The sequence below is a fragment of the Chlamydia crocodili genome (genome assembly GCF_018343815.1).
Classification (GTDB): Bacteria; Chlamydiota; Chlamydiia; order Chlamydiales; family Chlamydiaceae; genus Chlamydia; species Chlamydia crocodili.
This window is the reverse complement of record NZ_CP060791.1, coordinates 461,372-576,714: the sequence shown is the minus strand read 5'-3', so window position 1 is coordinate 576,714 and position 115,343 is coordinate 461,372. Positions and strand designations below refer to the sequence as shown.

Sequence of the window (115,343 nt, the reverse complement as noted above, 5' to 3'; positions counted from 1 at the left end):
ATCCCATCAAACTTCTAGCCAAACTCAAATACATTTGGTTTAACACTTGTAAAGAAGTCGCAACAACCGTCCATTCCTGTTGCATAGATGTTAAATGCATTTGTAATTCTAACTGGTAGTTTTGACCCATATCAGCAAAAGATTGCTGATCAGATTGTATAGTTGCCTGCAGTGGGAACATACCCCCATTGATAGCATTACCCGATAATCCCGATACTAAGGCATCCTCTAAGATCTCTAATCGAGCTTGCCACTGTTCTTCTCCTCCATTAACAGTAAAAGTCCCATCCACAGTCCCGTTAGCAATGCTTAAAGGAGCCAAATAGTTTTGTAATAATACTAAAGATCCCGATATAGCATTTAAATTATCTCGATAATTATTCAATGAATCGATGATACGTGTACGCTGTTCATTAGTAATTTTTGAATCTTCAGTAACTTTTTTTACTTGTTCTTCAAGCACTATTTCTGCGTTCTGTGTACTTTTAAGATATGCAGCAGCTTTTTGGCGTTCTGTTTCTAATTTATTCCGAGCACTATCAGCTGTCCCAGGGAATACATCTTTAGCCTTCTCTCCTACAGCAGGCTGCTGACCAACATAACTTGCAAAATTAAAATAGGTAGCTGCGTTAACATATTCTGAAATAGCATCTATCATAGCATTTCCAACTGATGAGCCTAAATTGCTATAATAAAGCTGAGCATAAATACCATTTAAGAAATCCACTTCTTTAGGCATATAACGGTCAATTAATACAGAAGCCACAGCCGAAGGTAAAGCCATAGTTTGCAGCTCATTAGCTTGAGCAAATAATTGATCTTTATAAAGTTCAGTTTTTAGATCTTGAAAATCCTTATGTTGCTTCTGAGTATCTTCAACTTTAGATTGTAGTTGTGCTGTTTCTATCTCAGCAAGACCTTTGAATTGGAAATACGATCTAGCAGTAGATTCAGCATGATTATTCGCAGCAGAAGTGATATTGGGAAGAAATCCCACATTTCCGCGATTTAAAAGACTAGCATTAATAGTTACCTTGGATCCGCTCTGAGAATAAATTGTATAAGTTTCGCTGCTATTATTAGTAAGTACGAATTTCCCACTTGAAGAAACGATTTTATCCATCGTAGATTTAATAGTTGAGGTTAAACTTAATGATGAATTCTCCATCTCTTTAGCTGCCGCAGTTACTGCAGAATTAACTTCTTGCATAGTTGCTGTTGGTTTATCAGCAAGAACAGTGGAAGCAACAAAATAAGCCCAAATAGCTCCTACATATTCTTCTCCCTTAAAAGTTCCTATAGCTCCCACGGCATCATTAATAAGTTTTTGTTGTTGAGAAGTTAAATCATTAAACCTCGAATTAATTGCTCTAACAGCTTGTAATGCTCCAGCAATCGCAGCACTACTAATCTCAGAAGTCACTTTCCCTAGGTCAATAGGAGCAAACACTCCCATTAAAGAAGCAACTAAACTGGATACCTGAGCAAAAGTAGCTTCTTGGTGACGATTTACAAAGATCGTAGCTTCAATAACTGTGTTAAAAGATTCTACAGCAGATACCTGATCTTTATACAAATAAGAAATCTGAGAACATAAATCGATTTTATCATTTCTTGATAAGGCAGAGATACTAATAGTATCTGCGAGTTGATCTCCTACTGCATCTATGCGATCAAATTTCTCCTGATCATAAGTCTTCACTGAAGATTGTAATTGGTCTAGCTCTTCTTGAATGCCTAGAAAAATAGTAAATTCTTTTTCTGTTAATTTACTCTTAACCACATCAAGAATATCTTTTAATCCCTCAACACGACCATCAGCAAAGACTTGAGCTAACTGAGTAGCATTACCATATTTTTCTCCCAGCTGATTCACAAAGTCAGTCTTTTGACCACCTGTAAAAATAGTAGATCGTTGAATAGTAGTAAAAATTAGTGTAGGAAGAGCATATAAAGACTCAAAATCCTTATTCGTTAAGTTCACACCAGCATTAACTAAACGATCTACCTCAGTTTTAATCTTTTGGAGAGCCTGTGCATCTGCTGACGATGACTGTCCATTCGCAGCCTGAACAATCTTATTAATAACCTCTTGAATTCCCTTTAATAAGTTATGCGCCCATTGCTGTTTAGTAGCATTATAAAATGGATCTTCTGTTCTTGGACTACTACTTACTCCCACAGAAGATGTTGTAGCGACCACTGCAATCGGCGAATGTAAGTCAGACAAGGGTTTATGATGAACAGCAACAGTATGACTCTTCTTGCTCACCACTCGATCTTCTATTTCAGATTTGCGTAATTTCTCTATTAACTGTCGGTATTTTTCATCAGATTTTTGATCTAAAATATACAACAAACGTTGCACAATATGACGCTCAGCTTCAGTCCTTTCATAATGGAAAATACTCTCCAATAACTGATGTCTTTTTTGGATCGACTCTGAACAAGGTGTTATCGGCAATTTTTTATAATTTGCTGAAACAGAATAACTATTGATGATATCCATACGGAGAACAGCCTTGTTAACTTTTATTTTTAATAAAATTAACATGAAAACTATTTTTATAATTAATCAAAAATAAATAGTTTTTCTTAAAAACAAAACTAGCAACATTATAAGAAAAATAAAAAATTTTAATTAAAAAGCAGAATAGAAAAAAAGTTCACAAAATAAGAAAATAAAATAAAAATTATAAAAATAATTTCTATGTCTTCTTTTTATATACAGAACAGGCCTAAAACAATTTCCGGTGATGGTTTATTTAATATTAAATTAAACCATAAGTTTTCTAATTTTGATGCTAAAGCACAGCCAGCTATAGACATAGAAGCATTGAATTCTGGATTATATGTTTTAAAACGTTTAGCATCCGTTATAGAAGCTGGCAATGTCCAAGCTTCTATGTTGTTAAATCCCAACAACACTATATTCCCCTCTCCACCTGTAGCACCTAAACGGCACACAAGTAGTAGTCCCAATCCTGCTCCAGGAAGCGTAAGAACGATTACTGATATTCAAGGACAAACAGCAGTCGCTTTGGTGCCTCTTATCCTTGATGGTTTAGAAACTTTCATGGCTTCAACCCCTGATGTTAATTTGACTCAAATAGCTTCAGTTACTCTAGTTATCGCATTAGTTAAACCTCTTCTTGGTAGCTCTTCGCTTACCTCTGATCAACAAGCCACTGTATTTAATAACTGCTACCAACCAAGTAAGAAAGATATCCTTGATCAAATTAAGAAAGAACAGGCTACTGAAATCAAGAAAGGTCAAGATAAACTATCGGCTAAGCTTGAATCTTCAGGGGCCTCAAAAGAGGAAATTAAGAAAGCTCTCGAAGAATATGCTGATCAATTTGCATCAGATTTCTTTGACGCTCATGTTAAAGAACAATTCATGGTTTATCGATCATCTATTGGAGGGGAAACCCTCAAAATGATGGAAAGTATGAAAGCTATTGAAGCAAAAGTGCCTAATCCTACTAAAGATAATGTGCAAAGTGTCAACGGAATGTTAACGCTCCACGCCATCTTTAATGGCCTTACGGATGCTGTGAAAAAAGTTCCTGCATTAGGTGGAGAGGAAGATATTGTTAAAACACAGCTTGCTTTGAGCGATCTTCTGACTAAAGATTCACTAGACGATGCGGCTCTAAAAAAGATTTATGACGCCACGGATTTACCTAGTAAAGCTTCTCTAGATTTGTATCTAAAACCTAGAGACGCTGCTATATATAGAGAGGGAATTACAGGAGTTTATCAAGCTGCTGTACAAAATCTAACTACAGTACGTTCTTCAATAGAAAACGAAAAACAGACTCTAGAAAATCAATTGGCGGCATTTCAACAAGGTGTCAGTTCCTATACTTCCTGGGTAAATGAGTCTAAAAACATTGTGGCAGGAAAAGATTATACCTCTGTTTTAGTAACCGCTGCTATGGAAGCTAATGCGGGTTTGACTAGCTTATCTCAAATGTATGGTAATCTCAAAGATGCAGAAAGAACCATTTTTGATACACATGTTCCCAAATATCTAGAACTTACTATAGGAAATGGGACTACGGTCACTAAATTCATTGCTAGGATGAACGCATTTCAAGAAATTTCAGAATACACTTTAAATAAAGCTGTAACAAATGAACAAGAAGTAAAAACCTTCTTAGCAAGCAAAGGTAGTTCCATTAGTAGCTATCACTTTTTTTCTGGGGTTGGACAAGAAATCGTAAAAATAGCTCAATCATTAACCAATTATGTTAAGGATGAGAAAGGTTATCAAATTCCTGATTTCGATAACTTTGTACAGAAAGAATTAAAAGTTAATTCTCCAAGTAGTAATTTCACTACACAAGCTAGTTCAATATTAGGAGAATTCAAAACAGCTGCAAATACGCATATCACAAAACTCCAACAACAAATCGCGGATTTAGATAAAAAATATAGCGACTACAATCCTGCAAATGCTAGTTTCACTGCGGATCGCAAAAAAGCTGTAGAAAGTTGGTTAAATTCAGAAAGCCTGGGTTCTGCATTTATTTATCTGATTTTGAACTCACAGTTACCTAAGCAGTCTGCTTTTTTAAATCCACTAATAGAAGAGATCAACTTCAATAACCTTGCTGCAAATGCTATTAATGATCTTTTAAAAATCACTAATAATTTCTCAACGACTTCGGTGTACTATAACCTCTCCTCCTACCTTATCCAAAGTAAAGAGGGGAACGACTTATTTAGTGGTGATTACTTTGAAACTTGCCTAGCTCTATCCAAGGAAAAAGAATACATAGCGCGTGATACAGACCGCTGTCGACGTGCTCAAGGTTTAGTGGAAGCTTTACTAAGTAAAATTAATAACTTACCTGGCATTTCCTCATCACAAAAATCTGAAATGCTTAACGCAACTTCCAACTATAAATACTCTCTAACGATTACATTTAACCAGCTCAATCTTCTCAATGCACTGCTATCTAACCTTAAAATCGAAGAACAAACAAAAGATAATAAGTATAATAGTAACGTATTTAAAATTACTGGTCCAAAAGACTGGATTCCTACTTTAGCTTCTTTAGAAGGCTTCATTTCCAATGGATTCCCTAATATTACACCTACGGGTGGTTTAGGACCTCTATTTACTCAGATCCAAGCCGATCAGCAAGACTATACTACTCAAGGACAAACCCAGCAGTTAAACTTGCAAAACCAGATGACTAACGTACAACAAGAATGGACGTTAGTATCAACATCCATGCAAGTGCTGAATCAAATCCTTTCCAAGCTAGTAGGCGAAATTTACCCCAATTAGATAACTTAACCGCAATGGAGAACCCGGAAGGTTCTCCATTTTTTCTATTCCATCTAACTTTCACTTAAATCTCATGATATTGAGATATCAAAGTAAGCTCTAATTGCACCTAAATTGAAGCATAAAAAAAAGCCCGTCTTGCAAAATACAAAGCGGGCTTTTTTGGGAACAAATCTTCCTAGAAAATTCTTAATTTTACTGTAGGTATCCTGAGAATAGTGAAGCTATGTTCACTAATACCTGCTGGATAAACAGAGGCTGTTTCTCAAATGCAGCTTCTTTTGCTTCAGCGAGTCTTTTCGATCCTCGAGCAAATTCATCTTCAAGTTTAGTGATAAACTTCTGCGTAGCATCGTTAGAAATCTGTACATGAGGATAACCTGACTGCGGAGCTTTTGTAATTGCAGATGTCAGTTTCTGTTTGATTTCTTCTTCATTCGCTTGTGGATTATTTTGTAATACGCCTAGCAATGTTTGCAATACACCGACTGATGCATAAACGTCCCCAAGAGTATTGCTATTTCCCGCTATAGTTCTTGCAAAACGTTGAGCAGCGTTATCGTTATCACGAGGTCGAGTTTCTGTTCTAGAAACTGTCTGTGTTAATGCTGGAGTAGATGTCCGATCTAAAACCTCACGATTAGACGCGCTACTACGTGAATAAACATCATTTAGAGATTGATATGCGCCATAACCCGCAGATAAAGAATCTGCGTAAGATTTAGAACTTGAAGCAGTAGATCCTGTTTTGTAAAGCTGCTTTACAGCTGACCCACCTTGATTTGCAGAAGCAACTGGAGCTCCTGTAGAAATCGAAGCTGCTGTTGTTATTGCTCCTAAGGCATTGATCATACCATCTTGACCTGCCGTTCCTTGAAGAGCGTCTTGTAGAGCTTGCTGTATTTCTTGTAGTTGTGCTGTAGCCTCTGCATCGGCAGGATTGATCTGGGTTGATAAGTCGGTTACTTGATTCATAACCTCTTCCAATGGCGCTGTAAAATCAGAGTTTTGAGCATGGAAGTTATCGATCATATTTCTGAAACCTTGCATGATTATTGCTGCGGTTTCGTTATCAACATCGGCAAGTAACATTGATACACGTACTTCTCCTAGGGTAGCTCCACGATTTTGAGAAGTCCCCACACTACTAGGAGCTCCAGGTCCCCCGATAGGCACATCACTACCCCCACTGGGCTTAACATTGAGAATATCTTTTGCTGCTTGTTGCTGTTCCTTTTGAGCTGCTTTAGCTATAGGAGAGTTTGGCGCTAAAGCGAGAGCAGCATCTATGGCTTTTTTTGCTTCTTCGATAGTCTGCTTAGAAGCTTCTATATTCGCAGGACTGTTGTTTGCCTGTGCCTGTCCAACAGCTGCGGTACTGTTTTTCCCGGCAGCATAGGCCTCCATTAAGGCAGAGGCTAATTTAGTAACTTCTGTTCCAGAAGTTGTGATACTGGTCTCAAGATTATCTATCACAGGATAGTTAACGCCCGCCTTTTTTAACTCTTCAATAAGTGCTGTGGCAGCTGTCTTATTGACTTCTATCTGTCCAGCGGCACCCGTAACCTGATCAATAGACGAGGTAGTCTTTATCGCTTCTAAAAGCTTTTTATTCTCATCGAGGATGCTGCCCAATTGATTAATTTTATCGATAGTATCTTGTTTAGCCGCGAGCTCTGTTTTCCAAGTATTAGCCACTCCTTTCTGCTCATCAGTAGTAGCTAATTGTTCCATATATTTAATAGCATCTTGGAGCTCTTTTAAAGCAGTCTTAAATTGATCATAGGTCTGTGCGCTTTCTAGATTGCCTTTGGCTGTACTTGCTTGCGTCTTAGCCTCATCAAAACTTGAAGGAATCGTTTTTCCTGAAAAGAAAGCCGCTATTTTGTCGAAAAAGTTAGACAGAGCACTTCTTGCCGAACTTAAAAACCTGAGTCGTCCTACGGTTTCTACGGAAGGCTGAGACGGTCCGGGCTTGCCCTCGGCTCCGGATATCGCTTCAGCTTCTGAGCTGCGATTTGCTGCGCTAGCCTCCATACCTAAGGTAGATAGGTCTGCAGGAGCAATGTTTTTTGATTCATCTATAGGGCCAACAGGATTAACCATAATAATAAAAAACTAATAAAATCTTTTCTTCATTATAAAACATAAAAAAAAAGCTCACATCTTTTAATTAGACGTGAGCTATTTTTAAAGATTTTATTAAAATCAAATTAAAATGCGGAAATTAACCCGAGATCGAACTTTCTGTAGGTAAAGTCACTACCTAAACGGCTATCTGCAGGCTTGGAATAAGCTCCATAAGCTCTGAAAGATAAGGAATCTGTGATTCCGTACATAAGAAGATAGGAAGCACCTTTATAGTTCGTAAATCCGTTAGCTTCTTTAGGATCATATTTCCCAGCAATCGCTTGAGCGAACCAGTACTTCAACTGATTTCCTCTTCCGATACCAGAAACATCGATTTCAGGAATTGCCAAAGCTTCTACGTATTCATAACGTACTGTTGCTGACCAATCTCCAGCTTTTCGTAATCTACCTAAAGTTCCTCCAACGAACCAAGCCCTATTTTGCTTTTCATTTAAGGTTGTTGTAGTTGCTTTAGCTAAGGTGTTTGTCAAATAAGCACCATAGACATATAAAGGTTTTTTCTTTCCATGGAACCAAGGCAATTGAGAGTGTTTGCCAACTAACCATTGCCATACACAATATTTATACTTCAAATTAGCAGCGACAGGACCTGTTGCTGTTTTCGCAGGATCTGGAGCTTCTGAAGGAGAGAAGGAATTCCAATCAATAACACTACATTTAACAGAGAAATTTCCTGGTAGTTTATTAACAATACCTTCAACAACCCATGCATAATGTTTTTTTGCCATATTTACTACGAACGGTCCACCATGGATGATTACATTATAAGGAAAACGTTCGCTGAGACGACGAGTTGCATAAAGATGGAGACCGTCGAAGTTACTATTAAATTGAACTTCTGATTCAAAAATACTACCTAAAGAAGATCGGCCAATTTCTGCAAAGAGTTCTGTACGAGATTCTGAATTTTCATAGAAACGGTATCCCAAGAACGCTCTATCAATATCCATACCAGCAGCCGAAGACTCGCCTCCAGCAATTGCTGCCCAACTCATTTCTGAAGTTAGCCAAGTTCTATCAGCGTTGTAATCTACATAGAGATTAAATTCACTGCGGTAGCGATTCACTGGCAATGGTTTATATTTATCTGGCTGAGTAGGAGGTGTCTTTATATCTTCTCTAGCATGAATCCATTTAACACGTACATCACCAGCTAATTTTAAAACTCCACCTCGTTTTCTGGTTTCTACAAAACCACGAGTATCTAAATACGCCTTCACATCATCTAAGTTCATAAATGTTTGAGAATCGTTCGTTCTCTGCATTCCAGAAGGTGTACTTGCAAACCCTTGAGACACTACTGTCGATAGGGTCATGCACACTAACCATTGATAAATATATTTTTTCATAGTTTCCTTAGCGTCGATTTAATTATTCAATATGAGAAGATCGAAAAGGATGGTTATTTGGACAACCCTAACCAAACAGTTGCAAATGAGAAAGGAGGAAACAACTCGCTAATTCTGACTATCTTGCATAACTGGTGAATTATGCAAAGAGCTTCGGCGTCCTTTCCAATATTGAAAAGATGTTAAGTTTACAAGATCTTCTACCCGAAGCAGTTTTGCAAAACCGAACAAAAAAGCCAAGAAAATGACGCTTTCGGAGAAAAAAGCAGCGCTTTGCGCTACAAAAGATGATAAAGACCAAGGTAATGGTGTAATAGGGCTAAGGAAAATTACATATGTAGTATGCGTAAGAATATTAACCCCTAGAGTAACTGTGAAGGCTAAACACGCCACCCCAACAACCTTTATAGAACGTTTAAATGTAATCCACATTAATCCAGAATATGTGGGATGTTTTTTTGATGCATATTGCCAGAGAAAATATAGTTGTGCCCAGGAAACAAGAGAAGTTGCGTAAGCTAATCCTGAAACATGTTTTATCAACCAACAACCAAAAACTACATTGAGTATCATATTAGCTATAGCAGCTATAATTCCGATAACTAAAGGTATAGTGTAGTGACGCCGTGCATAAAAAAGCACAGAAATCAAAGGAATAAGCGCCATGGGAATGATGCTTCCACTATATCCGCGTAGGACCTGGACGATAGCATGTACAGCACTAGTTGGGAATAAACCATGCTCATAGAGTACACGAACTCCAGGAAGCGCAAGGAGGAGCAATCCCATGGTCATAATTACCATTACAGAAACTGTAAGATTCAAAGCGAACTTCATAAGTTCGTAACCTTCTTCATTATTATCTTCTTGAACGCATCGAGAAATAGAGGGCAAAAGAACGGTAAAGACTCCGAGACCAAACAGGTGTACAGGCAGTTGTTGTATCCGTATGGAATACATTAAATATAGCGGGCCAACCTCATGTATGTAGCGGGCCAAACACATATCAGTTAGAAGATTTATTTGGAAAACTCCCATAGAGAGCAATCCTAACGATAGCGGAGCTATCAAAGCTTTTATACTATCCCGTTCTTTAGGCAGGGTTGTTGCTGTTTTTAAAAACTTCCTCACGCCAGGCACGGTAACAAACCACTCTAAAATAAACCCTATGACAAGGATTACTGATAATCCGACAATACGTTTTCGTGGATCGCTATGTCTTGCGAGAAATACCGTAAGAATCCAAAGCACATTAACAACAGCGGGGGCTAAACCGACACTGAGAAATCTTTTCTCACAATGTAGCAAAGCTGAGTTCACCGTATACATCATAAGAAATATGCCTGATGGCAAGAGGATCATGGTTAGCTGTAAGGCATCAGCGGTATTTCCGTGAGCATAATACAACCATGTTCCTAACCCCATTTCGATAACTAGTGTGAATACGCAGGCATTAAGACAAAAAAATCTTGAAAAGCTTTTAAAGAAAAAAGCAGCACGACTTGTATCTTGTGCTCTTAAAAATTCAAAATGAGGAATGAACGCCAGCCCTAAGATAGGTCCTCCAAGAATTTTCCTTAAAAAGAAAATTGTTCTGAATGCCAACCAAAAAGCTGCTACTAAAGGATCGGCCCCGAAATAAGCCGCCATAACAATTTCACGTAACATTCCTGTTACGCGACTAAAAAAGGTTCCCGACAATAAATTAAAAAGTGAGCTGGCTACTGATCCTTGGCCGTCTTTTTTATTCATTAAAATGTCTTACTCCCTTAATACTTGATTTATCCATACCAGATAGAGATTTTTGGAGCATTAAAATGCAGGTATTTCCGCCTCCCCAAGTTCCTTTGTTGGGTGCCCATACATCCACCGCAGGAGGCCTTCAAAATGCCATTTACGAAGGGCAAGAAATTGGGGCTTCTACTATTCAAATGTTTACTGCTAATCAGAGACAGTGGCGTAGACGTCCTCTCACCGATTCTCTAATACATTCTTTTAAAAAAGCTCTTGAAGAGACTTCTCTATCTTATATTATGAGCCATGCTGGCTATTTAATTAACCCGGGGTCTCCTAATCCAGAAATCCTAGAAAAAAGCCGTATCTGTATACAGCAAGAAATCGAGGATTGCATATCTTTAGGAATCAACTTCGTTAATTTCCATCCCGGCGCAGCTGTCAATGACACTAAAGAAGCTTGCCTAGATAGAATTGTTTCAAGTTTTTCCTTGATGGAGCCTTTATTCGAAGACTCCCCTCCCCTTGTCGTCCTTTTAGAAACTACGGCAGGCCAAGGCACCCTTGTCGGTAGTAATTTTGAAGAACTTGGCTATCTAATAAACAAACTTAAGCACAAAATTCCCGTAGGAGTTTGCATAGATACTTGTCATATCTTTGCTGCTGGGTACGATATTACCTCTCCAGAGTCTTGGAAGCAAGTACTCAAAAATTTTGATGATAATGTAGGTCTATCATATTTAAGAGCTTTCCATCTTAATGATTCCATGTTTCCTTTAGGACAACATAAGGATCGTCATGCACCGTTAGGAGAAGGAGATATCGGTATTGAAAGTTTCAAATTTCTTATGACTAATGAACATACTCGAATGATCCCTAAATATCTAGAGACTCCCGGAGGTCCAGATCTATGGACTAAGGAAATTCGTCAGTTACAAAGTTTTCAAAAATAAGAAAAAAGAAATTAAAAGCGTCAACTAAGACTAGTCGACGCCTCTCTTCTTGGAAGAAAGAAATTTTCTTTATGTTCTGTGAGATAGGAACTCACAAACAACAGAAATGTCAACAGGCAGAGGAAGTTGTGCCTCCATTTGATCTTGTTCTGGAGACATTAAAAGTTCTCCTTTAAAACCATTCTTATCTATAGAAATGTAGGATGGCAAAGAACTTTCATCTTTATTTTCTAAAGATTCCTGAACCGACTGTAACTTTCTAGACTTCTCTTTTAGAGAAACCTGCATTCCAGGACGCAGGAAAAAGGATCTTCTATCTACTTTTTTCCCATTTACTAATACATGACCGTGAGCAACTAACTGCTGTGCTGCAAAAATAGTCTTAGCAAATCCCATGCGATAAACCATGTTATCCAGGCGACATTCAAATCTTTCTAAGAACATCTTTGTGACGCTGCCTTGCTTATTAATAACTTCTTTGAAAGCCTTGACAAGCTGCTTTTCCAAAATCATGCCGTAGCAAGCTTTTAATTTTTGCTTTTCCTCAAGTTGAAGACCGTAGTCAGACTTTTTCTTTCTCTGCATACCGTGCTGACCTGGAGGATGGGGCTTTTTGAGCAGAGGGTTTCGGCTTCTTCCAAAAATATTCGCTCCAAAACGCCTTGCTATTCTATTTTTAGGGCCACAATATCGAGCCATGTATTTTAGTCCTTTATTTAGTCCTTAGAAATTATTCACGCCTCCCCGGCCTTCTTCATTTTAGACAAAGGTAGCGGCACTATTTTCGGTATAACCTGGAAGATTTTCTTCGCTAATAAAGAAAAACGACTACTCATCTACTTGACAAAATACCAAAGAGCATTTTAGTTCCAATCCTAATTTTCTACAATGGAATTATTTCCGAGAATATGCTAGGGTATTTCTTATGAAAAAGAATTATTACGCTTTAGCTTATTATTATTTGACTCGTGTAGATAATCCTCAAGAGGAAATTACATTGCACAAGGAACTATTTAAAAATTTAGATGTTTCTTGTCGTATCTACATATCTGAACAGGGAATTAATGGCCAATTTAGTGGTTATCAACCCGATGCAGAGTACTACATGAACTGGCTAAGACAGCGTCCTGGATTTTCAAATGTAAAATTTAAAATTCATCATATTGAAGAAAATATTTTCCCTCGTGTGACTGTGAAGTATCGCAAAGAGCTTGTAGCTCTTGGTTGTGATGTGGATCTATCTACCCAAGGCAAACATATTTCTCCAAAAGAATGGCATGAAAAGCTGGAAGAAAATCGCTGTCTAGTTCTAGACGTAAGGAATAATTACGAATGGAAAATCGGACATTTTGAAAATGCTGTTCTTCCAGACATTCAAACTTTCCGTGAATTTCCTGAGTATGCCGAACGGTTATCTAAAGAACATGACCCGGAAACCACTCCTGTGATGATGTATTGCACTGGCGGTATACGCTGCGAGTTATATTCTTCCCTGCTCTTAGAAAAAGGTTTTAAAGAAGTTTATCAACTCGATGGCGGTGTTATAGCCTACGGTCAAGCTGTGGGAACAGGTAAATGGCGAGGAAAATTATTCGTATTTGACGATCGTATGGCAGTACCTATCGATGAAGCAGACACCAACGTAGCTCCTATTGCCAAATGCTCTCATTGTGAAGCTGACTGCGATATTTACTACAATTGTGCCAATACTGATTGCAACAACTTATTCATCTGTTGTGAAAATTGTATTGATTCAACAAAGGGATGTTGCTCTCAAGAATGTTCTCAAGCGCCGAGAATTCGCTCCTTCTCATCATCTAGAGGCAATAAACCTTTCCGTCGTATGCATCTATGTGAAAGCGCGGAAGAGAAGAAAGAAACTCCTAGCTGCTGCTGTTCTTGTTCACATTAAAAATCGATAATTTTTCCTTGAACTAGGCTTCTTCAGCCTGGTTCAAGGATAGATCATAAACTTTTCTTCGGTAAGAAACTTTATTGCATGACAAGTGAATATTCTTAATATTAATTCCTTGTTCCAGCAACACCTTAGAAAATATTTCAATGTTCTCTTCCTTCCCCAAGCAAATCACACATAGATCTGGTTGTTTTTTTAATAGTATCTGCAAACGCTTAGCCTGTAAAACAGCCCAAGCTTCTTTCATACTATGATCACTTGTGTCATTAAGATCAGAAATTACTGTGGGTACACAGTAAGAAATTATTCTAGTCGTCCAACCTGGCTGTAACTTCTGATCTAATATCACGACCGTACTACGTATGGTTTTAGGTAGCATAGCTAACACACGACGCACTTCTTGATAAGAATGGGTGCATACCATGTAACAAACAGGAATTATTGATTTAGGGAGTCTAAGATAGCTTCCCAGCTGCCTTACTAATACAGCGCTGAGTACCAGACGATAGACCAATTCTTTCCAAATCCATAAAATCCATAAACCTATACAGAAAATAATTATCCCCATATACAAGAAGCTCATCTCTGGGGGCAAACTCAAACCTGATCCTAAAATCCTTACGATTCCTGCAGCAATTAACACTCCGACAAAATCTAGAAAGTTATTTGCAGCCAGAATTTGTCCCCGCTTATGTTCAGGACTAGCATATTGTACATAAGCATGTAGTGGTACTTGATATACCCCACCTAAAAATCCTAAAAGGAGAAGGAAAAACATCACACCAACTAGAGAGCATGAGACAGCATAAAGACCCATGAAAGCAACGCCTAAGCCTAAAGTCATGATGGGCACATAACCTAATTTAATATCTTTCCCAGAAAGCCATCCTGTAACATAAGACCCAACTCCAACACCTAAAGCGACGAGAGGGAATAAATAACCTCCGTAGTGCTTAGGATAGCCTAAAGTAAATTCTACAAACGGAATGATTTCTACCTGTGTATAGGCCCCAACTAAAAGAAAAAGAGCAACAAGGAAAATAGATAAAGTTAGATAGTGTACATGACGTGTATCTTTTAAGATCTCCCAAAGATCCTTAAAACTTACGTAAGTAATTTTTTGACTACGATTTTTAATATTGCTAGGGCGTATCCTTAGAGAAACAAATGTACTTACAATAGAAGAAATAACACAAAATGATGTTGAAAGTACGTAACAATTAACTGCGAGATTCTTTGTAAGATCGACAAGCAAAGGAGCAAAACACGACCCTAAAATACTCCCTGTATAAGTTACGGCTGTCATTGTGCCGTTGGCTTTAGATAAATAATCTAAAGGCAACATCTCCGGAAGAATCCCCATTTTCGCAGGACCGAAAATAGCAGTATGACTTGCCATAAGGATCAAAACTATATAACCACCAACTGCAGATTGTATGTAGAAGAAGTATAACCCTAGCGATGTACAAACAATCTCTACCAGACGCGTAGCTAAGATAATGTTCCGTTTCTGATACCTATCTGATAAACTTCCAGCTAAAGGTGCTAGCAATAGAAATGGCAAAGCAAAGAACAAACTTACGTAGGATAATATCTTCGCATTCTCTGTTAAACTTTTTCCCTCAAGCAGAAAAAACACTAAAAGAAACTTGTAGAGATTATCATTTAATATCGTAAGAAAATGCGTTATTACTAAAGCACGAAAAGACTTTTTCTGTATTGATATATCCATGAACGCGACCAAACATAGTCAGGCAATTTTTAGCAACTCTCCCATTCACCTATTAGCTAAACTTGCAGAAGATCTATTTTCTACTTATCAACAGCCATTTACTAAAAGATGGATTCTTGTCGCCAATACAGAAATAGGGCATTGGCTACGTAGAGAACTTACTAATGCTACAAGTAACCACATTTTCATGGGGTCGACCATTTTCTCTTCTTCAGACTCCCTTGTCAAACATTTATTCGCTGAAGTTTGTCATGAAAAACCGTTAATTCCTGACTATATAACACTTCCTCTATTTATACACGAGCTGCTAAATATTACTCATCCATCCATTGATGTTAGGCAGAGTAAACTTCTTTCAGAACCCTCTTATAGCTCAACAAAAAGTCTAGCAGCTATTTTTAAAAAATTTTATACATTCTCGCAAGCACCTTCTGAAAAAAATCGCTATCATAAAGACTTGTTCTCTCAACTAGATAAACACTTTATTCCTATCAACAAAGTCTTTTCTTCCGTATTAGATGCTTTGGGTTCTGAAAAACAAAATCGTTCTTTGCATATCTTTGGCTATTCTCATTTACCTAAGCATTTTGCAACTTTTTTTACGGAATTAAGTAGTTTTTTCCCCGTGTACTTTTACTGCTTTTCACCAAGTCGAGAATATTTCGGGGACTTACTTTCTGATAAATCTATTGATTTTTTATGGCGTCAGTTCACAGATCAATCCAATAGAGATGCTTGGGAACATTATATTTTAGCGGATAGGCAGGCATTGCTTGCTAATCTCTCCCATAAATCCCAAGCATCTCAAAATTTCTTTTTAGACAAGGAAGTGCACTACAGCGAAGCTTTTGTGATTCCTCAAGAAACAACATCTTTAAGTGTTTTGCAAAGCAATCTATTTCACTTACGTCCCAATTCACCCGGGGATACTCTAGGCAAAGAACAAACTGTAACGATCAGAAAAGCTTTAAATCCTTCTAGAGAGGTTCATGAAGTGTTTTTGAAGATTTCTTCTCTATTGCATAAAGGTGTGCTTCCTGAAGAAATTTTTATTTTATCTTCTCAATTGGAAACTTACAAAGTCTATTTAAAAGCAGTATTCCAGCCTCATCTACCTCTATACTTCACAAATAACACATCTCCATATGCTGAGGATTTAAAAGAAAAGTTTTTACTCTTATCATCTATTCTGCAAACACAGGGCAATCTCTACCGCCTGCTTCAACTACTCATTCATCCACAACTACAAAATCCTATAGATATCAATAAAACTCCCTATCTTTTGAAAAAACTTTCTAGTGAATGGGAGAAGCTTTTCAAAGGAGATGGGGTTCATATACAAAACTTAGGGAATAATATTCTGAATGAATATCCTTTTGTCGAAGAACATGGCAAGGTAAGCCAAATAGAAATTTGGGAACGCATTCTTCCTCTACTCTATGATTTACAGAAACTTATGGATATTTATTCCTCGAATGCGGTTCAAACTTATGATGAACACTTTACTCAAATTATATCTTCCTTAGAATCGATCTTTGTTTTGTCTTCTGAGGAGCTGTCTTTGATTGCTTCCCTTAAAAATTCTATTTTCCCAACGTTTTCTTCTTCAAAATGTTCTTTAATGTTTTTTACTGATTTTTGTTTGGATTTCTTTGACCGTTTTTGTGGAAATAGTCCTATTTATGACAAGCCTGGTCCTTACGTAGGCTCTTTGGGAGACTTAAGCTTTATCCCTAAAGGTTATACGTTTATTCTCGGAGCAAACAAAAATACGCAAGCTATTGATCTGCTAGACCTTACCGATTCAACAACTCAAGAAGAACTCGTATTTTCTTCTTCGGAAAATGAAGAAAATTTCCATTTTCTTCAGACCCTGGTAACTACTAAATATGAACTTCATGTTAGCTACCAATCTTCTACTCATAACCCCGTTTTACCTAGTGCATATGTGAATTATCTTCAGGAAGCTTTAAATTTATCTATTACTCATCTTCCTTCTAAAGCCTACGCTCCTTCATTATTCTCCAAAAAAAACTTGGTGCATGCTTCTCAAGAATATCATTATAAACTCGCAAAGGCATTCTGCTCTATCAAAGAACCTCTACCTTCTTTGTTTGAAATCCCTAAGAATACTACGAATCTTCCGCTTCATTTATCTGTATCGCAAATAATCAAGTCTGTCTCTTCTCCCTTGGATTTTTTCTTAAAATCTAATTACCATGTTTCTCTTCGAGCTCCTGCAACATTAGAAATTAGAGAAAAACTCTTCCCAACCAAAAAACAAGTCATGTTATTTTGGGAAAATCACCTTTCAAATATACCTGAGTATATTCCGAATAATTACCAGTCTGCTTTTTCTAAAGATTTGTTTGCCTCTTACAATGAACTCATAGAAAAATGGTTAGAAAAAGTAAGATTAAATCCCCTGACAGATCCTCATTCGGTAATTTTCTCTTCTTCATTATTCCATGATCATCTTCGTGATCAAGATCGGGTTCTCCCGCCGGTTTGTGTAAATTTGAATGGTAGAGAGATTTTTCTACATGGAACATTCTTCGGTGTATTCTCTAATGGTATATATTCATGTTCCATTGATCCCAAAGCCAAAATAAGAAAAGTAATCAAGAAAACCAAAGCTATTCCTGACAGCTCTTTTGAAATACAAAATTACTTGAAGGCTTACATAGCTATAGCGATGTTACAACAATCCAATGCCATTACTAAACACGCAATTATAAGAAATATTATCTCTAAAGATCACTTCGAAGATCTGTCCCTTCCTTTTTCTAATCCCGAAAAATATTTAAATCGAGTGCTACAGGTATACCAAATGATGAAAGAGCATCCGATTCCTTTAATTTCTTCTGAATGTTGGAAATGTCTAGACAATCCTGAAAAGTTTCATGAATCTATACATACTGCTATCGAAACAGATGCTAATGATCCTGCCTTATCGCTCTTCTGGAAATTTCATAATCGTGATTATCAAGATCAATTCATAGTTACCGAAAAGCAACGTTTACTGATTCTTTCTTTGTTTAAGGACGCAGATGAAACCGTTTGATATTTTTAATGCTCAAACATCCATTCATGGAAAATATTTCTTAGAAGCCTCTGCTGGTACAGGAAAGACTTTTACTATTGAACAAATTGTCTTGCGAGCTATTTTAGAAGGTTCTGTTTCCCATGTTGAAAATATTCTTGCAGTAACATTCACAAACGCAGCAACTAACGAATTAAAACTCAGGATTCAAGATAATCTTAAGCATGCGTTATCTCAGTTAAAATCCGCTCTCAAAGATCCTTCAGCACCTCTTCCTCCTTATCTAAAAGATGTTAGTGATGTAAAACGGCTTTACATGCAAGTACGTAATGCTTTGGCAACTATAGATCGCATGGCGATCTTTACCATTCATGGATTTTGCAATCACGTGCTACAGCAACATTTTCCTGAACTGCAAATGACACAGACTAATACTGTTCTTACCCATACACAATCAGTTTTTCATCACATCCAAAAATATCTATCCCAAGACGTTTGGCGTTCTGTTTTGTTTCCCGAGCAATTTTATCTGCTTGCAGCCAGATATAATTCTAAATACACATCTTTTTTAACTGATAAGCTACTCTCTAGTTATACACTGCAAACTTTTGAGCATTTATCTTCAAAAACTTCTACTTGGGAATCTCTAGAATCATGGTACGGCTCCGTTCGAGCTAAAATACAAGATATTCCAGAGACAGAATTTCTAGAGCAATTACTACAACACAAAGAAAGTTTTAGAAAACAACCCTTTTCTATAGATGAAGATCTTCAGCTTTTTGTAAAATACTTGTATGACGAAAAAATATCCGTACGCTTATTTTCTTTTTCTAAAATTGCAGAGACTTTCCATCCTAAAAATCGCTTAGCACGTTATCAGACCTCTAGAGCTTTTAGCTATATAGAGGAGACCTCCTGGTTTCACTATACTGAACAATTTTGCAATTTAGACCTTATTTTTAACACTCTACTTCGAGACTTACAACTCTATTTAAAGAATCATTATACGCGGTGGTTATCTCCGGATGAGAGCATCTCAGCTTTAGAAGATATTCTCCTCTCTTCAAGATCCGAAGAAATCATAACAGCTCTAAGGAAGCGTTTTCAGTTAGTATTGATCGATGAATTCCAGGATACCGATAGGAAACAATGGAATATATTTTCAAAGCTGTTTGCAAATGATGCTTTCTCAGGATCCCTATTTTTAATAGGTGATCCAAAACAATCTATTTATGAGTGGAGAAATGCAGATCTCGCTACATATCTAAAAGCTAAATCAACATTTCCTAAATCTTCACAATTGCATCTCATAAATAACTATCGCTCTACTGTAAAACTAATGGAAGCTATTAACTTTCTTTTTTGCAAATGCTCTCCCTTTCTAGAAATTCCAGGTTATGAACCTATAGAGTATCATCCCCTACATCCTCAGAGCTCTGAACATTTTGAGAATTCTCAGCACGCCCCAATACACTTCTTCTCCTATGATGATACTTCGGATCATGCCGCTTGGATTTCCCGTACCGCTTCTTACCTACAAGAGACCCATGATATTCCCCTAGGGCGTATGGCAATTTTAGTATCAGATTCTGCTCAAGCTTTTGATCTCATTACTCATTGTAGTGTTCCTGTAGCATTTTCTAAGAACAAATCAATTTTCCATCTTACAGAAACTTATTTGTTAACGTTAGCGTGGCTAGAAGCTATTCTTCATCCAGAAAATTATGAAAAAATACAGAGAGTATTATTAAGTAGTCTTTTCAGACATAACCTTAGTGAAGTTATAGAAAAAAAAGAGCTCTATTCTACATATTTCTTTTCACTTCGTAGTTATATTTTTGATCATGGACTTTTAGCAACGTTCTATCATTTCATGACTATGCAAGGAGAAGCATTGTTAAAAACGCCACAGGGCGATCTTATTTTCCAAGAAATGGAGAGGCTTTGCGCTTATTTAAACACTGTTTCTTCTCATCCTCAACATCAATTACTCTATTTACAATATTTCTCTGAAACTGGACGTTGGGAAGAAAATCTTTCCTTCTCTTCATATTCTGAAGATACAGAAATATTAAAAATTACCACCATTCACGCATCTAAAGGATTAGAATATGATGTAGTTTTTTGCGCAGGACTAGATAAGTCTAAGAAAAATAAAAGCGCATCAGAATGGATTCGAGAAATGTACGTTGCTTGTACACGAGCAAGAAAACAATTATTTATCCCTATACAAAATTCCTCAAATTCACGACGTAATTCAGCTTTAACCAACTATGTGAAACTTGAAGGTTCTCACGAATCCATTATAGATTTAGCACAACAGTTGTCAAAAGAACAACCCACTATGTTTTCTCTATCAGCTATAGAAAGCAACCTTGAAGTTAAAGAACCTGTTTATAAAATGGTTCCTCCATCACTTTTTACCTTGCCCATAGCTCCCACTAAACAAATCTTTTCTTTTTCTTCTGTAAAACAGATATTAGATAATGAAACTTCTTTAGATAGTGATATCACAGAAGCTGTAGCTTCTTCTGTTCTTCCCAAAGGAAGAAAAACTGGTATTATTATTCATAAAATTTTAGAAAACATTTCTCCTAACTTTAAGATTCCTCTTTCTAAAATCTTGTCAATAGTCACGAATTTCGTTAAAAATACCCATCTAGAGGGTTATGAAGAAATTATTTCTCAAAAGCTCATAATAACATTTTCTTCCCCATTATCTTTTGCTACAGAATGTTTTTCTCTGAAAGATATTATTCCCCATAAAATCTTCACTGAAGAGTCCTTTTTGTTTTCTAACAAAGAACAGCTATGGCAAGGAGTTATTGATCTATTTTTCGAACATAATGATAAGTATTATATTATCGATTGGAAGACATCATTCTTAGGAGAAATGAGTTCTGAATATTCTCAGGAAAATCTCTTTAACTATATAAGAGAGCAAAATCTCGACTATCAAGGTGCTATTTATATTCATGCAGCAAAACGGTTTCTTCAACAATTTGATATTGCTAGAGATGTAGAAATGGGATTTGTTTTTATCCGAGGTATAGATCCCGAGGGAAATGGATTTCTACGCTTACCGAATCAAAAAATGCCTAATCCCATAATAAACCAAAAATATCCGGTCTATCATTAGGATTAAATTCCATCGCAGGAAGAACCAAAACAGAAGAAAGATCCGTTAAATCTTCAGCTAACGACTTAGCTTCTATTTTATAAGAACACGCACCTTCTCTAGGTTGACAAACTTTGGTAATCTCAGCAACAAACAATCCTGGAGGGAACACACCATCCAATCCTGTTGTAATTAAAATATCCCCAACACGCAGGCCTTTTCCATCAGAAAAACAAAATCCCTCACCATGTAGAATTAGTGTTTCATCTTTCCATAAAGGACCACCACTACCTGATAATGTGCCTCTTAAAAGCAAAGTGTTTTCATCACTATAATGTATAAATGAGTTGAGCTCTTCTAATTGATCTATTTTTTCATATTTATCTTTCTCAAGAATATAGGAATCAGAAAGGCGTTCGAGATGTTTTTTAAGACCTTGTATCTGATCTCTTACTAACCAGGCTTGTATTCCCCCACGAACAGCAATGACTGAAGGTTGCATACCCACATCAGTGATTAAGCGTATTCGTGATTGTTGCTCCCCCACATAATCTACAAGACCAATAAGGACCTTTCCTGATAATACTGGGGAGTTTTTCTGTATCTTTTGCTCTTTACCTACGTTTATCCAACAAGAGCTTCCCCAGTGAGAAGGATCACGATAAATAACACGACTAGCAATTAACTTGCGGAAATATGGAGATAAGATCTCAGAAAACAATGGGGGTATATAATTAGCAACCTCATAAGCCTGTAAACGCTCCTCTAAAATAGTAATACGATCTTTTAAGATGATATTTTCAATATCTTGTATCGAATAATCTATAGGAACAACTTCACTGTGTTTAAAGAAAACACGTGTATGCAAAGATATGAATCTCTTCTGAAGATCTTCATAAAAAGGTCTTGGTAAAGACCAACACAAAATAATACTCAAAGAAATCACTAAATAGACATAGAGCCTATTTTTTCTATAACGACGATAAGCAATAGAACCGGCTGTTTTAATCGCAGAACGATGTCTTTCAGGTTTTTTAATTGCACACATATTTCTTAATATTTTGATTGCAACATAGAATTAATACATTTTTTCAATGCATCTAAAATATGTTTTAGTTTTTGTTAATGATCGGTGTTTATCTCATTGTTTTATGATACTAACGCGTAAAATAAAACATAATTAAAACTTCTATATAGAATAAAATAGAAATACGCGCAGAAACCTATCTGCGCCAATATTCATAGTGAATATTTTTCACTTAGAATAGAAAGATTATCGAAAAAAGAAAAACTCTTATCTAATCATAAAGACTATGATAACTGATATGTCTCAGAAAAACTCTGTGCAACATAATCGATATTCTTATCAGTGATTCCGTTTAAATTAAATCTTGCTCCACTTGTGGTATAAATACCTTTCTCTAATCTAAGAAAAAGCACTTGTTCTAAAGAAAACCCAGGATATCCAAAAAATCCCTTCTGAGACAAAATAAAGTCAAAAGAATGACCTATATGGTTACGCATAGCTTGAACAAATCGAGCTCGTGTTTTTCCTAAAGAATTACGAATAGTATCTAATTCTGATATCCATTCTTTTTCCAAAACACCATCTGATAAGATCGTCGAAACAATTCGAGCTCCATGTCTAGGAGGAGAAGAATATTCACCACGGATTTTCTCTTCGAGACAACTAGAAATTTTATCTAAATCGTCAACAACTTTACTATAGGCAGCAAAATAGCCGACTCTCTCTCCATAAAGAGAAAAATTCTTACTTGCACAAGCAGCTACAAATATCGCATTTCCAGCTTCTATGAAAATCTCTATAGGACGCCTATCTTCCTTGATACCCAAACCAAAACCTAAATAAGCAGTATCGAAAAAAGGTAAAAGTTGATTCTCTTTCATCACTTCAGCAAGACGTGTCCACATATTTTCATCAAGATCCATACCTGTAGGATTATGACAACAACATTGCAAAAGCACTAAAGAATATTTGGGAGCGGATTTTAATACAGAAAGCATCTCATCAAAAAGCAAGGTCTTGCTTTCTGAACTATAATAAGGATATTTAAGAACCTCTAAACCTTGTTGAGCGAATATTCTTACATGATTCCCCCAAGTTTGTTCGGGAATATACACCTTACCCGAAGGATAGGCCATAGAAAAAATCTTGGCGCCTAAATGTAAAGCTCCCGTTCCTCCTAATGCCTGAGCACCAACAACAAAACTAGAATTTACATTACCAAAAACAAGTTTCTCCATCTCTTGATTAAAAGAAGGTAACCCACTGATAGGTAAATACCCCTTATTCATCTCGTCTTCTAAAAATAGAAATTGTGCCTTACGAACGCTAGAAAAACCACCATATGCCTTGTTAGGATCTTCATAAGAACCTATAACAAGATTTACCTTTTCCTCTCGTTCATCTTCTAAAAATAGTTTTTGCAGACCTAAAATAGAATCAGGAGCAAATGTGGGTAACTGATTAAAAAAACTCATATTAAAGAAAATCCTTCGCGTTAGAACAAAGATTGATTCTAAACCTTATCTCGTGATAGTTTTATCTATTCGGGGTATTAGCTCAATTGGTAGAGCGCAACAATGGCATTGTTGAGGTCAGCGGTTCGATTCCGCTATGCTCCATTCCCTTATTACGCATCCCAAATAGATTGTATTTGACTTATCTTATATTTCTTTCCTTGAAACTGTAAGGTCGCTCCAACACTTTTATCGAGCATTTCTTGAGCAAGTTTAGACTTTAAAGAAAGAATATAATTATCTGGATCAGCGTCCCAAGGACCAAGAATTGAATAAGTGATAAGATTTCCTTTTTCGTCTTCCAAAGAAACTCTACAACCTACACCAACCTTATCAGTAAAGACTATATCCTTAGTCAGTATTCTAGCTCGATTTACCTCTTCTGAAAGCACTCGAATTTCTTCTTGTAAACGCGCACGTTTTTCTAAAGCAAATTTATACTCAGAATTCTCCCTAAGGTCTCCTAAAGCCCTTGCATCCTCGATTTCTTTAGCATTGTCTACCATTTCCTTACCAACAAGAGATTGAAGCTTGTTTTTCATTCTAGTGAAGCTTTCAGAAGTTGTCCAAAGAATATCTTCTTCTACAACAACTTTATTTTTCTTCAAATCAGGATGCACAACCTCAGCAAGGCTTTGTAAAACACTAAGATCACTAGAAGAAAACTGGCTACACTTTGTAGACAGTAATAAAATCTCTTTTAAATACGATAACGGAGCCCCCTCTATCATATTACGAACAGCTAAATAACGCTGACCCACAAGAAAGTTATAAATCTTTTTCCCTAATTCTTTCTGCGGTGTTGAAGCAACATGATACATAAATACCATAGCTGCCTCTAAAAATAATCTTTCTATCTCTTTATTATTTGGATCAAAAATACCATCATCATGAGACCCTAGTTTTAAGAAAAACCAAGCAAAAACTTCAGGATACATCATTGGATGTTCAGCACATTCAAGAAGTTTTTTCTCAATTTTTTTACAGTAAGAATCCTCACCTTTGAACACTTTAAAAGTAAGCTCTCTAAGAGATGGAGATGTTGTTGAAAGAAAAATCTTCATGAAAACATTCTCCCAAACCGGAGAATGCTTCTTTATCAACATTAAAAACACCTTTTGCAAAGCTACTATGGAAATATTATTAACTATAGAAATAATCCCCTCTTCATCAAGAGAAGATAAGAATTTGCTATCTAAAACGCTCGATTTCTCTCCCAAAAAATCTGAAAGCAATAAATCTCTTTGAATTTCTAAAGATTGGTTATCCTCAATAACAAGTGTTTGCAATGTTTTTATTATAATTTCGCGATTTTCAGGCTTCTTTAATTCACTATGTAAATCACGAATAAATTGATAAATCTCAGTAAGTTTTCCAGAAGTATCCTCGATTTGAGAAAGTCGGTTTTCTAACTGAGAAATTAAAGAATCTCCTCCGGGATTATATTTATAAGGATCCTTTATTGTCTTAGGAGCTACTATACGAGTGTTTTTCTTAATCTTACTCTTAGTTGCTTGCCACCAACGATTCCACTCAGCTTCAGGAATAACTAAATCCACAAGCTCATCTTTTATTTCTTTAGCAGTTTTTGGACCTAAATCTTTGAGAAGAATTTCTATAACTTCTGAAGGATGTTCCTTAGCATAAGCTTCAAAACCATCTGGATCGCCAAATCTTCGTGATAAAAAATGATCTTTATCTAAAGGAATTAAACTCTTAAAAGCTGTTTCAAAGGAGATGTCTTTAGCCATCATAACTCCCTCAAATTCTATGAGAACTTTCTGTTGAAGAAAGGATACACTCATAACCTCTCCAACTCCCCATCCTCCAGAATGGAAGACGAAATTCCCTTCATGTAAATGCATTAAGAAATCAAAACGGCTTAAACTATATTGAAACTCACGACCATCACGCAGACCAACAACCCTTAAGGCCTCATTAAAATTTTCTCTACCTTGATACTTTCTATTTACATAGTCGATCGCAGCATCATAAAACGGTTTAGCATTAGTGTTTTGGATATCCAAAACTAATTGAAGAACCTGATCTTTCTCTTTTCCATCAGGTATCCTTTCCCATAAAGGAAGAACTGTATCTGATATTTTACCAAACAAAGGAGCTAAAGATGAATGCCTTACTTTCTCTAAGATCTGGACAAGCTCTGCCCCTCGCACCACATCGTTAAAACAATATTCTTCCCACAAATTAAAGAAACTTGAGGGTTGCTCTTCGTCTATTAAGACTTGCAACTTTTCTAGATAGTCCACGATGTCTCCCGTTTTTAACGGGAAATATACGCTTAACTATAAAAAAGAGCAATATCACAACACAAAATAATAATATTTGTTTTATAATAAATTAAAATTCACGGTGTATTAATGAATAGTAATTCTGCGCAAAAAATAATAGATTCTATAAAACAAATACTCACTCTTTATAATATAGACTTTGATCCCTCATTCGGTTCTGCCTTATCTTCTGACTCTGAAGTAGATTACGAATATTTGATGGAAAAAACCCAAGAAAAAATCCAAGAATTGGATAAACGTTCTCAAGAAATCCTCCAGCAAACAGGAATGACTAAAGAACAAATGGAAGTGTTTGCTAATAATCCTGATAACTTTTCTCCAGAAGAATGGCTGGCTTTAGAAAATATTAGATCTTCGTGTAATGAATATAAAAAAGAGACAGAAGCTCTAATTAATGAAGTTACTAGGGACTTAGGAGGAGAAATACCAGCACCTGATTCTAATAAGAAAACAAAAACCACATCATCCAAAAAAAATAAGAAAAAAAACTGGATTCCCTTATAAAAACGCCTATAATCCCTAAAGTATGAAAATTGCGATTACTCGGGGTTTAGATTTATCTTTGCAAGGGTCTCCTAAAGAGTCTGGGTTTTTAAAAAGAATAGATCCGGCTCTAGTTTCTATAGACCTGCGCCCATATTCTGTCTTAGCTTTAAAGCTTAAGGTGGAACCGGATGATATTATCACTTCGGGATCACCTGTTGCGGAATACAAAAATTTCCCCGGTGTTTTCATTACCTCTCCAGTTTCTGGAATCGTAAAGGAAATACGTAGAGGAGATAAACGAGCTCTATTAGATGTTGTTATCAAAAAAACTCCGGGACAAAATCTAACAGAGTATTCTTACGATCTATCTAAATTATCACAAAAAGAACTGTTGGATATCTTTAAAAAAGAAGGTCTTTTCTCTCTTTTTAAACAACGCCCTTTTGATATTCCCGCTCTTCCCAATCAAACTCCCAGAGATATTTTCATAAACCTTGCAGATAACCGCCCCTTCACACCATCCACAGAAAAACATCTCGCTGTCTTTTCTTCTAGAGAAGAAGGATTTTATGTTTTTAATGTGGGAGTTCGTGCAATAGCTAAACTCTTCGGTTTATGCCCCCATATTGTTTCTACTGATAGACTTGCTATTCCTGAAAAAGATCTAAAATCTATAGCACATATACATAAGATCACAGGTCCGTATCCCTCAGGATCTCCCTCAACACACATTCACTATATAGCACCTATTACTAACGAAAAAGACATAGTCTTTACGATATCCTTCCAAGAAGTCTTAACCATAGGACATTTATTCTTAAAAGGAAGAATTCTAAACGAACAAGTCATAGCTCTTGCAGGATCAGGATTAAAATCTTCTTTAAGACGTTATGTTATAACTACAAAAGGTGCTGATTTTCAAAGCTTACTTTCTCTAGAAGATCTCTCTTCAGATGTGTCTTTAATATCTGGAGATCCTTTAACAGGAAGACTTTGTGATAAAGACAGTGTTCCCTGTCTTGGTATGCGAGATTCTACTATATCCGTAATCCCTAATCCAAAAACACGACAAGCTTTCAATTTCTTAAGATTAGGAATTAATAAACCTACGCGCACAAGAACCTATCTTTCTGGATTCTTAAAAAGAAAACATATGTATATGGATCCTGATACCAACCTTCATGGTGAAACACGTCCTATCATAGATACAGAAATTTATGATAAGGTCATGCCCATGAAAATTCCTGTGGTTCCCTTAATTAAAGCAGTGATTACTAAAGATTTCGAATTAGCATGTATGTTAGGGTTTTTAGAAGTTTGTCCCGAAGATTTTGCCCTACCAACTTTCATAGATCCCTCAAAAACGGAAATGCTAACCATCATCAAAGAATCCCTAAAAGATTACGCGAAGGAAACGGGTATTTTAAATCCAGACAATGAAGAATAAAGTTCTTCGAAGAACTTAGAGCTTCGACGACGCTATCATCTCTAAAATTAATGGAGTTGCATAGGAAATAATCATGTCAGCTCCCGCGCGTTTTATAGCTATTAAAGACTCATAAAACATAGCTTCCTTATCCAGCCACCCCATCTTAGCTGCTGCTGCAATCATAGCGTATTCACCGCTAACTTGGTATGCCGCTAAAGGTAGTGTTGTAGAATTTCTCACCCGATGTAAAACATCAAGATATAATCCTGCTGGTTTTATCATCAGCATATCCGCCCCTTCCTGCTCGTCTAAAGAACATTCTAATAAGGCTTCCAAAACGTTTTTTGGATTCATCTGATAATTTCGTTTGTCGCCAGATTGTAAGTGCGATCCTAGAGCATCTCTAAAAGGATTATAGAGAGCTGAAGCATACTTAACACTATATGAAAGAATTAAAGTCTTAGTCCATCCTGATTGATCTAATTTCGAACGAATATGCGCAACTCTACCATCCATCATATCACTAGGAGCTACAACATCAGCTCCCATCTCAGCATGCAATGTCGCTATATTTCCAAATATACGGACACTCTCATCGTTTAATACCTCACCTTGATTCATAATACCATCATGCCCATGAGTAGTATAAGGATCTAAAGCAATATCACTTATCACGCACAGATCTGGAAAAGCTTTTTTTACCTCATAGATACTTTTACAAAGGATGTTTTTGGGATTGGAAGAATAAGAACCATACGCATCTTTAAGATTACTAGGGATTACAGGAAAAAGAATCACAGCTCTCAATCCTAAAAAACACAATCTTTCTATCTCTTTTAAAAGAAGATCTATACTCCACCTATAAACATCTGTAAGGCTTTCTATTTCTTCGCAAATGTTTTTCCCCTCCTTAACAAAAAAAGGACAGATAAAATCTTGGGGTAATAAAGACGTTTCAGCTACCAAATCTCGGATAGCTGAAGTCCTTCTATTTCTTCGAGGACGTCGAAGTAGCGCTAATGAGCTCATTTTTTACAATCCTTCAACACTTTCCACAACCTCAGAAAAAGATAGAGTATTTATATAAATATTACTTCTTCTTCTTTAGGGGGTGTGGAAAATGTTTAAAACTCAATTTATAGAGGAGAAATTGAGTGGTTAACTTGTTTAAAACTTTGTTAAAACATTGTTCACTTTGTAAATAAATCGAGATTTTGCATGTTTGTGAACACAAGATCAACCATTTTTCAACAGGATTTTTAATCAAAAACGTTTTTGTTTTTCTAATCCATGTGGCAGTCTTTTTAATTTTTGAGGTTTTTCATGTTGAGCAGAGATGATGAGTTTTCTTCAGAACAAAAGAAGAGTTTGTCTCATTTCGTTACCAACCTAGAAACAAACATTTTTGCTTTGAAGAATCTCCCTGAAGTGGTTAAAGGGGCTCTATTTTCTAAATATTCTAGATCTACATTAGGTTTGCGTTCTTTGCTTTTAAAAGAGTTTTTAGAGGGTGAAGGAGGAGACTTCTTAGATGATACAGGTGTGGACTTTGAAGTTGGAATACATAAAGCTGCTGATTTTTATAGACGAGTTCTTGATGGATTCGGGGATGATTCTATAGGAGAGTTAGGTGGTGCTCACCTAGCTATGGAAAGCGTTTCTATGCTTGCTGCAAAAATATTAGAAGATGCGCGTATAGGAGGATCTCCTTTAGAAAAGTCTTCTAGATATGTTTATTTCGATCAAAAGGTAAAAGGGGAGTATTTATACTACCGTGACCCTATTTTGATGACCTCAGCCTTTAAAGATGTGTTTTTGGGCACGTGTGATTCTTTATTCGACACGTATACAGATTTGATTCCTAAAGTGCGTTCATATTTTGAAAAGATTTACCCAAAAGAAGCTGAGGTTTCACAATCAGCTTATACAATTTCTTTAAGAGCCAAAGTTCTTGATTGTTTGCGCGGTCTTCTTCCTGCTGCCACATTAACGAATTTAGGATTCTTTGGTAATGGACGGTTTTGGCAAACATTGTTACACAAAATTCAAGGCCACAACCTCACAGAAATAAGGCAAATTGGTGAGAACTCTTTAACAGAGTTAATGAAAATTATTCCTTCTTTTGTTAGTCGCGCTGAATCTCATCACCACCATCATCAAGCTATGTTGGGTTACCGACAGACTCTTAAAGAGCAGCTAACAAGCTTAGCTGAGAAATTTAGTGAAGGTTCTTCACCATCTAAACAAACAGGAGTTCGTTTAGTTTACGGAGACCCTGAGGGAGTTTATAAAGTAGCTGCGGGATTCCTTTTTCCTTATTCGGAGCACACCTACGAGGAACTTATTAATATCTGCCGGTCTATGCCTAGGGAAGATCTCACCCGCGTTTTAGAAGCAGGATCTTCATCAAGAGAAAATCGGCGACATAAATCTCCAAGAGGGTTGGAATGTGTAGAATTTGGATTCGACATTACGGCAGACTTTGGAGCTTATAGAGATCTTCAAAGGCATAGAATACTTACTCAAGAACGCCAATTACTCACAACAAATCTAGGATATCATATTCCTGAGCAGTTATTAGACACTCCTATGGAGAAGGATTTTAGAGAAGCTATGGAGAAGGCTGAAGAAGCTTATAACCAAATCTCTATAGAATTTCCTGAAGAAGCTCAATATGTTGTTCCTCTAGCCTACAATATACGCTGGTTTTTCCATATCAATGGAAGAGCTTTACAATGGCTTTGTGAACTACGTTCACAAATTCAAGGGCATGAAAATTATCGAAGAATTGCCATAGATATGGCTAAAGAAGTAATTAATTTTGACTCGATATACGAAACATTTTTTAAATTCGTAGATTATTCCGATTGTGATTTGGGTAGGATAAAACAAGAATCACGAAAAAGATCTTCTTAGTAATTTCTTAAATATAATCTTTGCGTTTACAGGAACCATAGAGGTTGGTATTTTTGTTACTTTCCAAGACGAAGGTCATAAAATGAAAAACCTTATCGACAATAACTTAGTTAGGTTTAAAAATATTTCTAAAACTAAGCAGGGTATTTTTGTTAACTTTAAGGTTAGGGGAGAGAAAGGGGGAGCGTCTTTTACAGCGTCTATAGCAGTAGATATAGAATCTGCAGATGTATCTGCGGGAGATAGTTTAGAGACTATTATAGAAAGATGCGCTCAAATTGGTGTTGCAGAATTTAAGAAGTGTGAATTTCAATTCGAAGGAATTACCTGTTTGTAAAATTAAAGTTTTCCTGGGTGTAGCGCAGCCTGGTAGCGCACTTGCATGGGGTGCAAGGGGGCGGAGGTTCAAATCCTCTCACCCAGATTTTTAATATGTATTACTTTAATAATCGCGAATACCCATATATTCTATAAGCATTTCTAATTCCGAAGAATCTTTCAAACCATGTTGTCTAAGGTGGTTGAGTAGCCTAATACACTTGTCCATAGAGGTATTTAGAAGCTCTTTTGCAGCGTCTAATCCAAATAACAGAGCGTAGTTCAAGCCCACATCCTGACCGTCTTGATGCATATCTAAAATATCATCTTTCATTTGAAATAAAAGACCAAAAGCTTGTGAAAATTCAATTATTTGAGGAACACATAAAGGATCACCGCCTCCAAATAACCAACCAGAAACACAAGCTATTTCAAAAAGAGCTCCTGTTTTCTTATTGATGATCGATTGGACATATTCGGGCCCGTCATTTTTAAAGAACATATCTTCATATTGTCCTCCTAAAACACCGTTAACACCGAAATTCTTATCCGTAATATCAGAGATAATATCATAAGCAATGTCTACTTCTCTAGGATCTACACCTTGAGATTTGAGTTTCTTTGCGTTTAAACGGATTCGAGAATACGCGGAGGGAATTAAAGCATAAGACGCTAGTAAAGCAGAAGCTTCATCAAAAGCTTTATGTACTGTAGGACGTCCACGACGTTCATCGTCGTCATCCATACAAGGAAGATCATCAGCAATTAACGTAGATGTGTGTATAAATTCTATAGCTAAGGCAGAATCTAAAACATTTCTATTCATACCTAGACCTTTAGCTATCATGCAAACTAGCATGGGTCGGATGCGTTTCCCACCACTTGTTAGAGAATATTCTACAGGTGCACGTACAGATAATCCTTTAGACCCAAAATCTTGCAAAGAGGACTCTATACCTTCTTCTATCATTATTCGATAAGTTTCGAATATATCCATAACGACCATAACACTTCCCCTAACTAGATGACTTTTCCGGGATAAATTGTTGTATGAGAAGGAATACAATGCCCAGGATTAATTACAGTGTTACACCCTATAGAAACTTTTTTACCAAGAAAGGCTCCTACTTTTCTTAATTGGGTGTCTATCTTTCCTTCTTCGCAAGTAACAGAGATATTTTTTCCATCAAGACGGAAGTTGGCGCAACGCACACCAGCACCGAGATTAACTTCTGAGCTTAAAACAGAATCTCCTACATAAGCAAAATGTCCTGCTTTAGCGTGATGACCAAAATAAGCATTCTTTACTTCTGTGCAATGTCCTATCACGCACCCCGTTCCAGTAATCACACCACCACGTAGGTAAGCACCATGGCGTATTTCTGTTTGAGGACCTATAATACAAGGACCAACAATATAGGCTCCTGATTCTATATAAGCGCCTTCTGCAATTTCTATACTTTCTATATTCTTTAAAAAAGCCCCAGACTCTACGGTACCGTGAATACCCGAAAACACATGTGTAGATAATTTTTTATCTATTAATGCTAAAATATCCCAAGTGTAATACGCTTCTGTAATAAGCTCTGGAAAAGGGAAATCTTCGGGAGAAAATAAAACAGATGCAAATATCATGACAGGTCATAGCTTTTTAAGATATTGTCTAGTTATGGCGATTTAGTGACAAGGAGTAATCAAGAGCTATTTTAAGGATAGGTTGTTGTCGGTTCGCTTGTTGATGAGTTAGTTAGATTATCACTTTCTGAAAATAAATAACCAACACCGCGAATTGTAGAAATTTTTGACCCATAGGGCCCTAATTTTTTTCTTAAAGAAGCAATATGAACATCGACATTTCTAGCTATAATTTCCTTGGTGTTTCCCTTTATTTCCTCTAGTAAGTGTTTTCTTAGACACAATTGACCACGGTTCATCAGAAGTTTTTTTAATATTCCTGCTTCTGAAGGAGTTAAATGAATGGTTCCCTGAGGGGAATCAATAGAAAGACTTAGAAGGTGAAAAGTTCGATCACCAAAAGAAATAGATTCAGGAATTGCGTGTTCGAAATGATGATGATTGCGTAAAAAAGCTCGAATAACAGCGTCTAAAACTTTTACTGTTATAGGACGAAGTAAATAACCGCTGGCGCCGTTGTTTAAAATTTTTACAATAGCTTCTTCTTCAAATACATCAAATAATACAACTAGATCTGTTTCGGATGGAATTTTGTTAGCGAACATAACTTCAGGGAGAAGCAAGTATTCACAAAAAATTAAATCGGCTTCAGAAGTGTCTGTAAGCGCAGAAGAAACGATTATCTTATATTCGACATTCTGAGCAAACTCTTTCATTTGCAAAGATATATTACTGTCTTCTGTAACAAATAATATAATTTTATCCGTAAGCATGAGAGAACAAGATGAGCTATATTATTTGAGTAACTAATATAAAATCTTTTATTTTTCAAAGATCCTTTACAATTTTTTAATTTTTTTCTGATTAAAAATAATTTTGCATAAAGACAACTCAATATATATAATTTAACTTTAACAAGTTAAAAAATTAATTAAAAACCAACGGTTCTAAATAAAGCCGGCAGAGGCTCTAATGGTTCGCTATATAGTGTTTTGCTTATTTTTTCTTTCGTGTTTTGCTATGGGAGGGGGACTGTATTTTATATGTTCCTCACACAACCCTTCTGTAACCTCGTTAGAAAGTGCAAAAGCAGCAGCCTTATGGGTTGATGGTCAAAAAGAACAAGTAGAGTCTTTTTTACATCGTTTGCTTCCGATTCAACAACGACAATGTCTTCTTTGTTTCCAAGGATTTATTCTGCAAAAGCAGAAGAATATGAACCAATCTGAGAAAATTTTTTCTAAGATTTATGATGAAATAGAGAACACGCAATTTTTATTTAAAGAAGAGGTAATAGGCGGACGGATTCTTAATACCTTTTTCTTAGAAGATATAGAACAAATGGAGATTCTAACTGATTCTTTGCGTCAGCAATTTGTAAAATCTCAGTATCTTTCTTTATTTGAATTCCTTTTGAATTATAAACAGAAACATTTTGATAGGGCTTTACAGTCTTTATCAGTATGGAAAAATCAGCTAAAGGGTTCAGAATCTTCTTTATTAGATTTGAATGTCCAACAGCTGATTTCTGATTTCTTTTTAGAGAATATAGAAGCTCATTGTTTGATAGAATTAGGAGAGTTTTCAGAAGGACGAGCTATTCTTAATCGTATTATCGAGAAATTATTAAAAAGAGAATGTGACTGGGATTCCGAGGCTTACGATTATGCTGTTTTGATGTTAAGCAGGAGTTACTTTTTAGAGTTGAAACAATCGAATTCCTGTAAGCTTTATCCAGATTATTATGAGATGATTCTTTTTTATAAGAAGAAAGTTCACGCAATAGATCAAAGATCCTATGAAAAATTTATCCCTCAAAAGGAATTGTTTACGATGCTTATGGAGCATCTTTTTGTTATTCCTGAAGAACGCTTAACTCCTTTGATGCAGATAATCAAAAATTGGGAGCGTTTTTATTTCGACCCTAACTATGACTTAGTAATTCAACCTTTAATAGATAGATTTTATTCTTTCCCAAAACAAGTTATAAGTCTTTGTAATTCTATAAATTTTTTTGAGATAGAGCCTCTTAAGAAAAAGCTTATAGATGCTTTCGGAATTATTTTATCTGAAAAAGTAAAAGAAATACAAACCACAAAAGCTCAGCAAACACTTTCAGTATTAAAAACTTTAGACTCAGATTTATGGGTAAGTGAGAAATTGATAATCTCTCCTGATGCTCTTCAAGATATTATTTCCCAAGACGATGTGAATTACACAAATTTAAAAAAATATCTAAATCTTTGGGAAGCGATTCAATCTTATGATATAGATAAGCAACAACTAGTTCATTATTTGATGAAAGGAGCAAAACAACTTTGGAATCAGGGTATTTGTGATGATAAAGCTCTGAACTTGCTCCATCTCATTTTACAATTTACAAATTATGATATAGAAAGTGAGAACATCGTTTTCCTATTTGTAAAGCAAGCGTATAAGCAAATGTTATCAGGACATTCCATAGCACGTCTGTTGAAACTAGAAGATTTCATTACAGAGTTGGGCTTAACTCCTATAACGATAAGAGAAGAAGAAATAGCTAACTTTTTAGCAGACGCAGAATTTTTATATGCTCAAGGCGAATACAATAAATGTTATTTTTATAGTTTATGGCTTACAAAAATAGCTCCTTCACCTCTGACCCATCGTTTGTTGGGACTGTGTCTTCTAGAAAATAAATGTTATCTGGAGGCGTGGGATTATCTACATTCTCTTCCTTCAAACGAGCGTCTGTATGATTCTAAAGTTCAGAAGGCATTAGCAATATGCCAAAAACATCTACCAAAAGATCACGGAGCCGGTTATAAGAGAGGGTAAAACGCATATAGTTTTATGCCTCCATTAAGTTTAGACATTTCCCATATCCTTTATGATGTAGTTCAACAACAACTTGTTTTACCTTTAGACTTAGCTTTTGCTAGGAAATATATTTCACCAGATTCAAAAAAAGCTTTTGCATTTCTTGCTCTTTCTTCGGCTCTTTGGCGTTGTGGGTATCCTTTTCTCAATATAAATAAGAATCGAATATTTCCTTCTTTGTCCGGAATTTCAGAAAAGATTTTTCATGAATACTTCATGGCTCTTCCTAAGGATATTTGTTCATCTTTGTTTGTTATAGAAAACAATAGGATATATTTACGCTCTTTATATGCTATTCGGGAAAAGCTTTTCAAAAAGCTTTCTTTATTATCACAGGCCTGTCCGCGGTATAATATAACTACAGAATTCCTCCCCAATCTATCCTCAGAACAAAATACTGTTTTTAAAAAAGCTATTAATAGTTGTTTTTCTTTGATTTGTGGAGGTCCTGGAACGGGGAAAACATTTTTAGCTGTGGAGATAATACTCACTTTAATTAAGCAGTATCCTAGGATTCGTATTGCTATAGTTTCTCCTACAGGAAAAGCAACTTCGCATATCCGTCATATACTCTCCCAACATAATATTTCTGAGGATAATGTCATCACCCAAACAATCCATAGGTTTCTACAAGAGCATGTCTATCATCAGTGTAGTTCTGTAGATCTACTATTAGTTGATGAGGGTTCTATGGTGACGTTTAATCTTTTACATAGCTTGGTTAATACATTATCTGGGGAAAACAAGAACGGAAAAACTATAGCAGATAATTTAATTATATTAGGCGATGAAAATCAGCTTCCTCCTATAGGAGTGGGTGCAGGTAACCCTCTTCAGGATTTGATATCACATTTTCCTGAAAGAGCTTTACATCTTTGTATTTCTCATAGGGCAAAAACAGATCAAGTTCAGAATTTTTCTAGAGCAATTTTGGAAAAACAATCGATTCCTTTTACACCGTTACCCACTATGCATTCCGCAATTACTATGATTAAAGAAGCGTTTGTAAAAACACCTTTATCTCAAACGCAGTTATGTATTTTAACACCTATGCGTCACGGTCCCTGGGGATATTTACGTCTTAATGAGCTAATCTTTAGTGAAATACAAAAAACACATTCTGATCTACCTATTCCTATTATGATTACAGAACGTTATGAAGCTTGGGGATTATTTAATGGGGATACAGGATTTCTCTGCCCAAAAACACAGCAGCTATTCTTTCCTCACACCCGCTCTATAGACGCTAAGGAATTTTCCTATTACACATACAATTATGCGATGTCAGTACATAAGAGTCAGGGTAGCGAATATGATAATGTAATTGTTATCATTCCTAAAGGATGTGAAATTTTTGATGTATCTATTCTTTATACAGCCATTACACGCGCTAAACATGGTATATCTGTATGGGCAGATAGTGAGACATTGAATAAGATCATAAAAAAACCCCACAAGTACACTTATGGGGTAGAATAAGTTGCTTCTTTTAAAAAAGACTTTTATTAACCGATAAAATCTTGAACAAAGTTGAGCACTGAAGACATCAACCAGAAAATACCGATAATTAAGGCAGATTGAGGCCCTAATAAAGCTGGTGCGAATGAAGCAAACAGACTAAGAATATCACCGAGTAAATCGACTATGTTGCAAAGTAGGGAGAAGAATTTCTCTCTTAATGTTTGACGACGCTCTATGAAGTCTTCAGCCGAGGATTCACTGTTTGTTGAGCGTATAGCACCAACGATATTAACAACATCATCAGCAGCGCTGCAAGCCGAGCTAATTGCAGACAAACTTGTAGCAACTCCTCCTAGACCTCTAGCATGTTTACCTAGAGTCATAAGTTTTAAATCGCCTCCGAAGCAAACCGAGCCTGTTGCTTTCGAAGCCAAGCGAGTAACTTTACTTGCAATAGAAAGAGGAGATCTTAAAACGCGGTTAGAAACAAGCTGAACGGTGCCATCTTCTTGTTGGATAGTCTTTGTATCGATTATAAAATTACCGGTAGTAGAATCAACTTCATAGAACATAGCTCCTGTTGCAAATTGTGAGAACAGGACGACGGTATCTATACAATTATTTATTCCTGAAGCCATTCCGCAGGCATCCTCTAAAGAGGAAAGTTTCGCGAGAGTGCCGGAATTACCTAGTCCTAGAGATGCTTTAGCAATCATTGTAGAAGAACCGACAACTCCAATCATGTCTCCTAAAAGGTTCACGCTATCATGGAGTTTTCCTGCCTCCTTCCGAACCTTATTACCACACATCTTCAACATGGGATTTGAAAGAATATTAGATGATAGAAAAGGACAAAATCTAGTAATGGAGGAAGTGGTCATAATTACCTACAAACGATTAAAATTATATTTTTGCATTAGCTCTTAAAGTAGCACGCGACTTAATTCGAGCTGCTTTATTGTTTTTAAAAATACCTCTTTTTACAGCTTTGTCAGTAACACTGTAGACTAACTGTAATCCAGAAGTGATAGTTGCTTGATCACCAGCTTTTAAAGCGGTCTCAAATTTCTTCATCATAGTTTTTGCTTTTGACTTAAAACTTTGATTGATCAAATAACGTTTTTGCGCCGTTAAAATACGCTTTTCTGCAGAGGGTCGCTTTTTCGGACCGCCTTTCTTAGTTGTTTTCTTTGGTGCCATTATTACTCCAAAACCAAGGCTTTTTTAGTGCAAAAGAGTAGACTTAGCCTTAACATTCAAAATAAGACTTCACAATTGTAATATACTGTCTTGCAGTAAGGTCAGAATTGTAAAAGAAAGAACAATAAAAAGGAATAAAAACAGAGAAAATCAGCAGTATTTTATGGGAGAGATAAATAAACTTTTGTGCCAACATAAAAAAATAGAATTAACCGTTTAGTTTTTCTAAAAAGACTTTGACGGTAGAAGTATACTTTTGTGAGTTAATGAGACAAGGATTCAAATTTTTATGTCGTTTGTGAAAAAATTTTTTCACCCGATTTCTCGGTACTATAACTACCTTTTGCCTGTAGCTGCATTTCTTCTTCCCCTAATTTGTCTATCCTTTCTTTCAACTTCTCAAAAAAAATATAGCTATTTTATTTTCTCAATTATTTCTTCTATAGGCTGGTTCTTTTCTATCGGACTTAGAGAAAAACAGTTGAAAACAGCGGCGGGTCAATTATTGCAAACTAAAATTCGTAAGATTGTTGAAAAAGACGAAGGCCTGAGAAAAATACGTGAAACTGTTGAAGAGCGTCAATATGAGAGTCAACAGTTAAGATCTCAAAATCAAAAACTTCTTAATCAATTACTCCATGTTCGTGGCGTATTTATGAAAACTAAATCCGATACGCAACGAATGGAAGGCACAGTCGCTCGTTTAAGAGAAGAAAATCAATGTTTACAGTTGCAGTTAGATGCACTATCTCAAGAGTGTCGTGAAAAAGAAGAAGAAAGCCAGCAATTGAATCGCGAACTTGCAGATGCCTTAGCTTACCAGCAAGTCCTTAATGAAGAGTACCAGGCAACTTTTACAGAACAGCATAACATGTTGGATATGCGACAGGTATATATTGGAAAGCTAGAGTCAAAAGTGCAAGATCTAATGTGTGAGATTCGCAACTTATTGCAACTTGAGTCGAATATTGTAGATAGCTTGCCTAGACAGGCTAAGGTCAATTCTCAAGAATTACCTAAACAACTTCTTTCAGAATTAAAAAAGATAGCTTTTAAAGTGGAAAATGCAGAGGCAGCTTCGTCTTTGACAGCCTCTCGTTATATAAGATCCGAATCTTCTATACATAACTATTCTTTGGAATGTCGTCAGCTATTTGATAATCTTAGGGAGGAGGGGCTGGGAATGCTTTTTGTATATGCTCCGCAATCTCAGAGGGCAGTTTTTGCAAATTCTTTGTTTAAGACTTGGACGGGATATGGTGTAGAAGATTTTTTAAATACGGATAGCGATATTATTATTTCTGGTTTACCTCAATGGGAGACAGATCTTCGTTTACTTGATCGACAAGAACGATCAGGGAAGGTAATAATCAAAACAAAAAACCACGGTCAAATTCCTTTTTACTACTGCTTAACTATTTTAAATAAAGGTCCTCTGCATAATCATGTTTTGGGAGTTCTTTATCCGGTTCGTATAGATGCTCTTCGTGGATAGACTCATCATCGACCGTGCTTATTAAAAATCCCTAGATTTCCTATCTTTCTTTGGCTAAACTATTACCCAAAGGCTAGGGCCCTATTATTTTGTTGCAACCCAATAATTAAATGCTCATGAATACACAAAATGGCCAGGCTACGGAAGCGGCTCATGAAGAAGAAGCTCAAAAAAAGCTAGAGGAACTTGTTTCTCTTGCTAAAGATCAGGGCTTTATTACTTACGAGGAGATCAACGAGATCCTTCCTATGTCTTTCGACACGCCTGAACAGATTGATCAGGTGTTGATTTTCCTTACAGGAATGGATATCCAGGTCCTGAACCAGGCAGACGTAGAAAGACAAAAAGAAAGAAAAAAAGAAGCCAAAGAGCTAGAAGGCTTGGCCAAGCGTACAGAGGGAACTCCTGACGATCCCGTACGTATGTATTTGAAAGAAATGGGAACCGTTCCTCTTTTAACTAGAGAGGAAGAAGTTGAAATTTCTAAGAGGATAGAAAAAGCACAAGTTCAAATCGAACGTATTATCTTACGTTTTCGTTATTCCTCAAAAGAAGCTATTTCCATAGCACAGTATCTAATCAATGGAAAAGAGCGTTTTGATAAAATTATTTCAGAAAAAGAAGTAGAAGATAAGGCGCATTTTCTTAAGTTGCTTCCTAAGTTAATTACTTTACTTAAGGAAGAGGATGTCTATCTAGAATCACTTCTCTTAGCATTGAAGCAGAGTAATTTATCAAAACAAGAAAGTGCGAAATTAAATGATAATTTAGAAAAATGTCGTATCCGTACACAAGCGTATTTACGTTGTTTCCACTGTCGTCACAATGTTACAGAGGATTTTGGCGAAGTTGTCTTTAAAGCATACGACTCCTTCTTGCAGTTAGAGCAGCAAATTAATGATTTAAAAGTTCGAGCAGAAAGAAACAAATTCGCAGCAGCAAAATTAGACGCTGCTAAACGTAGATTGTATAAACGAGAAGTCGCTGCAGGACGAACCCTGGAAGAGTTTAAAAAAGACGTGCGTATGTTGCAACGTTGGATGGACAAGAGCCAGGAAGCTAAAAAAGAGATGGTTGAATCCAATTTACGTTTAGTAATTTCCATAGCTAAAAAATATACAAACCGTGGTTTATCCTTCTTAGATTTGATTCAAGAGGGCAACATGGGGTTGATGAAGGCTGTAGAAAAATTTGAATACCGCAGAGGATATAAATTTTCTACTTACGCTACTTGGTGGATTCGTCAGGCAGTTACTCGTGCTATAGCGGATCAAGCGCGAACTATTCGTATTCCTGTGCACATGATTGAAACCATAAATAAAGTTCTTCGTGGCGCCAAAAAATTGATGATGGAAACGGGTAAAGAACCCACTCCAGAGGAATTAGCCGAAGAATTAGGATTAACTCCTGATCGGGTGCGGGAGATTTACAAAATTGCCCAGCATCCTATTTCTTTACAGGCGGAAGTTGGTGAAGGAGGCGAAAGCTCTTTTGGTGATTTCTTAGAAGATACCGGTGTAGAATCTCCAGCAGAAGCTACGGGCTATTCGATGCTTAAAGATAAGATGAAAGAGGTTTTGAAGACTCTTACAGATCGAGAGAGATTTGTATTGATTCATCGTTTTGGTCTTTTAGATGGGAAGCCTAAAACATTAGAAGAAGTAGGATCAGCGTTTAACGTGACCCGAGAACGTATTCGTCAGATTGAAGCTAAAGCTTTAAGGAAAATGCGTCACCCGATTCGTTCAAAACAACTACGCGCTTTCCTTGATCTTTTGGAAGAGGAAAAAACGGGCTCGGGTAAAGCAAAAAATATCAAGGGTAAGTAACCAAATACATTTTATAACCTTTAGGTGTTACCGCAGAATCATATCAATTAATTATTCCAGATTTTCGTGTGTGGGTGCGTCTTGGATGTTCTCCAGAAGAGCGGCATTTTAAGCAGCCCATCTTAGTCTCTACAGTTCTTTCTTTTTTTGAAGAGCCCTCTGTTTGTGTTTCAGACGATCTCAATGATGCATGTTGTTATGTTGAGATAACTTCTTTGATAGAGGAAGTTGCTTCTAGTAAGCCTTGTGCTTTAGTCGAATGCTTGGCTAAGTTTTTGATGGATGCTTTAGAATCAAAGTTAAAGAACAAGGCTTCTAAAATAGATTTAGAGGTGCGTAAAGAACGCCCTCCTGTTCCTAATTTGTTGAAACCCATTTGCTTTAAAATAAGTAGGAACATCTCCCTATGACGACAGCTCAATTTATTTGCTTATCTCTAGGATCTAATCTAGGGAATCGGTTTGAAAATTTTCGCAGAGCATTTTCTCTTTTAAAGGAGTTAGATATAGAGAATTTGCAAAGTTCTATAATTTTAGAAACAAAGGCTTTGTTGTTTCCTGGTTCTCCAGAAGAATGGGATTTACCCTTTTTTAATTCTGTTCTTATTGGGAAAACAACACTATCACCGAAACAGTTATTAGAAGGAATAAAACACATAGAGCGTAGGCTTGGTAGAGATTCTGATGCGTTACCTTGGTCTCCAAGAATTTTGGATATAGATATCCTTTTATATGGGGATGAAAATTACCAACAGAAAGATATCAGCATACCTCACGAGAGAATCTTAGAAAGACCTTTTTTACTTTCTCTTGTTGCTTCACTTTGTCCTACTAGAAAATTTCATCAACCAGCTTCTGAATACCATTTAAAAACGTTTGGAGAAATAGCTCATCTTCTTCCATGTCCTCAAGAGATGATTCTAAATAGTTTTTCTCCCAGTACTTTATTAATGGGAATAGTCAATGTCACTGATAACTCCATTTCCGATGGAGGATTGTATCTTGAAGCTTCTAAAGCGGTTGCTCATGCTGAAAAATTATTTGCTCATGGAGCCTCCGTTATAGATTTTGGAGGGCAGGCGACTAATCCTAAAGTGAAACAGCTCCTTGATGTAGAACAAGAGTGGGCACGTTTAGAACCTGTATTAAAGTTACTTGCTGAAAAATGGATAGGACGTAAGCAATATCCTGATGTCTCATTAGATACATTTTATCCAGAAATTATTAGAAGAGCTTTAGAGATCTATCCTATTCGATGGATTAACGACGTTTCAGGCGGTTCTAAGGAAATGGCAGAGATTGCTAGAGACGCGAATTTATTATTAGTTATTAACCACTCATGCTCTCTTCCTCCTCGTGCTGATAAGACACTAGCATTTACTTCGTGCGCTTCTGATCAGTTATTAAATTGGGGAGAAAAGCAGATAGAAGCTTTTGTTGAATTAGGCTTGCACCAGGATCAAATTATTTTTGATCCTGGCATTGGTTTTGGAACAACCCAAATACAAGCATTGAATGTGTTACATAAAATGAACAACTTTCGAAAGCTCGGTTGTGCTACGTTAGTGGGACATTCAAGAAAATCTTGCTTCGCTCTTTTAGGAAAATATGATGCCAAAGATCGTGATTGGGAAACTGTTAGCTTATCAGTATTGTTGCAGCAACAGGGGGTGAACTATCTGCGAGTTCATGATGTGGAAGCTAACCAAAGAGTGTTGTCCGCAGCAGCCTGGCCCGGAGTCTATGTATAAAATACTTGGTATAACCGCTTGTGATCCTAATGGAGTGATTGGGAAACAAGGAAAACTACCTTGGAATTATCCTGAGGACATAAATTTTTTTTCGAAAACCATAGAAAATATGCCCCTAATCATGGGTAGGAAAACTTTCGAAAGTCTTCCCGATAAATATACGAAAAATCGTAAGGCGATCATCTTTTCTAAGAATTTTCACGAAAATTCTGAGGGTAGGGTTTGGGTATCTTCATTAGAGGAATTTCGTAATTTAGAACTTCCTTCTCCGATTTTCCTTGTTGGTGGAGGAGATTTGTTTTCTTTATTTTTAGAAAATCACATGTTGCATGGGTGTTTTGTAACACACATTCATAAGTATTATGACGGAGATGCTTTTTTCCCTTTATCTCTACTAGAAGGTTGGAAAAAAACAATTTTAGATGAAAAAGAAGACTTAACATTTTGCTATTATGAAAGTTTCACCAATTGTCACGCGTAGAGTTCATGTTCATGATGATCTCTATGAAATTTTAGAAGAATCTCTTCCTTCTTTGTCTGAAAATTCTATAATTGCTTTATCTTCAAAGGTTTTGAGTCTTTGTGAGGGTGCGGTTGTTGATACTAAGACAACAACAAAAGAGGATTTGATCAAGCAGGAATCAGATGCTTATGTTTATTCTGCTTGTCATGATTTATATCTGACGAAGAAACGCGGGATTTTGATTCCATCTGCAGGAATTGATGAGTCTAACGCTCAAGATTATTACGTTTTGTATCCTCGAGATTTATTGGCGTCCACAAATGCTTTAGGAGCCTGGTTAAAGAGTTCTTATCATTTAGAGAATCTCGGAGTGATTATTGTAGATAGTCATACAACCCCTATGCGTCGGGGTGTTTTAGGGTTAGGATTATGTTGGTATGGGTTTTCTCCTTTATATAGTTATGTTGGGAAACCTGATTGTTTTGGCCGACCCTTACGTATGACGCAGATTAATCTTCTAGATGCTTTGGCGGTCTCTGCTGTACTTTGTATGGGAGAGGGTGATGAACATACGCCATTAGCGCTTATAGAAGATGCACCTAAAATCACTTTTCATTCTTCCCCTACGCTACAGTCGGATTTGTCATTACTAGATATTGATGAAACTGAAGATCTGTATGGACCCATCCTCCGTTCTGTAGCCTGGGAATCTACACATTTTTAATTTTTGGGAGGCGTTAATGAAACCTTGTTTAGATTTATTAGATAAAAACATCAAAGAAAAACATATGTTAGATCACACCTTTTATATGAAGTGGTCTAAGGGAGAGTTAACGAAAGAGCAGTTAAAGGCTTACGCTAAGGATTATTACCTCCACATCAAAGCTTTTCCGCGTTATCTCTCAGCAGTTCATAGCCGTTGTGATAATTTAGAAGCGCGTAAACTACTTCTTGATAACCTTATGGATGAAGAAACAGGTCATCCTAATCACATAGATCTATGGAAAAATTTTGCTTATGCTTTAGGTGTTACTGAGGAAGAATTAGAAAATCATGTTCCCAGTTCAGCAGCTCAAAAGAAAGTCGATACATTTTTACGTTGGTGTACCGGAGATTCATTATCTGCAGGTGTATCTGCTTTATACACCTATGAAAGTCAGATCCCTACAGTTGCAGAGACTAAAATTTCTGGATTAAAACAGTATTTTGGTTTTACAGCTCCTGAAGATTATGAGTACTTCACAGTACATCAAGATGTTGATGTAAGACATGCTCGTGAGGAAAGAGAATTAATAGAAACGTTACTAAATAGTGATTGTAATAAGGTTCTACAGGCTTCTAGAGAAGTATGTGATGCTTTATACGACTTTTTAGATACTTTCTTAGACGAGAAGGATACTTGCTCAGCAACTCCGCCTCCTGTTTCGGATTCTAAACCTTCGTCATGTGGCTGTAATTGCCGTCATTAATTTGAATAGTTCTCCTTCTCTTTGTAAGTAAGAGAAGGAGAGACCAAAGAAATAATTTTAAGCTACAGGTTGTGCTGTTTGCTCTTCTTTTTTCTCTTCTACAATTGCAGATTTTGTTGAAGAGGTTATGTCAAAGATACGTTTTTCTAACTCATCAAATAGTTTTTTATTTTTCTTGAGTTCCTCACGAACAGCTTCTCTTCCTTGGCCTAACTTGCGATCTTGATAGTTGAACCAGGAACCCTTTTTCTCGACGATATTATGCTCTACAGCAAGATCTAGAATACATCCTGCTGAAGAAATGCCTTCATTAAAGAGAATATCAAATTCTGCAGTTCTAAATGGGGGCGCTAATTTATTTTTAGCAACTTTTACTTTGATACGGTTTCCAAGATCAAAGCTTTCATTACCTTTAATGGCTCCGATACGACGGATATCCATACGTATTGATGAATAAAATTTTAAAGCACGTCCACCTGTTGTTGTTTCAGGATTACCGAAGCTAACGCCTATCTTTTCACGAATCTGGTTAATGAATATTGCACAGGTTTGACTACGTGCTAATGTTGCTGTAAGCTTACGTAGGGCCTGAGACATCATACGTGCTTGTAGGCCTACATGTACATCGCCGATATCTCCTTCAAGTTCGCTTTTAGGAACCAAGGCGGCTACAGAATCAATAACAATAACATCAACAGCTCCTGATCTTGCCAATAGCTCAGCAATACTTAAAGCATCTTCACCACAATCAGGTTGGGAGATCATAAGATCATTGATATTTGCACCTATAAGAGAAGCATAGCTGGGGTCTAAAGCATGTTCTGCATCGATATATGCAGCGACACCGCCCATCTTTTGAGCATTAGCAACGATATGGGTAGCTAATGTAGTTTTTCCTGAGGATTCAGGACCGAAAATCTCAACAATACGTCCTTTTGGAACACCCCCAATACCTAAAGCTAAATCTAAAGATAAGGCTCCTGTTTTTATAGTTGAAATTTCATGAGTGGCAGAGTGTTTCCCTAGACTCATGATAGATCCAGAGCCAAATTGTTTTTCGATATAGGCAATTGCTGCTTCTAGTGCTTTTTTACGATCAGGTACATTCATTTAATAGGTGCTCCTTTTTTCCACACTTTCTATGCAATAGTCCTTCATTTTTGGACTTTGAGAGAAGAATGGGTAAGCTTCTTCTCGAAATTAGCTAAGAGATGTCAGAGTGGTAATTTTTTATGATAGATGTATGCTTGGCTTTTCTTTTGATTTTTATGGATAACCCAATTTTTCACACCAGTCAAGATAGAAAGCAGTTGTAAATGTAACATTTTCTGTATCTGTAAAATTCGTCGTAATGAGGATAAAAGATTTTTCTTAAGTTCACCTTGACAGTGGACTGTCATCATACACACAGAATGTGTTATTGACAATTCACTGATTTATCAGAGAAAACACGAAGGTCTTTATAATTAAGGGATGAACATCTCTAAGAGATATTTCTGAACGTATTTCTTAAAATGGACTTTGTTATGCTAAAAATACTTGAGATAGGGGAATATCGTGATCTTCTCTAGGGAGAAGATGAGTTTTTTGTTCTTTAAATCCCAAACCTATAGTTATCGGGTGAGAATTTACTGCTAACCAACGATCATAACAACCACCGCCATAACCAAGACGATAGTTATTATTATCAAAAGCTAAAGCTGGAACGAGAACGTGGGTGATCTGTTGAGGTTGAATGGTCCCCAATTTAAACTTAGAAAGACGTAGAGGATGCGTTAGCTTTGATAAAACCTCTAATGAGGGCACGTGGACAGGAGTAAGTTCATGGTTTTGCATTTGTGGTAAGGCTAGAGAGAATTTGTTGATAAGAATGCGGTTTGCTAAATCTATGTTGATTTCTGATTGGAAAGGGACAAAGGAAAGTACAAAACTTCCTTCGGGAAATTTCTGAATAAAAGAAGCAACGGCTTGAGAGGCTTGTGATAAGCGTGGTTCCTGTATAGATTGCCTCAGGGAAGTAAAAAATTCACGTTGCTTCTTTTTTTCAGCAATTACAGAAGTATTCATAGCTAATTGATCAGAGGTTTACCGTCTTGATAAGGAATCTTTTTAGTAATAGTTCCTGAAGATGTGAAAAATACAGCTGTTCCGCAGCCTTTATCTATCTTAGAGTAAGGATGACGATCTCCAGGACGGAAGTATTCTCCTTTTATAAGCAGTTCATTGTCGTATTCTTCAGTAGCCATAATCTGGCCCTCAGGATAGTACAGGGTTAATAGGCCGGATTTTTTATTATTTATCAAGTCCTTACAACTTTCTAGTGATCCATTTGGATACCAGGTTTTTACAGGGCCTTGTAAAATACCGTGATTCCAGGTTAAAAGAAGTTTAAATTTTCCTGTGTCAGGATAGAAGAATAGCTCTTCACCATGTTTCACACCTTCAACTAGTGCGTATGTTTGAAGAATTTGATCTCCAAGACTGTCAAATACGGTAACTTTTCCACAGGCTTTACCGCGTATAAATACACGGGTTTCTACAATCGCATGTTTCCCGTAAATTGCCTGTACTCCATTACCATTAACGATTTCAGAGAATATTTGATGTGTTTGGGGATCTAAATAAGAACCCTTTAATAACAAACCATTATCATATTCCTCTTCAGAGAGTACAATATTAGAACGTTCTTGATAGCGGACGGATATACTATGCTTTTCTCCATCTTGATAAGTTTGCTTTTTCAGCAAGAAACCTTCCACCGTATAGGTAAGAAAATCACCATGAGCGCGGCCTTTATGATAAGAACACTCTTTCCATACTTGACCATTTGGATGATAGTAATATGAAGCTCCCTGCAGTAAACCTTTATCGTAATTAATAGCGGCTTCTAGCATCCCTTCATCGCTATGAGCTAGTGTTGTTCCGTGGAATAACCACCCAGACTCTGCAGAGGGATGAAGGTCAGCAATTCCCCCTATGACTTCTGCTTGGATTTTAATTTTTCCATTACTATGCCATTCTCGGTAGCGTCCGCAAGCGCGATTATTCACACACTCTAAATACTGTTTTAATTGACCATTTGGATGGTATGTTGTTAAACACGAAACATTTTCACCTCGTGTATTTTTATACATACGCATAACTTTTTGATAGGGCTGGGGAGATAGGAAATCTACCTTAGCATACTTTTTCAACTTCTCTTTGGAGCAGATCGTCTCCGACAAGCCATTTCTATCAATAATGTTAATCCCTGTTAATGTCAGCTTCTCATAGGTTCCAGCAGCATAGCTTGGAGTAAAAGCAAAACATAAAAGGAATAAGAATAAAAATTTTCTTATAACCATCGACTTATAGCCTCAGCATTTATAGACCATACCTGATTGTTTAACGGTGTGGTCAGTTTTGTCATTTCCCAATGGATGAAGAAAGCTAAAGGTGCGTTGGGATTAGTAGTATCGAATAGATAAAATAGTTCTTCAAGATTATCGCTATCAGCTTCTACAGGATTTTCCAGACGTAGGGATATGAGGTCATCGGAAATTTGTCCGATTGACCATATCGCTTGATTGTTTGATGAAAGAAACAGTTGTTTCCTCGACCATACCTCTTTACTCTGGGAAATCAGGGAGTTTTCTTTAAGAGACGCTAAACGGTCTTGTTCCTTACCTAATAGACGAATTTTCTTACTCGCATGAATAAATTCTTGGGGCTGGATATTTTTATGTTGTTGTTTAAGGCGTTCGTTCATTCTATCAATCAAATCAGATTGATCTTTCATAACCTTTAGGGCAAGAATGTGCGAGTTTAGAGCTTCCCAACGTTTTGTTGTCCGGACATGTTTGTAAACGATGCCTATAATTGGAAGACAGCTAACTAAACTTAACGCAATAAGAGCGCAAACTAATGACCACTTTTTCATAGGGCTTCCTGCGAAACTATAGTAAATTGTAATTCAAAAGAGTGTCCGCTTGACAATGTCTTGGTAACATTAGAGAGTTTGGGATATAGGGATATTTTGCGGAGGAACTCAGACACTTCTTCGGGATTTCCTTCACCCCTAACGGAAATAAGTGCTTTGTAGGGTAGGGCGGGGTTCTCTTGTGAAGGGAAAGATGCTAAGGAATAACAAAAATACGAAAGTTTTACGGAGGGAGTATTCTGCGCTAAAGAGGAAAGAAATAGCATAGTTTCTTTATTTGTTGGGATTGTAGGCAGGTAGGGATACTCAAAGTGCGTATTCGATGATACAGCAACGTGCAGTGCTTCTTCTACACCACGGAGGGATCTAGGAATTTTTTTTGTTTCAGGACATACTAAAGCGAAATGTTCTCGCACTCGGTGAGAAATAGAGGCAAGTCTTAAAGTAGAGCCTAGACCCACAAATATTGTGGATAACAGTGCGAGTTTTCCTATTATAAATGCTGAACGTTTTAACCAATGTTTCTGGGATTCTGCACAGTTAAAAACTGGATTATAGGGGAATGTTAGTGTTCCTCGGGAAGCTCCATGATACGCCGTAGTAATTGCATCGCCATAATTTGCCCATTCCTCTTCTTCTAAACCAAAAGTCATTGTTTGGCAGGAAATCAGGGGTAAAGACAATTTTTGTTCTAAGTATTTTTTTAATTCTTCAGGAAGTTGTACAGTGTGTATAGCGGTCAACTCTATAGTAGGATAGGTTTCTTTTACGTAATCTAGCGTAGTGAGAATGTCGTCGCTATTTTTCTTCGTGGGATTGCAAAAAGAACGAGAGACAAGAACCGATCCATTTTGCACAAAAAGACATGTAGTCTCAGAAGAACCCGTATAAACCAAAAAATATGCGGGGAGGGCTTTTAAAGGTGTCTGTTGAGCTAAGGAAAATATATCTGCAGGTTGGCAAGATATGGCATCCGGAAATATACGAGCTTTGTGTAAAAGAGCTATTTCATGTTCAGCCGTAGCTTTCTGTGTTACCCATAAAGTTACTAAAGTTTCGCCATTCTCATTTCTTTTGCCTAACCTGGGGGCAACTATTAAAGAATTCCAGGGGAATGCTGCGTTAGTTTCTAAATCGGTTAAAGCTATTTTTAAAATATTTTTTTTATTTTTTAATGAAGAAACAGAGCTTCTAATTAGACTATCAGTTCCTTTTAAAGAAAAAGTTATAGAAGATGTTAAGTATTTTTTTGGAAGTTGCCATTCTTGATCTTGAAAGATATGCTCGCAGTGGGAAACTATCCATCCTTTACATGTTTTCTGCAAAATTGCTATTTTAATAGTATTATTTGCATCTTGGGTTACCCCGATGTGGTATATGGGCAGTTTAAAATCCATAGTACGGTGTTCTTAAAAAATAAAGGTAACCATTTTAAAGAATAAATGGCTGTTTTTCAAGAAAAACACATATTAATTGTTTATAAAGGGAAAAGAAATGGTATCTTATTTTTTGAAAGCAGCTATTAATGTTTATAGTTTTTTAATCTTGGTGTATATTCTTGCCTCTTGGGTTCCTGAATGTCACAATACAAGATGGTACCAATACGTATATAAGTTCGTAGACCCCTATTTAGCTCTCTTTAGAAAATTTATTCCTCGTATTGGCTTCATTGATATTAGTCCGTTGATCGCTCTACTTTGCCTAGAGGCTGTTCCTTTTATTGTGATACGAACCCTGAGGTTTGTTATTCTTAATATTTTCCAGTCTCCATGGCTTCTTCAATATATATAAGAAATATTTTACTAAGATCCCCTATTGTTTACGCTCCTTTAGCAGGTTTTTCCGATTATCCTTATCGTAGAATGTCTTCGTTTTACGGTCCGCCTGCCTTAATGTTTTGTGAGATGGTGAAGATAGAAGGGCTACACTACTCTCCTTCACGTACATTGAAACTTTTAGAATATTCTGAATCGATGCGTCCTATAGGCGGACAGCTTTGTGGCAGTAAACCTGAAATGGCAGGGGAAGCTGCTAAGGTATTAGAGGGGTTAGGTTTTGATTTAATAGATTTAAACTGTGGTTGTCCTACAGATAGAATTACAAAAGATGGTAGTGGATCGGGGATGCTGAAATCTCCTGAGCTTATTGGAAGAGTTCTAGAGAAGATTATAAAGGCCGTATCTATTCCTGTTACCGTAAAGATACGTTCTGGATGGGATGGAAATAATATTAATATTGAAGAAACGGTGAGAGTTATCAAAGATGCTGGGGCTAGCGCTGTTTTTGTGCACGGAAGAACACGTGCCCAAGGCTACATTGGCCCAAGTAATCTTGAGTATATATCACGAGCAAAGGCTGCTGCGGGCAAGGATTTTCCTGTATTTGGAAATGGCGACGTGTTTTCTCCAGAAGCCGCTAAAGTAATGTTAGATACTACGGGATGTGACGGCGTGCTTGTTGCACGAGGTACGATGGGAGCTCCTTGGATAGTAAGACAAATACAAGATTATCTTACGACAGGAACATATGAAAAAATGCCTTTTTCGGTGAGAAAACAGGCATTTATTCAACATTTACAGTGGGTAGATGAATATTATCAAAGTGAAGCGAAGTTTCTCTGTGAGACACGAAAGCTTTGTGGACATTATTTAATATCCGCTTCTAAAGTGCGATTTCTACGTTCAGCTTTATCTAAAGCTACATCTGTGCAAGAGGTGTATCAGCTTATTGATAGTTATGAAGAAGCTGACGACGAGTATCGGGATCAACCAGCTTTAAATAAATGCTGATTTAGCAATTTTGGAAGTTGGAACATATCTACAGGTTCAGGGCCGATAATTGCTCGGAATTTATCATCGGGGATTAACATCTTTTTATTTTCAGGAGATTGTAGATTGCGATCCTTGATGTATTTCCAAACTTTCTTTGTGGCTTCTCCACGCGCCACAGGCTCATTGCCTATCATTAAAGCAAGCTCAGGAGAAGGTGTAAGTAAAGAACCTACCCTAGAGGTTTTCTTTTCGCTCTTTTTCTTTGTTGTTGTTTTTGTAGTTTTACTACTTGTTTTTGCTGTGGCTTTTTTCTTGCCCGTTGTTTTCTTTTCGTAAGGAGTTTTTGGTGTTCCTGTATATTTTGTAACAACAGCATCTATAGTATTGCCAATCACACTACAGTCGGGATATTCTGAGCAAGAATAGAATGTTTTATTATAACGTGAACGTTTCTTTAGAATTTTTCCAGAGCATCCTGTAGCAGGGCAAGGAATGGATTCTTCTTTTTCTACTTCCTCTCCCTTCTTATGAATAGAGATCGTTCCACGACACTTGGGATAATTTAAGCATCCTAAAAATGTGCCAAAACGCCCATGACGGACTTTCATTTTGCCTTCACAAACAGGACAAGGACTATCCCAAGGTGTATCAACAGCATAATCGTCTTTATTAAAGGCAAGTTCTTCTTCAGAAGTTTTGAAGTCACATTCAGGGTATTCTGAACAACCATAGAAGTAGCGATTTTTTGCCCAGATTTTAACAAGTTTTCCTTTATGGCATGCCGAACATTCTATGTCTGTTATAACACGCGGGATAACCGCTTCTTTTTCTGCTGTGGTGACTACAGGAAGAAATTGGTCCCAAAACTCTCTAAGAAGTAGTTTCCAGGACTTTTTATTATCAGCGATAAGTTCTAGCTCGTCTTCCATAAGAGCTGTAAAACCTATATCCATAATTCTAGGAAAATTTGTTTCTAGGAATTGTGAAATAATTTTCCCTAATTCTGTAGGGCGCAGACGTTGGTTTTCTTTAATTGTATACTCACGACTTTGAATTTTATTCATAATCGTTGCATATGTAGATGGACGGCCTATTCCGGACTTTTCCAATTCTTTTACTAAAGAAGCTTCTGTGAATCTCGGAAGAGGTTTTGTAAATGCCTGTTCTGCAGAAACTTTTTCTTTGTCTAAAATATCTTGAGCATGCAGTTGGGGAAGAGAGAGATTTTCTTCTTCAGCTATATCATCATCTATTTTTTCTTCATATACAGCTAGAAAACCTTTAAATTTCAGCAACGATCCAGAAGCACGTAAATCTATTTTCACATTCGTGGAGATGGTCATCGCTAACGTATCATAAATCGCAGGATTCATTTGTGAGGCAACGAAACGTTTCCAAATGAGAGAATAGAGCTTATGTTGATCATCGGTCAATCTTCCTTGAAGCTTATCTGGAGATAACTGAATGTCTGTAGGACGAATAGCTTCGTGAGCATCTTGAGTCATTTTCTTTGTGGCATAGAAATTGGGAGACTTGGGAAGATACTCTTGACCAAATGTATCCTGTATATAGTCTCTAGCATTATTTAACGCTTCAGGATCTATACGTACGGAATCTGTACGCATGTATGTAATTAATCCTGTCGCATCTTCATTATCTAATTCAATGCCTTCATATAATGTTTGCGCTACAGACATTGTTTTGGAAGAAGAGAATCTAAAATGACGACTCGCTTCTTGTTGCAAAGTTGATGTAATAAACGGAGGCGCTGCGTTGCGACGTTTCTCCTTAGCTTCTACGCGAGTAACTCTATAGGAAGCATCTTCTAAAAGCTCTACATAATGTTGAGCTTTAGCTTCAGAATTGATTAATAAAATTTCATCTTCGGTTTTTCCTTTAGGAAGTTCCTTTTCCCATTTTTTCCCATCCGCAGAATAGAGATGAGCCCAAAAAGTTTTTGAGGTCTTGGGGTCTTGAAGGAAAACACGAATATTCCAATATTCTGTAGGAACAAAAGCTTCTATAGCTTTTTCACGATCTACAACAAGCTTTAATGCAACAGATTGCACACGTCCTGCAGATATGCCTGATCGCTGCTGAAGCTTACGGCTTAAAATAGGAGAGATCTTATAACCTACGATGCGATCCAATAGACGACGAGCCTGTTGCGCATTCACTAAAGCCATATCAATCTCTCGAGGATGCTTTAAAGCTTCGTTAACAGCGCCTTTAGTAATCGCATTGAAGGAAATTCGTTGCATATGCGTATTTTTGGGAAGCTGGTTGGCGATATGCCAGGCTATAGCTTCTCCTTCTCTATCAGGGTCGGGAGATAGATAAACAACTTCACAGCTAGAGGCTAATTTACGAATTTGACTGATAACTTCTTGTTTGTCAGGAAGAATTTGATAATCAGGTTCGAAATCCTGTTCGATATCGATACCGAATTCCTTGGCGGGAAGATCAACAACATGTCCTAGTGATGAAGCAAAGATAAAACCTTTCCCTAAGAGCTTTTGCAAGGTTTTAATTTTAGCAGGAGATTCCACTACGATTAAGGATTTTTTCATTAATATTAAATGGCGAACTCCGCATTTTATTCGGAGTAAAAACGCCTCTCCTTTTTTATTGTTTATGTTCCCTATCTAAAAAAAACCCTCATGCAACCATCTATTATTTATTGCAAGCTTTCACTACGCAGACGTATTTCAGCTCATTGTAATAACGGATAAGCTAGAATTTTTGACAATAATCTTCTTAATATAGAGAGAAAATCTCCAAAATAAAGAAGGGTTAAAAATAGGTAATTTTATTTTTCTCTTAGAGGAAAATACCGTTTATTATTGACAATCTATTATCTCAATAATTTCTACGATTTGTAGAGCTGATCCCATATGAAACATATTAAAAAGAACAAAACTCTAATTCTTCAACAGAGATTTGACCAGAGGCCCTGGCACGTCCTAATGGTTATTCAGTATGAGGTAGATTCTTTTCAAGGGAATAATGTAATACTTATGGAATGTAGCTCTACAAGAAAACTTTAATAAGAATATTTCTTGTTTTTGAAAGATGAAAAGATGAGAAACAAGCCTTACATCTAATCAGAATATTTGCTGACAAACTTATTGATCTAATTCAACTACGTTTTTGATTTTAACAATAAGTAAGTAGTATTTCTGAAGTGCAATTAGTGTCTTAGAAAAATGGAACTAAAACGTGGAAAAGTTTGAGTTTTTAATTCCTCCAAAATCTTTAGAAGATGATCTACTTGATTTGAATAAGCAGGGGATCATAGCTGGGCCCGAAGAGTTAAAACCCCCCTTTCTATATCGTGCCCAAGACATTATTGATAATGCTCCTGATCATCCCACAGCTTTCCCTCCAAGATTACAAGAGATATTCGATATTAACCCCACACATTTGGAAGTGATCTATTCTAATGAAGGTATGGATGTTTGGGAGGCAGGGTGCACGTGGATAGCAAATAATCAGGTGACCATACAGTTGCGTAAACACTTACGTAAAGCAGCACGTTGGTTTTATATGTATTCTAAGGAAGAGATTCTTGCTCACGAGGCTGTTCATGCCGCACGTATGAAGTTTTATGAGCCTATGTTTGAAGAAGCCTTAGCTTATCAAACCTCGTCAAAGGTGTGGAGACGAGTTTTAGGACCTTTATTTCGCTCTCCAGGAGAGAGTTATTGTCTATTCTTCTTCGTTCTTTCTGGTCTTGGATTAAGCTTATGGTCCCCTTTAGCTGGTCTTGCTTGTATTCTTGCGACTCCTGCCTATTTTGGCACCAGACTATTCATCGTACAGAGTTATTTTCGTCGTGCTATGAAGAAGATTCGTCGCATGCTTGGTATTCCTCCTTTATGGGTAATGCTAAGACTTACGGATGCAGAAATTCGTATGTTTGCAACGCAACCAATTCCGATTCTTGAAAAATATGCTAGAGAGCAGAAGTTGGAAAGTGTTCGATGGCAGCAAATTTATATTGCTTACTTTACTTGATTTCTAAGATGTAAAACTGCTTTACATTTCAGAGTACGATTTTCTTTTATGTGCAGGAAGAATCTTTAATTGTGAACGGTATTTAGCTACTGTACGGCGGGCGCATTGAATTCCCTGTTGAGAAATTCGATCACTAATATCCGCATCGGATAATGGTGCTGTTTCTGAAGCTATCCATTGACGAATCCACTGTAAAATCATTTCTTTGGATTGAGAAGTATCCTTACTTGCAGCACGTGGAAATAGCTGTTTCATAGAGATAATTCCGATAGGCGCTGCCAATGTCTTATTTTCTATGGCACGAAATATTGTTGATTCGTGAAAAGAGAGTTCTTCAGATAAGTTTTTTACAGATAATGCTTTAGGGAAAGAGGTCTTGCCAAGAAGAAAGCTTTCTTGATGAGGGAGGATCTTTTCTACAATAGCAAATAAAGTTTGTTCTCGTTTTCTTAAATTTTTAATAAGCCATTTAGCAGAAAGAATTTGCTGTGTAAGGTTCTTTTTCTCTTCTTTAGGGAGGTGTTCATAAATATGAAAAACTTCACTGTTAAGTTTTACAGGGGGTAAACCTCGGGAACTCACTTGAATTTCCCAAATCTTATGTTTTTTAGTAACGTAAACATCAGGAAGAGCAGGTTGTACATTAGATAAAGATGTATAACCTTCCGAAGGACACCAAGGAATTTTTGCTAAAGCTGATTTAAGAGCATTTCTTATATCTAAAGGAGAGCATCGACATTTTTTTGCTATACGTAGGAAATCGCAGTTAATCAAAAGAGAATAGTGTTCTTTGATGATTTTGTAAGCAAGAGTATGTGAAGAATTTTCTAAATGTAATAACCAATAGTCCTGTAAGGACGGAGAAGCAATACCTAAAGGATGAAAATACTGAATCGTTTTCCAAACAGTATGAATAATTTCTAAAGGAATTTCCAACTGTAATGATAGCTCCTCAGGAGAAGAAAGGAATAAACCCTGATCCGATAGATTACCTATAATGTGCTGAGCAATAAGCAATTCCTTAGAGCTATCAAACGTCTGTTGTACTTGTGTGAAAAGATGGGAAAACAAAGATTCGGGACGAGAGTATGCGGCGTCTATAGAGGGTAAAGAAGAGCATACAGACCACTCCTCATCTTCTAAAGAGGAGATATCGAAGAAGGGATTATGAATGATTTGTTGGAGTACGTAAGAAGAAAGTTCAGTGATTGAAGATTGCAACATCTGCAATCCCTGCTGCATACGCAGCGAGGGAAGGTAGTTTTGAGAAAGCTTTTGATGTTGCTGAAACATACCTAATGTACTTGAATCAAGTAATCTCTAGGGATTTCCTTAAGAAATCGACTCGGCTTCATGACACGAACTGTGCCCCAAAGAAAACGAGTTTGCGCTGCGGTTAAATAAAGGAGATCTTGGGCTCTAGTGATTCCTACGTAGCATAGCCGCCGTTCTTCTTCAAGATTTTCATAATTTCCTTTAGAGTTTGCGTGGGGAAAGAGATTTTCCTCTAATCCCACAACAAACGCTATACGAAATTCTAATCCCTTACCATTATGAATTGTCATGAGATTGACACGATCTGTAATAAGTTCTGTTTCGTCAGTAGAACTTTTTAAAGCTAAATCATCTAAGAAACTTTCTAAGGAGCCCTCTGTATTTTGCTGTTCCCACTCAAAAGTTTTTGAAGCAAGTTCATCAAGGTTGCTTTTTCTATCTTCGAAAGTATCAGGATCTTCCTTTAATACTTGAAGGTATCCTGTAATTCGTATGGTAGCGACAACAAACTCATTAAGAGGGAGGGTTTCATAAGCATGTTCGAGTTGTTGGAAAATACTTAAATAACTTCTTAGACCTTCTTGTTGTTTTTTAGATAGCTTTACAGCTTGACTTTCTAAAGCATTTTTACATGCTTCTAACATTGGGAGGTTATTAGTGAGAGCGTAGTCTATTAAAGAAGAAATGGTAGAAGGTCCTAAACCGCGTTTGGGAAGATTTACTGTTCTATCAAAGGCAACAACATCACATTTAGCAGTAAACATTCTTAGAAACGCTAAGATATCTTGAATTTCTTTGCGTTTATAGAAAGATAACCCCCCAAGAATTTCATAGGGAATACGTCTACGTAATAAAGCGTCTTCGAAGGTGCGAGATTGGAAGTTTGTTCTATAAAAAATACAGATATCACGTAGAGGAATATTTGCTCTTCTATAGAGACGATTGATTTCATCCGCGACAAATTCTGCTTCTTCCTTATCTGTTTTTCCTAGAAATACACGAATTTTTTCTCCAGGACCTTTCACGCTTCTTAAGTCTTTCTTTAATCTCGAAGCATTATTTTGAATCAAAGCATTAGCAGCATTAAGAATATTTCCATAACTACGGTAATTGTCTTCTAAACGTAGGACAAGAGCTCTAGGATAGTCTTTTTCAAAATTTAAAATATTATGGATATTTGCTCCGCGCCAAGAGTAGATAGATTGATCGGGATCTCCTACAGCAAATATATTTTGATGTTTCCCTGCAATAGTCTGAGCCATCATATATTGTGCGTGGTTGGTATCTTGATACTCGTCAATAAGAAGAGCTTTCCATAGTTCGCTATATTCTTTTCTGATTTCAGGGAATTCCTTAAATAGCTTTACAGTAAGAAATAAAAGATCATCAAAGTCCAAAGCATTAGTTTCGTTTAGACGTTGCTGGTATTCTTTATAGATAGAAACCACCGGATCAATATATTCTTCAGGGTCTAAATCCTCAGGATATAGCAGACGATTTTTTGCTTGAGATATGTGATATTGTATAGAATTACTGAGAGTTTTCTTTAAATTAAATTTTTGTAAACATTGCTTGAGAAGCTTATCAGTGTCACTTTGATCATAGATAATAAAATTATTTTCTCTATTTAAAGCTTGTATAGATCGACGTAGGATAAAGACTCCTAGGCTATGGAATGTACATACCATAGGAATATCCGTACCATGAGCTTGAGGGCATTGATGCAAAATACGTTCTTTAAGTTCTTTTGCTGCTTTATTGGTGAAAGTAACAGCTAGGATTTCTTTAGGAGCAATGCCTTCATTAATTAAATGGAGAATACGGCATGTTACCACGCGAGTTTTCCCAGCTCCAGCTCCAGCAAGAACTAAAATAGGACTTAATGGTGAGGTGACAGCTGCAATTTGTGCTTCGTTTAATTCTGAAGTGAGCATAGTGGTGTCCTAACTTATAGCTTCTGGCTGAAAAAAATCAGGATCACTGAAGCTAAAATAATCTAAGAAGGTTAGTATACTTCTATTTTCAAATAATAAAAGTGGGTGGTTTATGCAAAATGCCTTTACTATAGACCAGCTTCCTTTGTCTTGGCAAGAGCAGCTTAAAACTGAATGGTTCCAGCCCTATATGTGTAAGCTTAGGGAATTTTTACAATCCGAGTATTCCCAAACAATCGTTTACCCCGCAAAAGACAATATCTTTACTGCATTAAAAAGCACACCTTTTGATTCTGTACGCGTTGTTATTCTTGGGCAAGATCCTTATCCTGGAGAAGGTCAAGCTCATGGATTAAGCTTTAGCGTTCCGAAGGGAATTCGTTTACCCCCGTCTCTTATTAATATCTTTCGCGAATTACAGACTGACTTGGGAATAGAAAATACCACAGGGTGTTTGCAATCTTGGGCAGATCAAGGTGTCTTATTATTAAATACAGTATTAACTGTGCGCGCGGGATCTCCTTTTTCTCATGCTGGTCGGGGATGGGAACAATTTACCGATGCTATTGTTGCTAAGCTTATAGAGAACCGTTCCCACGTAATTTTTGTATTATGGGGGAATGCTGCAAGAAAGAAATGTGATTTACTTTTTCATTCCAAACATAAACATGCTATTTTAGCAGCTCCGCACCCTTCTCCTTTAGCGGCACATAGAGGTTTTTTTGGCTGTTCGCACTTTTCAAAAATTAACTATCTGCTTAAAAAGCTGAATAAGCCCATGATTAATTGGAAACTCCCATGAATGAAGGTATTCAAACAGTTTCTTTTAATAAGACACACCGACTTACAGCGAAATCAACAGTTAGTTTAGAGATGCCTGTAGCGACGCAGAAACTTCAAGGAAAAGAAGGTATGCCCGCTACAGCAAGTTTAGAGGCAGATTTCTTAAGAGCAGAAGCTATACTTGCAGAAATGCGTGAAATTCGCGGTTGTTTAGAACATTCATTAGAAACGCTAGTTCCTAGAGATTAGATGTTTCTCCAACAGGTCTTGCAAATAAGGAGTTAGCTTTTGTAAAGCCTTAGCTCTATGTGAGACCTGATTTTTTACATCTTCAGAAAGTTCAGCAAATGTTTGTTTATAATCATATTTTAAAAATAATGGATCATAACCAAATCCTGAAGAACCTTTTTCTTGATTGCTAATATAACCTTCACAAATTCCTCGAGCTTTAAAGAATTTCCCTTCAGGAGAAGCAAGAACAATACAACATTCAAAATATGCAGAGCGGTCTACAATACTTTCTAAAGATTGCATTTCTTGTAGAAGTTTTTTTCTGTGATCTTTATCGCATGCATCTTCTCCAGCAAAAATGGCTGACAGTTTGCCAGGAAGACCATTTAATGCAGGTACCATAAGCATAGTATCATCCGCAATAACCCAAGAATTAAGCTCCTTTGCTGCATGAAGGCCTTTTGCTAAAGCATTTTCTTCAGGAAGGCAACCTATTTCTTTAGGAGAGTGATAGTTGGGGAAATCTGTTAATGAGAAAATATCAAAACTTCCTAATTGTTTTAAAAAAGTCTTGGTTTCTCGTATTTTATAACCGTGGGAGCTAGCAATTACTATCTTCATGGGTTTCTCCTTAGCAAAAGGGAAAGAGCAAATAACTAAAAGTTTTTGTCTTGTTTGAAATCACACTAGCAATTTTGTCGAGTGTAGTGTCTTCCGCGATTATATTACAAAATAATCGAAATAGACGCACCTACACAACTATTAGCACGGTTGCACAAAGATATCTTTTTTGCTAGCAGTACTTAACCAACATACAAACTATCAGAATGTTGTTTTTTATAGGCAGATAGGTGTTATGAGAGTAATACACTCGTTTTTAATTTTATTATGTTTATTTCCTTACTTAGGATTTTCTCAAGTTTCTGTGGGGTTAGATCGTATTTTCAACGATGAATCTTATATTTCTTGGATTCGTGGTAAGAAAGTAACATTAGTTTCTCATAATGCTGCTATTAATAATGAAGGAAAGGATGCTTTATCTGTTTTTCAAGAGCATAAAGATCTATGCTCTTTGAATATCCTTTGTACATTAGAACACGGCTATTACGGTACTGCACCTGCAGAAACTCCAGGAGCAGCTCCAGGAGTTCAAGGAGTGCGTACAGTGTCCCTCTATGGTATTAAAGACATTCCTGAATGTGCTGTGCAAGGTAGTGATGTTTTAATCTACGATGTACAAGACATTGGAGTGCGTTCCTATACTTTTGTTTCTTCATTACTTCATTTAGTTTGTGCTGCACAAAAATATAAAAAGACTTTGATTATTTTAGATCGCCCAAATCCCATGGGAGGTAGGATAATTGATGGGCCGATGCCTACCTCTCCATCGGATTATGCTCCAGAAATTCCTTATTGCTATGGGATGACTCCAGGGGAACTAGCCTTATTTTATAAGGCGAAGTATGCGCCCTACGCTCAGGTGTCTGTGGTTCCTATGCAAGGATGGAAACGTTCGATGACATTCTCTCAAACTGGATTAAACTGGATTCCCACCAGCCCACAAATTCCTGATGCACAAACGACTTTTTTCTATGCAGCAACGGGGATTATAGGAGCTTTGTCTATATCAAGTATTGGTATAGGTTACACCCTTCCTTTTAGAGTAATTGGAGCTCCCTGGATGGATGGTAATCTTGTTGCTAAGAAATTAAATGAAGCACGTTTACCGGGAGTAAGGTTCTATCCTTTTTGTTATGAACCTTTTTTTGGTAAATATAAGATGGAATTTTGTTCAGGGGTTTTACTTATGTTAGAAAATTCTGAAGAGTTCCTTCCTATGGAAACTCAGTGTACAATTTTAGGTACTCTAAAAACCCTTTATCCTAAACAAGTCGAGAATGCTTTTAAAGCCTTGGAAAAAATTCCTTTGCGAAGAACATCTATTCATCGTTGTTTAGGAGAAGAAAAGTTTTTATATATTTGCCAAAACGAGCGCTATATTGTTTGGCCGCTAAAAAAATTATGTATTGAAGGCAGAACAAAGTTTGAAAATATACGTAAGCCTTTCTTAATAGCCGACTATGGTGATTAAAAGTAATTTCCTCTAGGGCTTCCTCTGTTTGACAGGAATTTTTGTTGTTTCTATAAGCGACCTTATAGGGTCGCCTTATCCCTGGAATCTAGGGGAGAAATAGAAGAACGTGTCTAAAATATTCAAGAATCGATTAGAAGGGCTTAGTGCGTTAAATCGAGGCGTGCGTGCTTTAGCTAAGGCTGTCACCACAACTTTAGGACCTCAAGGACCTCATGTTGTTATCAAAAAAGATTTTTCTCCTCCTTATGTCACGAAACATGGTGCTTCAATAGCTAAAGAGATCAATTTATCTGATGCTTTTGAAAATACAGGTCTAAAACTTGCTAGAGAAGCTGCATTACAAACCGAAGTTCATATAGGAGACGGATCTACTACGGCTATCGTACTCACAGATGCGTTATTTTCTTCAGGACTCAAAGGTATTGCTGTTGGATTAGATCCTTTAGAAATCAAACAAGGAATTCAACTTGCCGGAGAAATGTTAGACAGGGAGCTTACCAAGCTGGTAGTTGAAATCAGTAAAACAGAAGATGTGTTTCATATAGCTACAATCTCAGCCAATTATGATTCATCCATTGGAACAATCCTTTCCGATGCTATAGCTCAAGTAGGCGTTGAAGGAGTTTTCGTAGTAAAAGAAGGAAGAGAGATTACTTTGCAAGCTACGACGCATGTAGGGTTAAACTCGGGATACTTATCTTCATATTTTGTAACGCATCCTGAGACGATGGAAGTGGTGTATGAAAATGCGTCTATCTTATTGTGTAACCAGACATTATCTTCTTTAAATCAATCATTTATTCATTTTTTAGAACAAACCTTTCAAACGAGTGGTGATCCTTTAATTATCATCGCTGAAGATTTTGATCCTCAGCTTCTCTCTATTTTAATTGTTAATAAACTGAAAGGAGGCCTTCCTGTATGTGCAATAAAAGCTCCAGGATATGGTCAACAGCGTAGAGAGATTTTAGAAGATATTGCCATTTTGACAGGCGCTACTCTTGTAGGAGATTTATTAGGGATTTCTTTAGATAAGAGTAGTTTAGATATTTTAGGCCGAGTAGGGAAAATCATTATTAATCAAGACTCAACTGTTTTTTTTGAAGGGAAAGGAAACCAAGAAAGAATAGAACAGCGTATTGGGTATTTGCGCCAGGCTATCGTGCATAGCAAATCTGAAATGGATACTCAGGATTTAGAAAAGCGTTTAGCTAGGTTTGTTGGTGGAATAGCTCAGATATCTTTAGGAGCTATGACAGAAAATGAGTTCAAAGAAAAGAAAATTCGATTAGAGAACGCTTTAAAATGTATAAAAGCTGCTTTTAAAGAAGGTTGTCTTCCCGGAGGAGGTTCAGCCTTAGCTCGCGCAGCATCTATCGTGAAAATCCCTGAGCAATTATCTAAGGGGGTAATGTTTGGGTGTAAGTGCATGTTGCAATCCGCAGAAGTTCCTCTTAGAATCTTGGCTACGAATTGTGGGAAAGTTCCAGAATATGTAGTAGATACTGTTCTAGCGCATCCAAACCCTTGCTTTGGATATAATTGCATTAACGATACTTTTGAAAATTTAATTACCTCAGGAGTGTTTGATCCTTTCACAGTAATTAAATTTGCTTTGAAATATTCTATTTCTATCTCTTGTTTACTTTTGACTAGTTCGTTTTTTATTGTAGACTCTTCGGAAGAAATGCAAAACTCACCCTTTCCAGAAACCTAATTTTCGAAGAATCCATAAGTAAATAAATTTTATATAACTCCTGATGTAATACTATCTTTTTGGTTTAGAATGATCTTTTTTTCAAAGATAAGGAGAAAGACTTGATCATTTGGCCCAACTTGACTACACTTTTTATCGAAAGAGCTGTGCACCAGTAGCTCAGTGGATAGAGTACCTGGCTACGAACCAGGTGGTCAGAGGTTCAAGTCCTCTCTGGTGCGATGCATAATCATAAAAAATAGGGTGGTAATGGGATCGCTATTTATTGGGAAAACTGCCCCAGATTTTTCTGTACAAGCAGTCGTTGACGGCGAAGTAAAGAATGTTTCTTTGAAAGATTATCGTGGTAAATACGTTATTCTTTTCTTTTATCCTAAAGATTTCACTTATGTGTGTCCTACAGAGCTTCATGCTTTCCAGAATTCTTTAGAAGAATTTGAAAATCGCGGTGCGCAAATCATTGGTTGCTCCGTTGATGATCTCGATACCCACAAACGTTGGTTAGATACCGATAAAAAAGCTGGTGGAGTTAAAGGTGTTACCTATCCTCTAGTTTCTGATACAACTCATGAACTTTCTAAACTCTATGGTGTACTAGACTCTCAGTCTGGATTGTCATTCCGCGGATCTTTCTTGATCGATAAGGAGGGTATAATCAGACATGTGGTAATCAATGATCTTCCTCTAGGTCGCTCTATAGACGAAGAGCTTCGTGTATTAGATGCTTTGATTTTCTTTGAAAACCATGGACTTGTATGTCCCGCAAATTGGCATCAAGGACAGAAGGCGATGGCCCCTAATGAAGAGGGCTTAAAAGAGTATTTCGGAACTATTGATTAGAAAACTTTATTAAAAGTTAATAAATCGTAGAGATCTTGTTCGAAAAACAAAAGAAAACTCTTATATTTTCGGCATAGAGACTTAGAGGCTTCTATAATATGTTGGTCTCCAACACCTGGGAGACCCATAGCGATAATATTTTTTAAATTAGTCTGAGTATTTAAAAAGTGTAGACCAAAAAAATAGCTATCTACGCAGTACCCTTCTTCTTTCACTCTGAAATAAAGTACATTATAGTTGTACATCAAAGCTTGTATGGCTAAGGCTATCCCTGATCTAGTTGACGCAGATCCTCCGCCGAGATGGTCATAAAGGTCTGCTGTACTGCAACATAGGTAAGCAGTATCATAACTTCCTTTTTCTGCCTCACCAAATAAAGCAATTGTCAGTTTCATTGAATTATGGATAAATCGGATTTTATTTCTGATCCTACAAAAGACTTTGTTTATTATCTATAGTGAGAAGTAAATATTAGTTATGAAAAACTGATGATTATTTCTTATTCTCTGGTAAACAAAGCTTTTGATTAGCGTAAATAACATCAGAATTTAATTTATTAAGTTTTTTTAACTCTGATATGGGAATCTTATATTTTGCAGCGATTTTACCTAAGGTTTCTCCAGGTCTCACGATGTGAATATGTGCTGGCACCTCATCAGAAAAATCGGTGTAAGTTTCAGGAGGAGAACCATCGACAAGGGCTAGGAGAGAACGTCGTAAAAGACGAATATCTTGAGAGAGAGTTTTGTGGTCTTTTTGTATTTCTTGAAGTTTATTATTTAGGGTAGCTTGGATATCCTTTACAGAAGCTGTAAGAACAGCAACAGTTTTTGCTAGAGTTTTTTGTTCGATTTCTAATTGTTGAATTTGTTTTGTAAGAGATTCTGGTTTCACAGAAGACAGTCTTTGGATTTTACCATCTTGTTCATCTATACGATCTACTAATATCTGTATTTCAGCTTCATGACATAATAACTTTGCGGAAGCATCTTCGACTTCCGCAAGCACGGTTTGTATAGATGGGGTTTTTCCTCCTGCTGCATCCATGGGGAGCATAATCCCCAGAGGAAGCCATAATCCACAGTAGAATAAGAGTTTATAATTAACGTGCATGGACTTTAAATTCTGTACGACGATTTTGTTGCCAAGCAAGCTCGTTATGAGCTGAGTTTACAGGCTGCTCTTTTCCGTAAGATATAGTAAATAGCCGCTCTGCAGAAATTCCTTGTTTAATTAGATGCTGTTTAACAGCATTAGCGCGTCGTGCTCCTAAAGCGAGATTATATGCTGCTGCGCCACGTTCGTCAGTATGACCTTCTATATATAGTGTTGTTCTTGGGGACTTCTGCATTTGGCGAACAAGACTGGATAAAATAGCTAAATTTTCTTCGCCTTTTATTGTGTAGCTATCAGTAGCGAAAGTAATATTTCTGAAAGCAACTGACTGACTACTCGTTTTATATAATTGCTCCTCTTTAGAATCGTAAGCATCTGCGAAATTTTGATTCATTTCATCATCGGTATAAAGGGGAACGAAAGCGAAATTTTGTTTTCTTCTTTTTGGATGCTGACAATCTTCGCAAATGGTATCCCAATCACCGCAAGGATAAGAGCAAGAAGGTAAAGCGAAAAGCGCAAGTAGAAAACAACTTAGAACGCTTAAATATTTCTTTTTCATAAGATTCTCTTCATTGGTTATTAGGGAACCCTCCCCAGGAAGGAAAACGTTTTTCCCCCAATCCTATAACAATTTTCTTAGTTTTTTGGGTAATCAGACTTAATAAATAAAGCTCTGACTCTCCTGAATTTCCTGCGCTATAAACAAGATGATGACTATCAGTAGCCCATGAAGGTCCTTCCTTATCTATAGGAGTTGTTGTCAGTTGATAATCTTTACCAGTAGAAAGATCGTACAGACAAATTTGACGAACTCCCTTAATTACAGAGCAAAAGGCTATTTTTTTACCATCTGGAGACCATGAAGGGCAACTGCTATTTCTATATTTTTTTGTGAGTAAACGTGGAGCTTGTACTTCCGGATCTATTTGGATAATGTATAGGCGAGGTCTACCATCTTTATTAGAAACGAAGACTAGCTTAGAACCATCGGGGCTGAAGGAAGGGTTTCCTTGAGTTCCAAAAGTTTCATTCAATACTCTTCGTGGTTTCCCCATAGTACCTCTTGATAAAGAGAAGCTCTGAAGAAACAGATCAGGATTACCGTAGGTATCCGAAATAAAAGCTAAAAGTTTCTTTCTTGGAGAAAATGTCGGCATAAACTGATTCCCTTGTAAATTGAGAACCTTTTTACCTGTAGAGTTCTCTAAAGAACCTAGGAAAATTTTAGGAATGCCAAATTTATAGGAGACATAGAGGTAGGGATTACTACTTCCTATGTTCATCCAATGGGGCGTGATTGATAAAGAATTTTCTTGTGTAAGAACACAGAGATTCCCTCCATCATAGTCTACAGACCAAAGTTCACCCTGTTTTAATTCACAATCTTGTGGATTTTTGCTTAATGAAAAAACAATTTTCCCAGAGCTAATGCCTGGAACGTTAGTAAGAGCATAATGAATCTTATCCGCTGCTTCATGTATTTTTTGACGGTTATTGGCATTGTTTTCTGTAAGTACTAACGAATGAAATGGTTGATGGTTTTGAGAGCCTCTAGCTATGGTAAATATGATTTCGGGATAACGAGAAATAATGGCAATACTAAAAGGAGTAGAAAGAGATTCAGATTTGACAAGAGAGGGTTGGAGACGATCTCCAAGAGCTAAATCGCTAATGAAGGTATTGCATAATGTGCGTAGATATTTTTGTTGTTTCGCGTCATTAGGACCTATTTTCAAATCTACGTGAATCGGTAATAGAGAGATTTCAGAACGTACGGTAACTTCTAAATCTTTAGCATAGAGTGAAACTATCCCAAAGATAAGGAAGGCACTGACAAATATACGTCGTAACATTCCGACAGCCCCTACTGTGTTAAGACTCACTACTCAGGAGTTTAATATGAAAAGCGATATTTTTCGAGATTTTGTATTTGTCTAGGAATTTTTTAAAAGGAATTTCATGAATTCGCATAAGAATGAGTTGTTTTTCAGCTTCGCTAATTTCAGATAACAAAACACATTCTTGGAGGTTTCCTTGAGGTGTTAATACAAGTTTTACTCGAACTTCTCCGGAAAAGGGTAAAACAATATATTTACGAAGTAATTGGCACAACTCTTCTTCTTGAGTTGCTGCTAAAGATGAATGTATAGCTAGCTCCCTGCTTATAGGGAAAGAAATATCAGCAAGTCGTGCATCACTATCATCAAGGTGTTTTGAAAGTGTTTTTGCAAGATCTGCAATGGTTTTGAGTTTGGCGTCCTTCTCGGCTTTTTTCTTTACAGAAGCCTTATCTTCTGTCTGTGATTTCAATATGGATTTTTCTTTTTCTACAGGTTTATTAAGTTTAACATTATTGGTTTTCTTCTTTTCAGAAGGAATTTCAGGATATTTTTGAGGTTGTTCTTGAGGAAAGGGTTGTTTTTTTTCTGTTTTGACTACTTGCTGCTGTGTTGGAGGTTTTGTTGTTGTGCATGTTTTTACAATGGAAAGAGACTCATTCAAAATAACGAACTTTTCTTTGAAAGGTAGAAGCTTAGGTGATTTTTTTTGCACTGGAGAATATGCAAGGAGGGCAATACAGACTCCGTGGAGAAAAGTCGCAAAGAGAATATAAGGAAGTGTCTTTTTCATAATTAGCTTTTTAAAGCTATATGGAGTTCATGAAATCCTGCTGATTCTATCGTGGTTTTTACTTCTTGGTATAATCTAAAAGGTGTATCGCCATCTTGTAATAACAGAGGCACTCTATTTGGGTGCCTCTGATATAAAAGGGTCAGTTGTGTTTTTAATTCCATCAAGGAAAGAACCTGATCATTCAGTGTGATTGTATTATCTGTTAATACTTTTATTGTTGTGGGAAAATCATCGTCTTTCCCAAGAACCTTATGCTCCTTGGTTCCTGGGGCTAAGGCTATAGAATCAAGACGTATTAAGGGCATGGCAATCATAAATGCCATTAAAATAACAAAGACAATGTCAATTAGCGGAGTGAGATTGACATTAGGATCTTCTTCAGTATCTTCAACGATAATACGTTTCATAAATTTGTCTGACGATACTTAACTTCTATAGAATTTAACAGCAAATATGCCGTCTGCTCTATTTCTAGAATTAATCGAGAAGAATGAGCTTTAAGATAATTAAACCCTATCAAAGAAGGAATAGCAACAAATAGGCCTACAATTGTTGTGCCTAACGCTGTTGCCAGCCCTTCCATCATTGCTGTTCCTCCAGCTTGTCCTGAGCTAATATGAGAAAAAGCTACCAGAATACCCCAGACAGTCCCTAAAAGACCTAAAAAGGGCGCTAAGCTGATCGTCGTGGCAGGGATAAAATTGTTTTCGTGCATAATTGCACGGTATTTGGGCATAATCGCTCCTAATAGAGTCTCCAGAGACTGAATGTCTTCAATAGACAACACCGGTCCATGATCAGGAGCTTGCTGACGATTTTTATCGAGAAGTTCTAAAGTTCCTCGTTTAATAGTGAAATATAGATCTGCAAACGGATTTAGCTCCGGATGAATTTCTAAAGATAATGGAGCGTGACGATTCTTTATCAAGAAATCTTTAAGAGATTTTCCTGATTTTAGAAATTTTTTTTGGATAGCAAGCTTTTGATGTAGTACCGTCCAAGTGCATAGGGAAAGAATCAATAGGCTAAAGAATATCCCCTTACCGAAAAGATCGGCTTCTCTGAAGGCCTGGATAATTGGATTATGGGTGAATTGCAACATAGAGTATAAAATTCTTTACATAATGAGGGGATTATACAAAAGACGATCCTATCAAAATTCTAGTATAGAGCCAAGTAGGTTTTGTTAAAGAGATTTACGAAAGCATTTATAAAAATAAAACTATATATAGTGTATAATTATCTACCTGATTTAGAAATAATTGGAGTTATTTTGAATAAAATCAAAAAGCATTTTCAAACTATATTGGTAGCTGTTCTAATTTCTCTACCTGCCTTCACTGCGCATGGTCAGAAATTGCGTGCTGCAGAGCCCGTAGTAGAGGAGAAAGCTTTACCAGGTGCTACTCTAGTTTCTGAGGGGTCTCATGTTCCTAAAGGTGGAATATTCAGATTGGGGATTAAAATATCCGCCCCTAAAGGAAGTCATATTTATTGGAAAAACCCAGGAGAAGTGGGTAGCCCACTAAGAATTAATTGGAATTTACCCAAGGGATTTGTCGTTGAGGAGGAGCATTGGCCTGCTCCAAAGGTTTTCGAAGAAGATGGCACGACATTCTTTGGTTATGATGATAATGCATTTATAGTTGCAGATATCCGTGCCCCCGAAGGAGGTATTGATAACGAATCTATAGTGTTAAAAGCCCACGTGGAATGGTTGGCCTGCGGAGAGAGTTGTGTCCCTGGAAATGTTGATTTAGAGCTATCGTTACCATATCGTGATGGCGTTGCTGCTTTGTATCCTGAAAGATCTATAGAGTTTGCTCAAACTCTACAATCTCGACCACGTTTACTTAAGGATGATCAGACGATCACATTAGGACGCAGTCAGGAAGGAGAGCTTATTTTAAATATTACTGGCAGCCCAAACCGAGCTGAGAAAGCTTGGTTTATCTCAGAGAAGGCTGATAAAATCTTTGCCTATTCTGAAGAAGCTATAAATGAGACTTCTGGGACAGCTTGGAAGCTTAAAGTGAAAACCCTATCGGGAGTTCAGAAGAATCAGGAACTACAAGGTGTTTTATTACTTACAGATAGTGCAGGTCGACAGATTGAGTCTTTTGTTATTCAGGGTCAAATTAGTGATTCTGGACAAACCGCAGAATTCTGGGGTTATATGACAGTTATAGCGATGGCGTTCCTCGGGGGACTTCTTCTTAATATCATGCCTTGTGTTTTGCCTTTAGTGACTCTTAAGGTTTATGGATTGATTAAATCTGCAGGAGAACATCGCTCTTCAGTGATTATCAATGGTCTTTGTTTCACTCTAGGAGTAGTGGGTTGTTTTTGGGGACTGGCGGGAGTCGCTTTTCTTCTAAAAATGTTGGGTCATAACATTGGTTGGGGCTTTCAGCTTCAAGAACCTATGTTTGTAGCTACTTTGATTATTGTATTCTTCCTATTTGCTTTGAGTTCTTTAGGTTTATTTGAAATAGGAACGATGTTTGCTAACCTTGGGGGAAAACTTCAGTCTACAGAGTCGGGAGCTTCTAAGAATAAAGCTGTAGGAGCTGTATTTAATGGAGTATTAGCTACTTTAGTAACAACACCTTGCACGGGACCATTTTTAGGTTCCATACTAGGTTTGGTCATGTCTCTATCATTTATCAAGCAGTTGATGATATTCACATCTATTGGCTTGGGAATGGCTTCACCTTATCTTGTGTTTTCTGTATTTCCTAAGATGTTATCTGTTCTTCCTAAACCTGGAAGTTGGATGAGTACATTTAAGCAGCTTACTGGGTTCATGTTATTAGGAACAGTAACTTGGTTAGCATGGATTTTTGGTTCGGAAACAAGTACTACAGCGTTAATTATTTTGCTTGCTGGATTGTGGCTTGCGGGGTTGGGAGCATGGATTTTAGGAAAATGGGGGACTCCTGTTTCTCCTAAGAAACAGAGAGTATTCGCTTCGACATTATTTTTTGGATTTGTCATGGGAGCCTTGTCATTGAGCTTTATAGCTTCCAGAAATTTCACAGAAGAAACAGAAGCTGTAGTAGCTCAGGGAGAAGGTTCTTGGCAGCCATTTTCTGCAACAAAACTTGCGCAGCTCCGTAAAGAAGGGCAAGCTGTATTTGTCAACTTCACGGCTAAGTGGTGTTTAACCTGTCAGATGAATAAACCTGTATTATATGCAACTACTATACAGGAGATGTTTAAAGAACGCGGGGTAGTTACCCTAGAGGCAGATTGGACACGTAAGGATCCAGGTATTACTGAAGAGCTAGCGCGTTTAGGACGAGCAAGCGTTCCTTCCTATGTTTATTATCCTGCTGATCAGTCGGAACCTATAGTGCTTCCTGAAAAGATTACGCAATCAGTTCTTGAAGATATGGTCTTTTCGAAAAATTAATCTATAAATTTAGATGTTAGACTTTTTAGAGTGTATTTGAATAAATACACTCTTTTTTTTCTTAATTTAAGAAATACTTCTTAAAAGATCGATTCTTTTGAAGATATTTCACTAGGAGATGTATGATTGTACATTTCCTCGCGTCAAGATTTTAAGGAGAAGGGTCATGAATTTAGCTGATGCGCATTTACATCTTTCGGATGAAGCGTTTGTGGAAGATGCTACCGATGTTATTCATCGAGCAAAGGATTCCGGAGTTTCTCTCTTTGTTAATGTAACAACGACTATTGACGAGTTGAATAAGTCTTTTGATTATGCAGAGCGTTTCCCAGAATTGCGTTTTTGTCATGTTGCTGGAACTCCGCCCCAAGATGCCCATACAGATATAGATGAGCATTTTCACTACTTTCAAGGTTTAGCTCAGGCTGGAAAATTATCTGCTATTGGTGAGGTAGGCTTAGATTATTGTTTCGGTGCAGATGATCCATCCAAAGAGCGTCAGAAAGAGGTGCTGAAGAAATATTTGTCTTTAGCTTTAGAATGTGAATTACCTTTAGTTGTACATTGTCGTGGTGCTTTTAATGATTTTTTCCACATGATAGATCAATATTATCATCATGATGAACGTTCCTGTCCTGGGATGCTGCATTGCTTTACAGGTACTTTAGAAGAGGCTAAAGAGCTTTTTTCTCGTGGATGGTATGTCTCTATTAGTGGGATTATTACGTTTAAAAATGCTCAGGATCTACGTTCTGTAGTTGCCCAAATTCCTCTTGACCATTTGTTAATAGAAACAGACGCTCCTTTTCTAGCTCCGACTCCTTATCGTGGTAAAAAAAATGAGCCTGCTTACATAGCATATACGGTTGAGGCTATTGCTAATATTTATGGCATCGACTCTCAAGAGCTTGCAGATATAGCTCGAGGTAATGTTTTACGATTTTTAGAGGGTCGTAAAAAAGGTTAGCCTTATCTCTGATTTGCTAGTAAAAATAGCTTCACATAATTCTATTTAAGCTTTTATGGTTGCTAGAAAAAGAGATTGTGAAATAAAGGCTTACGATGAATGAAAGGGAAGCATGTTCTGAGATGACTCAGAAGCCATGGAAGTACTACACCAGCTTTGTTTTACGTTGTGTTCATTCTTTAGCGGGAGTTGCATTTACGTTGTTTCTTTGTGAGCATATGTTTACGAATATGCTTGCTTCTTCTTATTTTAATGAGGGAAAGGGATTTGTTCAGTTAGTGAGTAAGTTTCATCAGATTCCCGGTCTGAAGGTTATAGAAATCACCTTTTTAGCATTACCCTTTATAACTCATGCTGTCATAGGTATAGTCTATCTTTTCCAGGCCCAGAGTAATTCTGGGAAATCTGACGGCAGCAAACCTGCTTTAATTTATGCGAGAAACATTGCTTATACTTGGCAGAGAAGAACAGCATGGATTTTACTTTTTGGACTTATTTTTCACGTTGTTCAGTTTCGTTTTCTTCGTTATCCTGTTCATGTAGAGCTGCATGGACAAACATACTATGTTGTGGATGTTGATTCCTCTCGTTATTCAGCGATAGTTCGTGGCACCAAAGGATTTTTCACTATAAATTTTTCAGCTCCTCAAACGGGAATTATCCGTTTGGATAAAGAGGATCTAGAGGGTAGCGCTGTTTCTAAATTATCGGGAAATAAGGAATATCTTCTTACGCCCAATGTAGGGACGGCTTTTCTATATATTGTGCGTGATTCTTTGGGGTCCTTATGGATGGCTATTTTCTATACTATACTTGTGATAGCTGCTGCATTTCACGGGTTTAATGGTTTTTGGACATTTTGTTCCCGGTGGGGAGTTGTTATATCTTTACGGTCTCAGGCTCTTTTACGTAATTTGTGTTATTTTGCTATGGTTGTTGTTGCTGCCATGGGCATTAGTGTGATTTGGAATTTGTATAGCGTGGCATAAGATTATGGAAGCACAGGGTTGTAGAGTTATTGTCGTCGGTGGTGGTTTAGCAGGGTTATCGGCGGCCATGAAATTGGCAGATTATGGCATTGTTGTTGATCTTGTATCATTGACAAAAGTGAAAAGATCTCATTCTGTATGTGCTCAGGGAGGAATAAACGCTGCCCTTAATCTTAAACATGAAGAAGCAGATTCTCCCTACATACATGCATACGATACGATTAAAGGTGGTGATTTCTTAGCAGATCAGCCTCCTATTTTAGAAATGTGTTTGGCAGCACCCAGGATTATTCGTATGTTGGATAATTTTGGATGTCCTTTTAATCGCACTCCTAATGGAGAATTAGATGTGCGTAGATTTGGAGGTACTCTATACCACCGTACAGTATTTTGTGGAGCCTCTACGGGGCAGCAGCTTATGTATACCCTAGACGAGCAAGTGCGTCGTCGAGAAAGTCAAGGGAAAGTTAATAAATTTGAAAATCATGAATTTGTAAGATTAATTACTAACAGTTCTGGAAGAACCTGTGGAATTGTATTGATGAATTTATTCAATAATCGCCTAGAAGTTCTTAAAGGGGATGCTGTTATTTTTGCTACAGGTGGCCCTGGAGTTATTTTCAAGATGTCGACAAACTCAACATTTTGTACAGGAGCAGCAAACGGTCGATTATTCTTACAGGGAATGACCTATGCAAATCCAGAGTTTATTCAAATTCATCCTACAGCAATTCCTGGTATTGATAAACTACGGTTAATATCTGAATCTGTTCGTGGTGAAGGTGGGCGTGTTTGGGTCCCTGGAGATGCCTCAAAGACAATTACTTTTCCTGATGGTTCGCAACATCCGTGTGGAGAAACAGGCAAACCTTGGTATTTCTTAGAAGAAATGTATCCTGCTTATGGAAACCTAGTTAGCCGTGATGTAGGTGCTCGAGCTATCTTACAGGTATGTGAAGCAGGATTAGGAATTGACGGACGTATGGAAGTTTTTTTAGACGTTACTCATCTACCAGCCTCTACACGACATAAGCTAGAAGTTGTTTTAGATATCTATAGGAAATTTACTGGAGAAGATCCTGATAAAGTTCCGATGAGAATTTTTCCAGCAGTCCACTATTCCATGGGGGGTGCTTGGGTAGATTGGCCTGCTGCGGATGATTCTGATCGTGATAGTCGTTATCGTCAAATGACAAATATTCCAGGATGTTTTAACTGTGGGGAATCTGATTTTCAATATCATGGAGCGAATCGTTTAGGAGCGAATTCATTATTATCTTGTTTATATGCGGGACTTGTTGCTGGAGAAGAGGCTGCCCGTTTCATAACTGCTTTTGGCTCCTGCCCAACAACTTCTACAGATTTTACCGATGCTCTTCAGCAAGAGAAAGAAGAAAACGCTCTTTTACTTTCAAGAAGTGGAGGTGAGAATATCTTTGTTTTGCATGAAGAGATCGCCAAAGTCATGGTGAGAAATGTTACTGTGAAACGAAATAACAAAGATTTAAGAGATACTCTAGAACAGCTGAAAATATTTAGAGAGAGACTTCAAAAGGTTTCTGTTCATGATTCTTCACAGTTTGCCAATAAGACGTTTCATTTTGTGCGTCAGATGGGCCCTATGATAGAACTAGCATTAGCGATTACAAAAGGAGCGCTATTGCGAGATGAATTTCGGGGTTCTCATTATAAAGAAGAATTTCCTAAGCGTGATGATGTCCATTGGCTAAAGACAACATTAGCGTCGTATTCTCCTGAAGAACCTGAGATTACTTATAAACCCGTAGATACACGCCACGTGCAACCTACATTACGAGATTATACAAAATCTTCGACAGGGAAAATCGAGTTTGCCAACGTTCCTGAAATCATTCGTTTGCCCATATAAATAAAGAGAGGACTATGGATATTCCTGAAACTTTTATATTGAAAATCTATCGGGGGACCCCGGGAAAACAATATTGGGAAAGTTTTGAATTGGTGTTACATCCAGGAGAGAATGTTATTAGTGCTCTTATGGAAATCGAAAAACGTCCTGTAAATACCCTAGGAGAAACAGTGAATCCCGTTGTATGGGAACAAGGATGTTTAGAAGAGGTTTGTGGCTCTTGTTCATTATTAGTAAATGGTACGCCTCGTCAGGCATGTACTGCGCTTATAGAAGAGTACATAAAAGAAACAGGATCTCGAGAGATTGTTTTAGCTCCGTTAACGAAGTTTCCATTAATTCGTGATCTTATTGTTGATCGTTCGATTATGTTTGATAATTTACAAAAGATTCAAGGTTGGGTAGCTGCCGATACAGATGGAGAAAATTGTGGTGTGAAAGTATCACAAGAACAGCAAGAATTAATGTATGCCTTGTCTATGTGTATGACATGTGGATGTTGTACGGAAGCTTGTCCTCAAATTAATGAGCATAATGATTTTATTGGGCCGGCAGCTATTGCTCAGGCACGTTTGTTTAATACTTATCCTGGGGATAAGCAATCTAAAAAACGTTTACGTACCCTTATGGGGAAGAAAGGTATAGAAGGTTGTGGACAAGCACACAACTGTGTGCGTGTATGCCCTAAAAAGCTCCCATTAACAGAAAGTATTTCCGCAATGGGAAGAGAAATTTCCAAATATTCTTTAAAATCTTTATTCCGTTCGATTTTCCAAAGAAAGAAAAAAGATAATGATGAGGATTAGAAGAATCCTTTAGGCATATGACTACGATATCCTGGAGGAGGTGGCATACCATAATCTATAGGATTTGCATAGAGAGTCCAAGGTCTTGAAACAGAAAGCAATTTATCTATATTTTCCAATGGATATCCTTGCAAACCGGCATAGTTAAACTGCCAAAGATCGATTTCTTGAGTTCCTGGATGAAGAATAAATCCAAAATAGCTGTATGCCCAATTGCTATCTCCAAAGAGTAATGGAGCCGGATAGGCGAGATTATGATGGCGCATAGCTGTCGCTAATCTTAAAAAGATGTCTTCTTCAAAATATAATTGCTGATAGCTTTCCATCATCAATCCTTTAAAAAGATGACGAACTTCTCCTGAGGATAATAAGGAGAAATTGGGAATAAATTGTTCTATGAGTTTATTGAACTTTTCATAGGTAATTCGCGAGGAAATTCCCAAATAAGAACAAACATTATCTAAGACTTCTGGAAGTTGTTGATCAGAAGTATAAGGAATATCTTGGACAATTTGATGAGCTAAGCGTCTTTGATATAGGAGGAAGATGTTTCTTGATTTTGGTAGAATTTCTTTTAAAAATCGCGAGGCTTTCTCATAGAGTTCGGGAAGTAATAAAGAGTGGTCGGAGCAGAAATCATGAAAATCATAAGTGAACTTTTCCAGACTATATTTCGTGCAGAATCTTTCTATAAATGTATAGATTCCCTGTTGATTTAATACAGTATCGGCTAGGAAATCTTGATGATTTTTTACCCAAACATCACGTAACCAGGTATAGCTATACCAGTCGTTATTCCATGCTTCACGAAATAAGGGAGACCCTGCAATTATAGAAAACACATGTGTTGGAGAAGAGGCTATTAATGAATGTGAGCCATCTTCTAAATAACTTTTTATTGCTGATGGTAAATCTTTTAAAGCATCCGAGAAGAAAGCAGCTAACTCGTGGGCATTTTCAGGATGCTTTTCGATGTATGTAAGTTCTTCAGAATTTTCAAAGTAATCTTTTAATAAAGTTTCAACTGTTCCTCCGGAAACATATACCCAAGGTGTATGAGAAATCTTGTCCAAATTATTAAGAACAGGCTGGGGTATAGGAAGATTATATCCTTCAAGAATGCGTACTATAGCAGCTTCTTGGAAAGAGTTCTTATGGAGGGAAGAAATAATACGATGGATAAGAGCTGAAGTTTCTTTTTCTAATCCCAAAACTCCGTGTTTTCCTAAAAGCTCTACTTCTGTTGAGGAAAAGAATTCTGATAGAAAACTGATGAATTCATTAATCGAATAGATGGCAGACCATGTGTTCGGATGACTTCTTCCATGAGTAAAAAGAATACGAAATCCTGCGGGAGAATCTGCATAAAGATGAGAGAATTCTTGGATGAAGGCGTCATAAGAACTACGGAAATATTGAGGAATGATCTTCGTGTAAAAGGACAGTAAGAAATTAGGAAGAGCGAAGAGTTTTTTTGCTTTTTCTTGAGCGGTGTCCCAATCGTAGAGAGCTTTATTGAGCTCTTGGCGAAAACGCAAATGATCCATGAGCAAGATTTTATTATCTTGTTCATTTAATGGATTTCTCATGCGACTTTCTATGTATTCAAGCTGAGCACGCGCTTCATTATAGGTCTGTTCACATTGTTGTATAAGATCACGAGTATTATCAACTTCTTCTTCTACAAACGTTTGGATAATATGAGCCAGGCTATCAGGATCATCATGATGCCATCCTAGAGCTACACGAATATGATTTAGAGTTGATGAATCGTTAGAATCGGCAAGGGTTGCTAATGTATATTCCCAGGATTTTAATAGGGGATTTTGCGTATCACCGATAAAGGCAGATTTCGCTTTTTCATATGCAGTGAGATAACTGTAGACTCTTTGTGTTTGCGATAGCTTATGAGAATGCTCAATAGAGAAAAAGACCTGCTCTTTACTGTAGAAGCCTTCTTGAAATAAGATGGAGCGTACAGAGTTCGCTGTAATTTGATAATGATGCAACAGCGTACTTTGAATGACTTCATTAGCTGTTATGATGTCATCGACATGCTGTAATTTATTTAGAAGATATTCGTGAGCCAAAATTTGCTGAACACGAACTTGAGGATTATCTAAAGTATCTACTATACCAGCAGCTTCGAAAGCTCGTTGTAGACCTGGAGATGCTGAAAGTTTTGCTACAGGATCGGGATACAAATCCAATATTCTTAATGGCTTAAATAATTCTCCAATACATCCTGATAGATTTATAGGCACGGAGACTTCTCTTGTACCTATGATTCTTGTAAGTTTGCCTGAAGTCAGTAGATCATCAATATCTTTTATAAAAAGCGTAGGATATTCTTGATGAATGACAATAGCAAAAGCAGTTGCAAAGCAAGAGCCAACATCTTGACGTAGGTAGCAAAACATTGCCGTGAGTGCTGCTTGACGTGCATGAATAGGTGTTAAAGCAACCTCAGGAGGTAAAGCTAAAGTATTGCGAATGAGATCTTGAATGCTTTTATAAGAGGGAACAAAGAGCTTTTTGATTCTTTCTTTAATCTCAGATTCTTGCTTGATAGCTTGAAGCATTTTCAATAGATGTTCTCTAGGTTTAGCTTCATTATGTCTATGAGGGCCTAGAGGATAGAGACATTTTGTTAGATGTTCTATAGCTTTTACGACTTTAGCTATATCGATCTCTCCATTTTCTGCCAGGATATAACGTGCTGCATTTCTTGCTATAGTGAGATTTTTCGCTGCGAGAGGTGATTGTAGAGAGGTCGTCTGATAAGCACGAAATAGATCGTTATCTTCTGAGCAGAAGATCTCTTCTAATTCATTATGCTTTTGCTTAAGAACCAGTGAATCAAAAACAAAAAAATCCAGTCGTGACATAGGAAATACAGAGAAAACTTTGGGCTTTTCCCATTTCTTATCATGAATTCCTGGTTTCTGTCAGCAAGCGATTCCCTGAAGGGAAACTCGAGAAAAGTTATTTTGGGAAGAGAAGATTATTAGTGCTCATAGAATGAACAGGATGGATGCTCTAAAGGGAAAGCATATAAAAAACCTTCAAGAACTACTACTGAGAAGTTTTTATCATTTTGTAAGAAAAGTCGTTAATGGATAGTATGTTCCGTTTTAATTTCAAACTAATGAGAATTAAGTATGAGTATACAGGAAAATTTAAAATCTTATTGCCCTACAGTTATGCAATTTATGAAGACTCACGAGTCGAAATTATCAAAAATCAATAAAACTTTCATCGCTCTTGTCATAGCCGGGGCTGCTTTAGTTTTAATTAGCTTGGCAGTAACTTCACCAGCATTTGTAACTGTTATCTCCGGGGTGACTATCGTTGGTGTTATTGCCCTTGTAATTTCAGCAATATTGTTATGGTTGGGGAAAGAGCCTAAACTACTTTCAGAACCAGGTAGTGAAAGTATAACCATTACAAATCTCAACTTAACTGAAAGACAGGAAACTTAAGGTCCCGTCTATTTGTGATTGGGTTTCTTTGTTCAGCATTTCTGTAAGAGTCTCTATAAAATTTTCTGAATTTAGAGGTGCTAAAGGATCTTTAATGAGCTCTTCAATAGGTAAGCGCATAAGATATTCAGTCAATTCATAGTTCCCTGTAATACAGACAAGAATGTCCCCGGGTTCTATCTTTTGCTTTATGGGTGAGGTAAGACGGAAAAATGTTTCCTGTCTTTTTAAAAAGGTTATCGGAGGTGTCTGGCCTACTGATAGAATAGACAAAGTAGCGTCTGTAGAACAGTAGCGGATAAAAGTCATGGAGACTGTTGCTTCATCACCCTCTGTAGTTTTCCCAAAGGCATCGAAAGTATTAGAGCTTATCTTCTCTAAAGAAGAAGACAGATTTGCATAAGCGAGGAATAAACTTCGTGCAGATAGAGCATAAAGATAGGACGGAAGTCCTATATCTCCAGCAAGGCCTACGACGCCAATTAAATTCCGCTCAGAGATGGAAGCTTTCCATCCATAAAAATGGCCTGATAGCTGAATGCCTTGAAGGTGTTTGGATATAAAAGAGACATTAGGAAATTCTGGGAAAGTAGGACTGAGCAATGTTTGTTGTAGAGAGGCAAGAATAGCCAATTCTTTCTGGAGCTTATCTCCGGAGGTATGTTCAATTTCTGCTTTTTCTCTTGAATTGAGCAATAATAGTAATGTGCAGTTAAAGATATTTCCTAATTCGTTAATTTCATATCCATAAGGTTGAGGTTCATAACGGATATTATGATTCCCTCTCCATGCGGCTTCCATACATGTTGTAAGTTCTTGAATCGGCTGATTTAGCCGTTTATTAATTTTCGTGAGTATCCATCCCATTAAGATAAAGGCCAAAGAATAGAAGAAAATTACATTCAAAGGAAGACGGATAGCCTTAGTGATAAACCAAGAGAGTGGAATGATAGATAGGGTATAGGTTCCCTGAATAGGCAGTTTATTTAAAACAATGCCTAGATATTTTTTATTGTTTATTTTTACGCTTATGAGGTTGTGTTCTTGCAGTATTTTTGGAGCCATTTCAACGGGAATAGCTTGTTTCCTAGCAGTGATTTTAGGAAGATCGGCAATATCCACGGAAAATACTTTTGAAGAGAATTGTGAATTTGAAGCAAAGAGAACCTCTCCATATTTGTTTAGGAGGCAGATATCTTCATTTTTTAAATGCAGAGATTTAAATAGATCCTTTTGTAAAAAATCCATGGGATAAAAGCTGACAAGCAATCCCGCACTTGTTGGTGAGTTCCATACTTCAATATCTTCAGTAATCACAAGATAGTTTTTAGGGAAATTCGAGGAAGCTTCCGAAGAGATAGTAATGATACATGCCTTTCCTGCAGACATACTGAGCTTCTTCTTTATTTCGGGATGACTTTTCAAATAGTGGATAAATGGATCATGAGGATTTTTTGTTTTTATATTCCCATCAAGAAGAGGAATTAAACAGAGGGAGAAATCCATATCCGACAGGGCGAACATTTCGTCGTAAGCTTGAGAGTAGAAATCCTCTGATGATGATGCGTAGGCTTTAAGTGCTAAAGTATTTGCTAGACGTTTGAGGAAGATTTTGTGAATGGTGAGTTTCTTTTCGAATTCCAAGCTAAAATTTGTCGCATGGGTATGGAGATTTTCCATAAGATTATTTTTTGCTGCTGAAAAAGAAAATAATGATAGAACTACCAGATTCAAAATTAGAGGAATCGGAATCACCAAAAAAAGGAACAGCAAAATGCGTTTGGTAAAAGTTTGTTTCATGAGTCCGATATTTTAAGAATCAGCAAGGTAATGTCATCGTGTTGATGGCAGTTTCCTACGAAAGTTTTCACAGATAGCATTAAAGAATGCATAGCGTCTTCTGCGCTTTTCCCTACTAAGGTTTGTACAGCGCTTTTTAACCGTTCTTCACCAAACATTTCAAAAGCTTTATTATGAGCTTCTGTAATGCCATCAGAATATAAGACAATCAAAGATCCTGGAGCTGGCTGGAAACTTTCTGTAGGGACATCAGGTGTGTTAGGAAGAAATCCTAAGGCCATTCCTGGGTGCGAAAGGAAAGAAACATCTCCATTAGGAGATAGATAACATGCAGGATTATGGCCACAGGAATAAAATTCTATAATCCCTGTTTTATAATTGTAACTGTAGACACATAGGGTGACAAACATTCCTGAATCTGCAGTGTTTTTATAAAATAGAGAGGATGTTTGTTCTACAGCTTCTTTTATTGAAGGGATCTGTGATAGGAATGTACGCAGCATGTTTTTAAGGAATAAAGAGTAACCACAAGCATGGACACCTTTTCCAGAAGCATCAGCAACGATCAAAAATAATGTAGCTTTATCACCCTCGCCTACGATAAAGGCATCGAAGAAATCTCCCCCTACAGTAATAGCGGGTATATAAGCCTTTGCTAATTCCGTATGGGGATAATTAGGAAGAGTATTGGGAAGAAGTCTTTGCTGAGCTTGCTCTCCAAGACGGAGAGCATTTTGAGCGCTTTCTTTTATTTCATAATTTTTCTCAGCTAAGGTTTGCTGTTGGTCTAGACTTTGTACCATAGCATTAAAAATATGACCCAACCTATTCACTTCGAATCCTAGGGAATCATCAATATATGGATCTCGAATATTTTCTCTTGTTTGTATGATGACTGTGGCGAGTTTACGGATGGGTAAAGATAATCTTTTGGCAGCGAGATAAGCGATAATACTTCCTAGAACAACGCATAAAAAGTAAGCGAAATAAACTAATGTACGTTTCCAGAAGGACGCAAAGAGCTCAGTCTTTGTTCCATAGGAAAGAACATGCAAATCCATATTAGGGACGTTAGCGAGATAACTCCATATTTCCCGATTTCCATTTGTAAAAGAAAAAAAATTTGGTTCTACAGGTAAGGGAGTTAGCATAAGGGGCTTTAGAGAAATTCCTTGTGGGCATGTACTTTCATCTAAGAAAGTATCGCAAAATTGCTTTTCAGTAATATTAGGGTAAATAGACCGGAGGTCCAAATCGGGATCAGAGGCTTTTAAGATAATCCCATCTTTAGATAAAATAGCTGTTTTTATAGTGAAGTAGGCCTGAGTATTTACAAGAATATCTTCGAGAAATTTTTCAACATTATGCGTTGTATAAAGAATGCCTAAAAGTTCATGAGTATCATTATCAAAGATATTTACCTGCATTATTGAAAAAACTTCATGGCTATCAGAAGATTGTTTAAATGTTGCTGAGAAGGGCAAATCGTTGGGAATATCTATTTTATTTTGATAATTTTCTCCAAGGTGGTTTGGAAGGCTAGAAGCTACAACAATTTTCTCTCCATTAGACTGAAGCTTAATTAAAGAGATTTCGTCATATGTTGAGCTAAAGATTCTTTGCATTTCATTACTAAGCTCAACATTGGGAGCTGGAGGAATCCCCTCGTCAAGATCTAGAACTTCTGAGAATAGTGCTAAAACATCAGCATTTAGCGGGACTATTTGCATGAGAGTATCCACTTTAAAAGCAGCATTTTCTTTAAAAGCAGCTGCAACTGATGAAACTGTAGTGTGGTATTGTCTAAGGTTGAGTAGAACAATATTAATCCCTAAGGGAATTAATATTGCAGCTACGCATGCTAACCACAGACGATAGCCTATCGTTTTTGTAAAAGGGATCATCTACATTAAATTAGTAGTTATAAGACGGTGTCTGCAAGATCATTCTGATCTTCATAAACCTTCTTTTTCATTTTTTTAAGTATATAGAAAATTTTGCTTAAGCAGACATCTACTATTTAACGTGTCGGGAGAGTTTTATATTTTTATAGCTTATCTAAGAAAAAATAAGATGTTTAACAAAGAGATGTTATAAAAAAGTAATCGCTTTCTAGTTGTTTTTAGAAAGCGATATATGTGCAATTCTATTCCCCAGAAAATGGATTAGAATCTTTAAATAATCCTTCAGGGCCAAGTTCTTCTTCTATTGCCATAAGCCTATTATACTTAGCAATACGCTCAGAGCGTGATAATGACCCTGTTTTAATTTGTCCTGTATTGAAAGCTACGGAAAGATCAGCGATTGTTGTATCTTCAGTTTCTCCGGATCTATGAGAAAGGATAGTCGTATACCCTTGATTATGGGCAAGTTGTATAGCCTCCGAAGTTTCTGTCAATGTACCAATTTGATTTGGTTTAATTAATACAGCATTAGCGAGGCCTCTACTAATGCCATCCGCTATTAATTCGGGATTGGTAACAAAGAGATCGTCTCCAACGATTTGAATACTTTCGCCAAGCTCTGCTGTTAGTAATTCCCAACCATCGAAATCTTCTTCAGCGAGACCGTCTTCTATAGAATCGATAGGATAGTGATCGCAAAGATCAGCAAGTACGCTAACTTGTTCTTGATAACTCTTTCCGTCATAAGTTTCTGTTTTCGTATCATAGAAGGAAGATGCTGCGCAATCAAGAGCTAAGGAGATATCCTCACCAGGTTGGAAACCAGCTTTTTCGATAGCGAGTACAAGAAGATCTAGAGCTTCAGAGTTAGATTTTAGTTGCGGAGCAAAGCCCCCTTCATCGCCAACCCCTGTAGCTAAATTTTTATCATTGAGGATATTTTTCAAAGTGTGAAAAACATCCGCACCCATCCGCACAGCTTCTTTTAGAGATGTTGCCCCAATAGGACGAATCATAAATTCTTGAAATTGCAATCCGTTATTTGCGTGCATGCCGCCATTAATAAGATTCATCATAGGACAAGGAAGCACATGAGCGAAACATCCTCCTATATAACGGTAAAAAGAACGCCCTAGGGTAGTTGCTGCAGCTTTGGCTGCTGCTAAGGAAACTCCTAAAATAGCATTAGCTCCTAGTTTCTCTTTATTTGGTGTGCCGTCAGCCTCTACCATGATAGAGTCAATGAGGATTTGATCGAATATACTAACTCCTTGTAAGACGGGGAGGAGCACCTCTTTTACGTTTTTTACAGCTTGTAAAACACCTTTCCCTTGGAATCGAGAACTATCTTGATCACGGAGTTCTAAAGCTTCTTTTATTCCTGTAGAAGCTCCCGAAGGCACACAAGCTTCTCCAAAGGTGCCTGCGTCTGTGGTTACTTTAACATATAATGTTGGATACCCTCTGGAGTCTAAAATTTCTCTAGCTTGGATATCGGAAATGACAACTTCTAACATGAGTCTTTAATCTCTTTTGTCAAGGGGTTGGATACTAGCTCCCAAAGACCTAATTTAACATAATCTGAATATGCTGATTATATTATCAGATGAGATTGCATATGGAGAGCTTAATGGCAATATTAGGTTCTGATTTTACAAAAAGCAAGCAGATTTCATTTGAGATTTCTGCAATATTTTATGAGATATAAAGAAGTTGCTCTTTAGCAGCTTTCATTTTATCTCGATATTTTGCAGCCTCGTCAAATCGAAATTCATGAGCGGCTTCCTGCATGAGATTTTCATATTTTTTTATAAGTTTTTCTAATTCCTTTATAGAAAGAGGAACTATGGAAGTCTCTTGATCTTCTTTTTTTCCTCCCTGAGGAATGGGATTAGCGAAGACCGCTTTAATAATAGGCTTAGGCGTAATGTTATTAGCTTTATTATAATCCAATTGTATCTGTCGACGACGTTCTGTTTCTTTTAAGGTTTGTTCTATAGATTGTGTTTTTTGATCGGCATAGAAAATCACCTTACCCGCTACATTTCTTGCTGCTCTTCCACAAAACTGTATTAAAGAAGAAGTACTACGTAAAAAACCTTCTTTATCGGCATCAAGAATAGCGACTAAAGAGACTTCAGGAAGATCTAATCCTTCTCGAAGTAAGTTTACACCTATAAGTACATCAATATTTCCTAAACGTAGATCGGCAAGAATACGTGTACGTTCTGCGGTTTCTATTCCAGAATGTAGATATGCTGCGGCGATATCTAATTCTGAAAGGAATACAGCGATATCCTCAGCGAGTTTTTTAGTAATAGAAATTACTAAGATCTTTTCCTGAGATTTAGATAAACGCTTCCGGATCTCTTCAAGTAGATCATCTATCTGCCCTGTTGCGGGGCGAATCTCTGGGATGGGATCAGGAATCCCTGTAGGGCGGATAATTTGTTCTACAATATGTCCAAGACTCTCATTTAATTCTGTCTCTCCGGGTGTTGCAGATACATAAATTACATTATGAAAATACTTCTGAGCTTCTTCATAAGTCAAAGGACGGTTGTCATAAGCAGAGGGAAGTCGAAAACCGTATTCTACTAAGGAGTGCTTTCTAGATAGATCTCCACGGTACATAGCTCGTATTTGAGGTAGAGTTTGATGTGATTCATCTATGACTAATAAGAAGTCTTCAGGAAAATAATCTAACAGACAGGCGGGGGGTGCTCCCGGAGGCATCTTTGTGAAATGACGGGAATAGTTTTCTATTCCTTTACAGAAGCCTGTCTCTTTTATCATTTCGATATCGTGAGTAGTTCTATGGAATAATCTATCTTGTTCTATAGGACGATCCTGGAAGAACAGCATACGTTCTTCTAATTCTTCACGTATAGAACGTATAGCTTGCTCTCGTACAGCTTCGGGAGTGACATAATGTGATCCTGGATAAATAATAGCTGAGGCTACTGATGCCGTAGGAATCATAGTTAAAGGATCGCTGTATTCTATGGAAGATAGCGTATCATTGAAAAACTCTAAGCGGATAGCTTGATCACTTTCATAGGCAGGGAAAATATCAATAACACTACCACGTTCACGAAATGTTGAACGTTTTGCTACTGGAGAGGCTAGGTAATTCATTTTTACAAGCTGAGCTGCAAGTACTATGCGAGGGTATTCTTTCCCTACTTCTAATTTTAAAGCCATGGAAGCATAGTTTTCAGGAGAACCTATACCATAAATACAAGATACAGAAGAAACAATCAGAGTATCTCTGCGCTCCAAAATAGATCGTGTTGCAGATAAGCGTAATTTATCGATTTCACTATTGATTAAGAGGCTTTTTTCTATGTAAGTATCATTACGAGCAATGTATGCTTCAGGTTGATAGTAGTCATAGTAAGAGATGAAATACTCAACAGCATTATTGGGAAAGAACTCTTTGAATTCTTGGTATAACTGTGCTGCTAATGTTTTGTTATGTGCCAATACGAGTGTGGGGCGGTTAACATTGGCAACAACATTAGCAATGGTGAAAGTTTTTCCTGACCCTGTGGTCCCTAAAAGTACTTGCGATTGTGTATTATTATGTATGCCTTCAGTAAGTTTAGCAATAGCTTCCGGCTGATCGCCACAAGGGGAAAAAGCAGCTCGTAATTCAAAAGTCATAGGCATGAATAAGTTATAGCGATAGACGAGAACGCCATTTATGGCTTAACCCTAGGGTATTATGGACTTCTTCCATAGTTTCTTTTGCTATAGCACGCATTTTTTCCGTGCCTTGTTGCAATGCTTCTTGAAGAATTTGAGGTTTTGCTAATAGCTCAGCACGTTTTTCTTTAAAAGGTTGTAGGAAGAAAATCAACTCTTCAGCAAGACGTGCTTTTACTTCGACATCCTTTATACATCCTTGGCGGTAACGTGTTTTAAACTCTTCGATTTCTTCTTTATTAGGATTGAAAATATCATGATAGATAAATAGGGGATTCCCTTCGACGCGACCTGGAGTCGTGGCATGAATCCGATTTGGGTCGGTATACATTTTTCTAATCTTATCTTTGATAGTGGCGTCATCATCAGAAAGGTATATGGCATTGTTTGCTGATTTGCTCATTTTGCCTTGTCCGTCAATACCTACTAGAGAGGTAAGCTCTCCTTGTAGAGTTTCAGGTTCAGGGAAAATCTCTCCGTATAAACGGTTGAAATTGCGTGCAATATCGCGTGTTAATTCTACGTGAGCTTCATTATCTTTACCTACGGGAACAAGCTGAGCTTTTGCCAGAAGAATATCAGCACTTTGTAATACAGGATAACCTACTAGTCCAAAAGACAAGCCACCTTCTTCAATGGAGGCATTTTTTGCCATTTCTTTAAGACTAGGAATTCCCATAATTCGGTTAATGGAAATTAGCATAGAAAATAGCAAATAGAGTTCATAAATCTCAGGAATTGCTGATTGTAAATAAATAGTAGATTTGTTCGGATCTATCCCCACACTCAACCAGTCTGCAAGAACTTCGTAAATATGATTATCAACATCTAAAATTTGTTCTTTACGTATTCGTGTTGTAAGAGTGTGGAGATCCGCAACGATGAAAAAGCAATCGTAGGCGGGATTATTCTGTAAATCTAAGCGATTTTTTATAGAACCCACCCAATGACCTAAATGCAGCTTTCCTGTTGGTCGGTCACCGGTAAGCACACGCTTTTTCTTGTTCATAAATCTTTATTTATTGAAAAGATTTCTCTAGTTCTTCGAAATGATTTTTCAATGATACTATATCTTCTTGAATTTCTTGGAGATTTTTCTCTCCCACAGGGTTCTTTTGCGCTTCCAAAAGTCTTGCTAATAGATGACGAATCAAATGGCAGGTATTTTGAACATCGGTCATTAATAAGAACTCTTGTCCATCTACTCTAGATAAACGATTCAAGAACACGCAGCGTTCTTGTTGAGATAGCATATCTGATGTAATGAAGTTAATAAATTCACCACGCTCATGAACATCCTTAGCTACACGAATGAGCATCATAAATTCAGCGATTAAGCTTTGAGCCGCTTGTTTTTGTTCTACAGGAAGTTCGTGAATGAGTTTGCCGTTGATGAGCATTTCAAAAAAGAAATTCGCTGTTTCCTGTTGGCCATTAGAGCAGTTAAAAACAACATTTTGAAATTCTCGGAATGTAGTATAGCCGATAGCAGTGGCAAAAATTCTTTTTAAATTTCCTTCAAGAATAAGAAAAACATTATCTTCTAGTTCTAGTATTTTTGATTTAGCTGCCATATTTAGACCTTTGTATTGGGAAAGAAATTACTTTTAACTTTTTGAAGCTTTTTTATCAATTTTTCAAGGGCAGTATGATCTTCGGGAGATAATTCTGAGCATTTTTTTAATAATTGCGAGCCTTTGGAAAGTATAGCTAATGCTTGTTTCGCCAAACAAGTCTGACGACGATCTGTAGAAATTAAAGGAAATTCTCTTCTAATAATATCTAAGAGTTCTCCTTTGCTTTCTCCACGATAGTTACGGATAATGGCTTCTTTTTTCTCTTGAGGTCCTTGTCGAGAAGCTAATGTATAAATTGCTTGTCTGGGCATTTTTTCAGCTTCTATTTTCAGAGGTTCAGGAAGAGTGGAAAATAGTTCGTAATATACAAGAAAATTATAGGGAGTTTGTCGATTCCCATAGGTAATAAGTAACCAAGCAGAAAAGGCCCCTTCGCGATAAGTTTTTAATAAGTCGCGAACTTTTTTTATGCGCTCCCCATGTAAGAGCACAGCCTGATGATGGATTTGTTTTATTTGTGCAGAAAGATTGCAGAGATTTTTAAAATCTTCTTCGGAAATCTGATCTTCAAATGTATAGTTTTCTAAAAGTTGACGGAACTTTTCTTCTTCTTTTTGGGATAATTTTACATCGGAAAACCTGCTTAAGAAAGGTGTGAGCTCTCCTTCCATACGCTTGCGTGTTAGCGTTTCCATTTTATCTTGAGTATTTTTCCTGAAACGGCTTTCTAACAACGTTTTTAAATTTCCCATAGGATTACATATCCCTCAGTAAAATTAACAATTCTTTGGTCAGATTTAAGTAATCTTCAGAAGCTCGTGCTGAAGGTGCTGTGGCAAATACAGGTTTACCGTGAATTGCTGCTTCAGAAATCGTAATATCTCTACGGATTTTAGTGTTTAATAGCCTTCCAGGAAATGTCTTATGAATCAAATCAGCAAACGCTGCATTATTTCTTCCACGATAGTTCCAGAAAGAGAGGGCAACACCGAGAATATTCAGAGGATGTCTTGAGGAAATGCCCTGAATAAATGAAGAAAGTCTTTCTAAGCCTTTAACACTATAGAACTCAGGAGTAGCGCAAATTAGAGCGTATTGTGCTGCAATTAACGCAGACTCTGTAAGCCAACATAAAGACGGGGGAGTATCAATAATAACGTAGTCATACTCATTTTCAACAGAGGCTAAAATATGTTTCAGCCGTTCATGAGAATAACGATCTGCAGCTAGATTTCCAGAAACTTCAATACGTTCTAGCCAGGTGTCAGCAGGAATTAGATCTAATCCCGTATCTTCAATAGGACGAATCACCTCACGAATATTTTTTTCCCCCTGGAGTACGACAGCTAAGCTATCGTAACAATCCGGATCAAGACCTAGTCCTGAAGTAAGGTTTGCTTGAGCATCAAAATCAATAAGAAGCACACGTGCGTTATGATATTGCGCTAAAGCAGCTCCTAAATGTAGAGTCGTTGAGGTCTTTGCTGTGCCACCTTTAAAGCTATTGACAGCGATGGTTTTCATACGAGATGCTCGTCCTTGGATCTGGGTTTTCTACAATAGTGGAGTTAAACTCAAAGAGTTCTTTTCTTCAAGTATAGTATTTATGAATGTCTCTACTGTCATAGCATTTAAAACTCGGTTGTCTCGGGTACGTACAGCTAGAGTATTTTCCTCTATTTCCCGATCTCCTAAAGTGACCATATAGTTGACTTGCATATTTTGTGCATTCCGGATTTTCTTGCTTACGGATTCATTAGAATCATCCACAGTGACTACAAGGCCTAGTTTTTGCCATGCGCTAGCAAGTTCTTTAGCTCGGCGTTGATGACGATCTGCTACAGTGATCAACCGGATATGTTCAGGACTTAACCATAGAGGAAACTTTCCTTTAAAATGTTCGATAAGGATCCCTAAAAATCTCTCAATAGAACCAAATAAAGCACGGTGTAGCATAATAGGAGTACTTTTCTCTCCCTGTGCATTTGTATATTCCAATTCAAAACGTTCAGGTAAAAACATATCTAATTGTATCGTCCCACATTGCCATGTACGTTGAATAGCGTCTTTTACATGAATATCAATTTTCGGTCCGTAAAAGGCTCCATCTCCGGGATTGACGATGAAAGGTGTGTTAGAATTCACAAGAGCACGCTCTAAAGCTGCTGTTGCTAATTCCCATAGCGCATCACTGCCAATAGTTGCTTTTTCTGGACGTGTAGATAATTCTAGGTGATATTCAAGACCGAATGTTGAGTATAATTCAGAAACTAGATTTAAAATATTCAGCGTTTCTTCTTCCACTTGCTCAGGGGTTAGAAATACGTGAGCATCATCTTGATGGAAAGCGCGTACACGCATAAGTCCTGAAAGAGCTCCAGAAATTTCATAGCGGTGAACGTGACCTATCTCCGCAACGCGTAAAGGAAATTCCTTATAACTGTGCAAACGTGTTTTATAGTATAGCATACATCCGGGGCAGTTCATCGGTTTAATCGCATAGTCTTCTTCATCTATTTTTAGAGTATACATGTTCTCTTTGTAGTTGCTCCAATGTCCAGAAACTTCCCAAAGATTGCGATTCATAAGTTGAGGCGTTAGGATTTGCTTGTAACCCGCAAGTTGATGGAGACGCTTCCAATAACCTATTAAGGCGTCCCAAATAATCATTCCCCGAGGATGGAAAAAAGGCATGCCTGCCGAGCATTCTTGTTGTGAAAAGAGATCGAGTTTCGCTCCTAAAACGCGATGATCGCGTTTTTTTGCCTCTTCTAATTGATTGAGGTGTTCTTTTAATTCTTTTGTTGTTGGGAAAGACACCCCATAAATTCTTACTAAAGATTCTCGGTTAGGGTCTCCTCTCCAGTAAGCTGCCGATGTACGTAAGAGTTTAAAAGCCTTTACGGGATTAGTAGAGGGGAGATGAGGACCTCGACAAAGATCCGTAAATTCTCCTTGGGAATAGGCAGTGATACTTTCTCCTTCAGGGAGTTCTTGGATTAGCTCTACTTTAAAAGGATTGGATGCGAATTCTTTTAAGGCCTCTTGCTTATCATGAAATGTTTTTTTGGATACTTCAAACTTTGCTTGAGCTATTTGTTCCATCATATTTTCAATCATGAGGAAATCATCTTCACTTACAGCAAGATTTGCAAAATCATAATAGAATCCCTGATCTATAACAGGGCCGATTGTTGGAATGGCTTTAGGCCAGAGACGTAATACAGCCTGAGCTAAGATGTGAGCAGAAGTATGTAGAAAAATCTCTCGTCCTTCAGGATCTTCGAAGGTAACAAATCTTAAGGTATCTCCTTCTTTTAGGGTTGTGGATAGATCTTTAATTTGATCATTTATGACAACGCCAGCAAAGTAATGAGAATTTTTTATTTTGCTCGCGAAATCAGCAGCAGTAGCGCCTTCAGGCAGCTCAGAAGTTTCATTGTTGCAAATTACGCGGATCATCTTCTCTCCATTAAGAGTTTTTCTAAGTCTGTTATTGTAACGTTTTTCCGGATCAAAGCAAGGGAGTTTTCTTAAAAAAAAACTTAATATTTAGGTGAGAGGATAAAGGATTTTTTTGATGAGTTTATAGATAACAATATATTTGAGTTGGAGCCAAAGTTTTATTCTTTTACAATAAGCTATTTTCTATTCCAGAAATGACTTCTTCATGTCTATTTTTTTAGTATTTTTTACTGCGTTTATCTGGTCCTCATCTTTTGCTTTTAGCAAATTAGCTATGGAGGCCTCAGCTCCTTTATTTGTAACAGGAAGCCGCATGCTTATTGCTGGTTTGGTTTTGGCAGCGATAGTATTTTGGAAAAAAGGATCTTTGAAATTACCAAAACAGCTTTATATTCCTGTTTTAATTTTAGCTGTAGTTGGATTCTATTTAACCAATGTCTGCGAGTTTTTAGGTTTGCAAAACTTATCTTCTTCGAAGGCGTGTTTTATCTACGGGCTTTCTCCGTTTGTTTCCGCTCTGTTTTCTTATATTCAATTACGAGAAACTGTGACAATGAAGAAAATAGGTGGATTAAGTCTCGGGTTGTTCGGCTACTTATCTTATCTATTTTTTGGGGGAGATAGCTCTGAAAATATGTGGAGTTGGCAATTAGGGATTCCAGAACTGTTATTGTTACTAGCGACTTGTTTTTCTGCTTTTGGTTGGACATTATTAAGAAAAATAGAAAAGAACTCCTCTTTATCGGTAATGGCGATAAATGCCTATGCGATGCTTATATCCGGAGTTTTATCTTTAGGACATTCTATAATTGTTGAGACGTGGAATCCTATCCCCATAAGCAACGGAATCGTATTCATTCAGGCAATTTCTTGTCTTGTTTTGTTCTCCAACCTCATTAGCTATAACTTATATGCGAAGTTATTGAGAAAATATTCTTCAACGTTCCTTTCTTTCTGTAATCTTGTTATGCCTTTGTTTTCGGCATTTTATGGCTGGTTATTATTAGGAGAGAGTCTATCAGGATCTTTGCTACTAGCTGTTGTATTTATGGTTGTAGGTTGTCGCCTAATCTATCATGAAGAATTTCGTCAGGGCTACATTGTTTCCTGATGTACAGCAGCTTTACATAAAAAAAGGCCCAACACGACGGTTGGGCCTTTTCATTATCTTAAGAACACAAAAAGATGTCTTAACTAAAGATCGCTGATGTTGTTTGTGTTTGAGAGTCGGCAATATTTTGTAGAGTTTGCAGGGCAGAGTTAAAACTTTGTTGCGACTGCTCTTGGAGCTGTTGCGCTTGTCCTGCATACTGACTCTGGATAGAAGAAAGTTGTTTCAATTCTTCAGCGTGAGCTTCAGCCATACCTGCTTGCTTTTGGTGATGAGCAATTTCAGCGCCCATAACACCTCCAACGATCCCGTCAATACCTGCTGTGAGGGCGTGAACCATCTGAGACATCTGCATGGATGTGGAAAGGGCTCTACCAGCAAAAGCAGCAGCACGTCCTCCCTGAGTTTTTACTACGTTCATCCCTCGTGAAATTTTATCTTTCCATCCAGGAGTGTTTAACACTTTGCCGAATAATCCACCTGAGCCTTTTGCAGCGCCCGCAGTAGCTTTTGCAGTTGCGGCAGCGATATCATCAGTTAATCCTGCTGCTGCCTTTGCAGCTCCCTGAGCTGCAGAACCCGCAACACCAGAAGCAGCTGTTGTTGCTGTTTTAGTGGCTGCCGTAGCTGCATCTGTCGCAACCTTTGAAGCTTGAGAGGCAGCAGAACTCGCTGCGGATCCCGCAGCACCAGCTGTTTCTTTTGCAAAAGCTGCAGATTTTAATCCTCCTAAGCTTTTCGCTGCAGAAAGGAGACCCCCACCGACGGAAACTGCAAAACCAACAATGTTAACGATACCAGAGATCATACTTTGTTTAGCTTGAGTTTCTGTGGCAGCAGCTTGGTGATTTGCTTGAGTTCTAATGGCATTCCCTATTTCTGGAGCCAAAGCTACTTGGTTTTGAATTGCCTGGTTTTGTTGTTGGAACTGTGAAGACCAAGATTTTGCACTAGATTGTGCAAGTAAAGTCATAATTAGTCCCAATAAGGCAAGAGTTCCCATACCTTTTTTGATTACTACGCCGTTGACTTCTGTATTCTCAGGAATAGGAAGTTGGGGGAGTTCGTAGTTATTTTGCTGTAGACCTTTGGGCCCTTTTACAGCTTGAGCTGTAACAGTACTTGATGCGCTAGCTACTGATGTAGAGGTAGAAGCTTTACCAGATTTATCAGTTTTAGAGCTTTTTGATGTTTGCGCAGCAGATTCTTTTTTAGAAGTTCCTTGAGTTTGCGTCTCCTGGATTAAATCCTCAAAACCTGCAGCTGCAGACTCTTCTTGAGTTCCTTGAGCATTAGCTGGCTTTTGTTGTCCTTGAGCTTTAGAAGCCGCCTGACTGGCATTTTGTGCAAGCTGAGCAGCTAATGAAGGATCAGTATTGTTATTTCCACTAACTCCTGATGTCATAGCAAAAATGTCCCCTTAATAAATAATTGTTATACTGCTGATGCTAAGCCTGAGCTGATAGCTTGGAAGGCTTTAGCAATCTGAGCACCTAATTTAGTTGCTTGTTGCTGCATTTCATTTGCACTGTCAGTTTGTTTCGCGGCGATTTTACTTGCCTGTTGCCAAAACATCGTAAACATCTTCATCATCTCTGATTGGGCGGTGAGCATTCCTGTTTTTTTCTGGATGTCAGCAAGTTCTGTTTGCATTTCAGATAATTTAAGATCTCCAATACCTTTAACTAGAGCAGGAACGGCAACAACCAGCCCCATTCCAGCAGCGACCCATTTGTTTCCTAAAGTATTCAGCACTTTAGAAAGCCTTGGGAAGGATTTAGCAAGGGCTTTTTGTCCTGTTTGGAAGATCTTAGACATGTTTTTCATCAATGTTTTAATAGCAGCTTTGACCGCTTGCTTGATGATTTGTTTTATACCCTGTTTTACTGCAGCTTTAATAGCTTCCATAACGGCCTGCTTAACTGCTTGAACAATCGCTTGTTTGACCGCTTGCATCACGGCTTGAACAGTAACTTGTGTAGCTACAGTTGTTGCTACGGATGTTGCGGCAGCAGCACCTGCAGTGGCGCCTGCAGTAGCGGCAGCTGCAGCGGCAGTAGCTCCAGCGGCAGCAGTTCCTATAAGACCTAAACCGCAAGTAAATAGTGCGGCAACAACAGAGATAACAGTGATTGTTACAGAAACAGCAATCATCACAGTGTTTACGGTATTCAGCGTACTATTACTATCTGCCTTTGATTGAATCTCTTTCATCTTTTGGAATTCTTCACGCTCGGAATCGATCTTCAATCCTTGAGATTCTAAGGATAGGCGGTTCATAGTTGAAGCTTGGGCCTGTGTACTTTGATAGTCAGAAAGAGCCGAAGCTGTAGCTTCTCCAAGAGCAGCGATCGCTTTTGCTAAGGCCATGCTAATTTCCATAACTTCCTGTCTAGGCTGAGTTATAGAAGGTTTAGGAAGAGCTGGAGTTTCTAATCCTTGAATAGTGGAATTCGATGTCCCATTGACAACAGAAGCAACTAATTCTTGAATTTCTTGTAACTGTGAAGAATCTACAGAAGATAAAGAAGAGAGTGTAGTCTCCAATGTTTTGTTAGCTTCTTCAATTGTAGATTGTAAGTTTACAGCTTGGAAAGCAGCCGCACCGGAAGTTTGGTTAGCTCCGGCAGCAGCTTCTGCAGATGCAGTCTCTTGACCTGCGGCAATTCCTTGCCCAGCCATGATATTCTCTGAATTTTGAATTTCAGAAACAGCACTAGTTTTTTCTTTGCCTTGTGTTCCAGCAATACCTGCATCACTTTGCATTTCAGCATTTTTCCCCTGTCGGGTTTGCTGAATTTGCTTAGTTTCATTGCCAGCAAGTTTATCAGGGGTTGGTACCGCTTGTGGTGTAGAAGCTAGTACCTGAGCCAAGATATTTTTCTGGTTAGTATTGTCTGGACCTGAGGTAGAGAGAGACATCTGCTAAATTACCCTATATTATCTAATTTTTTCTAAGACTATTGTTTGTCAGAGATATGCTTATTGACTGTTGAAGATAAATTCTTCAATCCGTGGAGAACAGAAGCTAAATCTTTAGCAAACTTTGCATCTTCTTTAGGATTGTTAAATAAACCTTCTGTTAGACTCTCAATGGGTAAGGAATCTAAAGTACCGTTTAATGCGGCCATCATTTGAGCTAATTGTTTTTCATCTTGAATTCCAGAAAATGTCTGGGCTAGAGGCAAATCTTCATAAATAGAGGAAACTAAATTCTCTAAATTTGAGATTGCTACTTCTTGTTTGTCTGTTTCATTAGTGAATAACACAGGCGTGGTATCTGCACGTTTTGCAGATGTCTTTTTAGCTGTAGTTTTTTTCGTTTTTCTAACTTTTTTATTCATGTTGGAGTTCTCCTAACCCTAAATTAACGTTTCCCACCGGATTTTTTTTTGGCCGATGTTTTTGATTTAGTAGCAGTAGTTTTTTTCTTTTTTGGAGTTGTTTCTTTGATCATATCTTTGAGAGAGTCTTTCATAATGTTGCAGCGTTCTTTCAAGATTCTGTATTCAGGTTTGTTAGCGCAAATATCGATGGTAATATCTAAGAAATCACGAGATTCCTCGGCTTGATCTATCTTCATCAAGCTATCAGCTATGTAATAAGGAGGAATTGGGTTCTGAGGCTCTGCATCAAAAGCAAGGAAGAAGCCAAAGGCCGCTTCATTGTACATTTTGAGCTGATGATAGCATGAGCTTAAGCCTAAAATATACTTGTAGCACTGGGGTTTTGAAGCTGTAAGGATTTGGAAAAGACCAATTGCTTCATTGTATTTCCCTTGGGAATAGAAGCTATAAGCGATTGTGTAGATCTCTTCTAATAAAACGTCGGATAAACCTAAGATTTGTTGAAGAGTTAATCCATCTCCAAGACCCTGTAAGATATCCATCAAAGCTTTCTTTGTTTCTTCTTCTGTAGGGACTGGGTATTTCTGTTCTAAATCATTAGCCTTAGCTTTTTTTTGTGCAGCAAGCTCAGCGAGTCGGCTACGTGTTTTTTTGTTAAACGAGGCTGATGGCTTTTTAGAATTATTGGAAGTAGGCTTGCTCATTAATATAATTCCTAAAATTAAAATTATTTAATTCATAAATCAATTTTAAAATTAATTAATTCGAAAAGACAAGTTATTAATTGAATGTAATTTGTGATCTTTATAAATAATTATTATGTAAGTTGTTCTCGTTTCAAGGCTTGCAAATTATAAAAATTAGGTTTCTTGACATTAGTTTTTGGGTATTTTACTTTTTGCTTTCGCAAGACCCTTGATTAGAATTTGCTATGAGTTCAAGAAATCCTATTCAACTACTCGATACGATCACTATCAATCAGATAGCTGCAGGAGAAGTGATTGAAAACTCCATATCTGTTGTTAAAGAATTGGTGGAGAACGCCTTAGATGCTGGGGCTAATGAAATAGAGGTAGAAACTTTAGGAGGAGGACAGGGCTTAATTGTTGTAAAAGACAATGGTTGTGGGATGAGCTCCGAAGATGTGACTCTTGCTCTTAAGCGTCACGCTACCTCAAAGATAGGCGAATTTTCTGATGTTTTTTCTTTATCGAGTTTTGGCTTTCGCGGGGAAGCTCTCCCCGCAATCGCTTCTATCTCTAAAATGGAGATCCTTTCTTGTCCTGTAGCAGGAGAAGGTTCTAGGACAATCATTCACGGAGGAGAGGTTGTTCTGTCCGAAGCTAAGCCTCGTCAGCTAGGGACTACGATTTCTATAGACTCGCTATTTTACAATGTTCCTGTGCGTCGGGGGTTTCAGAAAAGTCCTCAGGCAGATCGGATAGCTATGAGAAAGCTATTAGAGAATAGGATTTTATCTGTAGAGAATGTGGGCTGGTCATGGATAAGTGAAAGACAACAGGAATTTCATATTCTGAAGCATCAGGATTTTTCTGAGAGGGTTGCTTTTGTGATGGGAGACGGTTTTATGCAGGAAGCTCTATGCGTGGATAAGGGAGGGAATCTTGCGCGTATTGTAGGTTTCCTAGGCTCACCAGGCTTTCATAGACCCACGCGGCTAGGCCAAAGGATATTTATCAATGACCGTCCCGTAGATTCTATGTTTATATCAAAAAAGATAAGCGAAGCCTATGCAATGCTTTTGCCTCCACAAAGATATCCTGTTTTTGTTTTAAAACTTTATTTGCCTCCAGAGTGGTGCGATTTTAATGTCCATCCTCAAAAAACAGAAGTAAGAGTTCTTAGAGAAGAGTTTATAGGAGAGTTTCTTTCAGAGGCAATAGGAGAGGTATTAGCGCGACCTCAAGAAGCAGCTGTTTTTGAGAAAACAACATTTGCTTTGCCTGCGCTACGTTTCTTTGAGGCACAATGTTTTGAGACTGCTTCAGAAGAGTCCCTCAACCCTATTTCTCTACCGGTAGTAGAATTGGCATCGTCTTCCTTCGGTCCTCTTCCTTTCTTGGATAGAGAACAAGACTCTATGCCTGTGGATAGACAAACGCAAATTGTCTGGGGAGCTTCTCAGGAAGTGCGTTTTTTAACTTCTATAGGGAAAATAGTTCTTGCAGAGGACTCAGAAGGCGTTCATGTTATTTTCACAGAAGCTGCTAGGAAACATTTATTTTACTTATCTTTGGTGGATAACCATCAACATAATTATAAAAGTCAGTCTTTTTTGATTCCTTTATGCCTAGAAGTCACCCCAGAAGAGCGTATTTTCCTTTCCTCTCATATTGAAGAGTTTAGACAATTAGGAATAGAAATCTCTCAAATGGGCCCTTGTGTATTTGCGATTGAAAGTGCTCCCACATTTATAGGTGAAGAAGAGTTAAAATCTTGGATACTTTCTTTAGCAGAAGAAGGTCGTGCTAAAGTTGATAAAAGAGCGATGGCTCTTTTAATCAAGGAAACGCTAACAGGGGTCATGTTTTGTAAAACATTGCGGACATTCGATATTTCTTGGTTATCTTTGCTTTGGCAATTAGGTAAGCCTGAAAAAGCATTTGACGGCACACAAATACGTCGATTAGTTTTAGACGAGGATTTTATTAAGGAGTAAATTATGTTCCGAGATCGTGTGGCTAGAGCACAAACAGCTCTTACAGATTATGGTATTGATGGATTTGTGGTAGAAAGAAGAGAGGATCTTGCGTATTTTCTTGGAGATAAAGTAACCACAGGAACGCTTCTCATAGGTAAAGATGAGGTAGTCTTCTTCGTCTATCGTATGGATAAAGATCTCTATGGAGATCTTCAAGGACCTTCTCTTATATTTTGTGATAGAAATATAGCAGAATTTCTTCTTCCCTATCTTGAAACAACGACTTATCAAACTTTAGGTTTTGATAGTCTTCATACTTCGTATCATAGATATCAAGAAAGAGAAAATGCTTCATGCTCTTGGGTGCCTACAACACTATTTACAGAAAAGTTGCGCAGCATAAAATCTGCGGATGAAATAGAAAAAATGCGTCAGGCGGCAGCTTTAGGTTCCGAAGGATATGATCATGTTCTTTCTATATTACAAGAAGGTATAACAGAACAAGAAGTTGTGCGGCTGCTTCGTGTATTTTGGGCTAAAGCTGGTGCTGAAGGGCCTTCATTCTCTCCAATTGTGGCTTTTGGTGATCACTCTGCCTTTCCTCATGCGGTTCCTACAGACAGAGCATTACGCAAGGGAGATATCGTACTTATTGATATAGGAGTTTTATATCAAGGCTATTGTTCTGATATGACACGGACAGTAGCTTGGGGTCGTCCTGATGCACGTCTTGTTGAAAGTTATCCTGCGGTTGTAGAAGCTCAGCAGGCTGCTATGCAATTGTGTTGTGCCGGAGCTCTATGTCTAGATGTTCATGAAGAGGCTGCTCGTATATTAAAAAAATATGAAATCAAAGAATATTTTTGCCATGGCGTAGGGCACGGTGTAGGAAGGAATATTCATGAATATCCCCAGCTTTCTCCGAAATCTGGCACAACCACCTTAGAAACTGGAATGACAGTTACCGTTGAGCCTGGAGTCTATTTTCCAGGAATTGGAGGCATACGTATCGAAGATACGATTTTGATAGACGGTAATAAAAATTTTAGTTTAACAGATCGACCCGTATCTACGGAGTTAGTTTTCTTATAAAAGTATTCTCTCTTTGTTTAATTATTTTTTAATGTTAAACACTGTTACTTTTGTTTGTATAAATTGATTTTTTTTCTCTAATCGGTTATCTTATAACTTTATTTTTAGTTTGTTTCTAATATGCACCAGCTTTTTTCGATAGGATACAGTCTGATAAGTATCGCTGCTTTACTCTGGATGGTGTGTGGAGCTCCGAATCACTTAGAAAATCTTTATAGTATTTCTTTGAAATTTGATGGTTTGAACGGAAAACAAAAGACGTTCCCGAGGGCTCAAAATGTCTCTTCGGGGATTTGGTCTTTGGAGTTCCCCGAGCTTAGGGAAAGACTGCCAGACCTTAGGCAGGAGCTCATATTTTTAGGGAGCAATAAGCGTCCGGATGCTTTTGGAGGCAAATTTTTTTTAGAGTTGGCTACTTCTAAGGATTCCTGTGTGGCTGGTGCTAATGAAAAAATATATTTACAGGTTGTTCCTTCTCCTGAGGGAGGATTGTTCACCTTTAGTCCTAAGGGGAAGCCTACAGACTTGTGGTTGGAATGCCGTTCTTTGAGTATGGATAACCGTATAGAAGTAAAAGTACGTTTAATGGGTGTAAATAGGGAGCTAGTTGTCTCTCCGAAGGAGAGAGAAACCTTATTTTTAACTGCTCCAGCTAAAGGATTGGAATCTTGGGAGATTGGCGGTATTCGTGTAGATGCGAGTTTCCCTGTGAAACAAAAAATTCGTCGTGTAGGTAGCGATAAGTTCCTTTTGATGCATGGTGGATCGGATTATGCCGATAAGGCTGTTAAGGAGCGAGTAGATTTTGTCTCGCTGTCTGACGAGAATTATAGCCGTTATCTTGCTGTAGGAGATGTTTTGCTTTGGGACGGAAATTGTTGGCAAACTTGCGGAGAGTTTCGAGGAGAGAGTTCACAGGCACCTCTATTAGAAGTTAAGAAAATAGACGAAAAAGTCATGGTAATAGAGTTGTGGAACGTGGGAGGGACATCCCATCAGTCTATGAGTTTAGTAAAAACCATGAGTTCTCCTATAGAGATTGCTGAGATTGTTAAGGAATTTGAATTTGTTGGGATGCGTTCCTGGTCCCGTCCTATTATACAAGCTGGGGGGCAAAGGATGATCCTTTCTCCCGATGATTGGGTGGTCTACACGGGAGAAACTTGGGAGAAAATTTCTCGCAAGGAACAGTTGGAAGATTACCTTTCAGGAAAGACTCAAGGACCGTTATTGGTGTTTGATAAATTAGAAAAAGATTCTAGAGAGTTTGTTGTTCGTGCTCACGTATTTAATGCACAAAGGACATTAGTAGAGTCTGTGACACTGCCATTGAAACAAGGTTTTGATTCTGGATCCTCTTCTGCTAAAGAAGAGGTGCATTCAGGACGACAACCGCTTGTAGGTAGTGAGGGAACCAATCGAGGGGGATCATAAATGCGTTTTTTGCGTAATCCTTTAGTTTATTTCTTTGGATTGTCAGGACTGGCATGTTGCGCACCTGGTCTAGCTTTGACTATTTCGGAAAAAGCCGCGTCCTTAGAAAAATCTAGAGATTTTATAGATAGTGCCCCGGGACTAGCTTCATTTAATGCTGATATGAAGGAGTGTAACCTTCGGCTAAAAAATCTTTACGAAGAGGCTGCAACTTTGCGAGCATCAGGATGTGAGGATGAGGCACGATGGAAAGAGCTTCTAAGTAAGCTAGCAGAGGTTAAAAAGCAAATTAAGCATATCGAAAATCTTTGGGCTGCAGAGATTCGCGAAAGAGGAGAAAATCCTGATGATTATGCCCTATGGCACCATCCTGAGACCACAATTTATAATTTAGTTTCCGATTATGGTGAAGATAACGTTGTTTATCTAGTGCCTCAGGATATCGGATCGATGAAGGTCTCAGCATTATCAAAATTTACTGTTCCTAAGGAAGGTTTTGAAGAATGTCTTACGCAATTGCTAACACGTCTTGGTATTAGCATACGTCAGGTAAGCCCGTGGATTAAAGAGCTCTACACAACTCATAAAGAGGGGTGCGGGGTTGCTGGAGTTTTCTCTTCTAGAAAAGATTTAGATTTGCTTCCCTCAACTTCCTATATTGGTTATGTATTAAACTCGAAAAATATCGACGTTCGTGCAGATCAGCATATCTTGAGAAAATTTGCTAATCTTGATACCACGCATATTGATCTTTTTGGAGGGAAATTATGGATATTCGGCTCAGTTGGGGAAATTAGCGAGCTTCTTAAAATTTATGATTTTATCCAAGAAGATAGCGTTCGTCAGGAATATCGTGTTGTTCCTTTAACAAAGATAGAAGCTTCCGAAATGCTTTCTATTCTTAAGGCTGCTTTTCGAGAAGATATTACTAAAGAGGGAGATGATGAAAACCTCGGTCTTAAAGTTGTTCCTCTACAACATCAAGGACGCTCTTTATTTTTAAGTGGTACGGCTACTTTAGTTCATCAAGCAATTGATTTGATTAAAGATCTTGAAGAGGGAATTGAGAACCCCACAGACAAAACTGTCTTTTGGTATAGTGTGAAGCACTCTGATCCTCAAGAACTTGCAGTATTACTATCTCAAGTACACGATGTTTTCGCAGGTAAGGAGGGGAGTTCACTTACGTCTTCTGAAACTATGTTAAGAGAAGCCGCCTCTACGATACATATCGATACATCTTCAGTAGGAACTGCCAAAGAAGGTTCTGTAAAATATGGGAATTTCATAGCAGATTCTAAAACAGGCACCTTGATCATGGTTGTGGAGAAAGAAGCTCTACCTAGAATTAAGATGTTATTAAAAAAACTCGACGTGCCTAAGAAAATGGTTCGTATCGAAGTTTTATTATTTGAAAGAAAGCTTTCTAACCAACGCAAAGCGGGATTAAATCTTTTAAGACTTGGAGAAGAAGTTTGCAAGAAAACATCGGCAGCGGTCTCTTGGACAAGCTCAGGGATCTTAGAATTCTTATTCAAAGGAAGTACCGGATCTTCTTTGATTCCCGGTTATGATCTTGCTTATCAATTTTTAATGGCTCAAGAAGATGTACGCATAAATGCAAGTCCTTCTGTTGTGACAATGAACCAAACTCCTGCAAGAATTGCAATTGTGGAAGAAATGTCGATAGCAGTTTCTGCAGATAAGGAAAAAGCTCAGTATAATCGTGCCCAATACGGAATTATGATTAAAATGCTTCCTGTAATTAATGTGGGCGAGGAAGATGGGAAAAGCTACATTACCCTAGAGACCGATATTACTTTTGATACTACAGGAAAAAACACTAATGAGCGTCCTGATGTTACTCGACGTAATATCACCAATAAAGTGCGTATTCCTGATGGAGAGACGGTAATTATAGGAGGTTTACGTTGTAAGCATGCCTCTGATGCTCAAGATGGTATTCCTTTCCTTGGGGAAATTCCCGGTGTAGGGAAGTTGTTTGGGATGAATTCTACATCTGATAGTCAAACAGAGATGTTTGTATTCATCACTCCGAAAATTCTAGATAATCCTATAGAGAAAAAAGAGCGTCATGAAGAAGCTATTCTTTCTTTGCGTCCTGGAGAAAACGCTGAATTTCGTAAAGCACTATTCGCTGGAGAAGAGGCTGCAAAAGCAGCACATAAAAAACTAGAACTGATTTCCGCCATAGAACTACCAGCGTCTCAATTAGAGGGGCTAGAGTATGATGGGCGGTAAAACTTCACTATCTCAAGAGCTTTTAAATGCTCTGCCTTATAGTTTTTTAAAGAAACATTGTCTGTTACCATTAAAAGAGCAGGAAAATAGCGTAACGATAGCTTATGCGAAGATTACTTCTCTTATCGCCAAAGATGAGGTGCGGCTGCTTATAAAAAAGCCTGTGCTGTTTATTCTTAAAAATGAGACTGATATTTTACAGAGTTTACAAAAGATCTACTCTAATTTAGAGGGCAAGGCGTCTGATATGCTGTTAAGCATGAAGGAAGGAGACTCTGCTCAAATAAATGAAGAGGAAGATCTTTTAGAAAGTACGGATTCTGTTCCCGTCGTGCGTTTTTTTAATCTGATTTTAAAAGAAGCTATTGAAGAACGTACCTCAGATATTCATTTTGAACCTTTAGAAGATTCTTTACGCATACGCTACCGTATAGACGGAGTTTTGCACGATCGGCATTCTCCACCAGCACATCTACGTTCAGCATTAATCACTAGGATTAAAGTGTTAGCGAAGATGGACATAGCAGAACATCGTCTCCCTCAAGATGGAAGAATAAAAATCCAAATAGGTGGTCAGGAAATTGATATGCGTGTAAGCACCGTTCCTGTAATCTATGGCGAACGTGTTGTTCTTAGGATTTTAGATAAGCGTAATGTGATTTTAGATATCTCTGGATTGCAAATGCCCAAAGATATCGAAAATTCTTTTAAAGAGGTGATTGCAGTTCCTGAAGGGATACTTTTAGTAACAGGTCCTACAGGAAGTGGAAAAACAACAACACTCTATAGTGTTATTCAACATCTTTCGGGACCTTTTACCAATATCATGACAATAGAAGATCCTCCTGAATATAAGCTATCTGGGATAGCTCAAATTGCTGTGAAACCAAAGATCGGTTTGTCGTTTGCTTGCGGTTTAAGACATTTATTACGTCAGGATCCGGATGTTTTGATGGTTGGAGAAATTCGTGATCAAGAAACAGCAGAAATTGCTATACAAGCAGCCTTAACAGGACACCTCGTTGTAAGCACTCTGCATACTAATGATGCAGTTTCTGCAATTCCCCGTCTTTTAGATATGGGAGTAGAGCCTTATTTATTATCAGCGACAATCATTGGTGTTGTTGCTCAAAGATTAGTAAGAAAAATATGTCCTTACTGTAAGCAGCAATGCAGAGCAGATGTTCAAGAACGGGTATTCTTAAAATCTATAGGTCAAGATCCTGACGTGCCACTATACCGTGGAGAGGGATGCTCTCATTGTTTCCGCTCAGGATATAAAGGACGTCAGGGAATTTACGAATTCCTACATCCTGATACAACTTTACGTTCTGAAATCGCTATGCATAAACCTTATCATGTATTGCGAGAACATGCTGAAGACAAGGGATTTCGTCCATTACTACAACACGGAGTTGCTTTAGCGTTGTCGGGAGAGACAACATTAGCAGAAGTATTCCGAGTTACGAAACGGTATGACTAAGGAGGGGATAAAGATATGCCACGCTATCGCTATACCTACCTCAATGCAAAAGAACGACGTAAACAAGACTGGCTAGAAGCATTACATATCCAAGAAGCAAGAGAAAAACTCGCCCAACAAGAAGTGCAGTTGCTCTCTATTCGGGAAGTGCCTCCGCGTCGTGTACGAATAAAAAATAGCGAATTGATCATCTTTTCGAAACAGATGCTTCTTCTTCTTCGTTCTGGATTACCTCTATATGAAAGCCTATCCTCCCTTCGCGATCAATACCAGGGTCAGGGCATGTCAGGATTATTGACGGCATTTATGGAAAATTTGCGTTCGGGAGGATCCCTATCACAGGCAATGGCAGCCTATCCCGATATTTTTGATAATTTTTATCGCAGTGCCGTTCTTGCCGGAGAAAGTGTAGGGAATTTAGAAGGATGTTTGCACAACATTATCGCCGTTTTAGAAGAACGCGAGCAAATGTCAAAAAAGCTTATGGCAGCTCTTAGTTACCCAATAGTTTTACTTGTGTTTTCTGTAGCTGTAGTTCTCTTTTTTCTCACAGGAGTGATTCCTTCTTTGAAAGAGACATTTGAGAATATGGAGCCTAATAAACTTACTTCTGTAGTGTTTGGTCTTAGCGATTTTGTTTGTAAGTATAAGTATCTTCTTCTTGCGACATTAGGAGCTGGAGTAGCCAGTATAGTCGTCACGCGCCGGAAACCCTTTTGGAAAAAATGGTTTGAAAAAACCCTATTTTCAGTTCCTGGCGTAAAGAAATTCTTTATCAAACTAGGATTCAGCAGGTTTTGTTCAGTAGTTTCAGCAATTCTTCGTGGTGGTGGGACATTGATAGAAGGATTGGAGCTAGGCTGCGGGGCAGTTCCTTACGCTATGTTGCGTGAGGATATGACACAAATAATCCACGCTGTTATCGAGGGAAGCTCATTAAGTAAGGAATTAGCAAAACGACCTTGGGTGCCGAAATTAGCATTGGGAATGGTCTCTTTAGGGGAAGAATCTGGAGAGCTTGCTGATGTATTAGCGCATGTCGCTCATATTTATAATGAGGATACCCAAAAAACACTTACCTGGATAACTTCGTGGTGCCAACCAGTTATCCTTGTGTTTCTTGGAGGAATTATAGGAATTATTATGTTGGCAATACTTATTCCGTTAACAAGCAATATTCAAATTTTATAGAACAAATAGGGCAAAAGTTATGAAAAAACAGAAACGTAAACAGTCCATCACATTAATCGAGATGATGGTTGTTATCACACTGATCGGTATTGTTGGAGGAGCTTTAGCTTTTAATATGCGTGGTAGCATTCAAAAAGGGAAAGTTTTTCAGTCAGAGCAAAATTGTGCCAAAGTGTATGACATCTTGATGATGGAGTATGCAACCGGAGGCGCGTCTCTAAGAGAGATTGTAGATCGGAAAGAATCTGTTCTTGAAGGAGCCGCATGGTGCAAAGACGGAAAGAAATTATTAAAAGATGCTTGGGGAGAAGACATTGTAGTAAAACTCAACGATCAAGGTGATGATTTGATAGTCTTTTCACCAAAAGCCTCGGGAAAAAATAGTAAGCGTGGATAGAGATTCCTATGACGCTTCATAAAAAAAGATCAAAGCGGAGTTTTCTGCTGATAGAGGTATTGCTATCATTATCATTAGTTTGTTTAGTGCTAATGCCCTGCATCCGTTTTTATTGTGGCGTTCGTAGATCTTTCGAAGACGATATTGTTAATTTACAGTTGCCCGCTGTGATTGATAATTGTTTTTTTGCTGTCGAAGATAGTATGAGGGAGCAGATGCTCAATGGAAATTTTCCCACATCAGGTTCTGGAGAGCTTTCCTGTGTTGTTTATACAAGTCGGGGAAGTGAGATTCGTATTCCCTATGAATATTCTATAGATATTCGTAAGGGGGTACGCATAGAGGCTAACATTGTAAAAGCATGTTTTGCAGATGTTGTCATCGAGATTTTTCCTAATCAAAAATATACAACGTCCGTCCAAAGAAGCGTATGCGTAGTAATATAATATTCCTAAAGAAAAGGAAACACTCCTTTCTGCTCATGGAAGTTCTAGTATCCATAACTTTGTTTGCCCTGCTTTTTAGTGTTTTGGGATTTTGGCAAAGGCAGATGTTTTGCTCTAGCAGGCGTGATGAACGAGCCTATAAAACTTTTTTACAAGAAAACTACGCCTATAAGAAATTACGCACGGTATTTTGTTCGACATCGCGTATTGAAGAGATTCCTGGAGCTTTATGCTCCGTAATTTTTGATCGAGGGGTATATAAAGATCCTGAGCTTGCCGGAGAAGTCGCCGGCTCTCTATATTACCATCAAAGTCAGGGTAGGTTAGAATTGCAAATACGCAGTTTGCGAAATCATGCTAAGGTAGAAACTGCATTACTTTTAGAGAATATCTCGAAAGTGGATATTGTTCCTCAGAGGAACGCTGGTGGTCAAGGGCTTCCAGAGAGATTATTGATAGTAATTCATAGGAGCTTTCCTGAAGGTAATGAGCGGATACTGTCATATCAATTCGCATTGGGGAAATAGCTATGCAGTCTTACATTTTTACTTTATTATGCTTAGCCTCCTTAATTTCAATGGTATCTTTTGATGCTGTAAATGCGAGAAAGCGTTGCGTATGTTCTCGGATTATTGAAAGTAATGAGAATCTCTTTACCGCACAGCGTTCAGCATGTGCCGAGGTGGAATATCAGGAAAAATCTAAAAAGATTTCCGCTGTAGAGAAGATTTCTAAAGATGGAGAGATTTCTTCTCCAAAAAAGACAGCGAAGGTAGCTACTAAGAAAAAACGTAAATATCGTCTTTTAAAAGTGCCGTTTTCACGACCACCAAATAATTCTCGATTTAACCTCTACGCTCTCATGCAAGAATCCCCGGAACAGTATACAGACGCAGCATCCTGGCACGCAGTATTTGTCCGCTTGTTAAAACGTGTTTATGTAGATACCGGATGCGTACCACCAGGATCCGAATATGCGATTACCGAAGCCTTGCTCAGTAAAAGAACAGAAATTCTAGAAGGAGGAAAAAAGTTTGGCCCCGATGTTATTGAGACTCTCACCCTTCCCTCTCAAGAAGCGGATATCCTTTACACAATGTTGCGCGGCTCTAAAACAACCCAATCTCTTTTAAATTTTCTGCATTATGAGGAGAAGTCCCAAGGTTTAATTAAGTTAAATTTAATATTTGCTGATCCCTTGCTTCTGGAAGCTGTTGTAGATCATCCGGTTGCATGTCGAGAGCTAGAAGCTCTTCGTGGGGGAATCTGGGAAAGTGTGAAACGTCAAGAACAGTCTATTCAAGAGTACGGGGAAGCAGCAGCTTTAGAGTTATTTAAAACACGAACAGATTTTCGTATGGAATTAAGAGATAAAACCCAGGTTCTTCTCTCCCAGTATGACTTGCTCCCACTGCTGAATAAAAAGATCTTTGACTTTACATTAGGAAGCGCCGGAGATTACATTTATCTTATTGATCCAGAAACAGGAGCTGTTTCTCGATGTCGCTGTTCTCCAAAGAGTAATAAATTATAATTAAAAATTTCTTATTTATCTTTAAATATTTTTTTTGATAATTGTGTATTATAAGTATTTTTAAATAAAAAAAGATTTTTTAAAGGTAAGGCCATGGCAGATGAGACACCAAAAGAAAACTCTTCTTCAAAAGAGTCGTCCTCTCAGTTTGAGTCTTTGAAGCGTAAGGTGAAGGATTTGCATGCCAATCCTAAAGTGGGAAGAATGAAGAGGTTCTTTTCTCATCACGCTCGCGAAGCCATTAGTGGAGCACTAGTCCTAGTTGGTATTATTACTGATTTTGTATCTTGGGTCGGAGGCTTATTCGTTGCCTGTGGTGTGGTGCTAGGTTTTTATCCTGAGATCCGTACTGTTTTGAAAAATCTTCAAAGCTATTATGCGAAGAACGGTCCTGCAAAGAACGCTCTTCTTTGCGGTTTACTGCTATTTTTTCTTTTGAACGTCTTCCCTTTTACACTATCGTTTTTAGTCTTATGTTTGATTCTTGTTTTACTTGGAGATAACAAAGACAATAAGAGCAATGACTCTTCTCAAAAACCTCTATAATTTAGAGGAACTTTAGCGAAAAAAGCTGCTTAATGTGGGTAGCTTTTTCCCGCTGTACTTCTATTTTTTTCTACAACTATCGTTATTTTAGAAAGTTCTTTTCCTATAGAACTTTAGGGCTCGATCCTAAAAGCATGATGGGAGCTTCCTTAAACCAAGCTAAAGTGAAGTAGTCGATTTGCTTGACTATGAACCACCAGGCAAGAGTTAGGAATAATAGACCCATGAAGGCTTTCAAAGCGGAAAGAAGATAAATAACCTGAACTTGTGGAGCCATTCTATTGATGATTCCTAAGAATAGATCGGACATGAGCATCGCTACCGCTGCTGGGGCACTAAGTTGGATAGTCATAATAAGACATAGCTGACACATTTTGATTAGCGTAATCCAAATCGGCGCATCTAATGACATCATCTCCATAGGGAGAAACTTATGAATAGGAATTATTTCCAGAGATTGCAGTAAGAGTGTTAAAACGATCCTATGTCCTCCAGAAAGCCAGAAAACTATAGTTACAAAGTAATGGTAAAAGATTCCATGAGGAGAAGTTTGCTCAATGGAGATCAGTGATGTTGCTCCTTCTAAACCCTGAATACCCTGTTGGTTGGTAATAAACGATCCTGCAGATTGGGCAGCATAGAAAGGGAAAGATAAGATGAAACCAATTAACGTGCCTATGCAAAGTTCTTTGACAATGAGAATATAGAACACATCATCATCTAGATAGTTTGCAATATGTGTGCTCATCAATACCTTAGGAAAAATAATGGCGACCCAAGAAAGAGCAATACCTATTTTAATAGGTGCTGGGAATAACTTACCTCCCAGGAAGGGAACAATAGCAAATATGGGAAGTAATCGAGATAAAAGCAGCAAAAAAACGCTCCAAACATAGGCAGGAGGCTTTTGCAAAATATAATCAAGATATGAAGAACCAAAAACAGAAACAAGCTCTGGTAAAGAGATTGCCATAGCTGTTTATTTCCATTTATAAAAGTTTTGGAAGATCTGAGAGGCAAAACGGAAAATCATATTGCTTAGCCATCCTCCGGAAATCATCAAGGTACCAAAAATAACAACGAGTTTGATAGCAAAAGCAAATGTCTGCTCTTGGATTTGCGTTGCGGCCTGGAAAATTGCGACCATGATACCAACAATAGAGGCAAGGATAATAGGAGGCGCAGAGATAATCAAAATCAGCAACAATGACTGATATGAATACTCAAAGAGCATAGATTTAAAGCTTGCGGCAAGTGCTATCACGGCATATCCCTATTTAAAGCTAATCATGAGACCTTGAAGTAATAACGTCCAACCATCCACCATCACAACAAGAAGTAATTTTAATGGTAGCGAAATAGATAATGGGGAAAGCATCATCATTTGCATAGCTACCAGAACGTTCGCTGTGACTAGGTCGATCACAAAAAACGGTAGGTAAATTAGAACGCCTATTTCAAAAGCATTTTTAATCTGCCCCATAATAAAAGCAGGAATAATAATCACGAAATCCGAAGGTGTCATATGCTCACGGATCTCTTGTGGAAATGTTTTCTGAGAAATCTTATAGAAACTTTGGATCTGAGCTTTCGGTGTATTGCGTATTAAAAAGGATCGCAAAGGTTCTTTAGATTTATTCAATGCTACAAAAACAGTTTCAGCTCCTTCTGCAGAGAATAGATCTCTAGGAATAGTATTTCCTTGTATCTCTTTCCTAGCATCGTTGTACATAGCAACTCCTGTAGGAAACATCACATAAATAGAAAGAATCAATGCTATACCGTTAAGAACCTGGCTAGGAGGTGTTTGTTGAACACCCAAAGCGTTCCTTAATAGAACGAGAGTAATGATAATTTTTAAGTATGATGTTAGCAACATCACAAGAAAAGGTGATAATGCTAAGAAAATTAAGATAATTGCTTGTGTTGTCAGATCCGGATATGTATCTGAAAAACTCCCTTCAGAAAGATGTTCTTGAGGAAGCACATCATTAGCGGTTACTCTTTCTCTGAAAGTCGGCTGAGGGTAAGTTTTCTTCACCTCAGGTTGTTGATCAGCTATCGATAATTCTGTAGATTTAAGAGGATTACAACGAGAGGAGCAAGACGACTCGTAGGTATCTGCAAAACACCACGGTGCGCTCAAGATAAACATACAAAGGAAAGTACGAAAAATGAAACGCATGATGTCAAATACCTTTATTCTTGCTTGCCCTGAGTTTTATTTGCAGGTGCTTGTTGCTTAGGTTGAGGTTCATCTACAGGATTTTGTTGTTTTAGTATAGTAGAGAACGCTTTTTCTAAAGCAGCTAATTGTACATCCAATTGAGCATTTACAATACCAGCTTCTGTCTCTATAACACAACCCCCTTGGGTAACATCAGCTTTAGGAGCAATGATTAGAGTATCAGCATACTCGACAATTTTCTTCAATTCAGGACGATTTTGCTCAACAATTGGAAGATCTTTTGGATTTACATGAATAATAATTTTTTTATGTTGTGTAAGCTCTTTTAATGCTTTGGTAATGATAGAAACTATCGTTTCAGGATGCATTTCTAATTCTTTACCGAGAATCTTTTTCACACTAGCAATTGCTAGAGGGACAAGAGCTTCCTTAACTTTATTACGCAGGTCATGGGTTTCTTTTTCTAAATAAGCAAGCTGAGAACTCCATTGTTCACTGCCTTCTTTGAATCCTTGATCTTTAGCTTCTTTACGAAGTACTTCGCACTCCTGTTTTGTTTCATTAGTGTAAGATTCACTATCTTCTTTTGTTTTGTCTAGGAGTTCTTTAGCATCAAGCAGAGCTGAAAAAGCCTCGGGAGAAAGGATTTTTTTATTCGGAGCGACTTCATCATGTTTAAAAATTAAACTAAAAAACTTCATCTATTTGACAGCGTAGAAAACCCTGAGATTTCTTAAAGTTTAGGGAGGAAACGCTGCTCCTTCTTTTTGTTGTTTTAATTCCTTATTATTAACACTCGACTCATACGCAAGTAGAAACAGAAAGTCTCTTTATGTTTTATTTCATGCTCTGAGTTATAGAGATCTTATTGTACTAAGATCTTAATACATAATTCTAGCTGGCTTTTAAAATAGTCACTATGGAGATGTTCATAAGATTTCCTTAGAGCTTGTTCAAAAATATATCCCCGGCCGATATCCAACCTACGTAGAAAATACCAAAGGAAGGAGGCATCTTCTTTTGCCAATGCTATAGCAAGAAACTGTAAGCCTTGTTTGTGAATAAAATTACGGAAATCATTATCGCTATCCCAAGAAACTAAAAATTCAGTTGTTTCAAGGTGTTTCATAGGATGTGATTGGCAATAAGATAGAAACAGTTGTTCCGTAGGAGAGAGGACTTTATGTACACGATCGATGATCACTTTATCAACAATATTTCTTAGTTCTTTTGCTATAGCGAATAATCCTAAGCAATTAATCAATGTCATCTTCGTCGTTCCTGAGTAATATAGCATAGCATTGAACGGTGAAGGTGGAAGAAATATCTCTTCAGTAATTCCTGGAGGACGGATTTTTTTGCTCAACATATCTAATAGGTAGAAAGCTCCGAAATTAGAGCAACGTTGCCTTGCAATGGAAATCCCTGGAAGTAGAGGAGCTAATTCCTGAATTAAAGAGTCTGGCAACCAAGAGAGTAATTGACTTTGTATTACTTCTGGGAAATCTTTAATAGCTACGCTAATCCATGAAGGATGAATTGTCGCTAGCCAGCACATGGTAAAAGATAAAGAACTTAGAGGAATATCCTCATGGTGAGTGGGCGTGACTAGGAGATTTTCTGGAAGAAAATTTGCAAGGTCATCCTCTTTGGAATACTTCATCAAGATGTTTAAAGTTCCAAAAGTGTTGGCGGTCACTAGACATCCTCATTTTCTTCGTTTCCTTCTGATGCCTCTGGTGCATTGTCTTTAGGACCTTCCGCTTCCTCTTGATTAGGTTGCGTTGATTGTCCTTCTTTTTTCTCTCCAGTACCTTCTTCAGGTTTCTTAGCTTCTAGGGCAACTTTAGAATATGGAGAAGGATCAAAGAAACCTTTTGCTCCACCTAAGGAAAGAATCAATGTATGTGTTTTCCAAATTACCCAAAGTAACCCGCAAGAGATAACAAATAGAGTAAGTATTAAGAAATAAAAGATGAGACGGAATTTACCTAATGAAGATTTCGCTAAGATGATTCCCCATACGGAAACGTAATCGATTTCATCGGATAGTCCCCAAGGACCATTAATAGTAATATCACTATAAGAAGCGCGATCACTAATAACGGAAACGTTTTCTGTAGAAAGACCTGGAACAGCACTGGCGACTAATCGTTTAATTTTAGAAACCATGATGCTATTTGGATTATCTAAAACTCCACGATGTTTGATATAAACGGAGGCAGTTAAAGGAAGGTTGTCTTCAGCTTCTGTTGTGAAAGAAATTTGTACGCTAGCGTCTACAATTCCATCCATCTTTCTAATGGTAGAGGCCATCTGCTCAGAAAGACCTTCTTGATAACGGATCTTTTCTTGCATTTCTGATGGAACAAGACCTTGCTTGGCGAATAGGTCTAAGAGGCTCGTCCCCTTCATACGAGGAAGACCAGCTTGATTTAAAATTGCTAAAGCTTCGGTAATTTGCGCAGCGGGAACAGCAATATCCCATAGTTGTTCAGCAGAGGCCCCTCCTGTAGAAGCTGCAGCCTGTGGTTGCTTTTGTGCAGCGACGCCTTTGCTAACAAGAAGAACGACAATCTCATTAGCTTCCCTTCCTGGAAGCCCATGAACGATTAGCGATCTGCTGTTACAGCTTGTACAGCAAAATAAGGTCATTACAAAGAATAAGCACCAAGAAATAGAACTACGAAACATAACCCACGCATACCTTTTTACTCACCATAACAAAAGGGGGGATTAGTGCCAATCGTGAACATTAAACAATAAATATGTTTTTGATTTCTATCAACATGAGATGGTAAAAACTCTTTTATATAACGTTATAGTTATACAAGTTTAGATCTAAAAAAGACGTTTA

General features: G+C 37.5%; 95 protein-coding genes and 3 tRNA genes (1 of these 98 cut by a window edge). 47 read left to right on the top strand and 51 right to left on the bottom strand.

The genetic code is table 11. From position 1 onward, the window contains the following. A protein-coding gene (locus H9Q19_RS02475) for a CT620/CT621 family type III secretion system effector (protein WP_213241937.1) crosses the window boundary here: on the bottom strand, positions 1-2,509 show its 5' portion. It extends 2 nt beyond the left edge of the window; 2,509 of the gene's 2,511 nt are visible here — the first part of the coding sequence; its start codon is at positions 2,507-2,509; only part of the stop codon is in view: it crosses the left edge, with 1 base visible at position 1. Positions 2,510-2,710: 201 nt separating this feature from the next. Here H9Q19_RS02475 and H9Q19_RS02470 point away from each other — a divergent pair, with 201 nt between their 5' ends. Beyond that, positions 2,711-5,302, top strand: coding sequence for a CT620/CT621 family type III secretion system effector (locus H9Q19_RS02470; RefSeq protein ID WP_213241935.1), 2,592 nt, complete (start codon positions 2,711-2,713; stop codon positions 5,300-5,302). Positions 5,303-5,497: 195 nt separating this feature from the next. Here the strand turns inward: H9Q19_RS02470 and H9Q19_RS02465 are convergent, their stop codons facing one another. The 3 genes from H9Q19_RS02465 to H9Q19_RS02455 form a co-directional block, all read right to left on the bottom strand. Further along, positions 5,498-7,408 (bottom strand): cell surface protein, encoded by a 1,911-nt coding sequence (locus H9Q19_RS02465; protein WP_213241933.1) that lies wholly within the window; start codon positions 7,406-7,408, stop codon positions 5,498-5,500. A 107-nt stretch (positions 7,409-7,515) separates the two neighbouring features. Next, on the bottom strand, positions 7,516-8,802 hold the full coding sequence (locus tag H9Q19_RS02460) for a hypothetical protein (RefSeq protein WP_213241931.1): 1,287 nt from the start codon (positions 8,800-8,802) through the stop codon (positions 7,516-7,518). A 108-nt stretch (positions 8,803-8,910) separates the two neighbouring features. Beyond that, a complete protein-coding gene (locus tag H9Q19_RS02455; RefSeq protein WP_213241929.1) occupies positions 8,911-10,554 on the bottom strand; it encodes a lipid II flippase MurJ in 1,644 nt (547 codons plus the stop codon). A 65-nt stretch (positions 10,555-10,619) separates the two neighbouring features. Between H9Q19_RS02455 and H9Q19_RS02450 the strand changes: the two genes are divergently transcribed. After that, positions 10,620-11,489 carry a deoxyribonuclease IV gene (locus H9Q19_RS02450; protein ID WP_213241927.1) on the top strand — a complete coding sequence of 290 codons (870 nt, stop codon included), beginning with the start codon at positions 10,620-10,622 and terminating at the stop codon, positions 11,487-11,489. 69 nt (positions 11,490-11,558) lie between these two features. Here H9Q19_RS02450 and rpsD read toward each other — a convergent pair whose 3' ends face one another. Then, positions 11,559-12,188: a 30S ribosomal protein S4 gene (gene rpsD / locus H9Q19_RS02445; RefSeq protein ID WP_213241925.1), complete on the bottom strand. Its 630-nt coding sequence runs from the start codon at positions 12,186-12,188 to the stop codon at positions 11,559-11,561. Positions 12,189-12,414: 226 nt separating this feature from the next. Here rpsD and trhO point away from each other — a divergent pair, with 226 nt between their 5' ends. Then, positions 12,415-13,401 (top strand): oxygen-dependent tRNA uridine(34) hydroxylase TrhO, encoded by a 987-nt coding sequence (trhO, locus tag H9Q19_RS02440; RefSeq protein ID WP_213241923.1) that lies wholly within the window; start codon positions 12,415-12,417, stop codon positions 13,399-13,401. Between the two features lie 22 nt (positions 13,402-13,423). Here trhO and H9Q19_RS02435 read toward each other — a convergent pair whose 3' ends face one another. Beyond that, positions 13,424-15,136, bottom strand: a complete 1,713-nt coding sequence (locus H9Q19_RS02435) for an MFS transporter (protein WP_213241921.1) — start codon at positions 15,134-15,136, stop codon at positions 13,424-13,426. Between H9Q19_RS02435 and H9Q19_RS02430 the strand changes: the two genes are divergently transcribed. Together H9Q19_RS02430 and recB are read left to right on the top strand one after the other, a co-directional pair. After that, complete coding sequence (locus tag H9Q19_RS02430) at positions 15,135-18,200, top strand: exodeoxyribonuclease V subunit gamma (protein ID WP_213241919.1); 3,066 nt, start codon at positions 15,135-15,137, stop codon at positions 18,198-18,200. The genes H9Q19_RS02435 and H9Q19_RS02430 overlap by 2 nt on opposite strands. Beyond that, positions 18,187-21,318: an exodeoxyribonuclease V subunit beta gene (recB, locus tag H9Q19_RS02425; RefSeq protein WP_213241917.1), complete on the top strand. Its 3,132-nt coding sequence runs from the start codon at positions 18,187-18,189 to the stop codon at positions 21,316-21,318. Before H9Q19_RS02430 ends, recB begins: the two co-directional genes overlap by 14 nt. On the opposite strand, the gene H9Q19_RS02420 is transcribed toward recB, so the two are convergent. Both H9Q19_RS02420 and H9Q19_RS02415 read right to left on the bottom strand, forming a co-directional pair. Beyond that, entirely contained in the window at positions 21,278-22,345 is a 1,068-nt protein-coding gene (locus H9Q19_RS02420) for a rod shape-determining protein MreC (protein ID WP_213241915.1), read from the bottom strand. The genes recB and H9Q19_RS02420 overlap by 41 nt on opposite strands. A 263-nt stretch (positions 22,346-22,608) precedes the next feature. Beyond that, the gene (locus H9Q19_RS02415; RefSeq protein ID WP_213241913.1) at positions 22,609-23,799 is read right to left on the bottom strand and encodes an amino acid aminotransferase; all 1,191 of its coding nucleotides are present in this window, start codon (positions 23,797-23,799) and stop codon (positions 22,609-22,611) included. Between the two features lie 71 nt (positions 23,800-23,870). Here H9Q19_RS02415 and H9Q19_RS02410 point away from each other — a divergent pair. Beyond that, positions 23,871-23,943 (top strand) — tRNA-Ala (locus H9Q19_RS02410). Between the two features lie 8 nt (positions 23,944-23,951). Here the strand turns inward: H9Q19_RS02410 and H9Q19_RS02405 are convergent. After that, positions 23,952-26,105: a GreA/GreB family elongation factor gene (locus H9Q19_RS02405; RefSeq protein WP_213241910.1), complete on the bottom strand. Its 2,154-nt coding sequence runs from the start codon at positions 26,103-26,105 to the stop codon at positions 23,952-23,954. Between the two features lie 111 nt (positions 26,106-26,216). On the opposite strand from H9Q19_RS02405, the gene H9Q19_RS02400 reads away from it, so the two are divergent. Beyond that, positions 26,217-26,651: a hypothetical protein gene (locus tag H9Q19_RS02400; protein ID WP_213241908.1), complete on the top strand. Its 435-nt coding sequence runs from the start codon at positions 26,217-26,219 to the stop codon at positions 26,649-26,651. A gap of 22 nt (positions 26,652-26,673) precedes the next feature. Then, positions 26,674-28,080, top strand: a complete 1,407-nt coding sequence (locus H9Q19_RS02395; protein WP_213241906.1) for a Na(+)-translocating NADH-quinone reductase subunit A — start codon at positions 26,674-26,676, stop codon at positions 28,078-28,080. 15 nt (positions 28,081-28,095) lie between these two features. Here the strand turns inward: H9Q19_RS02395 and hemB are convergent, their stop codons facing one another. Beyond that, complete coding sequence (gene hemB, locus H9Q19_RS02390; RefSeq protein ID WP_213241904.1) at positions 28,096-29,091, bottom strand: porphobilinogen synthase; 996 nt, start codon at positions 29,089-29,091, stop codon at positions 28,096-28,098. Positions 29,092-29,385: 294 nt separating this feature from the next. On the opposite strand from hemB, the gene H9Q19_RS02385 reads away from it, so the two are divergent. From H9Q19_RS02385 to H9Q19_RS02375, 3 genes are all read left to right on the top strand, one after another. Then, positions 29,386-30,978 carry an FAD-dependent thymidylate synthase gene (locus H9Q19_RS02385; protein ID WP_213241902.1) on the top strand — a complete coding sequence of 531 codons (1,593 nt, stop codon included), beginning with the start codon at positions 29,386-29,388 and terminating at the stop codon, positions 30,976-30,978. A gap of 82 nt (positions 30,979-31,060) precedes the next feature. Further along, positions 31,061-31,315, top strand: a complete 255-nt coding sequence (locus tag H9Q19_RS02380; protein ID WP_213241900.1) for a hypothetical protein — start codon at positions 31,061-31,063, stop codon at positions 31,313-31,315. Positions 31,316-31,328: 13 nt separating this feature from the next. Further along, positions 31,329-31,402, top strand: a tRNA-Pro gene (locus H9Q19_RS02375). 18 nt (positions 31,403-31,420) lie between these two features. On the opposite strand, the gene H9Q19_RS02370 is transcribed toward H9Q19_RS02375, so the two are convergent. The 3 genes from H9Q19_RS02370 to H9Q19_RS02360 all read right to left on the bottom strand — a co-directional run bounded on the left by H9Q19_RS02370 (position 31,421) and on the right by H9Q19_RS02360 (position 33,704). Continuing rightward, positions 31,421-32,302 carry a polyprenyl synthetase family protein gene (locus H9Q19_RS02370; protein WP_213241898.1) on the bottom strand — a complete coding sequence of 294 codons (882 nt, stop codon included), beginning with the start codon at positions 32,300-32,302 and terminating at the stop codon, positions 31,421-31,423. A 14-nt stretch (positions 32,303-32,316) separates the two neighbouring features. Beyond that, the gene (locus H9Q19_RS02365; protein ID WP_213241896.1) at positions 32,317-32,931 is read right to left on the bottom strand and encodes an LbetaH domain-containing protein; all 615 of its coding nucleotides are present in this window, start codon (positions 32,929-32,931) and stop codon (positions 32,317-32,319) included. Between the two features lie 71 nt (positions 32,932-33,002). Further along, positions 33,003-33,704 carry a response regulator transcription factor gene (locus tag H9Q19_RS02360; RefSeq protein WP_213241894.1) on the bottom strand — a complete coding sequence of 234 codons (702 nt, stop codon included), beginning with the start codon at positions 33,702-33,704 and terminating at the stop codon, positions 33,003-33,005. 199 nt (positions 33,705-33,903) lie between these two features. On the opposite strand from H9Q19_RS02360, the gene H9Q19_RS02355 reads away from it, so the two are divergent. Together H9Q19_RS02355 and recD are read left to right on the top strand one after the other, a co-directional pair. After that, complete coding sequence (locus tag H9Q19_RS02355; protein ID WP_213241892.1) at positions 33,904-35,748, top strand: DUF1347 family protein; 1,845 nt, start codon at positions 33,904-33,906, stop codon at positions 35,746-35,748. A 15-nt stretch (positions 35,749-35,763) separates the two neighbouring features. Continuing rightward, positions 35,764-37,269, top strand: a complete 1,506-nt coding sequence (gene recD, locus H9Q19_RS02350; protein WP_213241890.1) for an exodeoxyribonuclease V subunit alpha — start codon at positions 35,764-35,766, stop codon at positions 37,267-37,269. A 26-nt stretch (positions 37,270-37,295) separates the two neighbouring features. On the opposite strand, the gene H9Q19_RS02345 is transcribed toward recD, so the two are convergent. Together H9Q19_RS02345 and rpsT are read right to left on the bottom strand one after the other, a co-directional pair. After that, on the bottom strand, positions 37,296-37,967 hold the full coding sequence (locus tag H9Q19_RS02345; protein WP_213242033.1) for a hypothetical protein: 672 nt from the start codon (positions 37,965-37,967) through the stop codon (positions 37,296-37,298). A gap of 187 nt (positions 37,968-38,154) precedes the next feature. Next, positions 38,155-38,451 (bottom strand): 30S ribosomal protein S20, encoded by a 297-nt coding sequence (rpsT, locus tag H9Q19_RS02340; protein WP_117274738.1) that lies wholly within the window; start codon positions 38,449-38,451, stop codon positions 38,155-38,157. 289 nt (positions 38,452-38,740) lie between these two features. Between rpsT and H9Q19_RS02335 the strand changes: the two genes are divergently transcribed. The 7 genes from H9Q19_RS02335 (at position 38,741) to H9Q19_RS02305 (ending at position 45,457) form a co-directional block, all read left to right on the top strand. Further along, positions 38,741-39,946 (top strand): hypothetical protein, encoded by a 1,206-nt coding sequence (locus tag H9Q19_RS02335; RefSeq protein WP_213241888.1) that lies wholly within the window; start codon positions 38,741-38,743, stop codon positions 39,944-39,946. 110 nt (positions 39,947-40,056) lie between these two features. Next, positions 40,057-41,775, top strand: coding sequence for an RNA polymerase sigma factor (locus tag H9Q19_RS02330; protein WP_213241886.1), 1,719 nt, complete (start codon positions 40,057-40,059; stop codon positions 41,773-41,775). A gap of 50 nt (positions 41,776-41,825) precedes the next feature. Then, a complete protein-coding gene (gene folB, locus H9Q19_RS02325) occupies positions 41,826-42,185 on the top strand; it encodes a dihydroneopterin aldolase (RefSeq protein ID WP_256437706.1) in 360 nt (119 codons plus the stop codon). Further along, positions 42,182-43,525 (top strand): dihydropteroate synthase, encoded by a 1,344-nt coding sequence (gene folP, locus H9Q19_RS02320; RefSeq protein WP_213241884.1) that lies wholly within the window; start codon positions 42,182-42,184, stop codon positions 43,523-43,525. Before folB ends, folP begins: the two co-directional genes overlap by 4 nt. Further along, entirely contained in the window at positions 43,518-44,006 is a 489-nt protein-coding gene (locus H9Q19_RS02315) for a dihydrofolate reductase (protein WP_213241882.1), read from the top strand. The genes folP and H9Q19_RS02315 overlap by 8 nt, the downstream gene beginning before the upstream one ends. Continuing rightward, a complete protein-coding gene (locus tag H9Q19_RS02310; RefSeq protein ID WP_213241880.1) occupies positions 43,978-44,712 on the top strand; it encodes a putative folate metabolism gamma-glutamate ligase in 735 nt (244 codons plus the stop codon). The genes H9Q19_RS02315 and H9Q19_RS02310 overlap by 29 nt, the downstream gene beginning before the upstream one ends. 16 nt (positions 44,713-44,728) lie before the next feature. Beyond that, positions 44,729-45,457: a CADD family putative folate metabolism protein gene (locus H9Q19_RS02305; protein ID WP_213241878.1), complete on the top strand. Its 729-nt coding sequence runs from the start codon at positions 44,729-44,731 to the stop codon at positions 45,455-45,457. Positions 45,458-45,514: 57 nt separating this feature from the next. On the opposite strand, the gene recA is transcribed toward H9Q19_RS02305, so the two are convergent. From recA to H9Q19_RS02280, 5 genes are all read right to left on the bottom strand, one after another. Further along, complete coding sequence (gene recA, locus H9Q19_RS02300) at positions 45,515-46,567, bottom strand: recombinase RecA (RefSeq protein WP_213241876.1); 1,053 nt, start codon at positions 46,565-46,567, stop codon at positions 45,515-45,517. Between the two features lie 414 nt (positions 46,568-46,981). Beyond that, positions 46,982-47,524, bottom strand: coding sequence for a 5-formyltetrahydrofolate cyclo-ligase (locus tag H9Q19_RS02295; protein ID WP_213241874.1), 543 nt, complete (start codon positions 47,522-47,524; stop codon positions 46,982-46,984). Positions 47,525-47,526: 2 nt separating this feature from the next. Next, positions 47,527-48,801, bottom strand: coding sequence for a toxin-antitoxin system YwqK family antitoxin (locus H9Q19_RS02290; RefSeq protein WP_213241871.1), 1,275 nt, complete (start codon positions 48,799-48,801; stop codon positions 47,527-47,529). Beyond that, positions 48,792-49,376, bottom strand: a complete 585-nt coding sequence (locus H9Q19_RS02285) for a hypothetical protein (RefSeq protein ID WP_213241869.1) — start codon at positions 49,374-49,376, stop codon at positions 48,792-48,794. The genes H9Q19_RS02290 and H9Q19_RS02285 overlap by 10 nt, the downstream gene beginning before the upstream one ends. Beyond that, on the bottom strand, positions 49,373-50,773 hold the full coding sequence (locus tag H9Q19_RS02280; protein WP_213241867.1) for a hypothetical protein: 1,401 nt from the start codon (positions 50,771-50,773) through the stop codon (positions 49,373-49,375). Before H9Q19_RS02280 ends, H9Q19_RS02285 begins: the two co-directional genes overlap by 4 nt. A 97-nt stretch (positions 50,774-50,870) precedes the next feature. Here H9Q19_RS02280 and H9Q19_RS02275 point away from each other — a divergent pair, with 97 nt between their 5' ends. Beyond that, positions 50,871-51,167, top strand: coding sequence for a YggT family protein (locus H9Q19_RS02275; RefSeq protein WP_213241866.1), 297 nt, complete (start codon positions 50,871-50,873; stop codon positions 51,165-51,167). Next, positions 51,146-52,165 carry a tRNA dihydrouridine synthase DusB gene (gene dusB, locus H9Q19_RS02270; protein ID WP_213241864.1) on the top strand — a complete coding sequence of 340 codons (1,020 nt, stop codon included), beginning with the start codon at positions 51,146-51,148 and terminating at the stop codon, positions 52,163-52,165. The genes H9Q19_RS02275 and dusB overlap by 22 nt, the downstream gene beginning before the upstream one ends. On the opposite strand, the gene topA is transcribed toward dusB, so the two are convergent. Further along, on the bottom strand, positions 52,141-54,717 hold the full coding sequence (topA, locus tag H9Q19_RS02265; protein WP_213241861.1) for a type I DNA topoisomerase: 2,577 nt from the start codon (positions 54,715-54,717) through the stop codon (positions 52,141-52,143). The two genes, dusB and topA, sit on opposite strands and share 25 nt — an antisense overlap. 649 nt (positions 54,718-55,366) lie before the next feature. On the opposite strand from topA, the gene H9Q19_RS02260 reads away from it, so the two are divergent. Continuing rightward, positions 55,367-56,164, top strand: coding sequence for a hypothetical protein (locus H9Q19_RS02260; RefSeq protein WP_213241859.1), 798 nt, complete (start codon positions 55,367-55,369; stop codon positions 56,162-56,164). Positions 56,165-56,185: 21 nt separating this feature from the next. On the opposite strand, the gene rpoN is transcribed toward H9Q19_RS02260, so the two are convergent. Together rpoN and H9Q19_RS02250 are read right to left on the bottom strand one after the other, a co-directional pair. Further along, on the bottom strand, positions 56,186-57,457 hold the full coding sequence (rpoN, locus tag H9Q19_RS02255; protein ID WP_213241857.1) for an RNA polymerase factor sigma-54: 1,272 nt from the start codon (positions 57,455-57,457) through the stop codon (positions 56,186-56,188). A gap of 2 nt (positions 57,458-57,459) precedes the next feature. Continuing rightward, the gene (locus H9Q19_RS02250; protein WP_213241855.1) at positions 57,460-59,373 is read right to left on the bottom strand and encodes an ATP-dependent helicase; all 1,914 of its coding nucleotides are present in this window, start codon (positions 59,371-59,373) and stop codon (positions 57,460-57,462) included. A gap of 112 nt (positions 59,374-59,485) precedes the next feature. On the opposite strand from H9Q19_RS02250, the gene ung reads away from it, so the two are divergent. Further along, entirely contained in the window at positions 59,486-60,175 is a 690-nt protein-coding gene (ung, locus tag H9Q19_RS02245; protein ID WP_213241853.1) for a uracil-DNA glycosylase, read from the top strand. Beyond that, the gene (locus tag H9Q19_RS02240) at positions 60,172-60,405 is read left to right on the top strand and encodes a hypothetical protein (protein ID WP_213241851.1); all 234 of its coding nucleotides are present in this window, start codon (positions 60,172-60,174) and stop codon (positions 60,403-60,405) included. The genes ung and H9Q19_RS02240 overlap by 4 nt, the downstream gene beginning before the upstream one ends. On the opposite strand, the gene rdgB is transcribed toward H9Q19_RS02240, so the two are convergent. Next, positions 60,388-61,008 carry an RdgB/HAM1 family non-canonical purine NTP pyrophosphatase gene (gene rdgB / locus H9Q19_RS02235; RefSeq protein ID WP_213241849.1) on the bottom strand — a complete coding sequence of 207 codons (621 nt, stop codon included), beginning with the start codon at positions 61,006-61,008 and terminating at the stop codon, positions 60,388-60,390. The genes H9Q19_RS02240 and rdgB overlap by 18 nt on opposite strands. Before the next feature lie 235 nt (positions 61,009-61,243). On the opposite strand from rdgB, the gene H9Q19_RS02230 reads away from it, so the two are divergent. The 4 genes from H9Q19_RS02230 (at position 61,244) to H9Q19_RS02215 (ending at position 65,039) form a co-directional block, all read left to right on the top strand. After that, a complete protein-coding gene (locus H9Q19_RS02230; RefSeq protein WP_213241847.1) occupies positions 61,244-62,479 on the top strand; it encodes a DUF1343 domain-containing protein in 1,236 nt (411 codons plus the stop codon). Between the two features lie 109 nt (positions 62,480-62,588). After that, positions 62,589-64,199 (top strand): molecular chaperone GroEL, encoded by a 1,611-nt coding sequence (groEL, locus tag H9Q19_RS02225; protein WP_213241845.1) that lies wholly within the window; start codon positions 62,589-62,591, stop codon positions 64,197-64,199. A gap of 148 nt (positions 64,200-64,347) precedes the next feature. Beyond that, positions 64,348-64,420, top strand: a tRNA-Arg gene (locus tag H9Q19_RS02220). Between the two features lie 28 nt (positions 64,421-64,448). Continuing rightward, a complete protein-coding gene (locus tag H9Q19_RS02215) occupies positions 64,449-65,039 on the top strand; it encodes a peroxiredoxin (RefSeq protein WP_213241843.1) in 591 nt (196 codons plus the stop codon). On the opposite strand, the gene H9Q19_RS02210 is transcribed toward H9Q19_RS02215, so the two are convergent. From H9Q19_RS02210 to H9Q19_RS02180, 7 genes are all read right to left on the bottom strand, one after another. Next, positions 65,036-65,434 carry a hypothetical protein gene (locus H9Q19_RS02210; RefSeq protein WP_213241840.1) on the bottom strand — a complete coding sequence of 133 codons (399 nt, stop codon included), beginning with the start codon at positions 65,432-65,434 and terminating at the stop codon, positions 65,036-65,038. The two genes, H9Q19_RS02215 and H9Q19_RS02210, sit on opposite strands and share 4 nt — an antisense overlap. 97 nt (positions 65,435-65,531) lie before the next feature. After that, positions 65,532-66,095, bottom strand: a complete 564-nt coding sequence (locus H9Q19_RS02205; protein ID WP_407644857.1) for a LysM peptidoglycan-binding domain-containing protein — start codon at positions 66,093-66,095, stop codon at positions 65,532-65,534. 46 nt (positions 66,096-66,141) lie between these two features. Beyond that, positions 66,142-66,717, bottom strand: coding sequence for an OmpA family protein (locus H9Q19_RS02200; protein WP_213241837.1), 576 nt, complete (start codon positions 66,715-66,717; stop codon positions 66,142-66,144). A 10-nt stretch (positions 66,718-66,727) separates the two neighbouring features. Next, entirely contained in the window at positions 66,728-68,011 is a 1,284-nt protein-coding gene (tolB, locus tag H9Q19_RS02195) for a Tol-Pal system protein TolB (RefSeq protein WP_213241835.1), read from the bottom strand. A 19-nt stretch (positions 68,012-68,030) separates the two neighbouring features. Then, entirely contained in the window at positions 68,031-68,789 is a 759-nt protein-coding gene (locus H9Q19_RS02190) for an inclusion-associated protein (protein WP_213241833.1), read from the bottom strand. Between the two features lie 2 nt (positions 68,790-68,791). Further along, the gene (locus tag H9Q19_RS02185; RefSeq protein WP_213241831.1) at positions 68,792-69,199 is read right to left on the bottom strand and encodes an ExbD/TolR family protein; all 408 of its coding nucleotides are present in this window, start codon (positions 69,197-69,199) and stop codon (positions 68,792-68,794) included. Next, a complete protein-coding gene (locus tag H9Q19_RS02180; RefSeq protein WP_213241829.1) occupies positions 69,196-69,894 on the bottom strand; it encodes a MotA/TolQ/ExbB proton channel family protein in 699 nt (232 codons plus the stop codon). The genes H9Q19_RS02185 and H9Q19_RS02180 overlap by 4 nt, the downstream gene beginning before the upstream one ends. A gap of 171 nt (positions 69,895-70,065) precedes the next feature. Here H9Q19_RS02180 and H9Q19_RS02175 point away from each other — a divergent pair, with 171 nt between their 5' ends. The 5 genes from H9Q19_RS02175 (at position 70,066) to sdhB (ending at position 76,857) form a co-directional block, all read left to right on the top strand. After that, positions 70,066-72,207: a protein-disulfide reductase DsbD family protein gene (locus H9Q19_RS02175; RefSeq protein WP_213241827.1), complete on the top strand. Its 2,142-nt coding sequence runs from the start codon at positions 70,066-70,068 to the stop codon at positions 72,205-72,207. Positions 72,208-72,373: 166 nt separating this feature from the next. Next, complete coding sequence (locus tag H9Q19_RS02170) at positions 72,374-73,174, top strand: TatD family hydrolase (protein WP_213241825.1); 801 nt, start codon at positions 72,374-72,376, stop codon at positions 73,172-73,174. 95 nt (positions 73,175-73,269) lie between these two features. Then, the gene (locus tag H9Q19_RS02165; protein WP_213241823.1) at positions 73,270-74,163 is read left to right on the top strand and encodes a succinate dehydrogenase cytochrome b558 subunit; all 894 of its coding nucleotides are present in this window, start codon (positions 73,270-73,272) and stop codon (positions 74,161-74,163) included. Positions 74,164-74,167: 4 nt separating this feature from the next. Beyond that, positions 74,168-76,051, top strand: coding sequence for a succinate dehydrogenase flavoprotein subunit (gene sdhA, locus H9Q19_RS02160; protein ID WP_213241821.1), 1,884 nt, complete (start codon positions 74,168-74,170; stop codon positions 76,049-76,051). Between the two features lie 14 nt (positions 76,052-76,065). Next, positions 76,066-76,857, top strand: coding sequence for a succinate dehydrogenase iron-sulfur subunit (gene sdhB, locus H9Q19_RS02155; protein ID WP_213241819.1), 792 nt, complete (start codon positions 76,066-76,068; stop codon positions 76,855-76,857). On the opposite strand, the gene H9Q19_RS02150 is transcribed toward sdhB, so the two are convergent. Continuing rightward, positions 76,854-79,745 (bottom strand): hypothetical protein, encoded by a 2,892-nt coding sequence (locus H9Q19_RS02150; RefSeq protein ID WP_213241817.1) that lies wholly within the window; start codon positions 79,743-79,745, stop codon positions 76,854-76,856. The two genes, sdhB and H9Q19_RS02150, sit on opposite strands and share 4 nt — an antisense overlap. Positions 79,746-80,018: 273 nt before the next feature. Between H9Q19_RS02150 and H9Q19_RS02145 the strand changes: the two genes are divergently transcribed. Next, on the top strand, positions 80,019-80,339 hold the full coding sequence (locus tag H9Q19_RS02145) for a hypothetical protein (protein WP_249324526.1): 321 nt from the start codon (positions 80,019-80,021) through the stop codon (positions 80,337-80,339). Here the strand turns inward: H9Q19_RS02145 and H9Q19_RS02140 are convergent. The 9 genes from H9Q19_RS02140 to thrS form a co-directional block, all read right to left on the bottom strand. Continuing rightward, on the bottom strand, positions 80,316-82,139 hold the full coding sequence (locus H9Q19_RS02140) for a PP2C family serine/threonine-protein phosphatase (RefSeq protein ID WP_213241815.1): 1,824 nt from the start codon (positions 82,137-82,139) through the stop codon (positions 80,316-80,318). The genes H9Q19_RS02145 and H9Q19_RS02140 overlap by 24 nt on opposite strands. Then, entirely contained in the window at positions 82,136-84,043 is a 1,908-nt protein-coding gene (locus H9Q19_RS02135; protein WP_213241813.1) for a PP2C family protein-serine/threonine phosphatase, read from the bottom strand. Before H9Q19_RS02135 ends, H9Q19_RS02140 begins: the two co-directional genes overlap by 4 nt. Before the next feature lie 242 nt (positions 84,044-84,285). Next, positions 84,286-85,560 (bottom strand): phosphopyruvate hydratase, encoded by a 1,275-nt coding sequence (gene eno, locus H9Q19_RS02130; protein ID WP_213241811.1) that lies wholly within the window; start codon positions 85,558-85,560, stop codon positions 84,286-84,288. Between the two features lie 178 nt (positions 85,561-85,738). Then, positions 85,739-87,709: an excinuclease ABC subunit UvrB gene (uvrB, locus tag H9Q19_RS02125; protein WP_213242027.1), complete on the bottom strand. Its 1,971-nt coding sequence runs from the start codon at positions 87,707-87,709 to the stop codon at positions 85,739-85,741. Positions 87,710-87,722: 13 nt separating this feature from the next. After that, positions 87,723-88,760: a tryptophan--tRNA ligase gene (gene trpS / locus H9Q19_RS02120; protein ID WP_213241809.1), complete on the bottom strand. Its 1,038-nt coding sequence runs from the start codon at positions 88,758-88,760 to the stop codon at positions 87,723-87,725. A gap of 10 nt (positions 88,761-88,770) precedes the next feature. Then, the gene (locus H9Q19_RS02115; protein WP_213241807.1) at positions 88,771-89,325 is read right to left on the bottom strand and encodes a CT584 family type III secretion system tip protein; all 555 of its coding nucleotides are present in this window, start codon (positions 89,323-89,325) and stop codon (positions 88,771-88,773) included. A 2-nt stretch (positions 89,326-89,327) separates the two neighbouring features. Next, the gene (locus tag H9Q19_RS02110) at positions 89,328-90,080 is read right to left on the bottom strand and encodes a pGP6-D family virulence protein (protein ID WP_213241805.1); all 753 of its coding nucleotides are present in this window, start codon (positions 90,078-90,080) and stop codon (positions 89,328-89,330) included. A 4-nt stretch (positions 90,081-90,084) separates the two neighbouring features. Further along, positions 90,085-90,852 carry a ParA family protein gene (locus tag H9Q19_RS02105; protein ID WP_213241803.1) on the bottom strand — a complete coding sequence of 256 codons (768 nt, stop codon included), beginning with the start codon at positions 90,850-90,852 and terminating at the stop codon, positions 90,085-90,087. A gap of 30 nt (positions 90,853-90,882) precedes the next feature. Beyond that, the gene (gene thrS / locus H9Q19_RS02100; RefSeq protein ID WP_213241801.1) at positions 90,883-92,790 is read right to left on the bottom strand and encodes a threonine--tRNA ligase; all 1,908 of its coding nucleotides are present in this window, start codon (positions 92,788-92,790) and stop codon (positions 90,883-90,885) included. Between the two features lie 208 nt (positions 92,791-92,998). Here thrS and H9Q19_RS02095 point away from each other — a divergent pair, with 208 nt between their 5' ends. Then, a complete protein-coding gene (locus tag H9Q19_RS02095; RefSeq protein ID WP_213241799.1) occupies positions 92,999-93,904 on the top strand; it encodes a DMT family transporter in 906 nt (301 codons plus the stop codon). A gap of 79 nt (positions 93,905-93,983) precedes the next feature. Here the strand turns inward: H9Q19_RS02095 and sctE are convergent, their stop codons facing one another. From sctE to H9Q19_RS02075, 4 genes are read right to left on the bottom strand one after another with little or no spacing between them, the layout of a single operon-like run. Beyond that, positions 93,984-95,309: a type III secretion system translocon subunit SctE gene (gene sctE / locus H9Q19_RS02090; RefSeq protein WP_213241797.1), complete on the bottom strand. Its 1,326-nt coding sequence runs from the start codon at positions 95,307-95,309 to the stop codon at positions 93,984-93,986. 29 nt (positions 95,310-95,338) lie between these two features. After that, positions 95,339-96,826 carry a secretion system protein gene (locus H9Q19_RS02085; protein ID WP_213241795.1) on the bottom strand — a complete coding sequence of 496 codons (1,488 nt, stop codon included), beginning with the start codon at positions 96,824-96,826 and terminating at the stop codon, positions 95,339-95,341. A gap of 38 nt (positions 96,827-96,864) precedes the next feature. After that, complete coding sequence (locus H9Q19_RS02080) at positions 96,865-97,248, bottom strand: hypothetical protein (RefSeq protein WP_213241793.1); 384 nt, start codon at positions 97,246-97,248, stop codon at positions 96,865-96,867. A gap of 23 nt (positions 97,249-97,271) precedes the next feature. Beyond that, entirely contained in the window at positions 97,272-97,955 is a 684-nt protein-coding gene (locus H9Q19_RS02075; protein ID WP_213241791.1) for a SycD/LcrH family type III secretion system chaperone, read from the bottom strand. A gap of 227 nt (positions 97,956-98,182) precedes the next feature. Between H9Q19_RS02075 and mutL the strand changes: the two genes are divergently transcribed. The 11 genes from mutL (at position 98,183) to H9Q19_RS02020 (ending at position 110,298) form a co-directional block, all read left to right on the top strand. After that, positions 98,183-99,931 carry a DNA mismatch repair endonuclease MutL gene (gene mutL / locus H9Q19_RS02070; protein ID WP_213241789.1) on the top strand — a complete coding sequence of 583 codons (1,749 nt, stop codon included), beginning with the start codon at positions 98,183-98,185 and terminating at the stop codon, positions 99,929-99,931. A gap of 3 nt (positions 99,932-99,934) precedes the next feature. After that, positions 99,935-101,005, top strand: coding sequence for a M24 family metallopeptidase (locus H9Q19_RS02065; RefSeq protein WP_213241787.1), 1,071 nt, complete (start codon positions 99,935-99,937; stop codon positions 101,003-101,005). A 120-nt stretch (positions 101,006-101,125) separates the two neighbouring features. Continuing rightward, a complete protein-coding gene (locus H9Q19_RS02060) occupies positions 101,126-102,439 on the top strand; it encodes a hypothetical protein (protein WP_213241785.1) in 1,314 nt (437 codons plus the stop codon). Further along, on the top strand, positions 102,440-104,701 hold the full coding sequence (locus H9Q19_RS02055; RefSeq protein WP_213241783.1) for a secretin N-terminal domain-containing protein: 2,262 nt from the start codon (positions 102,440-102,442) through the stop codon (positions 104,699-104,701). Further along, a complete protein-coding gene (locus tag H9Q19_RS02050; RefSeq protein ID WP_407644856.1) occupies positions 104,688-106,184 on the top strand; it encodes a GspE/PulE family protein in 1,497 nt (498 codons plus the stop codon). Before H9Q19_RS02055 ends, H9Q19_RS02050 begins: the two co-directional genes overlap by 14 nt. A gap of 15 nt (positions 106,185-106,199) precedes the next feature. Then, positions 106,200-107,375 (top strand): type II secretion system F family protein, encoded by a 1,176-nt coding sequence (locus H9Q19_RS02045; RefSeq protein WP_213241781.1) that lies wholly within the window; start codon positions 106,200-106,202, stop codon positions 107,373-107,375. Between the two features lie 19 nt (positions 107,376-107,394). Next, positions 107,395-107,772, top strand: a complete 378-nt coding sequence (locus H9Q19_RS02040) for a type II secretion system protein (RefSeq protein ID WP_213241779.1) — start codon at positions 107,395-107,397, stop codon at positions 107,770-107,772. An 8-nt stretch (positions 107,773-107,780) separates the two neighbouring features. Further along, the gene (locus tag H9Q19_RS02035; RefSeq protein WP_213241777.1) at positions 107,781-108,218 is read left to right on the top strand and encodes a type II secretion system protein; all 438 of its coding nucleotides are present in this window, start codon (positions 107,781-107,783) and stop codon (positions 108,216-108,218) included. Continuing rightward, positions 108,203-108,745: a DUF1494 domain-containing protein gene (locus tag H9Q19_RS02030; protein ID WP_213241775.1), complete on the top strand. Its 543-nt coding sequence runs from the start codon at positions 108,203-108,205 to the stop codon at positions 108,743-108,745. The genes H9Q19_RS02035 and H9Q19_RS02030 overlap by 16 nt, the downstream gene beginning before the upstream one ends. 2 nt (positions 108,746-108,747) lie before the next feature. Beyond that, entirely contained in the window at positions 108,748-109,752 is a 1,005-nt protein-coding gene (locus tag H9Q19_RS02025) for a hypothetical protein (protein WP_213241772.1), read from the top strand. A 93-nt stretch (positions 109,753-109,845) separates the two neighbouring features. Next, positions 109,846-110,298: a hypothetical protein gene (locus H9Q19_RS02020; protein WP_213241770.1), complete on the top strand. Its 453-nt coding sequence runs from the start codon at positions 109,846-109,848 to the stop codon at positions 110,296-110,298. 103 nt (positions 110,299-110,401) lie between these two features. Here H9Q19_RS02020 and H9Q19_RS02015 read toward each other — a convergent pair whose 3' ends face one another. From H9Q19_RS02015 to sctJ, 6 genes are all read right to left on the bottom strand, one after another. Continuing rightward, positions 110,402-111,271 (bottom strand): EscT/YscT/HrcT family type III secretion system export apparatus protein, encoded by an 870-nt coding sequence (locus H9Q19_RS02015; RefSeq protein WP_213241768.1) that lies wholly within the window; start codon positions 111,269-111,271, stop codon positions 110,402-110,404. Between the two features lie 6 nt (positions 111,272-111,277). Continuing rightward, positions 111,278-111,562: a type III secretion system export apparatus subunit SctS gene (gene sctS, locus H9Q19_RS02010; RefSeq protein ID WP_006343598.1), complete on the bottom strand. Its 285-nt coding sequence runs from the start codon at positions 111,560-111,562 to the stop codon at positions 111,278-111,280. A gap of 9 nt (positions 111,563-111,571) precedes the next feature. Next, on the bottom strand, positions 111,572-112,483 hold the full coding sequence (sctR, locus tag H9Q19_RS02005) for a type III secretion system export apparatus subunit SctR (protein WP_213241766.1): 912 nt from the start codon (positions 112,481-112,483) through the stop codon (positions 111,572-111,574). 14 nt (positions 112,484-112,497) lie between these two features. After that, complete coding sequence (locus tag H9Q19_RS02000) at positions 112,498-113,187, bottom strand: HrpE/YscL family type III secretion apparatus protein (RefSeq protein WP_213241764.1); 690 nt, start codon at positions 113,185-113,187, stop codon at positions 112,498-112,500. Between the two features lie 164 nt (positions 113,188-113,351). After that, positions 113,352-114,185, bottom strand: a complete 834-nt coding sequence (locus H9Q19_RS01995; RefSeq protein ID WP_213241762.1) for a hypothetical protein — start codon at positions 114,183-114,185, stop codon at positions 113,352-113,354. Next, on the bottom strand, positions 114,185-115,180 hold the full coding sequence (gene sctJ, locus H9Q19_RS01990; protein ID WP_213241760.1) for a type III secretion system inner membrane ring lipoprotein SctJ: 996 nt from the start codon (positions 115,178-115,180) through the stop codon (positions 114,185-114,187). The genes H9Q19_RS01995 and sctJ overlap by 1 nt, the downstream gene beginning before the upstream one ends. Positions 115,181-115,343 lie beyond the last annotated feature (163 nt).

What these genes read in the sequence shown, in the direction of transcription:
- H9Q19_RS02470 (WP_213241935.1), top strand. Translation starts at nt 2,711, where the DNA reads ATGTCTTCTTTTTATATACAGAACAGGCCTAAAACAATTTCCGGTGAT.
- H9Q19_RS02465 (WP_213241933.1), bottom strand. Translation starts at nt 7,408, where the DNA reads ATGGTTAATCCTGTTGGCCCTATAGATGAATCAAAAAACATTGCTCCT.
- H9Q19_RS02460 (WP_213241931.1), bottom strand. Translation starts at nt 8,802, where the DNA reads ATGAAAAAATATATTTATCAATGGTTAGTGTGCATGACCCTATCGACA.
- H9Q19_RS02455 (WP_213241929.1), bottom strand. Translation starts at nt 10,554, where the DNA reads ATGAATAAAAAAGACGGCCAAGGATCAGTAGCCAGCTCACTTTTTAAT.
- H9Q19_RS02450 (WP_213241927.1), top strand. Translation starts at nt 10,620, where the DNA reads ATGCAGGTATTTCCGCCTCCCCAAGTTCCTTTGTTGGGTGCCCATACA.
- rpsD (WP_213241925.1), bottom strand. Translation starts at nt 12,188, where the DNA reads ATGGCTCGATATTGTGGCCCTAAAAATAGAATAGCAAGGCGTTTTGGA.
- trhO (WP_213241923.1), top strand. Translation starts at nt 12,415, where the DNA reads ATGAAAAAGAATTATTACGCTTTAGCTTATTATTATTTGACTCGTGTA.
- H9Q19_RS02430 (WP_213241919.1), top strand. Translation starts at nt 15,135, where the DNA reads ATGAACGCGACCAAACATAGTCAGGCAATTTTTAGCAACTCTCCCATT.
- H9Q19_RS02435 (WP_213241921.1), bottom strand. Translation starts at nt 15,136, where the DNA reads ATGGATATATCAATACAGAAAAAGTCTTTTCGTGCTTTAGTAATAACG.
- recB (WP_213241917.1), top strand. Translation starts at nt 18,187, where the DNA reads ATGAAACCGTTTGATATTTTTAATGCTCAAACATCCATTCATGGAAAA.
- H9Q19_RS02420 (WP_213241915.1), bottom strand. Translation starts at nt 22,345, where the DNA reads ATGTGTGCAATTAAAAAACCTGAAAGACATCGTTCTGCGATTAAAACA.
- H9Q19_RS02415 (WP_213241913.1), bottom strand. Translation starts at nt 23,799, where the DNA reads ATGAGTTTTTTTAATCAGTTACCCACATTTGCTCCTGATTCTATTTTA.
- H9Q19_RS02400 (WP_213241908.1), top strand. Translation starts at nt 26,217, where the DNA reads ATGAATAGTAATTCTGCGCAAAAAATAATAGATTCTATAAAACAAATA.
- H9Q19_RS02395 (WP_213241906.1), top strand. Translation starts at nt 26,674, where the DNA reads ATGAAAATTGCGATTACTCGGGGTTTAGATTTATCTTTGCAAGGGTCT.
- hemB (WP_213241904.1), bottom strand. Translation starts at nt 29,091, where the DNA reads ATGAGCTCATTAGCGCTACTTCGACGTCCTCGAAGAAATAGAAGGACT.
- H9Q19_RS02385 (WP_213241902.1), top strand. Translation starts at nt 29,386, where the DNA reads ATGTTGAGCAGAGATGATGAGTTTTCTTCAGAACAAAAGAAGAGTTTG.
- H9Q19_RS02380 (WP_213241900.1), top strand. Translation starts at nt 31,061, where the DNA reads ATGAAAAACCTTATCGACAATAACTTAGTTAGGTTTAAAAATATTTCT.
- H9Q19_RS02370 (WP_213241898.1), bottom strand. Translation starts at nt 32,302, where the DNA reads ATGGTCGTTATGGATATATTCGAAACTTATCGAATAATGATAGAAGAA.
- H9Q19_RS02365 (WP_213241896.1), bottom strand. Translation starts at nt 32,931, where the DNA reads ATGATATTTGCATCTGTTTTATTTTCTCCCGAAGATTTCCCTTTTCCA.
- H9Q19_RS02360 (WP_213241894.1), bottom strand. Translation starts at nt 33,704, where the DNA reads ATGCTTACGGATAAAATTATATTATTTGTTACAGAAGACAGTAATATA.
- H9Q19_RS02355 (WP_213241892.1), top strand. Translation starts at nt 33,904, where the DNA reads ATGGTTCGCTATATAGTGTTTTGCTTATTTTTTCTTTCGTGTTTTGCT.
- recD (WP_213241890.1), top strand. Translation starts at nt 35,764, where the DNA reads ATGCCTCCATTAAGTTTAGACATTTCCCATATCCTTTATGATGTAGTT.
- H9Q19_RS02345 (WP_213242033.1), bottom strand. Translation starts at nt 37,967, where the DNA reads ATGATTGCTAAAGCATCTCTAGGACTAGGTAATTCCGGCACTCTCGCG.
- rpsT (WP_117274738.1), bottom strand. Translation starts at nt 38,451, where the DNA reads ATGGCACCAAAGAAAACAACTAAGAAAGGCGGTCCGAAAAAGCGACCC.
- H9Q19_RS02335 (WP_213241888.1), top strand. Translation starts at nt 38,741, where the DNA reads ATGTCGTTTGTGAAAAAATTTTTTCACCCGATTTCTCGGTACTATAAC.
- H9Q19_RS02330 (WP_213241886.1), top strand. Translation starts at nt 40,057, where the DNA reads ATGCTCATGAATACACAAAATGGCCAGGCTACGGAAGCGGCTCATGAA.
- folP (WP_213241884.1), top strand. Translation starts at nt 42,182, where the DNA reads ATGACGACAGCTCAATTTATTTGCTTATCTCTAGGATCTAATCTAGGG.
- H9Q19_RS02315 (WP_213241882.1), top strand. Translation starts at nt 43,518, where the DNA reads ATGTATAAAATACTTGGTATAACCGCTTGTGATCCTAATGGAGTGATT.
- H9Q19_RS02310 (WP_213241880.1), top strand. Translation starts at nt 43,978, where the DNA reads ATGAAAGTTTCACCAATTGTCACGCGTAGAGTTCATGTTCATGATGAT.
- H9Q19_RS02305 (WP_213241878.1), top strand. Translation starts at nt 44,729, where the DNA reads ATGAAACCTTGTTTAGATTTATTAGATAAAAACATCAAAGAAAAACAT.
- recA (WP_213241876.1), bottom strand. Translation starts at nt 46,567, where the DNA reads ATGAATGTACCTGATCGTAAAAAAGCACTAGAAGCAGCAATTGCCTAT.
- H9Q19_RS02295 (WP_213241874.1), bottom strand. Translation starts at nt 47,524, where the DNA reads ATGAATACTTCTGTAATTGCTGAAAAAAAGAAGCAACGTGAATTTTTT.
- H9Q19_RS02290 (WP_213241871.1), bottom strand. Translation starts at nt 48,801, where the DNA reads ATGGTTATAAGAAAATTTTTATTCTTATTCCTTTTATGTTTTGCTTTT.
- H9Q19_RS02285 (WP_213241869.1), bottom strand. Translation starts at nt 49,376, where the DNA reads ATGAAAAAGTGGTCATTAGTTTGCGCTCTTATTGCGTTAAGTTTAGTT.
- H9Q19_RS02280 (WP_213241867.1), bottom strand. Translation starts at nt 50,773, where the DNA reads ATGGATTTTAAACTGCCCATATACCACATCGGGGTAACCCAAGATGCA.
- H9Q19_RS02275 (WP_213241866.1), top strand. Translation starts at nt 50,871, where the DNA reads ATGGTATCTTATTTTTTGAAAGCAGCTATTAATGTTTATAGTTTTTTA.
- dusB (WP_213241864.1), top strand. Translation starts at nt 51,146, where the DNA reads ATGGCTTCTTCAATATATATAAGAAATATTTTACTAAGATCCCCTATT.
- topA (WP_213241861.1), bottom strand. Translation starts at nt 54,717, where the DNA reads ATGAAAAAATCCTTAATCGTAGTGGAATCTCCTGCTAAAATTAAAACC.
- rpoN (WP_213241857.1), bottom strand. Translation starts at nt 57,457, where the DNA reads ATGTTTCAGCAACATCAAAAGCTTTCTCAAAACTACCTTCCCTCGCTG.
- H9Q19_RS02250 (WP_213241855.1), bottom strand. Translation starts at nt 59,373, where the DNA reads ATGCTCACTTCAGAATTAAACGAAGCACAAATTGCAGCTGTCACCTCA.
- ung (WP_213241853.1), top strand. Translation starts at nt 59,486, where the DNA reads ATGCAAAATGCCTTTACTATAGACCAGCTTCCTTTGTCTTGGCAAGAG.
- H9Q19_RS02240 (WP_213241851.1), top strand. Translation starts at nt 60,172, where the DNA reads ATGAATGAAGGTATTCAAACAGTTTCTTTTAATAAGACACACCGACTT.
- rdgB (WP_213241849.1), bottom strand. Translation starts at nt 61,008, where the DNA reads ATGAAGATAGTAATTGCTAGCTCCCACGGTTATAAAATACGAGAAACC.
- H9Q19_RS02230 (WP_213241847.1), top strand. Translation starts at nt 61,244, where the DNA reads ATGAGAGTAATACACTCGTTTTTAATTTTATTATGTTTATTTCCTTAC.
- H9Q19_RS02215 (WP_213241843.1), top strand. Translation starts at nt 64,449, where the DNA reads ATGGGATCGCTATTTATTGGGAAAACTGCCCCAGATTTTTCTGTACAA.
- H9Q19_RS02210 (WP_213241840.1), bottom strand. Translation starts at nt 65,434, where the DNA reads ATGAAACTGACAATTGCTTTATTTGGTGAGGCAGAAAAAGGAAGTTAT.
- H9Q19_RS02205 (WP_407644857.1), bottom strand. Translation starts at nt 66,095, where the DNA reads ATGCTCCCCATGGATGCAGCAGGAGGAAAAACCCCATCTATACAAACC.
- H9Q19_RS02200 (WP_213241837.1), bottom strand. Translation starts at nt 66,717, where the DNA reads ATGAAAAAGAAATATTTAAGCGTTCTAAGTTGTTTTCTACTTGCGCTT.
- tolB (WP_213241835.1), bottom strand. Translation starts at nt 68,011, where the DNA reads ATGTTACGACGTATATTTGTCAGTGCCTTCCTTATCTTTGGGATAGTT.
- H9Q19_RS02190 (WP_213241833.1), bottom strand. Translation starts at nt 68,789, where the DNA reads ATGAAAAAGACACTTCCTTATATTCTCTTTGCGACTTTTCTCCACGGA.
- H9Q19_RS02185 (WP_213241831.1), bottom strand. Translation starts at nt 69,199, where the DNA reads ATGAAACGTATTATCGTTGAAGATACTGAAGAAGATCCTAATGTCAAT.
- H9Q19_RS02180 (WP_213241829.1), bottom strand. Translation starts at nt 69,894, where the DNA reads ATGTTGCAATTCACCCATAATCCAATTATCCAGGCCTTCAGAGAAGCC.
- H9Q19_RS02170 (WP_213241825.1), top strand. Translation starts at nt 72,374, where the DNA reads ATGAATTTAGCTGATGCGCATTTACATCTTTCGGATGAAGCGTTTGTG.
- H9Q19_RS02165 (WP_213241823.1), top strand. Translation starts at nt 73,270, where the DNA reads ATGAATGAAAGGGAAGCATGTTCTGAGATGACTCAGAAGCCATGGAAG.
- sdhA (WP_213241821.1), top strand. Translation starts at nt 74,168, where the DNA reads ATGGAAGCACAGGGTTGTAGAGTTATTGTCGTCGGTGGTGGTTTAGCA.
- sdhB (WP_213241819.1), top strand. Translation starts at nt 76,066, where the DNA reads ATGGATATTCCTGAAACTTTTATATTGAAAATCTATCGGGGGACCCCG.
- H9Q19_RS02150 (WP_213241817.1), bottom strand. Translation starts at nt 79,745, where the DNA reads ATGTCACGACTGGATTTTTTTGTTTTTGATTCACTGGTTCTTAAGCAA.
- H9Q19_RS02145 (WP_249324526.1), top strand. Translation starts at nt 80,019, where the DNA reads ATGAGTATACAGGAAAATTTAAAATCTTATTGCCCTACAGTTATGCAA.
- H9Q19_RS02140 (WP_213241815.1), bottom strand. Translation starts at nt 82,139, where the DNA reads ATGAAACAAACTTTTACCAAACGCATTTTGCTGTTCCTTTTTTTGGTG.
- H9Q19_RS02135 (WP_213241813.1), bottom strand. Translation starts at nt 84,043, where the DNA reads ATGATCCCTTTTACAAAAACGATAGGCTATCGTCTGTGGTTAGCATGC.
- eno (WP_213241811.1), bottom strand. Translation starts at nt 85,560, where the DNA reads ATGTTAGAAGTTGTCATTTCCGATATCCAAGCTAGAGAAATTTTAGAC.
- uvrB (WP_213242027.1), bottom strand. Translation starts at nt 87,709, where the DNA reads ATGACTTTTGAATTACGAGCTGCTTTTTCCCCTTGTGGCGATCAGCCG.
- trpS (WP_213241809.1), bottom strand. Translation starts at nt 88,760, where the DNA reads ATGAACAAGAAAAAGCGTGTGCTTACCGGTGACCGACCAACAGGAAAG.
- H9Q19_RS02115 (WP_213241807.1), bottom strand. Translation starts at nt 89,325, where the DNA reads ATGGCAGCTAAATCAAAAATACTAGAACTAGAAGATAATGTTTTTCTT.
- H9Q19_RS02110 (WP_213241805.1), bottom strand. Translation starts at nt 90,080, where the DNA reads ATGGGAAATTTAAAAACGTTGTTAGAAAGCCGTTTCAGGAAAAATACT.
- H9Q19_RS02105 (WP_213241803.1), bottom strand. Translation starts at nt 90,852, where the DNA reads ATGAAAACCATCGCTGTCAATAGCTTTAAAGGTGGCACAGCAAAGACC.
- thrS (WP_213241801.1), bottom strand. Translation starts at nt 92,790, where the DNA reads ATGATCCGCGTAATTTGCAACAATGAAACTTCTGAGCTGCCTGAAGGC.
- H9Q19_RS02095 (WP_213241799.1), top strand. Translation starts at nt 92,999, where the DNA reads ATGTCTATTTTTTTAGTATTTTTTACTGCGTTTATCTGGTCCTCATCT.
- sctE (WP_213241797.1), bottom strand. Translation starts at nt 95,309, where the DNA reads ATGACATCAGGAGTTAGTGGAAATAACAATACTGATCCTTCATTAGCT.
- H9Q19_RS02085 (WP_213241795.1), bottom strand. Translation starts at nt 96,826, where the DNA reads ATGTCTCTCTCTACCTCAGGTCCAGACAATACTAACCAGAAAAATATC.
- H9Q19_RS02080 (WP_213241793.1), bottom strand. Translation starts at nt 97,248, where the DNA reads ATGAATAAAAAAGTTAGAAAAACGAAAAAAACTACAGCTAAAAAGACA.
- H9Q19_RS02075 (WP_213241791.1), bottom strand. Translation starts at nt 97,955, where the DNA reads ATGAGCAAGCCTACTTCCAATAATTCTAAAAAGCCATCAGCCTCGTTT.
- mutL (WP_213241789.1), top strand. Translation starts at nt 98,183, where the DNA reads ATGAGTTCAAGAAATCCTATTCAACTACTCGATACGATCACTATCAAT.
- H9Q19_RS02065 (WP_213241787.1), top strand. Translation starts at nt 99,935, where the DNA reads ATGTTCCGAGATCGTGTGGCTAGAGCACAAACAGCTCTTACAGATTAT.
- H9Q19_RS02060 (WP_213241785.1), top strand. Translation starts at nt 101,126, where the DNA reads ATGCACCAGCTTTTTTCGATAGGATACAGTCTGATAAGTATCGCTGCT.
- H9Q19_RS02055 (WP_213241783.1), top strand. Translation starts at nt 102,440, where the DNA reads ATGCGTTTTTTGCGTAATCCTTTAGTTTATTTCTTTGGATTGTCAGGA.
- H9Q19_RS02050 (WP_407644856.1), top strand. Translation starts at nt 104,688, where the DNA reads ATGATGGGCGGTAAAACTTCACTATCTCAAGAGCTTTTAAATGCTCTG.
- H9Q19_RS02045 (WP_213241781.1), top strand. Translation starts at nt 106,200, where the DNA reads ATGCCACGCTATCGCTATACCTACCTCAATGCAAAAGAACGACGTAAA.
- H9Q19_RS02040 (WP_213241779.1), top strand. Translation starts at nt 107,395, where the DNA reads ATGAAAAAACAGAAACGTAAACAGTCCATCACATTAATCGAGATGATG.
- H9Q19_RS02035 (WP_213241777.1), top strand. Translation starts at nt 107,781, where the DNA reads ATGACGCTTCATAAAAAAAGATCAAAGCGGAGTTTTCTGCTGATAGAG.
- H9Q19_RS02030 (WP_213241775.1), top strand. Translation starts at nt 108,203, where the DNA reads ATGCGTAGTAATATAATATTCCTAAAGAAAAGGAAACACTCCTTTCTG.
- H9Q19_RS02025 (WP_213241772.1), top strand. Translation starts at nt 108,748, where the DNA reads ATGCAGTCTTACATTTTTACTTTATTATGCTTAGCCTCCTTAATTTCA.
- H9Q19_RS02020 (WP_213241770.1), top strand. Translation starts at nt 109,846, where the DNA reads ATGGCAGATGAGACACCAAAAGAAAACTCTTCTTCAAAAGAGTCGTCC.
- H9Q19_RS02015 (WP_213241768.1), bottom strand. Translation starts at nt 111,271, where the DNA reads ATGGCAATCTCTTTACCAGAGCTTGTTTCTGTTTTTGGTTCTTCATAT.
- sctR (WP_213241766.1), bottom strand. Translation starts at nt 112,483, where the DNA reads ATGCGTTTCATTTTTCGTACTTTCCTTTGTATGTTTATCTTGAGCGCA.
- H9Q19_RS02000 (WP_213241764.1), bottom strand. Translation starts at nt 113,187, where the DNA reads ATGAAGTTTTTTAGTTTAATTTTTAAACATGATGAAGTCGCTCCGAAT.
- sctJ (WP_213241760.1), bottom strand. Translation starts at nt 115,180, where the DNA reads ATGTTTCGTAGTTCTATTTCTTGGTGCTTATTCTTTGTAATGACCTTA.